General features: G+C 48.4%; 98 protein-coding genes, 1 tRNA gene and 2 pseudogenes (2 of these 101 only partly in view). 62 read left to right on the forward strand and 39 right to left on the reverse strand.

Features of this window, described 5'->3' with window-relative positions; translation table 11 throughout:
* Both HA49_RS12105 and metC read right to left on the reverse strand, forming a co-directional pair.
* Nucleotides 1-125 carry the start of a DedA family protein gene (locus HA49_RS12105; protein ID WP_038019259.1) on the reverse strand. 538 nt of this gene lie to the left of the window's left edge, so only the first 125 of its 663 coding nucleotides appear in the window; it begins with the start codon at nucleotides 123-125; its stop codon lies off the left edge, out of view.
* Nucleotides 126-232: 107 nt separating this feature from the next.
* Nucleotides 233-1,441 (reverse strand): cystathionine beta-lyase, encoded by a 1,209-nt coding sequence (gene metC, locus HA49_RS12110; protein WP_038017746.1) that lies wholly within the window; start codon nucleotides 1,439-1,441, stop codon nucleotides 233-235.
* Nucleotides 1,442-1,718: 277 nt separating this feature from the next.
* Between metC and exbB the strand changes: the two genes are divergently transcribed.
* The 5 genes and pseudogenes from exbB to HA49_RS12135 all read left to right on the forward strand — a co-directional run bounded on the left by exbB (nucleotide 1,719) and on the right by HA49_RS12135 (nucleotide 8,431).
* Nucleotides 1,719-2,456: a tol-pal system-associated acyl-CoA thioesterase gene (gene exbB, locus HA49_RS12115; RefSeq protein WP_038019262.1), complete on the forward strand. Its 738-nt coding sequence runs from the start codon at nucleotides 1,719-1,721 to the stop codon at nucleotides 2,454-2,456.
* A gap of 5 nt (nucleotides 2,457-2,461) precedes the next feature.
* Nucleotides 2,462-2,896, forward strand: coding sequence for a TonB system transport protein ExbD (gene exbD, locus HA49_RS12120; RefSeq protein ID WP_038019264.1), 435 nt, complete (start codon nucleotides 2,462-2,464; stop codon nucleotides 2,894-2,896).
* A 214-nt stretch (nucleotides 2,897-3,110) separates the two neighbouring features.
* Nucleotides 3,111-4,433, forward strand: a complete 1,323-nt coding sequence (tcuC, locus tag HA49_RS12125) for an MFS transporter (RefSeq protein ID WP_038017749.1) — start codon at nucleotides 3,111-3,113, stop codon at nucleotides 4,431-4,433.
* Nucleotides 4,434-4,853: 420 nt separating this feature from the next.
* A pseudogene (locus HA49_RS12130) lies at nucleotides 4,854-6,970 on the forward strand (putative bifunctional diguanylate cyclase/phosphodiesterase).
* Nucleotides 6,971-7,033: 63 nt separating this feature from the next.
* The gene (locus HA49_RS12135) at nucleotides 7,034-8,431 is read left to right on the forward strand and encodes an aminotransferase-like domain-containing protein (protein ID WP_038017754.1); all 1,398 of its coding nucleotides are present in this window, start codon (nucleotides 7,034-7,036) and stop codon (nucleotides 8,429-8,431) included.
* Nucleotides 8,432-8,461: 30 nt separating this feature from the next.
* On the opposite strand, the pseudogene HA49_RS20910 reads toward HA49_RS12135, so the two are convergent.
* Nucleotides 8,462-8,920 (reverse strand): annotated as a pseudogene (locus HA49_RS20910) (YlaC family protein); the annotation flags it as partial.
* A 412-nt stretch (nucleotides 8,921-9,332) separates the two neighbouring features.
* On the opposite strand from HA49_RS20910, the gene HA49_RS12140 reads away from it, so the two are divergent.
* The 5 genes from HA49_RS12140 (at nucleotide 9,333) to olsF (ending at nucleotide 15,081) form a co-directional block, all read left to right on the forward strand.
* Nucleotides 9,333-10,772, forward strand: a complete 1,440-nt coding sequence (locus tag HA49_RS12140) for a circularly permuted type 2 ATP-grasp protein (RefSeq protein ID WP_038017760.1) — start codon at nucleotides 9,333-9,335, stop codon at nucleotides 10,770-10,772.
* Nucleotides 10,766-11,695 carry an alpha-E domain-containing protein gene (locus tag HA49_RS12145; RefSeq protein ID WP_038017762.1) on the forward strand — a complete coding sequence of 310 codons (930 nt, stop codon included), beginning with the start codon at nucleotides 10,766-10,768 and terminating at the stop codon, nucleotides 11,693-11,695. Before HA49_RS12140 ends, HA49_RS12145 begins: the two co-directional genes overlap by 7 nt.
* Nucleotides 11,692-12,492: a transglutaminase family protein gene (locus tag HA49_RS12150; protein ID WP_038017765.1), complete on the forward strand. Its 801-nt coding sequence runs from the start codon at nucleotides 11,692-11,694 to the stop codon at nucleotides 12,490-12,492. Before HA49_RS12145 ends, HA49_RS12150 begins: the two co-directional genes overlap by 4 nt.
* Before the next feature lie 25 nt (nucleotides 12,493-12,517).
* Nucleotides 12,518-13,225, forward strand: coding sequence for a proteasome-type protease (locus HA49_RS12155; protein ID WP_038017767.1), 708 nt, complete (start codon nucleotides 12,518-12,520; stop codon nucleotides 13,223-13,225).
* Between the two features lie 101 nt (nucleotides 13,226-13,326).
* A complete protein-coding gene (olsF, locus tag HA49_RS12160; RefSeq protein WP_038017770.1) occupies nucleotides 13,327-15,081 on the forward strand; it encodes a bifunctional ornithine lipid synthase OlsF in 1,755 nt (584 codons plus the stop codon).
* Nucleotides 15,082-15,111: 30 nt separating this feature from the next.
* Here the strand turns inward: olsF and ftnA are convergent, their stop codons facing one another.
* Complete coding sequence (ftnA, locus tag HA49_RS12165; RefSeq protein WP_038017772.1) at nucleotides 15,112-15,615, reverse strand: non-heme ferritin; 504 nt, start codon at nucleotides 15,613-15,615, stop codon at nucleotides 15,112-15,114.
* Nucleotides 15,616-16,135: 520 nt separating this feature from the next.
* On the opposite strand from ftnA, the gene prfC reads away from it, so the two are divergent.
* From prfC to HA49_RS12220, 12 genes are all read left to right on the forward strand, one after another.
* The gene (gene prfC, locus HA49_RS12170; protein WP_038019265.1) at nucleotides 16,136-17,725 is read left to right on the forward strand and encodes a peptide chain release factor 3; all 1,590 of its coding nucleotides are present in this window, start codon (nucleotides 16,136-16,138) and stop codon (nucleotides 17,723-17,725) included.
* 928 nt (nucleotides 17,726-18,653) lie between these two features.
* A complete protein-coding gene (locus HA49_RS12175) occupies nucleotides 18,654-19,970 on the forward strand; it encodes an MFS transporter (protein WP_046791808.1) in 1,317 nt (438 codons plus the stop codon).
* 108 nt (nucleotides 19,971-20,078) lie between these two features.
* Complete coding sequence (locus HA49_RS12180; RefSeq protein WP_038017775.1) at nucleotides 20,079-21,293, forward strand: alpha-hydroxy acid oxidase; 1,215 nt, start codon at nucleotides 20,079-20,081, stop codon at nucleotides 21,291-21,293.
* A 448-nt stretch (nucleotides 21,294-21,741) separates the two neighbouring features.
* A complete protein-coding gene (locus HA49_RS12185; RefSeq protein WP_038017778.1) occupies nucleotides 21,742-22,344 on the forward strand; it encodes a BON domain-containing protein in 603 nt (200 codons plus the stop codon).
* Between the two features lie 122 nt (nucleotides 22,345-22,466).
* Entirely contained in the window at nucleotides 22,467-22,628 is a 162-nt protein-coding gene (locus HA49_RS20915; RefSeq protein ID WP_009634777.1) for a DUF1328 domain-containing protein, read from the forward strand.
* Between the two features lie 151 nt (nucleotides 22,629-22,779).
* Nucleotides 22,780-23,574, forward strand: a complete 795-nt coding sequence (locus HA49_RS12190) for a TatD family hydrolase (protein WP_038017781.1) — start codon at nucleotides 22,780-22,782, stop codon at nucleotides 23,572-23,574.
* 240 nt (nucleotides 23,575-23,814) lie between these two features.
* Nucleotides 23,815-24,594 carry a deoxyribose-phosphate aldolase gene (deoC, locus tag HA49_RS12195; protein ID WP_038017784.1) on the forward strand — a complete coding sequence of 260 codons (780 nt, stop codon included), beginning with the start codon at nucleotides 23,815-23,817 and terminating at the stop codon, nucleotides 24,592-24,594.
* 30 nt (nucleotides 24,595-24,624) lie between these two features.
* Nucleotides 24,625-25,947, forward strand: a complete 1,323-nt coding sequence (gene deoA / locus HA49_RS12200) for a thymidine phosphorylase (RefSeq protein ID WP_038017785.1) — start codon at nucleotides 24,625-24,627, stop codon at nucleotides 25,945-25,947.
* A 56-nt stretch (nucleotides 25,948-26,003) separates the two neighbouring features.
* Nucleotides 26,004-27,227: a phosphopentomutase gene (gene deoB, locus HA49_RS12205; protein ID WP_038017788.1), complete on the forward strand. Its 1,224-nt coding sequence runs from the start codon at nucleotides 26,004-26,006 to the stop codon at nucleotides 27,225-27,227.
* Between the two features lie 68 nt (nucleotides 27,228-27,295).
* The gene (deoD, locus tag HA49_RS12210; protein ID WP_038017789.1) at nucleotides 27,296-28,015 is read left to right on the forward strand and encodes a purine-nucleoside phosphorylase; all 720 of its coding nucleotides are present in this window, start codon (nucleotides 27,296-27,298) and stop codon (nucleotides 28,013-28,015) included.
* 183 nt (nucleotides 28,016-28,198) lie between these two features.
* On the forward strand, nucleotides 28,199-30,136 hold the full coding sequence (mrdA, locus tag HA49_RS12215; RefSeq protein WP_084706420.1) for a penicillin-binding protein 2: 1,938 nt from the start codon (nucleotides 28,199-28,201) through the stop codon (nucleotides 30,134-30,136).
* 160 nt (nucleotides 30,137-30,296) lie between these two features.
* Nucleotides 30,297-30,372, forward strand: a tRNA-Phe gene (locus HA49_RS12220).
* 295 nt (nucleotides 30,373-30,667) lie between these two features.
* Here HA49_RS12220 and HA49_RS12225 read toward each other — a convergent pair.
* The 4 genes from HA49_RS12225 to HA49_RS12240 form a co-directional block, all read right to left on the reverse strand.
* Nucleotides 30,668-32,017 (reverse strand): c-type cytochrome, encoded by a 1,350-nt coding sequence (locus HA49_RS12225; RefSeq protein WP_038017791.1) that lies wholly within the window; start codon nucleotides 32,015-32,017, stop codon nucleotides 30,668-30,670.
* 27 nt (nucleotides 32,018-32,044) lie between these two features.
* On the reverse strand, nucleotides 32,045-34,303 hold the full coding sequence (locus HA49_RS12230; protein ID WP_038017793.1) for a xanthine dehydrogenase family protein molybdopterin-binding subunit: 2,259 nt from the start codon (nucleotides 34,301-34,303) through the stop codon (nucleotides 32,045-32,047).
* Complete coding sequence (locus HA49_RS12235; RefSeq protein ID WP_038017795.1) at nucleotides 34,287-34,757, reverse strand: (2Fe-2S)-binding protein; 471 nt, start codon at nucleotides 34,755-34,757, stop codon at nucleotides 34,287-34,289. The genes HA49_RS12230 and HA49_RS12235 overlap by 17 nt, the downstream gene beginning before the upstream one ends.
* Before the next feature lie 77 nt (nucleotides 34,758-34,834).
* Nucleotides 34,835-36,028 (reverse strand): MFS transporter, encoded by a 1,194-nt coding sequence (locus HA49_RS12240; RefSeq protein WP_245610197.1) that lies wholly within the window; start codon nucleotides 36,026-36,028, stop codon nucleotides 34,835-34,837.
* Nucleotides 36,029-36,387: 359 nt separating this feature from the next.
* Between HA49_RS12240 and HA49_RS12245 the strand changes: the two genes are divergently transcribed.
* A complete protein-coding gene (locus HA49_RS12245; RefSeq protein WP_046791809.1) occupies nucleotides 36,388-37,389 on the forward strand; it encodes an XdhC family protein in 1,002 nt (333 codons plus the stop codon).
* 81 nt (nucleotides 37,390-37,470) lie between these two features.
* Here the strand turns inward: HA49_RS12245 and HA49_RS12250 are convergent, their stop codons facing one another.
* From HA49_RS12250 to HA49_RS21675, 7 genes are all read right to left on the reverse strand, one after another.
* Nucleotides 37,471-38,451: a LacI family DNA-binding transcriptional regulator gene (locus HA49_RS12250; protein WP_038017799.1), complete on the reverse strand. Its 981-nt coding sequence runs from the start codon at nucleotides 38,449-38,451 to the stop codon at nucleotides 37,471-37,473.
* 96 nt (nucleotides 38,452-38,547) lie between these two features.
* Nucleotides 38,548-39,693 carry a Gfo/Idh/MocA family protein gene (locus HA49_RS12255; RefSeq protein WP_038017802.1) on the reverse strand — a complete coding sequence of 382 codons (1,146 nt, stop codon included), beginning with the start codon at nucleotides 39,691-39,693 and terminating at the stop codon, nucleotides 38,548-38,550.
* Between the two features lie 10 nt (nucleotides 39,694-39,703).
* Complete coding sequence (locus HA49_RS12260; RefSeq protein ID WP_038017804.1) at nucleotides 39,704-40,759, reverse strand: sugar phosphate isomerase/epimerase family protein; 1,056 nt, start codon at nucleotides 40,757-40,759, stop codon at nucleotides 39,704-39,706.
* Between the two features lie 16 nt (nucleotides 40,760-40,775).
* Entirely contained in the window at nucleotides 40,776-42,014 is a 1,239-nt protein-coding gene (locus HA49_RS12265; RefSeq protein ID WP_046791810.1) for an MFS transporter, read from the reverse strand.
* A 490-nt stretch (nucleotides 42,015-42,504) separates the two neighbouring features.
* The gene (locus tag HA49_RS12270; protein WP_038017810.1) at nucleotides 42,505-43,998 is read right to left on the reverse strand and encodes an aldehyde dehydrogenase; all 1,494 of its coding nucleotides are present in this window, start codon (nucleotides 43,996-43,998) and stop codon (nucleotides 42,505-42,507) included.
* Nucleotides 43,991-45,634 (reverse strand): GMC family oxidoreductase, encoded by a 1,644-nt coding sequence (locus HA49_RS21670; RefSeq protein WP_038017813.1) that lies wholly within the window; start codon nucleotides 45,632-45,634, stop codon nucleotides 43,991-43,993. The genes HA49_RS12270 and HA49_RS21670 overlap by 8 nt, the downstream gene beginning before the upstream one ends.
* Before the next feature lie 15 nt (nucleotides 45,635-45,649).
* The gene (locus tag HA49_RS21675; protein WP_038017816.1) at nucleotides 45,650-47,050 is read right to left on the reverse strand and encodes a purine-cytosine permease family protein; all 1,401 of its coding nucleotides are present in this window, start codon (nucleotides 47,048-47,050) and stop codon (nucleotides 45,650-45,652) included.
* 496 nt (nucleotides 47,051-47,546) lie between these two features.
* Here HA49_RS21675 and HA49_RS12285 point away from each other — a divergent pair, with 496 nt between their 5' ends.
* Nucleotides 47,547-48,350, forward strand: a complete 804-nt coding sequence (locus HA49_RS12285) for a hydroxypyruvate isomerase family protein (protein ID WP_038017829.1) — start codon at nucleotides 47,547-47,549, stop codon at nucleotides 48,348-48,350.
* Between the two features lie 9 nt (nucleotides 48,351-48,359).
* Nucleotides 48,360-48,485, forward strand: coding sequence for a hypothetical protein (locus HA49_RS21985; protein ID WP_281177710.1), 126 nt, complete (start codon nucleotides 48,360-48,362; stop codon nucleotides 48,483-48,485).
* A gap of 64 nt (nucleotides 48,486-48,549) precedes the next feature.
* On the opposite strand, the gene efeB is transcribed toward HA49_RS21985, so the two are convergent.
* Genes efeB through efeU form a run of 3 tightly spaced genes read right to left on the reverse strand, consistent with a single transcriptional unit; the run spans nucleotide 48,550 to nucleotide 52,622 of the window.
* A complete protein-coding gene (efeB, locus tag HA49_RS12290; RefSeq protein ID WP_046791811.1) occupies nucleotides 48,550-49,815 on the reverse strand; it encodes an iron uptake transporter deferrochelatase/peroxidase subunit in 1,266 nt (421 codons plus the stop codon).
* A 3-nt stretch (nucleotides 49,816-49,818) separates the two neighbouring features.
* A complete protein-coding gene (gene efeO, locus HA49_RS12295) occupies nucleotides 49,819-51,042 on the reverse strand; it encodes an iron uptake system protein EfeO (protein ID WP_038017832.1) in 1,224 nt (407 codons plus the stop codon).
* Between the two features lie 11 nt (nucleotides 51,043-51,053).
* On the reverse strand, nucleotides 51,054-52,622 hold the full coding sequence (efeU, locus tag HA49_RS12300) for an iron uptake transporter permease EfeU (protein WP_038017837.1): 1,569 nt from the start codon (nucleotides 52,620-52,622) through the stop codon (nucleotides 51,054-51,056).
* A gap of 476 nt (nucleotides 52,623-53,098) precedes the next feature.
* Between efeU and amyA the strand changes: the two genes are divergently transcribed.
* The 3 genes from amyA (at nucleotide 53,099) to HA49_RS20605 (ending at nucleotide 56,719) form a co-directional block, all read left to right on the forward strand.
* Nucleotides 53,099-54,580, forward strand: coding sequence for an alpha-amylase (gene amyA, locus HA49_RS12305; RefSeq protein WP_038017840.1), 1,482 nt, complete (start codon nucleotides 53,099-53,101; stop codon nucleotides 54,578-54,580).
* Nucleotides 54,581-54,835: 255 nt separating this feature from the next.
* The gene (locus HA49_RS12310; protein ID WP_052752486.1) at nucleotides 54,836-55,120 is read left to right on the forward strand and encodes a GNAT family protein; all 285 of its coding nucleotides are present in this window, start codon (nucleotides 54,836-54,838) and stop codon (nucleotides 55,118-55,120) included.
* Between the two features lie 240 nt (nucleotides 55,121-55,360).
* Complete coding sequence (locus tag HA49_RS20605; protein WP_052752487.1) at nucleotides 55,361-56,719, forward strand: T6SS phospholipase effector Tle1-like catalytic domain-containing protein; 1,359 nt, start codon at nucleotides 55,361-55,363, stop codon at nucleotides 56,717-56,719.
* A gap of 437 nt (nucleotides 56,720-57,156) precedes the next feature.
* Here HA49_RS20605 and HA49_RS12320 read toward each other — a convergent pair whose 3' ends face one another.
* Entirely contained in the window at nucleotides 57,157-57,897 is a 741-nt protein-coding gene (locus tag HA49_RS12320; protein ID WP_038017843.1) for an aspartyl/asparaginyl beta-hydroxylase domain-containing protein, read from the reverse strand.
* A 566-nt stretch (nucleotides 57,898-58,463) separates the two neighbouring features.
* On the opposite strand from HA49_RS12320, the gene HA49_RS12325 reads away from it, so the two are divergent.
* From HA49_RS12325 to HA49_RS12345, 5 genes are all read left to right on the forward strand, one after another.
* Nucleotides 58,464-59,276, forward strand: coding sequence for an ABC transporter substrate-binding protein (locus tag HA49_RS12325; RefSeq protein ID WP_038017846.1), 813 nt, complete (start codon nucleotides 58,464-58,466; stop codon nucleotides 59,274-59,276).
* Nucleotides 59,277-59,355: 79 nt separating this feature from the next.
* Complete coding sequence (locus HA49_RS12330) at nucleotides 59,356-60,393, forward strand: trans-3-hydroxy-L-proline dehydratase (protein WP_038017849.1); 1,038 nt, start codon at nucleotides 59,356-59,358, stop codon at nucleotides 60,391-60,393.
* Between the two features lie 302 nt (nucleotides 60,394-60,695).
* The gene (locus HA49_RS12335) at nucleotides 60,696-61,361 is read left to right on the forward strand and encodes an amino acid ABC transporter permease (RefSeq protein ID WP_038017852.1); all 666 of its coding nucleotides are present in this window, start codon (nucleotides 60,696-60,698) and stop codon (nucleotides 61,359-61,361) included.
* 10 nt (nucleotides 61,362-61,371) lie between these two features.
* Nucleotides 61,372-62,022: an amino acid ABC transporter permease gene (locus HA49_RS12340; RefSeq protein ID WP_038017855.1), complete on the forward strand. Its 651-nt coding sequence runs from the start codon at nucleotides 61,372-61,374 to the stop codon at nucleotides 62,020-62,022.
* On the forward strand, nucleotides 62,015-62,740 hold the full coding sequence (locus HA49_RS12345; protein ID WP_038017858.1) for an amino acid ABC transporter ATP-binding protein: 726 nt from the start codon (nucleotides 62,015-62,017) through the stop codon (nucleotides 62,738-62,740). The genes HA49_RS12340 and HA49_RS12345 overlap by 8 nt, the downstream gene beginning before the upstream one ends.
* Before the next feature lie 402 nt (nucleotides 62,741-63,142).
* Here HA49_RS12345 and lhpI read toward each other — a convergent pair whose 3' ends face one another.
* Nucleotides 63,143-64,912 (reverse strand): cis-3-hydroxy-L-proline dehydratase, encoded by a 1,770-nt coding sequence (lhpI, locus tag HA49_RS12350; RefSeq protein ID WP_211259070.1) that lies wholly within the window; start codon nucleotides 64,910-64,912, stop codon nucleotides 63,143-63,145.
* A 233-nt stretch (nucleotides 64,913-65,145) separates the two neighbouring features.
* Complete coding sequence (locus HA49_RS12355; protein WP_038017860.1) at nucleotides 65,146-66,093, reverse strand: dihydrodipicolinate synthase family protein; 948 nt, start codon at nucleotides 66,091-66,093, stop codon at nucleotides 65,146-65,148.
* A 512-nt stretch (nucleotides 66,094-66,605) separates the two neighbouring features.
* Here HA49_RS12355 and HA49_RS12360 point away from each other — a divergent pair.
* The gene (locus HA49_RS12360) at nucleotides 66,606-67,022 is read left to right on the forward strand and encodes an ester cyclase (protein ID WP_038017863.1); all 417 of its coding nucleotides are present in this window, start codon (nucleotides 66,606-66,608) and stop codon (nucleotides 67,020-67,022) included.
* Between the two features lie 31 nt (nucleotides 67,023-67,053).
* Here the strand turns inward: HA49_RS12360 and HA49_RS12365 are convergent, their stop codons facing one another.
* Together HA49_RS12365 and HA49_RS12370 are read right to left on the reverse strand one after the other, a co-directional pair.
* Entirely contained in the window at nucleotides 67,054-67,506 is a 453-nt protein-coding gene (locus HA49_RS12365) for a MarR family winged helix-turn-helix transcriptional regulator (protein ID WP_245610198.1), read from the reverse strand.
* A 143-nt stretch (nucleotides 67,507-67,649) separates the two neighbouring features.
* A complete protein-coding gene (locus tag HA49_RS12370; RefSeq protein WP_038017865.1) occupies nucleotides 67,650-68,114 on the reverse strand; it encodes a MarR family winged helix-turn-helix transcriptional regulator in 465 nt (154 codons plus the stop codon).
* A 261-nt stretch (nucleotides 68,115-68,375) separates the two neighbouring features.
* Between HA49_RS12370 and HA49_RS12375 the strand changes: the two genes are divergently transcribed.
* Together HA49_RS12375 and HA49_RS12380 are read left to right on the forward strand one after the other, a co-directional pair.
* A complete protein-coding gene (locus tag HA49_RS12375) occupies nucleotides 68,376-69,665 on the forward strand; it encodes an amidohydrolase/deacetylase family metallohydrolase (RefSeq protein ID WP_038017868.1) in 1,290 nt (429 codons plus the stop codon).
* 10 nt (nucleotides 69,666-69,675) lie between these two features.
* Nucleotides 69,676-70,875, forward strand: coding sequence for an oxamate carbamoyltransferase subunit AllG family protein (locus HA49_RS12380; protein ID WP_046791812.1), 1,200 nt, complete (start codon nucleotides 69,676-69,678; stop codon nucleotides 70,873-70,875).
* A 384-nt stretch (nucleotides 70,876-71,259) separates the two neighbouring features.
* Here HA49_RS12380 and HA49_RS12385 read toward each other — a convergent pair whose 3' ends face one another.
* From HA49_RS12385 to uriT, 3 genes are read right to left on the reverse strand one after another with little or no spacing between them, the layout of a single operon-like run.
* Complete coding sequence (locus HA49_RS12385; protein WP_046791813.1) at nucleotides 71,260-72,246, reverse strand: nucleoside hydrolase; 987 nt, start codon at nucleotides 72,244-72,246, stop codon at nucleotides 71,260-71,262.
* A 1-nt stretch (nucleotide 72,247) separates the two neighbouring features.
* Nucleotides 72,248-73,891 (reverse strand): GMC family oxidoreductase, encoded by a 1,644-nt coding sequence (locus HA49_RS12390; RefSeq protein WP_038017871.1) that lies wholly within the window; start codon nucleotides 73,889-73,891, stop codon nucleotides 72,248-72,250.
* Between the two features lie 60 nt (nucleotides 73,892-73,951).
* Nucleotides 73,952-75,355 carry a uridine transporter UriT gene (uriT, locus tag HA49_RS12395; RefSeq protein WP_038017875.1) on the reverse strand — a complete coding sequence of 468 codons (1,404 nt, stop codon included), beginning with the start codon at nucleotides 75,353-75,355 and terminating at the stop codon, nucleotides 73,952-73,954.
* Nucleotides 75,356-76,028: 673 nt separating this feature from the next.
* On the opposite strand from uriT, the gene HA49_RS12400 reads away from it, so the two are divergent.
* The 5 genes from HA49_RS12400 to umuD all read left to right on the forward strand — a co-directional run bounded on the left by HA49_RS12400 (nucleotide 76,029) and on the right by umuD (nucleotide 81,878).
* Nucleotides 76,029-77,504 carry an aldehyde dehydrogenase family protein gene (locus HA49_RS12400; RefSeq protein WP_084706422.1) on the forward strand — a complete coding sequence of 492 codons (1,476 nt, stop codon included), beginning with the start codon at nucleotides 76,029-76,031 and terminating at the stop codon, nucleotides 77,502-77,504.
* A gap of 109 nt (nucleotides 77,505-77,613) precedes the next feature.
* Nucleotides 77,614-79,095: an NCS1 family nucleobase:cation symporter-1 gene (locus tag HA49_RS12405; protein ID WP_046791814.1), complete on the forward strand. Its 1,482-nt coding sequence runs from the start codon at nucleotides 77,614-77,616 to the stop codon at nucleotides 79,093-79,095.
* 275 nt (nucleotides 79,096-79,370) lie between these two features.
* The gene (locus tag HA49_RS12410; protein ID WP_038017877.1) at nucleotides 79,371-80,105 is read left to right on the forward strand and encodes a pirin family protein; all 735 of its coding nucleotides are present in this window, start codon (nucleotides 79,371-79,373) and stop codon (nucleotides 80,103-80,105) included.
* A gap of 219 nt (nucleotides 80,106-80,324) precedes the next feature.
* A complete protein-coding gene (locus HA49_RS12415) occupies nucleotides 80,325-81,305 on the forward strand; it encodes a LacI family DNA-binding transcriptional regulator (RefSeq protein ID WP_038017881.1) in 981 nt (326 codons plus the stop codon).
* Nucleotides 81,306-81,455: 150 nt separating this feature from the next.
* A complete protein-coding gene (umuD, locus tag HA49_RS12420; RefSeq protein WP_038017885.1) occupies nucleotides 81,456-81,878 on the forward strand; it encodes a translesion error-prone DNA polymerase V autoproteolytic subunit in 423 nt (140 codons plus the stop codon).
* 161 nt (nucleotides 81,879-82,039) lie between these two features.
* Here umuD and umuC read toward each other — a convergent pair whose 3' ends face one another.
* The 8 genes from umuC to HA49_RS12460 form a co-directional block, all read right to left on the reverse strand.
* Entirely contained in the window at nucleotides 82,040-83,302 is a 1,263-nt protein-coding gene (umuC, locus tag HA49_RS12425) for a translesion error-prone DNA polymerase V subunit UmuC (RefSeq protein WP_038017888.1), read from the reverse strand.
* Between the two features lie 337 nt (nucleotides 83,303-83,639).
* A complete protein-coding gene (locus HA49_RS12430; protein WP_038017892.1) occupies nucleotides 83,640-84,713 on the reverse strand; it encodes a porin in 1,074 nt (357 codons plus the stop codon).
* Nucleotides 84,714-84,774: 61 nt separating this feature from the next.
* Nucleotides 84,775-85,431 (reverse strand): flavin reductase family protein, encoded by a 657-nt coding sequence (locus HA49_RS12435; protein WP_038017896.1) that lies wholly within the window; start codon nucleotides 85,429-85,431, stop codon nucleotides 84,775-84,777.
* A 1-nt stretch (nucleotide 85,432) separates the two neighbouring features.
* On the reverse strand, nucleotides 85,433-86,857 hold the full coding sequence (locus tag HA49_RS12440; protein ID WP_038017899.1) for a Xaa-Pro peptidase family protein: 1,425 nt from the start codon (nucleotides 86,855-86,857) through the stop codon (nucleotides 85,433-85,435).
* A 28-nt stretch (nucleotides 86,858-86,885) separates the two neighbouring features.
* The gene (locus HA49_RS12445; RefSeq protein WP_038017904.1) at nucleotides 86,886-87,710 is read right to left on the reverse strand and encodes an ABC transporter permease; all 825 of its coding nucleotides are present in this window, start codon (nucleotides 87,708-87,710) and stop codon (nucleotides 86,886-86,888) included.
* Nucleotides 87,703-88,530, reverse strand: coding sequence for an ABC transporter permease (locus HA49_RS12450; RefSeq protein WP_038017907.1), 828 nt, complete (start codon nucleotides 88,528-88,530; stop codon nucleotides 87,703-87,705). The genes HA49_RS12445 and HA49_RS12450 overlap by 8 nt, the downstream gene beginning before the upstream one ends.
* 10 nt (nucleotides 88,531-88,540) lie before the next feature.
* Nucleotides 88,541-89,593, reverse strand: coding sequence for an ABC transporter substrate-binding protein (locus HA49_RS12455; RefSeq protein ID WP_038017910.1), 1,053 nt, complete (start codon nucleotides 89,591-89,593; stop codon nucleotides 88,541-88,543).
* A gap of 5 nt (nucleotides 89,594-89,598) precedes the next feature.
* The gene (locus HA49_RS12460; RefSeq protein WP_038017913.1) at nucleotides 89,599-90,723 is read right to left on the reverse strand and encodes an ABC transporter ATP-binding protein; all 1,125 of its coding nucleotides are present in this window, start codon (nucleotides 90,721-90,723) and stop codon (nucleotides 89,599-89,601) included.
* A gap of 509 nt (nucleotides 90,724-91,232) precedes the next feature.
* Here HA49_RS12460 and HA49_RS12465 point away from each other — a divergent pair.
* The 3 genes from HA49_RS12465 to HA49_RS21825 all read left to right on the forward strand — a co-directional run bounded on the left by HA49_RS12465 (nucleotide 91,233) and on the right by HA49_RS21825 (nucleotide 93,178).
* Nucleotides 91,233-92,336, forward strand: a complete 1,104-nt coding sequence (locus tag HA49_RS12465; protein WP_038017917.1) for a sugar phosphate isomerase/epimerase family protein — start codon at nucleotides 91,233-91,235, stop codon at nucleotides 92,334-92,336.
* 100 nt (nucleotides 92,337-92,436) lie between these two features.
* Entirely contained in the window at nucleotides 92,437-92,829 is a 393-nt protein-coding gene (locus HA49_RS21820) for a GntR family transcriptional regulator (RefSeq protein ID WP_245610199.1), read from the forward strand.
* 13 nt (nucleotides 92,830-92,842) lie between these two features.
* A complete protein-coding gene (locus tag HA49_RS21825; protein ID WP_245610212.1) occupies nucleotides 92,843-93,178 on the forward strand; it encodes an FCD domain-containing protein in 336 nt (111 codons plus the stop codon).
* Between the two features lie 187 nt (nucleotides 93,179-93,365).
* Here the strand turns inward: HA49_RS21825 and HA49_RS12475 are convergent, their stop codons facing one another.
* Entirely contained in the window at nucleotides 93,366-94,265 is a 900-nt protein-coding gene (locus HA49_RS12475; protein WP_038017923.1) for a LysR family transcriptional regulator, read from the reverse strand.
* 229 nt (nucleotides 94,266-94,494) lie between these two features.
* On the opposite strand from HA49_RS12475, the gene HA49_RS12480 reads away from it, so the two are divergent.
* From HA49_RS12480 to HA49_RS12490, 3 genes are all read left to right on the forward strand, one after another.
* Nucleotides 94,495-95,016, forward strand: coding sequence for an SRPBCC family protein (locus HA49_RS12480; RefSeq protein WP_038019293.1), 522 nt, complete (start codon nucleotides 94,495-94,497; stop codon nucleotides 95,014-95,016).
* A 173-nt stretch (nucleotides 95,017-95,189) separates the two neighbouring features.
* Entirely contained in the window at nucleotides 95,190-95,687 is a 498-nt protein-coding gene (locus HA49_RS12485) for a MarR family winged helix-turn-helix transcriptional regulator (RefSeq protein ID WP_038019295.1), read from the forward strand.
* Nucleotides 95,668-96,426, forward strand: coding sequence for a class I SAM-dependent methyltransferase (locus HA49_RS12490; protein WP_038017926.1), 759 nt, complete (start codon nucleotides 95,668-95,670; stop codon nucleotides 96,424-96,426). Before HA49_RS12485 ends, HA49_RS12490 begins: the two co-directional genes overlap by 20 nt.
* 109 nt (nucleotides 96,427-96,535) lie before the next feature.
* On the opposite strand, the gene HA49_RS12495 is transcribed toward HA49_RS12490, so the two are convergent.
* Nucleotides 96,536-97,729 carry an MFS transporter gene (locus HA49_RS12495; protein ID WP_046791815.1) on the reverse strand — a complete coding sequence of 398 codons (1,194 nt, stop codon included), beginning with the start codon at nucleotides 97,727-97,729 and terminating at the stop codon, nucleotides 96,536-96,538.
* A gap of 884 nt (nucleotides 97,730-98,613) precedes the next feature.
* On the opposite strand from HA49_RS12495, the gene HA49_RS12505 reads away from it, so the two are divergent.
* The 12 genes from HA49_RS12505 to HA49_RS12560 all read left to right on the forward strand — a co-directional run bounded on the left by HA49_RS12505 (nucleotide 98,614) and on the right by HA49_RS12560 (nucleotide 108,983).
* On the forward strand, nucleotides 98,614-98,943 hold the full coding sequence (locus HA49_RS12505) for a cupin domain-containing protein (RefSeq protein ID WP_046791816.1): 330 nt from the start codon (nucleotides 98,614-98,616) through the stop codon (nucleotides 98,941-98,943).
* A complete protein-coding gene (locus HA49_RS12510) occupies nucleotides 98,943-99,719 on the forward strand; it encodes a glycosyltransferase family 2 protein (RefSeq protein WP_038017934.1) in 777 nt (258 codons plus the stop codon). The genes HA49_RS12505 and HA49_RS12510 overlap by 1 nt, the downstream gene beginning before the upstream one ends.
* Nucleotide 99,720: 1 nt before the next feature.
* Nucleotides 99,721-101,469: a hypothetical protein gene (locus HA49_RS12515; protein WP_038017936.1), complete on the forward strand. Its 1,749-nt coding sequence runs from the start codon at nucleotides 99,721-99,723 to the stop codon at nucleotides 101,467-101,469.
* Nucleotides 101,469-101,966 carry a hypothetical protein gene (locus HA49_RS12520; RefSeq protein WP_046791817.1) on the forward strand — a complete coding sequence of 166 codons (498 nt, stop codon included), beginning with the start codon at nucleotides 101,469-101,471 and terminating at the stop codon, nucleotides 101,964-101,966. Before HA49_RS12515 ends, HA49_RS12520 begins: the two co-directional genes overlap by 1 nt.
* A 2-nt stretch (nucleotides 101,967-101,968) precedes the next feature.
* The gene (locus HA49_RS12525) at nucleotides 101,969-102,982 is read left to right on the forward strand and encodes a WavE lipopolysaccharide synthesis family protein (protein WP_038017939.1); all 1,014 of its coding nucleotides are present in this window, start codon (nucleotides 101,969-101,971) and stop codon (nucleotides 102,980-102,982) included.
* Nucleotides 102,983-103,021: 39 nt separating this feature from the next.
* Nucleotides 103,022-103,660: a PI-PLC domain-containing protein gene (locus HA49_RS12530; RefSeq protein ID WP_038017942.1), complete on the forward strand. Its 639-nt coding sequence runs from the start codon at nucleotides 103,022-103,024 to the stop codon at nucleotides 103,658-103,660.
* Nucleotides 103,650-104,288 carry an HAD family hydrolase gene (locus HA49_RS12535; RefSeq protein ID WP_038017945.1) on the forward strand — a complete coding sequence of 213 codons (639 nt, stop codon included), beginning with the start codon at nucleotides 103,650-103,652 and terminating at the stop codon, nucleotides 104,286-104,288. Before HA49_RS12530 ends, HA49_RS12535 begins: the two co-directional genes overlap by 11 nt.
* Complete coding sequence (locus HA49_RS12540) at nucleotides 104,285-105,349, forward strand: sugar phosphate nucleotidyltransferase (protein WP_052752489.1); 1,065 nt, start codon at nucleotides 104,285-104,287, stop codon at nucleotides 105,347-105,349. The genes HA49_RS12535 and HA49_RS12540 overlap by 4 nt, the downstream gene beginning before the upstream one ends.
* Nucleotides 105,350-105,433: 84 nt before the next feature.
* Nucleotides 105,434-107,452 (forward strand): autotransporter domain-containing protein, encoded by a 2,019-nt coding sequence (locus HA49_RS12545; protein WP_038017948.1) that lies wholly within the window; start codon nucleotides 105,434-105,436, stop codon nucleotides 107,450-107,452.
* Between the two features lie 118 nt (nucleotides 107,453-107,570).
* Nucleotides 107,571-108,008 (forward strand): acyltransferase family protein, encoded by a 438-nt coding sequence (locus HA49_RS12550; protein WP_038017951.1) that lies wholly within the window; start codon nucleotides 107,571-107,573, stop codon nucleotides 108,006-108,008.
* Nucleotides 108,009-108,086: 78 nt separating this feature from the next.
* The gene (locus HA49_RS12555) at nucleotides 108,087-108,665 is read left to right on the forward strand and encodes an acyltransferase family protein (protein WP_052752490.1); all 579 of its coding nucleotides are present in this window, start codon (nucleotides 108,087-108,089) and stop codon (nucleotides 108,663-108,665) included.
* Between the two features lie 39 nt (nucleotides 108,666-108,704).
* On the forward strand, nucleotides 108,705-108,983 hold the full coding sequence (locus HA49_RS12560) for a FaeA/PapI family transcriptional regulator (protein ID WP_038017954.1): 279 nt from the start codon (nucleotides 108,705-108,707) through the stop codon (nucleotides 108,981-108,983).
* A 37-nt stretch (nucleotides 108,984-109,020) separates the two neighbouring features.
* Here the strand turns inward: HA49_RS12560 and HA49_RS12565 are convergent, their stop codons facing one another.
* The 3 genes from HA49_RS12565 to HA49_RS12575 form a co-directional block, all read right to left on the reverse strand.
* Entirely contained in the window at nucleotides 109,021-110,331 is a 1,311-nt protein-coding gene (locus tag HA49_RS12565; protein WP_046791818.1) for an MFS transporter, read from the reverse strand.
* Nucleotides 110,332-110,539: 208 nt separating this feature from the next.
* Nucleotides 110,540-111,532: a LacI family DNA-binding transcriptional regulator gene (locus tag HA49_RS12570; RefSeq protein ID WP_038017957.1), complete on the reverse strand. Its 993-nt coding sequence runs from the start codon at nucleotides 111,530-111,532 to the stop codon at nucleotides 110,540-110,542.
* Nucleotides 111,533-111,724: 192 nt separating this feature from the next.
* The gene (locus tag HA49_RS12575) at nucleotides 111,725-112,333 is read right to left on the reverse strand and encodes a hypothetical protein (RefSeq protein ID WP_038017960.1); all 609 of its coding nucleotides are present in this window, start codon (nucleotides 112,331-112,333) and stop codon (nucleotides 111,725-111,727) included.
* A gap of 612 nt (nucleotides 112,334-112,945) precedes the next feature.
* Here HA49_RS12575 and idnO point away from each other — a divergent pair.
* The 3 genes from idnO to HA49_RS12590 all read left to right on the forward strand — a co-directional run.
* Nucleotides 112,946-113,710: a gluconate 5-dehydrogenase gene (gene idnO / locus HA49_RS12580; protein ID WP_038017963.1), complete on the forward strand. Its 765-nt coding sequence runs from the start codon at nucleotides 112,946-112,948 to the stop codon at nucleotides 113,708-113,710.
* Between the two features lie 81 nt (nucleotides 113,711-113,791).
* Nucleotides 113,792-115,096 (forward strand): MFS transporter, encoded by a 1,305-nt coding sequence (locus HA49_RS12585; protein ID WP_038017966.1) that lies wholly within the window; start codon nucleotides 113,792-113,794, stop codon nucleotides 115,094-115,096.
* Nucleotides 115,093-115,343, forward strand: the 5' portion of a protein-coding gene (locus HA49_RS12590) for a substrate-binding domain-containing protein (RefSeq protein WP_038017969.1). 754 nt of this gene lie beyond the right edge of the window; only the first 251 of its 1,005 coding nucleotides appear in the window; its start codon is at nucleotides 115,093-115,095; the stop codon falls past the right edge of the window. The genes HA49_RS12585 and HA49_RS12590 overlap by 4 nt, the downstream gene beginning before the upstream one ends.

The following is a 115,343-nucleotide window of genomic DNA, read 5'->3' on the forward strand; positions in this document are numbered from 1 at the left end:
AACCCGTTTTCAAGAAACAACATGCAAAACATCACCGCGTAGACAATCCAGATAACATGAGGATCTGCCAGTACGGCGAAATCCTGATGCCACAGAGCATGGATTATCTCCTGTATAGCACTCATTTTCTTTCCCGTAACCTGACCCGTGTCAGGGGTTAATACTGCCGGTATCCGCCAGCTGGCGACAGACACCGCTCATTAATTTCCTGCCATGCAGACCAGATAAATGGTCAGGCATGGCGAGCCAGCCGGTCGAAACCCGCGGCCAGGTCAGCAATTAAATCATCGACGTTTTCCAGACCAATATGCAGTCTGACCAGGGTTCCCGGTAAGCGTGGTTCCTGTTCCGGGCGGATGGCCGCAATTTCATGTGGCTGATTGGCCAGAATCAGGGATTCAAAGCCCCCCCAAGAATAAGCCATGCTGAAATGCTGAAAATTATCCAGGAAGTCAGCCAATGCTTCACGCGACAGCTCGCGGCGCAGAATAAATGAGAACAAACCACTACTGCCGGAAAAATCACGCTTCCAGAACAGGTGGCCTGGTGACTGAGGCAGTGCAGGGTGGTTGACCCGCCAGACCTCTTCACGACCTGCCAGCCACTCAGCGACACGGATACTGCTCTCTTCATGCTGACGCAATCTGACTCCCAGGGTTCGCAGGCCCCGGGAGGTCATATAGGCGGTATCAGCATCCACCATTTGTCCCATCAGGTAGGAATTTTCGCGTAAGGTGTCCCAGCAGCGCTGATTCGCGACTGCGGTGCCTACCATAGCATCGGAATGCCCTATCAGATATTTGGTGCCCGCCTGAATGGAAATATCAATGCCGAAATCGAGCGCGTTAAACAGTACCCCGGCAGCCCAGGTGTTATCCATCATAATAATGGCATCCGGAGCGGTCTGACGGATGGCGGCGACAATCGCCGGAATATCCTGGACTTCCATGGTGATGGAGGCCGGCGATTCCAGAAATACCACCCTGGTTTCAGGTTTCAGCCACTGAATAATCTCAGCGCCACTGGTATGAGGGAAGAAAGTGGTCGCTACGTTAAGTTTACGCAGTATCACATTACAGAAATCACGGGTCGGCTCATAGACCGAACCGCTCATCAGGACATGGTCACCGCTTTCAACAAACGCCAGAATGGCATTGGTCACCGCGGCAGCACCGCAGGGATACAGGGCACATCCGGCACCGTTTTCCAGTTCGGTCATGGCATCCTGCAATGAAAAATGCGTCAGAGTCCCCCGGCGACCGTAAAATAACTCACCACGGGTTCGTCCTGCAGCGGCACGTTTTTTATCAGCCACCGTGTCGAATACCAGCGAGGACGCACGCTGAATTACGCTGTTAACTGCGCCGGCAGTATAGCGTTTTTGCCGGCCGGCACTGACCAGTGTAGTTTCCAGTTTTTTTTCTAATTTCTTGTCTGTCATTGATTTCTGCTCTGCCTGTAAATGCCTTGACTACAACTTAACATGAATTATTGCTCAGGGCAGAGTCAGAAAGAAAAATCGCGGCTTGGATTATATGGAAAGTCATGGATAACAAGCTATCCGGCCGCTGTCGGTTAACCAGAAACTGTCACTGATGCCAGCCACGAATAACAGAAGAATTTGTAAATACTAATGATAACTACTATCAATTAAGCTGTGATTTGGTATCATCGCGGAATAGCAAGAAATTAAACGTTGAGATGGGGTAGTACACGTGGTGACCAATAATTTGATGCAAACGGATCTGTCCGTTCTGGGCATGTATCATCATGCTGATATTGTTGTAAAAGTGGTAATGATAGGTTTATTGCTCGCCTCTGTGGTTACCTGGGCAATTTTCTTCGGCAAGTTTACCGAATTAAGCTCAGCCAAACGGCGTCTCAAATCAGAACAGAAAACACTGAAAGACGTTCGCACCTTACAGCAGGCAGTGGATGTTGCCAGTAAATTCTCAGCCAGCAGCCATTGCCGCAGCCTGATTGCGGAAGCACAGGATGAACGCCAGCTTTCTGCCGGCGCAGAAGACACCGATGGTATCAAAGATCGTACGGCTTTCCGTCTGGAGCGTAAAGTTGCAGCCGTCGGGCGATATGCATCGCGGGGCAATGGTTTCCTGGCGACTATCGGCTCTGTGGCACCCTTTATTGGTCTGTTCGGGACCGTTTGGGGAATCATGAACAGCTTTATCGGAATTGCTCAAACTCAGACGACTAACCTGGCGGTCGTAGCGCCGGGGATTGCCGAGGCACTGCTGGCTACGGCGGTTGGCCTGGTGGCTGCGATTCCTGCCGTAGTGATTTACAACGTATTTGCCCGGATGATTGCCGGATATAAAGCTTCATTAAGCGATACTGCCGCTCAGGTGTTATTGCTGCAGAGCCGTGATCTGGATCTCGGTCAGAGCCATGAGCCGGTAGATCTGCGGGCTTCGGCACATAAACTGCGTGTGAGTTAATGGCTATGGCTATGCATCTGAAAGATGATTTAGAAAGCGATGGAGAAATGAGTGAGATTAACGTGACGCCGTTTATCGATGTCATGTTAGTGCTGTTGATTATTTTTATGGTTGCCGCGCCGCTGGCGACCGTGGATGTCAAGGTTAACCTGCCGGCTTCGACCAGCGTTCCACAGCCCCGTCCGGATAAGCCGGTCTATCTGAGTATTAAAGCAGACAAGCAACTGTATGTCGGCAATAACGAAGTCTCGAAAGAGCAGTTAGTCTCAGCTATTGATTCACAGACCACTGGCAATAAAGATACCACCATTTTCTTCCAGGCGGATAAAGATGTGGACTATGCCACTCTGATGGGCGTGATGGATGAGCTACGCGCCGCAGGCTATCTGAAAATTGGACTGATGGGGCTGGAAAGCGCTGGCAGCAGCGCAGCCAATTAATTCCGGCACTGAGCAACACCGAATAAGCCTCCCTCCGGGAGGTTTTTTTTACCTGTTATTCAGAAATAGTCTGATGCTCCTGCCGGGTGGTTGTTATTTTGTTACCAAATTGTATGTTTCTGTAAATCGTAAAGATGACTGTCGTCACATCTTTCCCGTATCAACCGGGGTAAATAGTCAGAGCAGACTAAAACTATAACGGCAGGGTTGAGCAATGAATGATTCGGTAACTTCTGCTCCGGCGGCTAAAACCAGCGGAGCTAAATCTATTTTCCGGGTGACCAGCGGAAACTTCCTTGAAATGTACGACTTTATGGTGTTTGGCTATTATGCTACCGCCATTTCTAAAACCTTTTTCCCTGGCAATGATCCTTACTCATCGTTGATGTTGACACTGATGACCTTTGGTGCCGGTTTTCTGATGCGACCTCTGGGGGCTATCATTCTCGGGGCTTATATTGACCATCATGGCCGTCGTAAAGGGTTGTTGTTGACCCTGGGCCTGATGGCTATTGGCACCCTGACGATTGCTCTGACCCCCGGGTATCAGACGATTGGCGCAGCGGCTCCGTTAATTATCCTGGCCGGCCGCCTGTTGCAGGGGTTCTCTGCCGGGGTGGAACTGGGAGGAGTATCCGTTTACCTGTCAGAAATCGCACCCAAAGGGCGTAAAGGCTTTTATGTCAGCTGGCAGTCGGGGAGTCAGCAAATATCAGTCATCTTTGCAGCGTTGCTGGGACTGATGCTGAACCAGTGGCTCGGCAAGGGGCAGGTGACGGACTGGGGTTGGCGCATTCCGTTTATTATTGGCTGTATGATTGTTCCTTTCCTGTTCTATATCCGGCGGATGCTGGAAGAAACAGAAAGTTTTCAGCAGCGTAAACATCGCCCGGGGATGACAGAAATTATGCGCTCGGTCGCCAGTAACTGGGCACTGGTGCTGGCCGGGATGTTGATGGTGGTGACCACGACCGTCATGTTCTATATGATTACCGCCTTTACCCCGACCTTTGGTAAGACAGTACTGATGATGACGGACCACCAGAGTTTTATGGTGACGTTGTTAGTGGGGGTGTCGAATTTATTCTGGTTGCCGGTCATGGGGACCTTGTCCGACCGGATCGGTCGCCGTCCACTGTTAATTACTTTCACCCTGTTAACCATGCTGACCGCGTGGCCAGTACTGAAGTGGATGGTGGCAGCACCATCGTTTGGGCATCTGCTGACCGCCGAGCTGTGGCTGTCTTTTCTCTACGCCAGCTATAACGGGGCAATGGTGGTCTATCTGGCTGAGATTATGCCGGCCGAAGTACGTGCTGCGGGTTTCTCTCTGGCCTATAGCCTGGCAACAGCCTTATTTGGTGGATTTACACCAGCGGTGTCCAGTTATCTGATTCATGCGACCGGTGACAAATCAATGCCGGGAGCATGGCTGACCTTTGCCGGTTGTTGTGGTCTGGTAGGGACACTATGTATTGGTTACCTGGTTCGCCGTTATCAGCAAAAAAAAGCAGCCGGGCCACTGCACAGTATGTAGTCCGTTGTCGCTCAGGCCACAGGCCTGAGCGACCTGGTATTTTGCAGTAAGGACTCTTCTGTGTACTATCCGCCTGAATAAAACCGAAATTTACCCGGGATTTCTTCGGGGAAATTATTTTTTTTAGCCATTAGATTAATTAAGGTTTGTTTCCGGCGGATTATCTGGCGTACTATGCCCTCTGTCAGAAAATTCTCTGACAGATTTTCATGCAGCAACATTCGTTGCGCTATGTTTGTTTCCGGCCCCCATGGGCAGACCTGTAAATTTTTACAGCTTAATGAAATAATGGAAAATAACGCATAAGTTATGGCGTTGGCTGTTGCCTGTTAGTTGTAAATGAATATGACAGCTTTCCTTTTTGTCTCTGTCATTTTTATTTGTATCTTTGCTTAATAACCCAAGACAAAGGGAGTCAGCATGCTGGATGTATCCTGGAATAAATGGCTGGTGTTAATTTCACTTATCATCGCCTTTATCGCCTCTTTTACTGCGCTTGATACAGCAGGACGGGTTGCCAGTTCCCAGGGATGGAAAGCAAAGCTATGGCTGGTGGGTGGCGGTACTGCGATGGGCATTGGTGTCTGGTCGATGCATTTTATTGGCATCCTGGCCATGATGTTTCCGATGCCGATGCATTACGGTACCGTTGATACCGCGGCGTCTTTAATCATCGTTATTATTGCTTCTGTTGCCGCCCTGCAACGGGTGATTGGTCAACAACAACTGAAGTTTAGCCGCTTGTTGGGGGGGCGCTGTTACTTGGTAGCGGCGTGGTAGGGATGCATTACGTCGGTATGTATGCTCTGCTTGTTCAGCCGCCTATCGAATGGAATTACTGGCTGGTCGCTTTATCAGTACTGATAGCCTATGTGGCATCAGGCGTAGCGCTCTGGCTGGCTTTCAATCTGCGCAAAGGGGATAACGGTATCGTGATGCGCCGTATACAGGCATCTCTGGTAATGGGGGTTGCGATTGCCGGAATGCACTATACTGGTATGGCGGCCGCCAGTTTTCATGAAACCAGTTATATTGACGGACATGGGGTGAATTCACCGACGCTGGCTATCTGGGTGTTCCTGTTTACTCTGGCGATACTGGGCTCCAGTCTGCTGATTTCGATGGTCGACTCTCAAATTAAAGCCACCAGGCTTGCGAAAAAATTACATCAGGCCAACCGCGAACTCCACAAACTGGCGATGCATGATCCCCTGACATTGCTGCCTAATCGTGTTTATCTGGAAGAACAACTGGAACATTATATCCGTAATGCCTCTGCAGGTATTGAGACCTTCTCTCTGATGTTCCTGGATCTCGACGGTTTCAAAATGATTAATGATGCTTACGGACATCACATTGGTGACCGTCTGCTGGTGACGGCTTCTGACCGTCTGAAAAGTATTCTTGAAAAAGATCAGGTGCTGGCGCGGGTAGGGGGAGATGAATTTATTTTGCTGACTCCGGGCACTTCTGTTGAGCAGGCTGAAGACATCGCCGCCCGGATGGTGAAGTCGATTGAGCAACCTTTCCATATCGCTGAATATGAACTGATGGTTTCTATCAGTATTGGTATTGCACAGTATCCGCAACATGGCGCTGAAGGTCGCGAAATGATGTTCAATGCTGATGTTGCGATGTATCACACCAAGAATAACGGTCGTAACGGTTACAGCATCTACCGTGCCAGCATGAATTCGATGGGTAAAAGCCAGGTACAACTTAAAAACGAATTGTGGCGGGCGCTGTACCACAACGAACTGCGTCTGTTCTATCAGCCGAAGAATGATGCACAGAGCGGCAGCATCATCGGCTACGAAGCCCTGGTACGCTGGCAGCATCCGACCCGCGGCCTGCTCTCTCCGGATAAGTTTTTACCGATTGCCGAAAAGAGCGGTATGATTATTCAGGTCGGTGAGTGGGTGCTAAATGAAGCCTGCCGTCAGCTCGCAATCTGGCATGCTCAGGGCAATACTGAGCTCTCCGTTTCGGTGAACCTTTCAGCACTTCAGTTTGAGCAGGAAATGTTGCAAAGCGTCGTGCTGAATGCCTTATCGGCCAATCAGGTTCCGGCCGACAAACTTATCCTGGAAATTACCGAAACCACCGCAATGCGTTCCCCGCAGGAAACGATTCGCATTCTGACGGCCCTGAAAGAATATGGTATTAAAGTCTCGATTGACGATTTTGGTACCGGTTATTCCAGTCTGCTGTATCTGCAAAGTATGCCTGCCAGTGAGCTGAAAATTGACCGTGCATTTGTCCGGGAGATCAATAAGCAGTCCACCGATACCCGGTTGTTGGCGATGATCATCGATCTGGCCAAAAATATGAATCTGAACATCGTGGCGGAAGGTGTAGAAACCGAGGAACAGCAACGTCAACTGGCAAGCCTGGGATGTAACATCCTGCAGGGGTTCTATTTCAGTCGGCCGGTACCTCCGGAGCAGCTAGTAATGCCGGAAATCGCCGGTAAGCTGCCCCGTCCGGTTAAACTGGATCTGGTGCCGGAAACCGGATCGCAAAAAATCAGGGCCTGATCGGCGGCACAGTGCTGTCAATAGTCCTGTGGTTGTCGACAGGAACCGTAATTCCGGAGTGATGTGAGTAAATTTCAGCAGATTGCACAACAGATGCAGCAGCAAATAGAGGCGGGCGTCTGGCAGCCAGGAGATAAGCTGCCTTCGTTACGTGCCCAGTCTGAACTGTTACAGGTCAGTCTGATGACCGTAATGAATGCCTATACTTTGCTGGAAAGCCAGGGATGGATTACCTCTCGTCCGCAATCCGGGTACTATGTCGCCCCCGGCCTTCCCCGGCAAGCTGCGGCGGTCAGACACAGTGAACAGACGGACACTAACCGTTTTGTTTTCGATGTCCTTCAGGCCTGCCGTGACCCACAGATAGTGCCCTTTGGCTCAGCGTTTCCCGACCCTGAACTCTTTCCGATGCGGGCATTGATGCGTTCATTAGGCGATGTTTCCCGACATTTGACCGTGAGTGATGCTATCGATAATCTGCCGCCCGGTAATGTGGAATTACGCAAGATTCTGGCCCGTCGCTATACCCGTCAGGGCATTCTGGTCTCACCTGACGATATTGTGATCACCAATGGCGCTATGGATGCTCTGAACCTGAGCCTGCAAGCGGTGACAGAACCGGGGGACTGGGTGATTATCGAAAGCCCCGCATTTTACGGTGCCCTGCAGGCGATTGAACGGCTAAAACTGAAAGCGCTGGCGATCCCTGCCTTGCCTGGCGAGGGGATTGATTTGCTCCGACTGGAACAGGCGCTGCAACGCTGGCCGGTAAAAGCCTGCTGGCTAATGACCAGTCACCAGAACCCACTGGGTTACACCTTATCCGCAGAACGTAAACAGCAACTGGTCAGTCTGCTGGCAGAGAATCAGGTGGCGCTGATTGAAGACGATGTTTATGCCAGTCTGTGGGAAGGGGAGCAGCCTCCGCTACCGGCTCTGGCATGGGATAAGGGCGGAACAGTGTTGCATTGTGGTTCTTTCTCGAAAGATCTGGTGGCCGGATTTCGTGTCGGCTGGGTAGTCACCCGGGGACATGCGTTGCGGGTTCAGCAGCTACAGCTGATGAGTACTCTCTCGGTAAGTACGCCGATACAACTGGCACTGGTCGGTTTCCTGGAAAGCCAGCACTATGACCAGCACCTGAAACGCCTGCGGCGCCAGCTTGTCTCGCGTAAAAAGCTGGCTATTGCGGCTTTGAAACGGGCCTTGCCCCGGGAAGCTGTGATCCATGCTGATCATGGCGGGTATTTTTTGTGGATTGAACTGCCTGCAGGTTTGGACAGTACACTGCTGTATCACCAGGCTCTGCAGAAGGGGATTAGTATAGCGCCGGGAGAGCTGTTCTCAGCGTCCCGGCAGCATCGTCACTGTTTTCGTTTTAATGCCGCCTGGCCGTGGGATCAACGTGCAGAGCAGGCGGTGACTATTCTCGGGGAGTTGATTAGCGACCAGCTTGACTGAACCCCTCAGATAGTCGCTGCACTGCGCCCCCCCCGAAGCCAGATGATAGATATCGTAAAAATCCACCTCCCCTTTTTTTTCCAGTAACCTGGCGATACCCTGTTTCACCTGTGATGGCACTTCCGGGTCGTTGTTAATGGCGTTGATGCATTGCTCAGAGACGGCACGAATATAGTACCATTCGCCGTTATAGCAGACCCGTAAATCCAGGGCATCGATATCTTCAAACCGGTATTTAGGCGAGATATCCATCAGCATTAACAGGCTCATCCCCAGCACAAAGGCGGTGGCGAACCAGAAGGCAGGCCAGCCCAACATTTCGGTAGAGAAGATCAGCGCCACGCACAATGCATAACAAAGATACATCACGAACCACAGTCCGGGATGTTTACGTAAAAACGTAAAACTGAAGCGTGGCAGGTTATCCCGTCGTTCTGCAGTATTAAGACGATCGATTTCCTGCTGAAGAATTTGTTTAACTTTATCCATATATCCTCCGCTGTTCTGCCCTCAGTTCATCATAAATATTTCATACAGGAAAGAGACAGATAAGCCAATCGTGGCTATAACAGTTAACGGAACGACGATTTTTGTTAACCGATTGCTGCATAACAGTGAAAACCCGTCATGGCAGGCACTGTTATGGGGTGGAACTGTGAAATACAGATTTAACCTGTTAAAAAACAGCCAGTTTGCAATTCCCTGAAACGGTGCACCTCCACACTGCGCGCACAGATAACAGGCGTGGTAAGGAAGTACGGGGCTCGTTTAGCAATATTGAGCAGGTTTCTTTTCGATAAACAACACTAACTGACGGGATTTCAGAAAATTTTATGCCCAACTCCTGGCATAAAAAATGCAGAGCTATCTCAGGTCATCACAGGAAAGCGGTGGGTGGAGCATGAATCATAGCTATCAGATAGCAGCAAATTTTTATGATGAGATGTTACTCAAAGATGGATTGTACCGGCCCCACTACAAAGACTACTGGGAGTGGTTAAAACAGGCTGATAAAGAGGCTATCGCCCGCAAAAAAGAGGAGGCAGAACTATTATTTCACCGCGTCGGCATTACTTTCAATGTGTATGGTGATGATGACGGTGCTGACCGGCTAATCCCGTTCGATAGTGTTCCGCGCATTATCCCGGCCAGTGAATGGGCGCAACTGGATAAAGGTATCCGCCAGCGGGTCCGGGCATTAAACCTGTTTCTGCACGATATTTATCACCAGCAGCATATCCTGAAGGCCGGCATTATTCCTGCCGAACAGGTACTGGTCAATGATCAATATCAACCCTGCATGCAGGGTGTTGATTTGCACCGGAACATTTACGCACATATCGTCGGTGTGGACATGGTGCGTAACAGTGACGGTGAATACTATGTGTTGGAGGACAATCTTCGGACACCGTCCGGGGTCTCTTATATGCTGGAAAACCGTAAAATGATGATGCGGTTGTATCCGGAATTGTTTGCCACTCAGTCGATTGCTCCGGTGGAGCGTTACCCCTCACATCTGTTGCAAACCCTTCGTGAAAGTTCGCCGGTCAACGATCCGGTTGTGGTGGTATTAACCCCAGGTCGCTTTAACAGTGCTTACTTTGAACACAGCTTCCTTGCTCAGCAAATGGGGGTTGAACTGGTGGAAAGTGCCGATCTGTTTGTCAAAGATGGTGCGGTGCTGATGCGCACTACCGAAGGCCCGTGCAAAGTGGATGTTATTTATCGCCGTGTTGATGATGCCTTTCTCGACCCTCTGGCATTCCGGGCTGATTCAATGCTGGGTGTTGCCGGTTTGCTGTCAGTTTACCGTGCAGGTAACGTGGTGCTGGCGAATGCTATCGGCACCGGGGTTGCTGATGATAAGTCGATATACCCCTATGTCCCGGATATGATCCGTTATTACCTGCAGGAAGAACCTATTCTCAATAATGTGCCCACCTGGCAATGTCGTCGTCCAAAAGATCTGAGCTATGTTTTGGCCAATTTAGACAAAATGGTCGTCAAAGAAGTCCATGGTGCCGGTGGTTACGGCATGCTGATTGGTCCGGTTGCCAGCCGTGCCGAAATTGAAGATTTCCGCGCCAGACTGCTGGCCCGTCCGGACAATTATATCGCTCAGGATACGTTGTCGTTATCCACCTGCCCGACATTTACGGGGGAAGGGCTGGCGCCACGGCATATCGATTTACGGCCATTTGCCCTGTGCGGAGCCGATATCCGACTGGTTCCTGGCGGGCTGACCCGGGTCGCATTAACGGAAGGGTCACTGGTGGTGAACTCCTCTCAGGGAGGAGGAACCAAAGATACCTGGGTTCTGGAGGATGATTCATCATGTTAAGTCGCACAGCCAGTGGATTGTATTGGATGGCACGTTATCTGGAACGTGCCGAGCAGCTTGCCCGGGTTCTGGATGTGACTAACCGGTTATCGATGCTTTCGGTTCATCAGAAACAAGGGGACGAACTGTTACTGCCGGTGAATCTGACCGGGACCAGACAGCTGTTTGAAATGCTTAACGGCCGTTACACCATGCCGCAGCTGTTTAACTTTTATGCACTCGACGATCGTAATCCCGGCAGTATTTACAGTTGCTGGCAATCGGCGTGGAACAACGCCCATGCGGTGCGGGGCAGCCTGTCATCGGAAGTTTGGGAAAGTATTAACAGTACCTGGATTGAACTACGTAATATGCGTCGTCGTGGGGTGACCAGTGCTAATGCCGACAGTTTTTTTGACTGGGTCAAGGAACGTTCCCACCTGTTTCGTGGCGCGTTACTCGGCACTCTGTTACGTGGCGATGCGCTATACTTTATTCAACTGGGTACACAACTGGAGCGTTGTGACGGAACCGCCCGCTTGCTAAAGATTAACCAGGAATTGCCCGTAGTACAGGAAGACTCGGTACGTGAATACTACTTCCTCGACACCTTATTGCGAGCCGTATCGGCAAAAGAGGGGTATCACACGATTTTCCATCAACAGGTAATGCAGGATAACGTGAATCAGTTGCTGATTCTGCGCAGCGAGAGTCCTCGCTCATTGCACTCCTGTATCGACGCTATCTCAAGGCAGCTGGAGCTGATTGGCAGACACGGGGAAGACAGGCCACGCTTACTGACCAGCCAGATGCTGGCAGAGTTACGATTTAACAGCTGGGAAAGTTTAATTACTGAGGGAGTCTCCGTCTGGCTGGAAAACTTCTCTTCGCGGATAAATCTGCTGGCGCAAAGTATTCAGGAAACGTATCTGGAGGCACAATGAAACTGACAATCGATCATAAGACCTGGTATAGCTATGACGATCAGGTGAAACTCAGCACCCAGTACCTGCGTCTGACACCACAGAACACACCCAATCAGCAGATTGTTCACTGGGAGCTGATGCTGCCTGGCGAAGCCACACAGACGGTGGATGCCTACGGCAATGTGATGCATGTGCTGACTCTGGACTCTCCCCATCAGGTGCTGGAAATTCAGGCCCGTGGGGAAGTGACCATTCTTGAGCATGATGATTTCAGCTATACCGATGAATGCCATTTGTCGCCACTGGTATTCCTTCGTTTCTCGCCATTAACCCAGCCGGATCGTGATATCCGTGCTTTTGCTCAGGAATACTGGCAGGAGGCTCAGCCACTGGTTTCTCTGGAAGCATTAATGACGGCCGTGTTGGAAAAAATGCCGTATCGTCCGGGCAGTACCACCGTGGCCGATACGGCCAGCGAAGTCTTTGCCCGGGGAACCGGCGTCTGTCAGGATCACAGCCACGTTTTTCTGGCTTGTTGTCGCAGCCTGGGGATTCCGGCACGTTATGTCAGTGGTTACCTGTATACTGACAATAACGAGCATGTCGCCACTCATGCCTGGGTAGAGGCCTTTGTGAATGATCGCTGGGAAAGTTTTGATATTACAAATAATACCCGTGATACCCGCCAGCATCTGAAACTGGCTGTCGGGGTCGATTATCTGGATGCCTGCCCGGTCCGCGGAGTACGGCTGGGTGGCGGGGGCGAAAGTATGCGGGCTGTAGCAGCCGTGCAGAAGGTTGCTCCGCAACAATAGCACTTATGGAATCAGGATCCTTACTATGACTTATTGCGTCGCAATGCGTTTATCTTCAGGCATGGTATTTGTGTCTGACTCGCGGACTAATGCCGGCGTTGACCATATCTCTACCTTCCGAAAGCTACACGTTTTTCAGGTAGACAATGAACGGACGCTGGTCCTGCAGAGTGCCGGCAATCTGGCCACGACTCAGAGTGTGCTCAGTTTGCTCAGGAGAGCTCATCAGGAAGAGGGTGAAATGTCAGGGATTTTGAAGTCAGCATCTCTGTATGATGTTGCACTGAAGGTCGGAGAAACTCTGCGCGAAGTGATTAAACGTGACGGGGAGGAGTTCAGTGGTACTCTGTTGCTTGGCGGGCAGATTCGGGGTGAAGAACCCCGGTTATTCCAGATTTATGCGCAGGGGAATTTTATTGAAGCCAGTGTCGATACTCCCTATTTTCAGGTGGGAGAGAGTAAATATGGCAAGCCGATCATTGACCGTGTTTTGCGCTATGAAACCCCACTGGAACAGGCGATGCAATGCGCACTGATTTCTATGGATTCCACACTGGCCAGTAATATATCCGTTGGTCTGCCGTTGGATGTGATGATTTACCGGACCGACAGTTACAGCGATGCAGAACAGTACCACCTGACAGAACAGCATCCTTATTTCTCACAAATCAGGCAGTTATGGAGTAAAGGCCTGCTGAGTGTCTTTACCCGTCTGCCGCCTCTCGAATTATAATCTTCTCTCTGTGATGGCAGCCTATGGCTGTCATCACTCTGTCATCCCTGAAACGTATTGTGCATCAGTGCCTTATTTAATCTGTTTCAGGGGGACTCCCGGTGTTTACCGTCGATCATCTGTTGCGGGACTATTGGCCTGAATTTAATGCCTCTGAATGGCAAAAACGGTTTTTACGCCGGATGATGCGTGAACAGGAATTTATCCGGTTTGCTGCTGAATATCCTCATCTTCATGGACTGGAGATGGTTGAACAGATGCTCGAGTACCTGGATGTTCGCTGTGAACTCACCGCACGGGAGCTGGAACAAATACCGGTCAGTGGCCCGCTGGTGCTGGTGGCTAACCATCCACTGGGTGCGTTAGATGGACTGGCCTTATTGCATGCCGTAGCTCAGGTCAGACGCGATGTGAAGATAGTGGCTAACCGTTTACTAATGAGCCTCACCTGCCTGCACCCGGTGTTACTGCCGGTAGATAATATGGGGCAGAAAACCGGGCGCGAGCAGTTGTCCGGTATCCGGCAGCAGTTGGCTAATCAGGGAGTGGTTATTATCTTCCCTGCCGGGGAAGTTTCGCGCTTAAGCAGCAAGGGAATTAAAGATGGTCGCTGGCACCACAGTTTTGTCCGGCTGGCTGCCAAAAGCCGTGCTCCGGTACTGCCTGTGTTTGTCGCCGGTAAAAACAGTCTGCCATTTTATCTGACAGCCAAACTCTGTCCGCCGGCAGCGTTACTCATGCTGGTCAGAGAAATGTTCCGTTGTCGTGGGACTACCGTAAAGATGAAGGTGGGTGCCCGCATTCCTTTCAGTAACTGGTATGACGGTCATACCCCGGCCAAAGAGCTGGCCTCCCGGCTACGTAAACATCTTTACCGGATCGCCCGTGGCCGCCCGGGGCTGTTTCAGACCGAAAATGCCATTGCCCGACCTGAAGACAGGGTAGCCGTGCGTAAACAACTGTTTAGCAGTGAACTGTTGGGGAGGCTACCCGACGGCAAATATATTTTTCTCTGGCAGCGCGGCAAAGAGAGCTATGTTCCGGTACTGAGGGAGATTGGTCGCTTAAGGGAAATCGCTTTTCGGGCTGTCGGGGAAGGCAGTGGTCGGCGCCGGGATCTGGATCGCTACGATGACGACTATTTCCATCTGGTATTGTGGGACGATGAAACGCTGGAGATTGTCGGTGCCTATCGTCTGTTGCCCACCGCATCGCAACTCACGGATGCAGAGACCCGGGGGATCTACAGCCAAAGCCTGTTTGAATATGATCCGGGTATGCTACCGGTATTATCACAGGGTATCGAACTGGGACGGAGTTTCGTTCAGCCGGCTTACTGGGGCAGCCGCGGGCTGGAGTACCTGTGGATGGGAATCGGTGCATTTCTGGCCAGATATCCGCATATCCGTTATCTTTTCGGTCCGGTATCCATATCCGGCGGACTTCCGTTAGCGGCACGTGATTTGTTGGTGGCTTTTTACCGGCTCTATTTCCCTCCGGCGGCGGAGCTTGCCACATCCCGCCGTCCTTACCCTGCGTCGTTACCCGAGGTGCTTGCTCAGTTTAGTGGTGACGATTATCAGCAGGACTTACGCTGTCTGAAGCGCCTGCTGGCGAATATGGGATGCGCGATACCGCCATTGTACAAGCAATATTCTGAGCTTTGTGAACCCGGCGGGGTGCAGTTTATTGATTTCGGCAGCGATCCGGATTTCAACAACTGTGTTGACGGGCTGGTGCTGGTGGATTTATCGCTGATTAAGCCGCTGAGATATCAGCGCTATGTTGGGGTATTTACCCGACAGGATGCTATGAATACACAGCAGAAGCAGACAGTATCGGGTACAGCAGAATAAAGCAGGGGACCGGCCCCTGCTTAGCTAAACTCAGGCGTGAGTATTGCTGTTCATGCGGCCCAAATCTTTGTCCAGCAGGAAAGCCCCGTTGGAGCTATTTTCCAGCATGCCCAGTTTATCCAGAACATTTTTAAAGGTCTTCTCTTCTTCATGCTGCTCGGCAACATACCATTGCAGGAAGTTGAAGGTAGAGTAGTCCTGAGTGGTCATCGCGGCATGCGCCAGTTCATTGATTTTACCAGTGATTAACTGCTCATGCTGATAAGTACGGGTAAATACGTCAGACAGCGATTCAAAAGTGACCGGCGGAGCATCAATACTGCCCAGTACCGGTAATGCGCCGGTATCACTCAGGTAATCAAACAGACGCTGCATATGATCCATTTCTTCACGGGAGTGGGTTTTCAGGAATGCAGCGGCCCCTTCGTAGCCTTTATCCGCACACCATGCACTCATTTGCAGATACAAATTGGCGGAATAGAATTCCAGGTTTAACTGATCGTTCAGGCGGGAAATCATATCAGGAGTAAGCATAACAGTGACCTTTTAACAGAGATTATATTTTGTAACTTTATGGTGATGAATTATGCATCAGTTGAACGGCCTTGTGAAGAGGGGGTCTTGATAATTTCTTTATTTTTCATGCGCTTAGTAATGCGAATTATTTGGAATACGTAATGAAAGTCTTTCTCATTGTTATCTGTTTTATAACAGGTGACGGATAATCCTCCAGTATCTGCTTCAGCACAAAACCGGGAGTCGCAGAGTTTTCCGGCAGGAAAAGACGCTTATTTCAGCGGTCAGCAATAATAAACCCTGCGGGCTGACATACCGTAAACGCCCGGTTTCATGTAACATATGCCCCGCGGAGAGCGGTGACGGGCAGAAATGCGGACCACAGGCTCTCCGGAATAAATCCCGGGTATTGACTGATGTCGGTGATGGCCGGTCAGTAATCTCTGTGATAAACGCCGGTGAAATATTTCCCGGCCTGCGTGATTTTCCGGAAATGCATTCCAGCAATGCGTTTCCGCCAACAGTGAAGAACCTGTTAATGGCTACAGCACCCTTTTTAGACGAAGTGGCTCGTCGCCGCACATTTGCGATTATTTCGCATCCGGATGCGGGTAAAACCACAATTACAGAAAAAGTTTTGTTATTCGGACAGGCTATTCAGACGGCCGGGACGGTAAAAGGTCGTGGTTCCAGCCAGCATGCTAAATCAGACTGGATGGAGATGGAGAAACAGCGTGGGATCTCGATTACCACTTCGGTGATGCAGTTTCCTTACCGCGATAAGCTGGTCAATCTGCTGGATACTCCGGGACACGAAGACTTCTCCGAAGATACCTACCGTACCCTGACGGCGGTCGACTGCTGTCTGATGGTGATTGATGCCGCAAAAGGGGTCGAAGACCGGACGCGTAAACTGATGGAAGTGACCCGGTTACGTGATACGCCGATCCTGACTTTCATGAATAAACTTGACCGTGATATCCGTGATCCGATGGAAGTCATGGATGAAGTTGAGAATGAACTGAAGATCGCCTGTGCCCCGATCACCTGGCCTGTCGGCTGCGGGAAGCTGTTTAAAGGGGTATATCATCTGTATAAAGATGAAACCTATCTTTATCAGAGCGGGCAGGGACATACCATCCAGGAAGTTCGTACGGTCAAAGGGCTGAACAATCCACAGCTGGATGAAGCGATTGGCGATGAACTGGCCTCTCAGTTGCGTGAAGAGCTTGAGCTGGTTCAGGGAGCATCTCATGAATTCGATCAGCAGGCGTTCCTGCAGGGCCAACTGACTCCGGTATTCTTTGGTACCGCGCTGGGTAACTTTGGTGTCGACCATATGCTGGATGGCCTGGTGAGCTGGGCTCCGGAGCCAATGCCACGCCAAACCGATACCCGTGAAGTTGTTGCTGCCGACGAAAAATTTTCCGGATTTGTATTTAAAATTCAGGCCAATATGGACCCGAAACACCGCGATCGTGTGGCTTTTCTGCGCGTGGTGTCAGGTAAGTATGAAAAAGGCATGAAGATGTACCAGGTGCGAACCGGTAAAGAGGTGGTGATCTCAGATGCTCTGACCTTTATGGCCGGAGATCGTGCGCATGTTGAAGAAGCCTATCCTGGCGATATTATCGGTCTGCACAATCACGGGACCATTCAGATCGGTGATTCATTTACTCAGGGTGAGAAAATGAAGTTTACCGGCATTCCTAACTTCGCACCGGAACTGTTCCGTCGTATTCGTCTGCGCGATCCGTTGAAGCAAAAACAGTTGCTGAAAGGTCTGGTTCAGTTATCGGAAGAGGGCGCGGTGCAGGTCTTCCGTCCGGTCTCTAACAATGATTTGATTGTGGGGGCGGTCGGGGTGCTGCAGTTTGATGTGGTCGTCGCTCGTCTGAAAAGTGAGTATAACGTTGAAGCTATTTACGAATCGGTAAATGTTTCTACCGCACGTTGGGTGGAATGCAGTGATGTGAAAAAATTCGACGAATTCCAGCGTAAGAACGAGGTAAACCTGGCACTGGATGGTGGCGATAACCTGACCTATATCGCTCCGACCATGGTTAACCTGAATATTACTCAGGAACGCTATCCGGATGTTGAATTCCGCAAGACGCGTGAACATTAATTTCTGAGCATAGCTCCGTGGCTTCGCCTGCAGCGGCGGGTCACGGGTTGCTGTTTTTCCCCACGGCCACTGTCTGTTAAGGCAGTGACCGTGGTTTTGTACCTTTCCTTCTCAACATCCCTCTCCGGGCCGTTCCGTCGGTCACCGGTATTTCTCTCTTACGGTAACCAGTGTTGCGTGACAGTGATAAGTTTCCGATGGCCTTCACAGTAGTTAACTATGTCGCGACTGCTCTGTCAGGCGTATTGCCTGCCAATTTATGGGTTGGCAAGGAGAGTTATCCCTCTGCAATAGTCATTCAAATAATCATATTGTGATCATATGTAATATCATTGCGGTGATAAGTTTGTCATTAAAAACAGTGATAAATGTCACGCTTAACGACTATTTCTGCGAATTAAAGCTATAAATTGACTAATCCGATCCCTGTCACAATTTTAAATACCAGTTATAGGCAAATGACGGATGTAACGGTAATGTTCATTTGTTCCACGTGTGTGTTAATGATACGTGAGATGTTATCGGTACTGCAGAGACGCTTCCGGGCTGATACAGATAACAGGAACAGACCGTATTCAAAGGACTTTTAACCTGCAATTAACTGATGTGGATAGATTTATCGCACGGAGATGAGAGATGACCACGATAGCTTAAATAGCGTGGCATATCGGCACAGATAAAATACGGTCAATATCAAGGTCCGAAGGGCCTGTTTATAGGGGTGAAATAGTTTCATGGTACCTGTGGAATATAACGCATTATATCCCTGCGTTTTGTAAAGGTATTCATTTCTGTACCGGCAAGCTGATGAAATCCGGAAACTCACCCCATTTTTCTGAATAGCAGAACAGATTGACAAATATACCGCAGTAAATCTGTGGGGTTTATACGCAGGCAGAATTCTGTCGATTTTCACAGGGTGAATAATATGGCTAAACGATCCAATGTCAGATGGATTATATTTTTCCTGATGCTGATGTTAGGCGCAATTAATTATATTGACCGAGCGTCACTTTCCATTGCACTCCCCTATATATCTGAAGAGTTCGGGCTACATGATGCTCAGGTGATTGGCTTTATTCAGAGTGGCTTCTTCTGGGCTTACGCTTTAATGCAAATCCCGGCCGGTATGTTAGCTGACCGCTTTAAGAAAAGAACCATTATCGCACTGGCCGCGATTTCATGGGGCATTGCTCAGGCAATGGTGGCGGTATGTACCGGAGTGTACTCTCTGTTTGTGGCGCGGGTTGCTTTGGGGGTGACTGAATCGCCTATTATGCCTGCGGGCGCCAAACTGATGGGCACCTGGCTTACCCCTAATGAGCGTGGTCGCGGCTCTATGCTGCTGGATGGTGGTGCTCCACTGGGTACAGCTGTCGGGGCCATTGTGATTACCGCACTGATTGCTTTCTTTAATGACTGGCGAATGGCATTTGTGATTGCCGGTGGGGTGACTGTGGCGATGGGCATCGTGGTCTGGTGGTATATTCGTAATACACCCGCAGAGCATCCCGGAGTTAACCCGCAGGAACTGAATTATCTTGCTGAGGCTAATGGCGCCGCAGAGCAAAAACATCTGCCTCCGACATTTAAAGAAATCAAACAGTGTCTGGCTCAGCGGAATGTCATTGCTCTGATCTGTGGCTGGTGTTCCTACAGTACCGTCTTCTATGGACTGATGACCTGGTTGCCGTTTTATCTGCAAAAAGATCGTGACCTGAACCTGAAAGATATGGGGATGGCCATGGCGTTTATCTTCTTCCTGTGTTTTATCGGCCAGATGCTGGGCGGATATCTGATGGATAAGCTGCGTAAGCGTGGTTACAAAGATAATACTGTGTTCCATTCCTTCCTGTCTGTCTCTGCCATTGCGGCGGGTGTCGGGGTCTATCTTGCCGCCCAGGCAACCTCTCCGATGGCCGTGATTATGTGGCTGGGAGTGGCCATCTTTGGTTTGCGCTGGTGTAGTGTTTACTGGTCAATCCCGTCTTTACTGGGGGCGCAAAAGATGGCGGGTTCTATTGTCGGGATCATGAATTTCTCCAGTAATATCTGGTCAGCGATTGTCCCGATTGTTATCGGTTACCTGGTTTACATCACCGGTAATTATTATTCGTCGATGATGTTGTTTGTCGCGGCTGCGGTGGTTTATCTGATTTCATCGTTAATGATTAACTTTGACCGGCCTATTACCGTGGGTGAACGTCATTCAGAGCCGGCAAAACAACCCCTGACCCAGAGATAAATAAAGCCGCCTGCCATATTCAGTGCCGGGGGCGTATCACTGAAATCATGGCATGGCCGTTTTTGATATAAATGTTATTGATTAACCAGCAGGTTTTTCGGGGATATTATGAAAAGGCGTATGTACAGAGGTGGGGACCTGCAACGGGTCCAGAATGTGGATGAGATGCGTGGTGTGGCTCGTTGCAGGGTACCAAATTTTTGTTTTGAATTCCTGGATGGTGCTTCAGAAGATGAAGTATCGCTGAAGCGTAACCGTAGTGTGTTTAATGATATTGCCTTTCGGCCTCAGGCGCTGGTCGATGTCTCCGGGCGGGATATTGGTAAGACTATCCTCGGGGAACGTTGCGAGGCCCCGTTCGTGATTGGCCCTACCGGGTTCAGTGGATTATTGTCAAACCAGGGGGATCTGTCGTTGGCGCGTGCAGCCGCAGCGTCTGGCATTCCTTACGTGTTAAGTAACGTTTCAACCGTTTCGCTGGAAGATATCTGTAATAAGACCGATGCGCGGGTCTGGATGCAAATCTATCTCTACCGGAACCGTAGTTTTGTCGAACAGTTGGTGAAGCGCTTACTCAATTCAAGAATTGATACCATAGTGCTGACGGTTGATAACCCGGTACATGGCAAGCGTGAATGGGACTCGCGTAACTATCGTGGGCATCTGAAACTCAGTTATCGTAATATGCTGGATGTGGTGATGCACCCACGCTGGATGGCAGATGTCCTGATCCCAAACGGTTTCCCGCGGTTTGCGAATCTTGGCGATTTGCTGGAGCCGGGTAAGGATGATGTGAAAGGTGCAGCGCATGCACTGGCATCACAGTTGTCTGCTGCGCTGTCCTGGGATGATGTTCGCTGGTTGCGCGACCTGTGGCCGCGTAAATTACTGATCAAAGGTCTGCTGAATAAATACGATGTTCTGAAAGCAGCCGAAGCCGGCGCAGACGGAGTGATTCTGTCGAATCATGGGGGACGCCAGCTGGACGGTGCATTATCTTCGATGGAAATCCTCCCGGAAGTGATGGATGCGGTGCGGGGTCGGATTCCTGTGCTGCTGGATGGTGGTTTCCGTCGCGGCAGTGATATTGTCAAAGCCCTGGCATTGGGTGCGGAAGGCGTGCTGTTGGGTCGGGCGACTTCCTATGGGCTGGCGGCCGGCGGCCAGCCAGGAGTTCAGCGGGTTATCGATATCCTGAAAGAGGAGTTAAGCCGGGTGATTGCCTTACTGGGTTGCCCGCAATTTAGCGAGCTGGATGCCCGTTACCTTGACTGGGAACTGCTGCGTCGTCACACGGCGGACTGGCAGGTATCACGGCAATAAGCGTTTTTTTTCACCCTGAAGACCGGTGCCGGGCAGAATTCAGCTTATGACGGTACCGGGAAGCAAGATCCCGCCGGAGACTAACTCAGTCTCCGTTTTTTTACCTGATTCCAGGCCGACAGACACTCTGAGCACCGGCAAGGCCACCGCAGTGATTTCCCGCCATCATGATGTTGTCCCCGTGTTCCGGCAAATATCCCGGAATCTGCCGCTTCTTAGAGAGCCTGTAAATTGGTTAATATTACTGGCTGTACCTGAGAGGTATCGCAGGTACGCAGGGAGTCGATGTGCAGGACTTCCGGGGTTAAGCCGATTCCTAAAAATCAGCATAACTATAAAATTCGACTACTATTAATGTCATGTGGTTGCGGTTCGCAGGCTATACAGGGTGTTTTCCCAAATAAGGTTAACCTTCAGGCCGGACGAGGCAGTCACACAGGAAAAATGAATGAAAAGAATGAACTATTTCCGCCGGTTGTTGCTGGTTTCGCTACTGATTAGTCTGAATATCAGTGCCGCCGAACTTCCGGCCAGGGGGCAGGGAGCAGAAAAACACAATAATCCGTCTCTCGACCTGTCGTTGAAAAGTGTTGATAAGTTTATGGATGACAGCACCATCACTGCCAAAGTGAAAACAGTGCTGGTGGATGATAAACAGATTAACAGTACCGATCTTTCGGTGTCGACGACCCGGGGGATTGTGTCGGTGAAAGGATTTGTCGCTTCACACCGGCAAATCAGCAGAGTTAAACAGTTGGTTGCGTCGGTGAAAGGGGTGCGGCAGGTTAAAACTGAACTGCACATCAAACCGCAGCAGCAGACTAACCTGAAAAGTTATGCCAGTGATACGGCAACCACCAGTGAAATTGTGGCCAGATTAATGACAGAAAAAAGTATCTCTTCTCGTCATATCTCGGTGACAACCACCCAGGGAGTGGTGTTACTGACCGGCAAAGTCAGCAGCCGTGAACAGAAGCTTCATGCGGGTGACATTGCCGCTAAAGTATCGGGTGTCAGTGCAGTGAAAAATCAGTTATCCGTAGGCAAATAACCCGATTTCGGTAACTGAAAGGGAGTGTTGTTAACAAAAGAGTATTCAGGATAAATACCGGTTCTGAGCGTTTCAGAACAACATTTAGAGATAAATTTGTTAATGAAAGTAAGGAGATAACTATGTTTCGTTGGGGAATTATCTTTCTGGTGATTGCGTTAATTGCTGCTGCGCTGGGTTTTGGCGGGCTGGCAGGAACCGCAGCCTGGGCAGCTAAAGTTGTATTTGTTGTTGGTATTATTTTGTTTCTTGTCAGTCTGTTTACCGGCCGGAAAAGACTCTGAGCCACGACTGAGACTGTCCCGGTCTTATGACAGTGGTTGCCGGTATGGATACCGGCAACGCTGCTCTCCTGATACACTTCTTTCAACTTTCTGCCGTATTGCCGGAGCTCAGTGCCGGTGTGGTACGGTATTGTGGTGAAAGGAGACAGCCTTGCGATTTATTGATACTCACTGCCATTATGATTTTCCGCCGTTTGAACATCATGAAACGACGGAGCTTGCCCGTGCCCGGAGTGCTGGCGTGGAAAAAATCATCGTTCCGGCGGTCAGTCAGGCTCGTTTTGCTGCCGTGATGCAACTTGCCGACACCTGTTCCCCGCTTTACGCTGCGCTCGGCCTGCACCCGGTATGGTCAGAGGATCATTGTGATGATGATATAGACAAGTTGCAGCAATGGTTACATCAACAGCCAGAAAAGCTGGTGGCCATCGGGGAAACCGGTCTGGACTATTTCACTCCGGCTCTTGCCGCTCAGTCCGCGAAACAGATCACCTTTCTCAAAGCGCAGTTTGCATTGGCTAAACGCTATGATTTACCGCTGATCCTTCACTCACGCCGGACGCATGATCCACTGGCCTCGTTACTACGCCAGGCGCAATTACCGGCAACCGGCGTCATTCATGGCTTTGCCGGTAGCCTGTCACAGGCGATGGCGTTTGTTAAACTCGGTTACCGGATTGGGGTGGGGGGAACCATTACTTATCCACGGGCGGCGAAAACACGTCACACCATAGCCAGTCTGCCCCTCTCCTCTCTGGTACTGGAAACGGATGCACCGGATATGCCTTTGCAGGGGTTCCAGGGCCAGCCAAACCGACCTGAGCAGGTGGCGGTGGTGTGCCGGATACTGGCTGAATTACGTTTAGAGCCAGAGGAGCAGATTGCAGAAGTGATGCTGGCAAACACCCTGCAGTTATTTCCCCGCTTACAGGCAGTCGGGGACTAAACTCCGGCACGGCGGACTGAATTGTTATTATTGAAACATTTGATGTGACCTTTGCAGTCAACTGTGCTCATCTTCTCCTTCTTGCCATAAACCTTATTTTCGGCGGTATCTGCGGCATGACTCGATTTATTTGATCTGTCCCGCGATTATCCTGCGCTGTTGTTTGTTATAATATGAACATTAATTAATGTTTTTTGTTGCAAAGTTATCAAAGGGCGATGGCCCGCGGAGGAATTTTTCATGACTGATATGACCGCTACTGCCCGCAAGGCGATAGGGCTGATGGATCTCACTACGCTTAATGATGATGATACTGAGGAAAAAGTGGCAGCGCTTTGCCGACAGGCGAACTCGCCTGCCGGACTGACGGCGGCCGTCTGTATCTATCCACGATTTATTCCACTGGCCCGTAAAGTGCTGCGTGAACAGGGAACACCTCAGGTACGTATTGCCACAGTCACTAATTTCCCTGCAGGTGGCGCGGATGTAGACATTGCCCTCGCTGAGACCCGGGCGGCTATTGCTTACGGTGCGGATGAAGTCGATGTGGTGTTTCCCTGGCGGGCACTGAAAGCCGGTGATGCACAGTGCGGAGCCGAACTGGTGAGCGCCTGCAGCAAGGTGTGCCATGACGCTAACGTGCTGCTGAAAGTCATTATTGAAAGTGGTGAATTACAGGACCCGGTACTGATTCGTCAGGCTTCTGAAATTGCGATTGACTCAGGTGCGGATTTTATCAAAACCTCAACCGGCAAGGTGACCGTCAATGCCACTCTGGAGAGCGCCAGAATTATGCTGGAAGTGATCCGTGACAAAGGAGTGGCCGCCACTGTTGGATTTAAACCCGCCGGCGGCGTCCGCACTACCGAAGATGCCGCCGCCTATCTGGCTCTGGCCGCCCAAATCCTTGGTGATGAATGGGCCGATGCCCGACATTTCCGTTTCGGGGCCTCAGGTTTGCTGAACAGTTTGCTGCAAACCTGTGGTACAGAGGTCAACGGGACAACTTCCGGTTACTGAACCGCGGCTTTTGGTAAGCAGGAGGTGGGTATGTTACTCCCCCAGGAAATTATTCGTAAAAAGCGTGACGGGCACGTGCTCAGTGCTGATGAAATTAGCCACTTTATCCGCGGGATTACCGATAATTCGGTATCGGAAGGACAAATTGCCGCCCTGGCTATGGCTATCTGGTTCCGGGATATGACCTTGCCGGAGCGGGTCGCTTTGACGCTGGCGATGCGTGACTCGGGAACGGTGCTTAACTGGCAGGATTTGCAGCTCGATGGCCCGGTGGTGGATAAACACTCTACCGGGGGCGTGGGTGATGTGACATCACTGATGCTGGGGCCGATGATTGCCGCCTGTGGTGGCTATGTGCCGATGATCTCCGGGCGTGGCCTGGGTCATACCGGAGGCACGCTGGATAAGCTGGAAGCGATCCCGGGCTTCGATATCTTTCCTGATGATCAACGTTTTCGTCAGATCATCCGTGATACGGGGGTGGCGATTATCGGACAGACCCGGTCACTGGCCCCCGCGGACCAGCGCTTTTATGCAACCCGTGATGTCAGTGCAACCGTGGATTCCATACCTCTGATCACCGCGTCTATTCTGGCGAAGAAACTGGCTGAAGGGCTGGATGCTCTGGTGATGGACGTTAAAGTGGGCAGCGGCGCATTTATGCCGGATTACGCACAATCAGAGTTGCTGGCCAGTGCTATTGTCGGAGTAGCCAACGGAGCAGGCTGCAAAACCACGGCGTTACTGACCGATATGAGCCAGGTACTGGCCGGTTCCGCCGGCAATGCGACGGAAGTCCGTGAGGCCGTGCGTTTTCTGAGGGGCGATGAACGAAATCCCCGACTGCTGGAAGTGACACTGGCATTATGCAGTGAAATGCTGGTCAGCAGTGGTTTAGCCGCGGATGATTCATCGGCCAGAACACGGTTATTGCAGGTGCTGGATAATGGCCGTGCAGCCGAGGTGTTCGGTCGGATGGTGGCGGAACAGCGCGGGCCCGCGGATTTTGTTGAGTATTACGATCGTTATCTGCCCGCCGCACCGATAGTAAAACCGGTGTTTGCTGCGACGTCAGGTTATCTGAATGCCATGGATACCCGGGCTATTGGTATGGCAGTGGTCCGGTTAGGGGGCGGACGTCAGCGAGCCAGTGACGGTATTGATTATCGTGTGGGCCTGACGGAGGTGGCAGAGTTGGGACAGGCAGTGGATGCTCATCGTCCGTTGGCGATGATTCACGCGGCCGATGAGGATAGCTGGCAACTGGCCGCGGAACATATTACCGCGGCAATCAGTCTCAGTGACCAGCCAGCGAAAGAAATCCCGCTCATCTATCGCAGAATTAGTGAATAAGTCGCATACTGTTCTGATCTGTTTTTTTCACCCTGTTAGACGCATAGGAGGCGAAAATGAAACGTGCTTTTATCATGGTACTGGATTCTTTCGGGATCGGTGCCAGTAAGGATGCGGAAAGATTCGGCGATGCCGGTTCAGATACTCTGGGCCACATTGCACAAGCCTGTAGTGAAGGCCGGGCCGATCAGGGCAGAAAAGGCCCGTTATCGTTGCCTAATCTGACATCTCTGGGGCTGGCAAAGGCGGCGGAGCTGTCTACAGGCAAAATTCCTGCCGGTATGGATGCACAGGCTGAGGTTATCGGGGCATATGCCAGTGCCAGTGAACTTTCATCCGGTAAAGATACCCCCTCCGGACACTGGGAAATCGCCGGTGTGCCGGTATTATTCGACTGGGGCTATTTTTCTGATGAAACCAACAGTTTTCCACAGCAATTACTGGATACTTTGGTCGAAAAAGCCGGGCTGCCTGGTTATCTCGGAAACTGCCACTCTTCAGGAACGGTGATCCTCGATCAGTTAGGGGAAGAGCATATGCGCACCGGGAAACCCATATTTTATACTTCTGCCGATTCGGTATTTCAGATTGCCTGTCATGAGGAAACCTTCGGGCTGGACCGGTTGTATGATTTATGCGAAATCGCCCGTAAAGAGCTGACCGACGGTGGTTATAACATCGGCAGGGTGATTGCCCGCCCGTTTATCGGACAGAAAGCGGGTGAGTTCGTACGTACCGGTAACCGCCATGACCTGGCCGTTGAACCCCCTTCTGCCACAATGTTACAGAAGCTGGTGGAAGAGAAGGGAGGGGAGGTGATTTCGGTGGGTAAAATCGCCGATATTTATGCTCAGCAGGGGATCACTAAAAAAGTGAAGGCCACCGGACTGGATGCATTATTTGATGCTACAGTCACAGAGATGCAGCAGGCTCCGGATAACTCGATTGTCTTTACTAACTTTGTCGATTTTGACTCAAGCTGGGGACACCGCCGTGATGTGGCGGGCTATGCCGCGGGGCTGGAACTGTTCGATCGTCGTCTTCCTGAACTGATGGCGTTAGTGAAACCCGGAGATATCCTGATCCTCACTGCTGACCATGGCTGTGATCCTACCTGGCACGGCACCGACCACACCCGTGAGCATATTCCGGTGTTGATCTATGGCCCGGAAGTGAAACCTGGCTCCCTGGGACAACGAGATACGTTTGCCGATATCGGCCAGACGATAGCGACATATTTCGGTCTGTCTGCTATGGATTACGGGCGTAACATGCTGTAAAAAGCATCCCTGATTTCTCACTGCCTGGCGGACTGCCAGGCAATGACCTGTTTGAGAGGAAATAAAACATGGCTACACCTCATATTAATGCTGAACCAGGTGATTTCGCTGACGTGGTTCTGATGCCGGGCGATCCGTTACGTGCTAAATATATTGCAGAAAATTTCCTGCAGGATGCCCGTGAGGTTAATAATGTACGCGGTATGCTCGGGTATACCGGCACTTACAAAGGCCGCAAAATTTCGGTCATGGGCCACGGAATGGGGATTCCGTCCTGTTCCATTTATGCCAAAGAACTGATCACTGACTTTGGGGTAAAAACCATTATTCGCGTGGGCTCCTGTGGGGCGGTTCGTCCGGATGTTAAACTGCGTGATGTGGTTATCGGTATGGGAGCCTGTACGGACTCCAAAGTGAACCGTATGCGTTTTAAGGACCATGATTTTGCCGCTATTGCTGATTTTGAACTGGTGCGTCATGCCGTAGATGCAGCGAAAAAGCTGGGAATTGATGCCCGTGTGGGGAATATTTTCTCGGCTGATTTGTTTTACAGCCCGGACCCACAGATGTTCGATGTGATGGAAAAGTACGGCATTCTTGGCGTAGAGATGGAAGCGGCGGGCATTTATGGTGTAGCAGCAGAGTTCGGAGCGAAAGCGCTGGCTATCTGTACTGTCTCTGACCACATCCGCTCCGGTGAACAGACGACCGCAGAAGAGCGTCAGACCACGTTTAATGACATGATTAACATTGCGTTGGAATCTGTGTTAGCGGGCTCTCCGGCCTAATCCCCGTCCTGCTGATAACGCGGAATAATGACCCTGCATTTTTTCGCGTTATTAATCTTATGTTACATATTTAAACAAATGACACACTTTAATTCCCCCGGGATCCACCTGGTGCTGGCACTGGCTGGCTAACCCTCTATGATAGGCGTCTGATGATCATGCCCCTGCAAACTATGTTATGTAATGAAGCTGCGTAATTTCGAAATTGAAGAAAAACTGTTTATACGTCGCGCTATAGCGGCTTTTGGTTTAGTGGCGGTTTGCTTTGGCATCCTGGCGTATAACCTCTATCGCCTGCAGATTAACGAACACAGTTACTACCAGACCCGGTCTAACAATAATGACATCAAAATGATCCCGATTGCACCAACGCGCGGGATTATCTATGACCGGAACGGTACTCCACTGGTAAAAAATATTACCCAGTATGACCTGACCATTATTCCTTACCAGATTACTAACCTGAAAGAGACCATTCAGGCGCTGACTCCGCTGATTGGTCTGACTCCGGACGATGTGGCTGACTTCTGGCATCGCCTGAAGCAGAACAGCCGTTACAAGCCCATCATCGTCAAAGACGAGTTGTCAGAAGAGCAGATTGCCCGGTTCTCTATTGATGAATATCGCTTTCCCGGCGTGAGTATCGAATCCTACCAGGACCGGCAATACCCGTACGGAGCCGATTTGGCGCATGTGGTCGGTTATGTTTCCAAAATCAATGACAATGACTTTAAGAAACTGAATGCTGCAGGTATTTCAGAGAACTATGCCGCTGACCATAACATTGGTAAACAGGGCATTGAAGGTTACTACGAGTCTGTGCTGCACGGACAAACCGGTTATCAGGAAGTCGAAGTCGATAACCATGGACGTATCGTTCGGGTATTGAGCGAACAGCCGCCGGTGGCGGGTAAGAATGTCTGGCTGACCCTCGATCTGCCGTTGCAGCAATATGTTGAAAGCCTGCTGGCAGGACAGCGTGCGGCTGTACTGGTGGAAGATCCCCATGATGGGTCGGTGCTGGCCATGGTTTCCGCGCCCAGCTATGATCCCAATCCGTTTGTCAAAGGGATCAGCTATAAGGCTTATGAGGAACTGCTGAACAATAAAGATCTGCCGCTGATCAACCGCGTGACACAGGGGCTGTATCCACCGGCATCCACCGTTAAACCTTATATGGCAATGTCCGCCTTGCTAAACGGGGTTATTACTCCACAGACTACGTTCTTCGGGGCCCCCACCTGGACACTACCCGGCACTGACCGCCATTATCGGGACTGGAAAAAAACCGGTCATGGCATGCTGAACGTGACCAAAGCGATAGAGGAGTCTGCCGATACCTTTTTCTATCAGGTCGCGTATATGATGGGGATCGACAGAATTCACCATATGTTGAGCCAGTTTGGTTATGGCCGGCTGACCGGTATCGATCTTCATGAAGAATATAAAGGCCTGCTGCCAAGCCGGGACTGGAAACAGACGGTGCATAAAAAAGCCTGGTATCAGGGGGATACCATTTCTGTGGGGATAGGACAGGGTTACTGGATTGCAACACCGATTCAGATGGTGAAGGCACTGGTAACATTACTGAATAACGGTAAGGTGCTGACACCTCATCTGCTACTCAAACAACAGCAGGGTAATACGGTCGAACCCTATCAGCCGGCGTCTGCTCCACAGCAAATCGGTGATCCTAATTCTCCTTACTGGTCGCTGGTGCGACATGCCATGTTCGGTATGGCCAATGCACCTAACGGTACCGGGTATAAATATTTTCATACCGCACCTTACGGTATTGCCGCGAAGAGTGGGACTTCGCAGGTATTCAGCCTGAGACAGAATCAGGTGTATAACGCGAAAATGATCCCCGTGCGCCTGCGTGACCATATCTTCTATACTGCATTTGCACCGTTTAAAGACCCGAAAGTGGCAGTGGCCGTCATTCTGGAAAATGGCGGCGTCAATGGGGTAGTGGCGGCACCACTGATGCGGCAGATACTTGACCATATTATGTTGCCACAGGGGAGTACCGCTCCGCCGGCCGGGGACAAAGGATCCATTCCACAAAATATTCCGGATAGCGGCGCAGTTGCCCCCGGGTCGGTGACTACAGATCAGTAATCTGAAGCCGCATTGTTCGGTGGGAGAGTGCGGCTGTCATCATCAGATTGATTATGGATAAAGCAAAAGGCCGGGAGTTGCTGGAAAAGCAAGCGGTCAGCACGCTTGTGATGAAAATTGATTGACGCAGCACAGTGATTAAGGTTTAATGCGCCCCGTTGCCCGAATAGCTCAGTCGGTAGAGCAGGGGATTGAAAATCCCCGTGTCCTTGGTTCGATTCCGAGTTCGGGCACCACTATTTAGAAGAACCCGCCTCTGGCGGGTTTTTTGCTTTTGAAAAGCCGAACCCTTCATCGAACAAGGTTCGATATACTCGCCTCATCCCTGAGGCTCGCCCCTGCGGGGTTGCGCTGGCGCGCAATACAACTGTGTTCCCGACACAGTTGTCCGGGTTCGGGCACCACTATTTAGAAGAACCCGCCTCTGGCGGGTTTTTTGCTTTTGAAAAGCCGAACCCTTCATCGAACAAGGTTCGATATACTCGCCTCATCCCTGAGGCTCGCCTGTTTTCCTGGCCTGTTGTTACTGGCTTATCGCATTTGCAGAATAATCACATTACTGCTTGCAGGATCGGTGCGTTCACGAAGTTGTTTCACTGACTCCTGTTTCACGGTCGTACCGGTATTGCCCCAGGAGGTTCTGATAAAGCTTAATACATCCGCGATTTCTTTATCAGAGAGTTGCTTGCGGAATGGTGGCATTCGGTAAGCGTCCGGCATACCATCAGCAACAACCCTGGCTGAACCATTTAGGGTCACATTTATGGATGACGAATCATCAACCAGCATGGAGGTCGCCCCTGCCAGAGGGGGTATCCACGGAGCCTGGCCCTTACCATCAGCAGCATGACAACTGCTGCAACGCGTCATAAAGGTCTGAGCACCTGGTGTTTTCAACCTTTCGGATACGGTCAGTTTGCTCATGGTAGAATCATCATAATGCCACTCCTGCTGCTGATTATTGCTACCTGCCGGGAGGGATTTAAGATAATGAGCGATAGCTTTCAGGTCATCATCACTCATGTACTGTGTTGAATTATTGAAAACATCAGCCATTGAGCCGAAAACAACACCGTGCTGATTACGTCCGGTTTTCAGGAAAGTAAATATATCTCCGTCACTCCAGCGTGCTAAACCGGTGTTGGCATCACCTCGCAGGCTGGGGGCGTACCAGCCATCCAGTGATGCACCCGCCAGAAAATGTTCACTGGAGTCATCCAGGCCTTTTTCATTGAAAGCCAGGCTACGGGGGGTATGGCAACTGCCACAATGTCCCGGACCTTCAACCAGATAGGCACCCCGGTTCCATTGCGGATCCTTCCCGGCTTTTGGTTGCCACGAATTGGTTGGGGTAAATACGGTATTCCAGAATGCCAGTGGCCAGCGCATATTTAATGGCCATGGTATATCGCTGGGTTTATTTTGCTGGTTAACGGGTTTTACATCCTGTCTGAACCAGGCATAAAGTGCGCGGATATCCTCATCACTCAGTTTTACATAGGAAGGATAGGGCATAGCGGGATATAGCCGGTGCCCATCCTTAGCCACCCCTTTTCTCACGGCACGATCAAAATCTGCAAGGCTGTAGGAACCAATACCTGTCGCAGTGTCCGGGGTAATGTTGGTGGTATAGATATTACCAACGGGGGTGGCCATCTTAAGGCCACCTGCGAAAGGCGCTCCACCAGGGATACTGTGACAGGCAACACAATCACTCAGGCGGGCAACATATTCTCCTTGTTTGAGCAGTTCTGCCGTTGATGCATCCATCTTATCACTGGAAGCAAAAGGCGAAGAGGGTTCCCGCAACGCCAGGGCGGCACAGGTAATGATAACGATCAGTAAAATAAACAGTGCAATACCAATCCTGCGTTTTGTCATTTTTTTATTCTCCGTATCGGGTCAGGATCAGGTAAAGTCAACGCGGGATAATGGCATGCTACGTACTCGTTTGCCGGTTAGCCTGAACACCGCGTTGGCTACTGCAGGTGGAATAGCGGGAAGCGGTGGCTCACCAATACCTCCCATCTTCTCTCCACTTTCGACAATCTTCACATGGACTTTAGCCATCGCAGACGGAGGTAAAATAGGGTACATATCATAATTACGCGCTACAGGTTGCCCCTGTTCAAAAACACTTTCTTCCAGAAGCACCTGTGACAAACCCAATGCAACGGCACTGTTCACCTGCGCCTCAATGATGGCCGGGTTGACGATGCTGCCAGGGTCAATGGCCTCCCAGACGTCATGGACTTTCACTTTGCCATTGAGGATTGAGACCTCAGCGATAGCAGCAGCTTCAGTACCAAAGGGAGAAGCCATTGCGATGCCACGCGCGCGCTGAGAGCCATCCGCAGCAGTGAAAGGCCCCGGTTTCCATCCCCCTGACAAGTCAACGACAGCATTCAGAAGAGTGGTCAGCCTTTTATTCCCCTGCAATAAATGCAGCCGCAGTTCGAACGGGTCTTTACCGCCAGCATGAGCGATTTCATCAAGGAAGCTTTCATAGAGAAAATCATTCATTGAATTACCCACGGATCGCCAGTAACCCACCAACACGGGACCCTTTTTATAGATTTGTGCGATGCGTCGGTTTGGTATGGCATATGGCTTATGAGTGAGCCCCTCAACCGCCGTTTCATCCAGTTTTTCTCCCCGCTTACCTGCGATTCCTTCAGTAGGGCCTTCAGTAATCGTCACAACGTCCAGTGCGACCGGGTAACCTGCTTCATCAAGCCCGGCATTAAAGCGCACCGCAGCCATTGGGCGACGGGTATCGCGTAAAAACTCCTCCTCGCGACTCCAGATAACTTTTACAGGGCGTCCAACCGCCTTCGCTAACTGTATCGCCTGGGGGTAGACCATGGCTGTGTCATAAACAAAATGTCTGCCAAAGAAACCACCAAGCAGTGGAGAATGAATAAAGATCTTTTCGGCAGGTAAGCCGGTTCGCTTTGCTACATCAGCCTGAAACATTTCCGGAGCCTGGTTTGGCATCCACAATTCCAGAGAACCGTCGGCGTTAAAACGGGCCAATGCAGAAGGGGGCTCTAACTGGGCATGATTGAGATATTGCGAGTGATAAGTTGCCTCAATCTTACTGTGTGCTTTACCCATTGCTTCATTAACGTCTCCCTTCGCTTCAGCCTCGTCTCCATTACCGGGTTCTTTAGCCAGAAGTTCGGCAAATTTGTCCGAGGAAAAATCTGCTGGCATATAACGATCACGCTCATTTTCTGCAGGCTCATTCCAGGTGACCTGTAATGCCTCGGCGGCTCGTTTCGCCTGCCACCAGCGCTCAGCAACTACGGCGACTGCACCAGGTAAACGATGAACAGAGTGAATGCCCTTCATGGCCGTCACCTGGGTTTCGTTACGAATTTCGCCAGCAGTCAGACCGATTCGTGGTGCATGCTGAACTGCGGCTTGCAGCATGCCCTCAACTTTACAGTCGATGCTATAGATAGCTTGTCCTGTCGATTTGATATGCATATCAAGGCGGGGAATGGGTTTACCAATCCAACGAAACTGACCGGGGTCTTTAAGTTTAACCTTATCAGGGTCAGGGACTTCAATATCCATAGCCTTGCCTGCAAGCTGGCCATAGGTTAATGAACGGCCAGAAGCAGAATCGATCACTTTACCGGGCTCAGTAGTCAGCGATGCTATGGGGGCATTCAATTCTGTAGCAGCAGCCTGAAGTAACATTTGACGAGCCAGCGCCCCCAGGCGACGCATCGTGTGGTAACTCATACGTACCGACATGCTGCCACCGGTAATGCGAATACCAATATCCATCACCTGATATTCAGCACCTGCGGGTGCATTCTCGACAATGAAGGTCGCCGGATCAGCATCCAGTTCTTCACCGACTATCTGTGCCATAGCGGTAAAAATACCTTGTCCACCTTCAACAAACGGGCAGAGAAAATGAATACAGTTATCAGGGCGGATTTCAAGAAATGCGGGGACTCGTGTCCCTGGCGGCAGGGGATCCTTAGTCCCCTGAGCTCTTGCCTGACCAACAGGCAGACCAAAGCCCAGAACAAACGCACCAACAGCCGTTCCGGCAGACGCGAGCAGAAAGCGACGGCGGGAGAGGTTGGTCGCCTGGCCATCTTCCATCTGGCTTAATTTGCGGGAAAGAAACTCAGGAAGTCTTTTCATTCCTCACCTCCTCACTGGCGACTTCATGAATCGCGGCACTAATTGCGTTATAGGTACCGCAACGACAGAGGTTGACCATAGCAGCGGCAATTTCTTCCTCTGTTGGGTGTGCGACCTGCTTTAACAGCGCGGTTGCTGCGATAACCTGCCCGGACTGACAGTAACCACACTGAGGAACCTGATGCTTTACCCACGCAGCAACGACACGTTTACCTAGATCATCTGTATCAATCGCCTCAATAGTCGTAATATGTTTGCCCTCCAGCTTGTCGATGGGAGTTACACATGAGCGAATTAGCTGCCCATCTACCATCACTGAGCAGGCTCCGCATTGTGAAAGACCACAACCATATTTGGTACCCGTCATACCAAGATCATCTCTTATGACCCATAGTAGTGGGGTATCGCCCTCAACATCGATCTGAACGGTTCGGTTATTGATAAGAAGTTCCATAGCTCTCCGGTAAATAATGAGTTTGTTTTTATTAAAGTGGATTCACCAGCGCGAATCAGCGGGGGCAAGGTCAGTCATTACAATGTAGAAGCGTGGGAAACCCGATTTCCACGACCAATGACCAGTGAGGAAATCACCAACAAAATAATGCCGCCGGTAAAAGAAGCGATGACGGATATACGGTCAAGAAGTACACCGCCAAAAGCGCCCCCCAGCATGATCGACAACTGAATACAGGCGACCATTAATCCGCCGCCGCTTTCAGGTTCATCACTCATCGCCTTAGCCAGCCAGGTTGACCAGCAAACAGGCACCGCAGCATTAACTGCGCCCCACAGAACCATCATGCAGGCGACTCCGGTAACGGACTTATCCATCAACAACATACCGAGTGTTGCAACAGCCATAACCACAGGCAGCCATCGCAACATGCCATACAAGTGTTCTTTTTCGAGTAAGCGTCCGGCAGCCCAGGTACCCATAAATCCTGCTGCACCTAATCCCAGCAACAGTAATGAAAGTTGGTCAGCCCCGGCCCCGGTTTTAGTTTCAAGAAACGGGCGAAGATAGGTAAAAGTTGTAAATGCCCCGGCGAAACTAAACATCACGGCCAGCATGCCAAAACCCACATTACGACGTTTCAGCAAACCGAATACCTGGGAGACCGGAATCGCTTTTTTCGGAGGCATTGCCGGAAGACTCACTAATTGCCAGATAATATTGATAATCACCAAAGGCACTAAACCCCAGAACACAGCTCTCCAGCCAAGCACACCACCAAGCCATGCACCAACAGGGGCTGCGAATGCGGTGGCCAGAGAATTTCCCATATAGATCATTCCCAGGGCTTTGGGGACCAGGTTTTCTGGCACTAACTGTAATACTGTGGCCGTAGAAAGTGACCAGAATCCACCAATAGCCATTCCTAAAAAAGCGCGAGCGACCATCAGCAGGGTAAAATTAGGTGCCAGCGCAATCATGATTAATGAACTCAGCATCAATAGGGTCATGGCGAGTAAAATATGGCGACGATCAACGCGGCCAGAAAAAGACGCGATTAAGAGACTGGTAAATACAGCAAAAAATCCTGACACCGAGATGGCTTGTCCCGCCATGCCCTGAGTCGCATGAAGGTCATCAGCAATTGGGGTCAGTAAACTCACAGGCATAAACTCTGAGGCTATAAGCATGGCAACGCAGAGTGTCATTGACCCAACTGCGCTCCACATTTGCTTTTGGGAATGGTGGGGTGTAGACGTTGCGATCGTCATAAAGTCCTCTTGAAAAAGGTTTTCAATTAAGTTGTTTGTATGCAATGGAAAAGATAAATATCAGGAGAATTATCAAAAAAGTAGGAATTACGGTGTTGATACCGGTTTATCATTTTGATAAGTAACAATGACTATAACATTTAAAATTGTTTGTTATAAATGAAAGTGGCTAATAGCGGTTGTTAGTATTATTCATTAATCTGTTGGCGAAAAAGTGTCATGATAAATAATGTTCAGGAGTGGAATTTGTTTAAACTCTGAAAATCGTCATCTGTTTGTTTGGGTGGTTTTTTTTCATCAGTGAAAGTCTTTTAAGACGCTGTCAGCAGGCGGATTAATTTTTTGCAGGACACTATTAAGTGCAAAATCTCGATATTCAGGTTTTAAATGAAGGATTGAACTGGCTAACAGAACAGGATATTTGGCTTTGTACGGTATTGAGTACATTTGGTTCTTCCCCTCGTCCTCCCGGAACGATGATGGTTATCTGTCAGGACGGAAAGTTATGTGGATCACTATCGGGGGGATGTGTTGAAGAGGACTTCCTGATTCGGATTCTTTCCTCAGAGTTTAGTCTTGCATCACAGGTCGTTCGTTATGGTGGCGGAGGTTTAACGCCTGACCGAAGCCTTCCATGTGGTGGGGTGCTGGATATTCTGGTTGAAAGGCTCCCCCGGGGAGAAAACAGTCTTGCCTATCTTCAACAAATGAAAAACGCAATCAGTGGTGCTTTAACACTGAAAAAGAGTATTGAGTTGCCCTTACCCTGCACACACCTTCAGCCATGCAGCTATTCGAGTAGCACCATCGCACATTATGATGCTCACCAGGTCAACCTGACACTGGCTGCCGCACCCAGACTGATTATCGCTGGCTTATCCGTCGTTGCCGGTTTTTGTGCAGGTTATGCTGTTTCATTGGGATTTGAGACGATTGTGTGTGAAAACCGTCCGGAGGCTTTAGCCAATTTTTCCGGTAGCCTGGGAAATGATGTAAAGGTCATTGAACAGTTTCCTGCCAGCTATCTGGAAAAATATAGCTGCCATGCGAATACTGCTATTGTTTCATTAACACACGATCCACGTATGGATGACCTCACAATAATGGAAGCTATCCATACTCCAGCGTTTTATATTGGAGCAATGGGTTCGATAAAAAATAGCATGCGTCGCTTTGAGCGTTTACGCGATATAGCTGAACTCACAGATGATGATTTGCAGCGAATTCATGCACCGATTGGTTTACCTATAGCCAGTAAAACCCCTGCTGAAATCGCTTTATCGGTGATGGCAGATATTGTGCGACATAAAAATGGTAAGGCAGGATCAAACAGAGGAGGAATGGTTCATTACCGGGCATGACCAATGGATGCCTGGAGTATCATTACCACGTCGCTGCGCAACCTGAATACGGCTCTGAAGACAAAATCACACTGAGAGGCACTAGGCACTGGCACGCTTAATCAGGTGTCCCTGCATGATCACGCGCTCCGGCGTGCCGGCGGGGTGATCGATCTTTTTACATAACAGCCTGAAGGCATTACGCCCGATTTCTTTTGAAGGCTGCGACAGCGTGGTCAGTGGCGGAGAGACCATCTCCGCCAGTTCAGTTCCGTCGAAACCGGCCACCGCCACATCATCGGGAACGCTGAGCCCGGTGGCCTGTATCGCTGCCATTGCGCCGGCAGCCAACGTATCAGATACCGCAAAAACAGCGTCCGGGACTTCATCAGCTTCAAGCAACGCCGTCATTGCCTGGCTGCCAGCCTTAAAACTTAGCTCGCTGGCATAGCTGATTGCCTGCCAGGTCAGGTCATACGCAGCCAATTGTCGCAGATATCCCTGCTGGCGCAACTGCGCATATTTATAGCTGAGATCGTGATTAATCAGTGCAATACGTCTGTAGCCTTTATCCGCGAGATAGCGGATGACCGCCTGTGAAGCTTCTCTGTCGTCGATGCCCACGCAGGATATTCCTCCGGCGTCGGCATATTCTGCGCACTGAACCCAGGGCGTCCCGGCGATCAACTGGCTCAGTTCAGGCAGCTTGCTGAAGGCATCCATGGTAATAATGCCGTCTACCATCTTTCCGGACAGTAGCTGCAGGCTGGAGCGGGAGCGTTTTATGTCAGAGCCGGAATTGCACAGCAGGATGCGGTAGCCATTTTTTTCGGCTTCCTCTTCGATACCTTTTACCACCTCGGCGCAGAACGGGTTCGAAATATCGGAAACCATGACCAGAATCATGAAACTGCGCGCCGTGCGTAGCTGGCGCGCCATCAGGTTAGGCTGATAGTTGCTCGTTTCAATAGCCTGCAGTACTTTTTCGCGATTGGCGTCTTTGACGGTGTCAATATTGTTTAGCACACGCGACACGGTTGCTACGGAGACACCCGCCAGGCGGGCTATTTTCTGAATAGACATGAAAAAATCCGGATAGAACTTACGCATTGTAGACTAGCATACTTTTAGACGGGCCATAAGTCAGCCCGGCCTGAATCACACAGGACGGGTCGGCGGTTAAGGGGTGACGCGCACCCAGCGTTGCTCACGGTGGCTCTGCACGATGGCGTCTACAATCGCCATCACCTGAGCGCCGTCGTGGAAGGTTGCGAAACTGAGATCAGCGGAAGACTGTCCCTGCTCCACGGCCAGATAGAATTGCTGCATCATGGCGCGGAACGCATCCGGCCAGCCTTCGATATGCCCACCCGGGAAACGCGCGCGGCGGGACACGTCGGGGTTCATCAGGGAAGGATCGTCCGTCAGCAACTGATTAGCCTTATGCCGGTGTCCCAGCCACAGTTGCTGCGGTGTTTCCTGATCCCACGCAAGAGATCCCTGGCTGCCATTGACCTCCAGGCTAAGGTGATTCTTGCGGCCCGCTGAAACCTGGGAGACGCTGAAACTGCCTTTGCTTCCATCGTCAAAGCGGAAAAGTACGAAGCCCATGTCTTCCGTGGTCACTTTGCGGGATTGGTACTGCTTTTCTTCATTCTGAGAACTAAATGTGGCGGCCTTATCCAGGCTGGCCTTACGCGTGGGCCAGACGATGGATAAATCAGCCATCACTTCCACTATCTTACGCCCGGTGATGAACTGAATAGTGTCGCACCAGTGCGAGCCGATATCCGCCACGGCGCGTGACGTACCACCCTTTTCCGCGTCCACGCGCCAGTTATAATCAGTTTCTTCCAGCATCCAGTCCTGCAGATAGCTGCCCTGAGCAGAAAACAGGCGTCCGAGCTGCCGGTGACGTACCATGCTGGCCGCCTGCTGAACCATGGCGAACTGGCGGTAGACAAAGCTGACGCCATGCACCACGCCCTTATTCTCAGCAAGTTCAACCAGCTCCCGGGCCTCATTCATCGTCATACACAGCGGTTTTTCCGAAAATACGTGCTTGCCGGCACGGATGATCTGGCGGTTTATCTCAGCGTGCAGGTGATTAGGCGTGCAGTTATGTACCGCATCTAACCCCTTATGCTGCAGAAACGCTGCCACATCGCTGTAGGCGTGCGGCACATCTAGCTCAGCCGCGCGTACCTCTGCTCCGTTCTGAGAGGAATGACAGATGGCGACCACATTAATGTTGCCGAGGCGGCGCAGTGCCTCTATGTGCGCCGGTCCGATAAATCCGCTGCCAATAATGCCTACGTTAATCATCGTAGTCTCCTTAGTTAAGGCCCAGTTGGGCGCGCACTCCGGCGCTGTCCTGCTTACGGGCAGCGAAGTCGTCGAACGAACGGTCAGCGACCGGGATAATGTGGCGCTGAATAAACTCAGCACCTTCAACGGCACCGGTATTGCTGTCTTTCAGACAACACTCCCATTCCAGCACTGCCCAGCCGTCATAGTCGTACTGCGCCAGCTTACTGAAAATGCCTTTGAAATCGACCCGACCGTCGCCCGGCGACCGGAAACGCCCGGCACGGTCGATCCAGCGCTGATAGCCGCCATAGACCCCGCTCCGGCCATTACTCTGATATTCGGCGTCCTTGACGTGAAAAGCCTTGATGCGCTGATGGTAAATATCAATAAACTGCAGGTAGTCAATGTGCTGCAGCAGCAGATGGCTCGGATCAAACAGAATGTTACAGCGTGGATGATGTCCTACTGCCGCCAGGAAGCGTTCAAACGTCACTCCGTCATGCAGATCCTCGCCCGGGTGGAGTTCGTAACAGACGTCCACGTTGTGACGATCAAATTCATCCAGCACCGGCAGCCAGCGACGGGCCAGCTCGGTAAAAGCCTCTTCCAACAGAGCCGGGTTGTGCGGCGGCCAGGGATAGAGATAGGGCCATGCCAGAGAGCCAGAAAAGGTTGCGTGCGCGCGTAGCCCCAGATTTGCCGAAGCCTTAGCCGCCTTTTTCACTGTGTCAATGGCCCAGGCCGTGCGTCGGGTATTGTCACCGCGCACATGCTCTGGCGCGAAGCCGTCAAATGCTGCGTCGTGCGCCGGATGAACCGCAATAAGCTGCCCTTCCAGATGCGTGGAAAGCTCGCTGATTTCCAGTCCGTAGTTCGCCAGCAGAGCAGTGACGTCATCACAGTAGGCCTGGCTGGCTGCCGCCCGCGCCAGGTCAAAAATAGAGGGATGATTACAGGGGATCTGTACACCCCGATATCCATAATCTGATGCCCATTTCGCCAGCCCTTCCAGCGAATTGAAGGGGGGCTGATCCCCGATAAACTGTGAAAGGAAAATGCCTGGCCCTTTTAACGTTTTCACGTACACCTCCGGTTAATTAAACCGCTTCATCCCGATATTTGAAGGAGAAGAGGAAAAGAATGGCGATCGCCGCTGCCGCAACGGCAGGTATCCACCAGAATGTTGCCCAGTTTTCTGCTGACCCCTGACCGGCAACAAGGTGGTTATAAAGCGTGCCCGAAATCTGCGACCCCAGCAGCATACCGACGCCGTAGGTGAACATCACCACCATGCTCTGCGCCTGACCCTTAACCTTTTCGCCGGCGATACGGTCGGTATAGATAAATCCCACCACGAAGAAGAAGTCATAGCAGACGCCGTGCAACAGAATGCCGAGGTATATCAGCGCGCGACCTTCCTCACCCATCCCCAGGGCAAACAGCGCATAGCGCACGAACCAGGCTAGCATGCCCACCAGTAGCATGTACTTCACGCCCAGACGACGGAAGAGCAGGGGAATTACCAGCATGAAGAAAATTTCAGACATCTGGCCGAAGGACATGACAGAACTGACATTGGTGACACCGGCGTCAGCCAGCCATGATGCGGTGTAGGCGTAATAGGTACCCAGGGGAATAGAGATCAGCGTAGCGCAGAGCGCGAATACGAAAAAGTGGCGGATTTTTAGTAAAGCAAACGCATCCGCACAGAATAGATCCCGCAATTTCAGGGGGATCCCTCTGGCCGGTGCAGGAGTGTGCGGTAGCGTCAGGCTATAAATAGCCAGCGCCACGGAGCAGATAGCCGCGACGGTAAAGACGGAAGTGCTTGCGGAGATGCCCGCGAAACCGATAAACAGCCCAGCCACAATCCAGCCGATCGTTCCGAACACGCGCACCAGCGGGAAACTTTTGTCGCTGCTGGCCAGGCTGTGAAAGGCAATGTTATTGGCCAGCGCCAGCGTAGGCATGAAGCACAGTGTGTAGCCAAACAGCAGAGCAATCAGCAGCGCACCATTTTCCGCCATTAGCGCTTCTGGGACAAACCAAAGGATCACTGCGCCAGCGAGGTTCATGACTGCCATCACCTTCTGGGAAGGAAAGAATCTATCCACCAGCATTCCCAGTACAAAAGGGGAAAGGATGGAGGCGATGGGGCCGGCGGAAAATGCGTCACCAATAAGTAATGACATGTTGTGCTGTGCCATCACCAGTCCGAGTGTGACCGACCAGCTTCCCCAGATAAAAAACTGCATGAACATCATTAAAGAAAGACGGGGAATGAGTAATTTCTGTTGTTTCATTGTCCCCTCCGTACCCGTGAACGATGTAGCCATATAATCCTCACACTCTAAAGTAATCGATTACATTTTTGAATGCCTATAAAGTAATCGATTACTTTAAAGGTTTCCGTCAGGGGGATCACAGATTGCGTTTAATCATCTGGCTACCGGAGTACATGTTCAACTTCGTGATGAATGCAGGAACAGATATCTATCATATTTCTGAGGTTAATTTTATCCATGGCAGATGTTCTGCAATGGGATGCCCCATCATCATGTTTTTTAATTAAAAATTTGCGGCCCGGGTGAATACACTGCATTGAACCAATAAGTTACTATCAATACCACCAGGGATATCAAGGGGGGTAATGAATACTTCATATTCATCATAAAGTATCAGATAAGCGGGTAATGGCTTGGTTAACTATTTTTACCTTGTTACTCATTTTCATTGGTTAAACTCGTAGTAAGACTATCATCTACAGCAAACCCATAATAATGCTATATCACCCGGCAGCGGAGCCGGGTGACATATGCATAGGTGTTATTCGCGGAATTCAAACCAGGTGGTTTTTAATTTGGTGAATTTATCAAAAGCATGCAATGACAGATCACGGCCGAATCCTGACTGACGATTACCGCCGAAAGGCACGGTAACATCCAGTGCATCAACGGTATTCACCGAAACCGTCCCGGCGTTCAGTTTCCGGGCGACCCGGTGGGCCTGATGAAGATCATCCGACCATATCGATGCAGCAAGAGCGTAGATATGGTTATTAGCCAGTTCAATAGCTTCTTCCTCACTGTCAAAGACTTTAACTGCTAGTACCGGCCCGAAAACTTCATCACGCCATAAAGCCATATCCTCGCTGGTCACCTCAATCACGGTGGGAGCAATGTAATTTGCTACCGTTTCAATTTCTACCTGCTCACCACCGGCTCGAAGAATACCCCCCTGTTCAATGGCGGTATGAATAAAGTTCAGTACCTTATCTTTGTGTGTAGCTGAGACCATTGCACCCATCTTCGAATTGGGGTTTAGCGGATGAGAGGGCTGCCAGAGTGCGAGTTGTCCGAGAAGTTTTTCCATAAATTCAGGATAGATGCTGCGTTCGACTAATAATCTGGAGTTAGCAGAACAGACTTCTCCCTGATTAAAGCAGATTCCGAATGCCGCTTTCTCGGCAGCCAGTTCGAGGTCCCGACAACCGGACATAATAATATTGGCGCTTTTCCCGCCGCATTCCAGCCATACCTGTTTCAGATTGGACTTGCCTGAATATTCCATAAAAGCTTTTCCAACCGCGGTCGAACCGGTAAAGGTAATGACATCAATATCCTGGTGTAATCCCAGTGCGGCACCGGTTTCCACCCCAAGCCCGGTAACGACATTCAAAACACCAGCCGGAAGTCCTGCTTCTAAAGCCAGTTCCGCTAATTTTAATGCAGTGAAAGGTGAGTGTTCAGAAGGCTTCAGTATCACACTGTTACCAGCCGCTAATGCCGGACCGATTTTCCATGCAGCAATATCCAGTGGGAAATTCCAGGGGACAATCGCAGCAACCACGCCAACAGGTTCGCGGGTGATCGTAGCCAGAGTCCCGGGGCGTGTCGGGGCAACTTCGTCATAAATTTTATCAATGCTTTCGGCGTACCAGGAGATGACGTGGGCAGCACCCGGAATATCAATGTTAAAGGCATCCTCTACCGGTTTTCCCATACTGACACTCTCCAGGAGAGCCAGTTCTTCCCGGTGTTCCAGCATCAGTTCTGCCAGCCTTTGCAGCACTGCTTTTCGATGCGACCGGGGGGATTCCGACCAGAAACCTGAATGAAATGCCTGGCGGGCCGAGCTCACTGCCAGGTCTACATCATCAGACTGACAAGCGGTGACTTCAGCCAGTAACTTATTACTGGCCGGATTAATGACTTCGTAGGTTTTCCCGGTTTTAGCCAACCAGGGGCGACCATCAATGATCGAGTGGCTGATAAATTTTTGTTTGTTTAGCAGGGTTTGCCAGTAATCACGATTATGCATAGGTATTTTCCTGTTGGCTGGTAGTCACCGAAGATATCTGGTTGATAATCATGCTGGCAGCGCGTTCCCCAATCATAATTGAAGGGGCATTGGTATTACCGCTGATAAGCGTGGGCATAATGGATGCGTCTGCTATTCGTAAATTATCTACTCCGTATACCTTAAGAGTCTCCGGGTTAACGACGCTCATTTCGTCGCGACCCATTTTGCAGGTACCTACCGGATGGAAAACGGTGGCGCAATACTCTTTGACATACTGATGTAATTGCTCGTCAGTCTGAATATGTTTACCTGGCAACATCTCTTCGCCACGAAACGCATTAAATTCCGGTTGAGAAAGAATATTTCTTGCTGTTTTTATGCCTTCAACCAATACGTTGGCATCATAGGGGTCTGCAAGGAAATTAAAATCAATGGCAATTTTCCCGTCACGTTGTAAATGTAATGCACCAATCGATTTTGGTCGCAATACACAGGTATGAATAGCGAAGCCGTGTCCCCATTCAAACAGGCGTCCACGATGGCTGCGATAACCAGGTACAAAATGAAACTGAATATCAGGTTCACCATCACTCAGTTTTGTGCTGGCAAATCCACCGGCTTCTACGTAGTTGGTCGTCAGCCAGCCTTTGCGGCGCATAAGGTAACTGAAAGGGGAAGTCAGAATCGGTTTCCATGCTGCAAACGAAAAACCCAGTGTCATTGGATTTTTGCTACGCACAGTGACCAGACCATCAAGATGGTCCTGCAGATTTCTCCCGACTCCTGGCAGAGGGTGTACCACGGGGATACCGGCAGCTTCCAGTTCTGCAACCGGTCCAATCCCCGATTTCATTAAGATATGCGGTGAACTAATGGAACCTGCTGAGAGAATGACTTCATGACGGCAAAGAAATGTTGTGGGCTGGGCACTGCCCTCTTCGATAACAGAAACCCCTCTGACTGTTTTGCCTTCAATAATCAACTTCTGCACAGTGCAACCGGTCTTCACTGTCAGATTACTGCGTTCCAGCTGAGGATGTAAAAAAGCGCGATAGCTTGATAAACGCTTACCCTCCTTTTGAGTGACATTATAGATGCCAACGCCCGCCAGAGATTTACCATTGAAATCATTGTTTTCAGCTAATCCTGAGCGTTTGCCAGCGGCAACGAACAGTTTAGACAGTGGATTCGGATCACGGGGCTTATCAACCAATAATTCGCCATCAAAACCATGAAAATCAGGATCCTGCGATAATAAATTCTTTTCTGAAAGTTTGAACCATGGAAGGACACTGTCCCAGCCCCAGTCATCACAACCTTGTTTTTTCCAGTTATCATAGTCTGAAGGCAGGCCACGAATATAGATCATACTGTTCATGGATGAAGATCCACCCAGGGCTTTACCACGAGGGACGTGAATGGTTCGTCCCCCTAAACGCGCTTGTGGCATAGAGTAAAAATTCCAACTGAACTTTTTGCTCTTATATAAAGTGATTGTTCCGGCAGGTGTCTGAATACGCGGTGTATCATCACGACTTCCTGCTTCAATAAGACAGATTTTCAGATCAGACTGCTGAGCCAGACGGGAAGCCAGTACCGAACCTGCGGAACCGCCGCCAATAATAATGTAGTCATAGGTCTCATTGTTGTTCATTAGTATCCCCTGTGATTACTTAACAACTGAAGTTTGTGCGGAAGCCTGAGTACGGCAGAGTAAATAATAAACAGGTGAAACCACCGCCAAACCAATAATCCAGGAGATATCTGCGCCTCCCAGCATATTAGCTGCCGGACCGGTATAAATAGCCGTTGACATAAAGGGGATCTCAACAACAATTCCAAGCAGATAACAAAAAATAGCTTTTGAGTTGAAATAGCCATATATCCCACCGTCCCGACGGAAAAATGAAGGAACGTCATATTTCCCGTGAGCAACCAGATAGTAATCAACCAGATTAATTGCCGTCCAGGGGACCAGTACGTATAACAGCATAAGAATAAAATTGGTGTAATTTACCAGGAAGTTTTCCTGGCCATAAACGGCGATTAAAACTTCGATAAGTATGGTGATAATGGCGACTACAATACGGGAGCCGGAATGTGGTGACCATTTTGGCAGGAATGTCTGACCAAGGGTGAGTGTACATAACACACCGCAATATAAATTCATTGCATTTGTAGCAGCAATACCCAGCGCAAAAACAATGATAACTACTGAAGATAAGCCCCCGGTCATAGTCACAATGTTAGCAATTAAGTCACCGTTGACTATGCAAACAGAGACCAGAATCCCCAGAATCATTGGGAAGAATGAACCGAGCACGCAACCCAGATAACTACACCAAAACACGCTTTTTTCGCTAATGTCTTTTGGCATATAACGTGAGTAGTCCGATACATATGGGGCATAGGCGAGCTGCCATAACGCGGCAATAGAAATAGCACCGAGGAAACCACTCAGGTTAAAACCATTTCGTGCAAAAAAATCGGTTGGCAGACCGTGAACGAAGATAATCCACCCAAAAGCGGCAACCAGAATAACCCCTGATACCCATGACATCACCTTGGTATAGGCATGAATAAGGTTATAACCGAAGGCACAGGCCACCAGACTCAGCAGCGCAGAAATCAGAATGCCGGTATCTGTCGACACCGGGGTATAAATGGCATGGAGTGACTGCCCGCCCAGCACAAGGTTGGAAGCCAGAAACCCGATATACATAATAACGACCAGCGCAACTACCAGCACTGAGCCATAGGAACCAAATTGCCCGCGGGTTTGTACCATCTGTGGTACCCCCAGTTGCGGCCCCTGTGCGGAATGTAATGCCATAAACAAACCACCGGCGAGATTACCGATCAATACGGCAATAGTTGCCCAAATGAAAGACAGATGGAAAATGCTTACCGCCAGAGCACCGGTAATAATCGTGAGCAACATGATGTTTGAACCAAACCAAATGGTAAAAAGATCCCGTGGTTTACCGTGGCGTTCATTGTCCGGAATAGGCTGGATCGTGCTTAGTTCTATACTGGTAGCGACAGCATTATCTTTTGGGGGATTCGACATTAAAGTTATCTCAACATAGTCATTTGCAGGCTTGCCACATGGCTGTGGTTATCACACCCGTAATTTGCCAAGGGTGAAAATAACGTTCTTTGGATAGTGCAACAGATGGCTATTGAGAGAAATTAAGAAAAACATAAGCAACGGATATAAAAATAAGATACAGACCTGTCTGATAAGTTTTATTTTCATCGATAAGCAGCAATCGCACCAGGATAATGCAATGCACTATTCAATACCTAATATGATGATTTTCCTCAGAATAAAAATATTATTGAAGTTGTCATGCATTATTTGGGGGCAATCAGACGGAGTTCTGACTCATATCAACAGGGAGTGATATTTTTATTTAAAAGGCTTTTGCCGGTTAAAATGTCGGTCATTAACCAGAATGCCGAAATTTTCATTAATATTTTCCTTATCAGGAGATAATACTGATAGTGTAATACAGCGATCATGGTTTAACTGTCGGTGATATATTCATAAGCTAAGGTGTTTTATGGCTCATTCATTAAAGTTTAGCGCTAACCTGAAATGGCTGTTTACCGAACTTCCTGTTGAGCAGCGTTATGATGCCGCGGCAGCGGCCGGTTTTAAGGCCGCAGAATTTGCCTGGCCTTATGACTACCCTGTTTCATTTTTCCGTGAACTGTTGGCAAATAGCGGGTTACAGCAGGTACTGATTAATACCCCCGTCGGTGCGGCGGGTTCAGTGAAAGCTTCCGGTCAGGCTTGTCACCCCGACAGCGTGGCTGCGTTTATCGCAGATATGGAGAAGGCTATCGAATATGCTTCCGGCCTCAGTTGCAGGACCATTCATCTTCAGTCTGGTATCCGCCAGCCGGGGATCAGTGATGAGGCTTGCTACGCTACTCTGGTGGAAAATGTCAGTACTGCCGCTGAACTGGCCGCGAGGGAGAATATCGAACTGGTTCTGGAGGCGATGAACCCCCATGATAACCCACAATTTATTCTCCATACTCAGCAACAGGCGCTGTCTGTAATTCAGGATTCCGGAGCGGGCAACGTCAAATTGCTGTTCGATTTTTACCATACTCAGAGAAGTGAAGGAGATGTCACGGCCAAATTACGCCGCTTCATTCCGCATATCCGGCATGTGCAGATTGCCGACTCACCAGGCCGTAATGAGCCTGGCAGTGGTGAGCTCAACTGGAATTTTATTTTCGATGCGCTGGTGGATGTCGGGTATCAGGGGTGGGTAGGATGCGAATACCGGCCATTAACTAATACCCGTGACGGACTTGCATGGAGAAAGCTTTTCCCGCTGGCTGATAGTTTTTAGGCAGGACAAATGCCTGAATCACTCCGCTCTGTCACTACGTCATTGTACTTCCTGCATGTTGACAGTAAAGCCGGTAAGACTTTGTCTGCCACAGCACCATATTACCGGGTGACGATTCCGGTAAATCCGGGGTAAACGGTGCAGGGGAGAATCTGCACCGTTCGGCGGGGTAGAGGGTGATTCGCAGCCAGAGTGACAGTCAGGCAAACAGCTGAGCTCCAATATATTCGCCTTCTGCCGGCGCCGGAGGAATAAAGAAAATTCCGGACCCGATATGCGAGATATATTCATTCAGCGCATCGGCGGCACCGAGTCGGGTTTGCAGCGCTTCAAAATGGGCCGGATCTTTCTGATAGCTGATAAACAGTAAACCGGCATCAAGCATTCCCAGGTTATTTATGCCATCGGTATAGTTATACGAACGGCGCAGAATCCGGATTCCCTGGTTGTTCTCATGGGCGGCCAGGCTGATATGTGCCGTCATTGGGATGACCGGAGTCCCGTCGCTCTCTTTTTTGTGAAAATCCGGGGTATCGAACTCTTTTTCGCCACTTAACGGAGCCCCGGAGACTTTATGCCGGCCAAAAACGGCATTCTGATCGCTGACGCGGTCGGTATCCCAGTTTTCGATGTGCATTTTAATTTTGCGCACCACCTGGTAGGTCCCCTGTTGTTGCCAGGCAGGGCCGCCGTCGTTAATCCAGACAAATTTATTGAAGTCACTTTGCTCTGTCAGGTTGCGGGTACCATCCTTAAAACCAAACAGGTTGCGTGGTGTTGACTGGTTTTTCCCGGCCGAAGCCCGGCCAAACCCCAGCACTGACCAGCGGGTAGCTGCCGCTCCGGTATCCTTGGCGATTCGCGCCAGATTACGGATAGCATGATAGGCGACCTGCGGGTCATCGGCACAGGCTTGCAGGGAAAGATCGCCACCACTCAGTGCCGGTTGCAGGTTATCACTGGGCAGTTCGGCCAGCTCCCGCATTAACGGTGGCTTATGTTGTTGCAGACCATAAGTATCGCTGAAGATACGCGGCCCTAACCCGACGGTGACGGTCAGTGACGCCGGAGCAAGATCGAGAGCCTCGCCGGTATCCATACCAATTCCGCTGTTTCTTTGGGGTTCGACCTGGCCAATAATCTCACCGGCCATCATTTGGGCGATAGCCGCCGACCAGCGCGCCAGCAAAATCTGCAGATCACGCGGGTTCTGGCTGGTCATATCAAAGGTCATAAACATGACATGACGCTGAGGCGGGGTCGTCACTCCGGCCTGACCGCCATGGCCATAAAAAGCATGTTGCTGTGAAAGGTCGACCCGATCTTCCGGGTCGGCTTTCGCGGCGGCTGCATTCTGAGCAGCCGCAACGCCGGGCAGGGCCAGTGCACTGGCCACCGCTCCTTTCAACAGATGACGGCGTGAAACACTCGTGGTATCACGCTTCGCAAACTGTTTGTCCTTCATGACTCAGGCACCTCCGACGGTCGCCACTTTCTCTGCAATCTTAGATAACGGTTCCTGCAGCGCCTGCACGGCTTTACTCAGTTTTGCTGCATCAGCGGCTTTCAGGTCTGCAGTGTAGTATTTGTAACCACCGGCAATTTTACCATCACGATAGGTATCAAGCATTTTATTGACGTTAGCAAACTGAGTTTCAACACGTTGGGTCAAATCAGGATCGATTTTGCTCAGGCCAGGTTTCAGGAATTCAAACGCCTGCTGTGCACCTTCCACGTTACCGGCAAAGTCTACCAGGTCAATGTGACTGAAGGCTTCTTCTTCGCCACTGATTTTATTGCTCTGAACTTCTTCCAGCAGGTCTGCCGCACCGTTAGCCAGGTCTTCTGGCTTATAAGTCAGAGCTTTGGTCAGACTGTCCAGTTTAGTGACATTCTGCTGCAGTTCCGCGGCCAGTTTTTTGGTGTCATCGGTGATTTTGCCGTGACCGAACAGATCGCGTTCAATCGCGTGGAAACCGTGCCAGCCTACTTTAGGGTCGAGGTTAGAGGCGCGCATATCAATCAGATAATCCAGGTTGCCGGCGTTATCCGTCGCTTTGAAACCAGGCAGTACGAAACCGCTGACATCCGATTCGATACGTTCGTAGAACGGACGAGCTTTGGCATACTGCGCTTTAGCTTTTTCCAGATCACCGGCATCGATATCGGCTTTCAGTTGGTTAACTGCCACGACCATCGCGTCTACCACACCATTAACATAGGTGGCATAACCGACCGTGCCTTGTTTCAGCAGTTCAGCAGTACTGCCGGTGGCTTTAGCTGCACTTTTACCGGTGACGGTAAAGTTAATCAGTTCCTGTTTAGCGCCCGGGCAGTAAATCTGATATTTGCCGCCATCCAGTGTCAGGGTGAACTTAGCTGCCGGGAGTCCCGGTGCCAGGTTTTCCTTTTCACCCAGAATACGGTTGTCACTCAGTAATTCGATTTCAGTGATGGCGGTAGCAGTTTTGTTGACTACGGTGAAGGTGACCGGACCTGCTTTGGCACTATTATGGTCAACGATACAGGTTCCGCCTTCTGCGCCGGTCAGGGTGACATTCACCTGAGATACCCCATTGCTCACCGGCGCTGAGCCGCCGGCAGCCATGGCATCTACCGAGACCAGTAACAACGCCGAAACGATCGCTGAACTCAGAACGGAGGGTTTGTTAATAAAAGCGGATTTGAACATAAATAGATCCTTTATTTGCTTTCAGGAGAAACAGGACGATAACCGGCATCAGATGCCTGACGGGAATCGTCCCGGCGGCGCAATGCCAGAATGAGTAAAATAATGGCCAGCAACCCTAACAGTAGCGGCAACTGAATAGCCCAGAAGGTATGACGCAACTGTGCCTGAACTACGTTTTGCATGGCTTCATCTACCTGAGATTGCCAGCGGTCATCCAGTTGCCAGTCACAACCGACCTGCGGCACTGAACTGCGGGCGGTATAGGTGCGTGGAGACAATAAACCGCCACCGGAAAGGGTCATCAGGGTGGTGGTGTGGGCGGCTGCACTGTAGATGGTCTGGCCTGCCGTTTCGGCATCGACTGAGCAGTTGACCTGCCAGCTGACATTATACGGACCAGGATGCTGCGCCGGACTCAACCCAACCGGAATACGATGACCATACAGTGCCATGACCTGATCCACAGTCAGCGTCTCAGGGAGTCCACTCACTTCCGGCTGGCGGGTAATATTCCATTCCTGCAATATCACGCCTTTCAGCTCCGAACTTTTTTGTTGTCCGTCGGCCAGTTCATAGTGAAGCTGTTGCTGAGGGGTCGTAATCTGTAACTGATAACCTCCGGTTGAGGGTTTCAGCAGTGTGGCGCTACCTCCCCCCTGTAATGGGGCAGTGGCCGGAAGTTGCAGGGTGGCCCGGGGATAAGCGCTGAACAGTGCCAGTGCGGTCAGTGCCAGCACGGCGGCTGAGCTAAACAGTAACTGGCGGCTGCGGGTTACTGACGGTCGCAAATGGCGTGGCCAGTAGACCAGAATACCCACCAACACGATGTAAATTCCCCAGCCGAACAGCTCAAGTAATCTTGGATCGGTAGGGATACCCAGCACCCCGGTTATCAGGGCTGAACGTACCGAACCGGGAGGAATGGCCCAACTGAGATTGGCGACCCGCTGCTGACCAATGTTAAGCCATCCCGCTTCATGGCCGCTACGCAGGGCACTGATAATCAGCCCGGCAGCGACCAGAATCAGGAACATACCGGTGTAGCGGAAGAAACGACCCAGATTAAGCCTGACTCCCCCGATATAGATCCCCCAGCCAATGACAATGGCAATGACCAACCCCAGAACGGCACCCGCCACCGCCCAGGCGGCAGACTGCGCAACAGAGAAGGTCGCCAGTAAAAAAACGCTGGTTTCAAAACCTTCTTTAAGGACGGCCAGAAAAGCCATGCTGGCCAGCGCCATGGCACTGGATTGCCGGATAGCGACAGCCGCTTCGCTTTCCAGCTGGCGCTTAATTTCATGAGCATGGTTGTTCATCCACATCACCATGCCGGTGACAAAAAATACCGCGACCAGACCAATCACAGTTTCCATCGCTTCCTGGCTGGCCTGGGGCAGGGCTCGCTCGGACAGACTGAGGCCGACACCGACCAGTAACGAAAGGATCACGGCCAGCACGACGCCCGCCCACATGGCTACCAGGCTTTTCCCGTTTTTGCGCAAAAACGCGGCAATAATGCCGACGATCAGGGCCGCTTCCAGCCCTTCGCGCAGTGCGATAACAAAAGTGGCTAACACCAGAATTCCCCGTCACTCAATTCTAAATGATAATTACAATTAATATCATTTCTATGGGTATATGAAATATCCCGAATAGCAGCGAAAGTAAACCTGTAAGGGTTGAAACATTATGTAATAAATTGTTATCCGGCACGAAGTGTGAGGCATGAGTTATTTAATACTTAATAAATCCTGAATAAATTACCTTTTCCATCGCTGAAAATGGAAAACATCCGGCAATGTGGATCACTGACAGACCGGTCAGCACACGTGGCATCTCTTATACCGTTGGCATCTTATGCGGTCATAGTCATCCTGTTCTGAGTGATGAAATGCTTATCAGTGAGCAGAGCGCTGCCATGCTGCCATTATCGAAACACTGGACATCCTTTCCTGTATCGGGTGTTTTTTACACAATTTTCTGACCTCTGATGCGTTTTTTTTTCCATCCTGCACCATACTTCATCCACCGGTCTTGTTTGGGGAAAACGACTATGCAGAATCCTACGCTGTTTCAGTTTTTTCACTGGTACTATCCGGACGGAGGTAAACTCTGGCCGGAAGCTGCCGAAAAAGCCGCATGGCTGTCAGAAATTGGTATCACCGGAGTCTGGCTGCCTCCGGCCTGTAAAGGTAATTCCGGCGGAAGCTCAGTGGGTTACGATATCTACGATCTGTTTGATCTTGGCGAATTTGATCAAAAGGGCACCCGGGCGACTAAGTACGGCGACAAAGAAGAATTGCTGGCAGCGATAAATGCCCTGCAGCAGCATAAGATCAGCGTGATCATGGATGTGGTACTCAACCATAAGATGGGTGCCGATGAAAAAGAGCAGGTGCAGGTTAACCGTGTGAATATGGACGATCGCGATGATATCAGTGATGAAGTCATTGATGCTGAAGCCTGGACCCGTTTTACTTTCCCGGGCCGTAACGGAGAGTATTCAAAGTTTATCTGGGATTTCCGCTGTTTCAGCGGCGTTGATCATATTGAAAATCCGGACGAAAACGGCATCTTCAAGATTGTGAACGACTACACCGCCGGTGGCTGGAATGACCAGGTAGACTCAGAATTTGGTAATTATGATTACCTGATGGGAGCAAACGTAGACTTCCGTAACAATGCCGTGAATGAAGAGCTGAAATACTGGGGCCGCTGGATTATCGATCAGACAAAATGTAACGGCTTCAGGCTGGATGCTGTTAAACATATCCCAGCCTGGTTCTATAAAGAGTGGATTGACCATATTCAGGAACATTCGGAACAACCGATGTATATGGTGGCAGAATACTGGTCATTTGAAGTGGATGTGTTGCAGAATTATCTGCAACAGGTCGACTATAAAACCATGCTTTTCGATGCACCACTCCAGTTGAATTTCCATCATGCCTCAAAAGGGGGGGCGGATTTCGATCTCAGTAAAATCTTTGATAATACGCTGGTGGCGGCGGATGCCGCGCATGCGGTGACGCTGGTCGCCAACCACGATACTCAGCCGCTGCAGGCGCTGGAATCCCCGGTGGAACCCTGGTTTAAGCCTTTAGCCTATGCGCTGACCTTATTGCGCGAACAGGGAGTACCCATCATCTTCTATCCGGATCTGACGGGGGCCAGTTATCAAGACAACGGTGATGACGGGAACCCTTGTACGGTGGAACTCCCGGTGATTGAGCATCTGGAAACGCTGATCCGTGCACGTCAGACTTATGCCTGGGGTGCTCAGACTGACTATTTTGACCATCCTAACTGCATCGCTTTCAGCCGCAGTGGTACGGCAGAGCAGCAGGGATGTGTGGTCGTGATGTCTAACGGTGAGGCCGGAGAGAAGAGTATCGATACCGGAGAAGCGTTGGCACAGCGAAAATGGCGTGATTTACTGGGCAATCGTGAAGAGATTGTCGAAACTGACGAACAGGGGCAGGGGCAGTTCTTGTGTAATGCAGGCAGTGTCAGCGTCTGGATATTGGCGGAGTAACCCCTGCCAGTATAAGTGTGTTTTATCGACAGGTTGGTGAGTACCAGCCCTCTGCGGAGCATATTTTCTCAGGGGGCTGTGCCCTCAGAGAAATGTAATCTGCATTAACTCTGTCCTGCTGGCTGTTATCCACGCTGCCACGCTAAAAGCGTTGAGCTTAAACAGGGTATTACCGTATCCGCCCGGTATACCGGGCATTAAGTTCGCTGAGTTTTTACGTTCAGTACTTCACCAATATGCCACCAAAAGGACTTTATGCAGTTACGACGATTCAGAGCAGGGGATGAGGCTGCACTATTCCGGGTCTTTTGTTCCTCAATTCGTGATATCGCTGCCAGGGACTATACGCCACAGCAAATTGCCGCATGGGCCTCAGAGGATATTGATGCTCATCACAGGGTCGCGTTGATGAGAAAACTTCAGCCATTTGTGGTGATGGAACGAGGATCCCCGGTGCTCCGGGGTGTGACACTGGAAAATGCGCGGATGCGTAAATTACTCCGTTTCCGGGGGGATAGCTGTGGCGGCTTGCCAACATAATAGCCTGTGCCCTTCCCCCCCCCCTCCTGTTCACCTTAATTGCCAACGACATCATAGTTTAACCAGTTTATTCGTTAAAACAGCGCGCTATTCCATATGCGAGCATATCTCCTGGCATGATTTTCATGGGGCTGTCATCCACTCAGTACTCAGTAATGATGAGATGTCAGTACGACTGAGTTTGCTGTGGAGAATGAAATGCTTTGCGGTGATTTTGTTAAAATATAAACGGAGTTAGCTATGGAATATATTACAAGCGCAGTTAAGGTAAAACAGCTGGTTAAACTGACAATCGGTGTCTTTTTTGATGGTACAGGGCAAAACGCGAATAATCTGCTGACAGCTCAGGAAAAAGATGAATGCAGGTTCTCAAATATTTACCGGCTTTATAAAAACTACGGGAATAATCATGCTGATAATTTCGCTGTTTATATCGAAGGTGCAGGAACCAAAAATGGAGCAGGTGATAATACTCTCGTACAAGCCATGGGTGTTGATGTTCCCCTGGTGACTACAGGGTATGGCGTGTTTGCTAAATATAGTAATAGTGTCACGCAAATTGCTGAGCAAATTAAAAATTTTCTTCCGCAAGCAGGTTTGGAAAAAAATACCTTAACCCTGACCTTTGATGTGTTTGGTTTTAGTCGCGGTGCGGCCACTGCCAGACACTTCGTTAATATGGTTAATTCTTTGGACCCCTCCGTAACGAATATTCTGACGGAAGTTGCTCAGGATAAAGGTTATGAAATCAGTAAAATCCCGGAAGTCAGATTTCTTGGACTTTATGATACTGTTGCGTCCATTTGGCGCCTTGGAACATTATGGGGGGATCCTCATGATACCGGTGATACCAATGGCCTGAAAGTTGCGCTGGGTAAGGATGCAGCGAAAACTGTTTTTCAGTTAACGGCCGGGCATGAGTGCCGATACAATTTCCCTTTGAACAGGGTGGGCGGCAGTTATTTTGAGTTAGAACTGCCTGGTGCTCATTCAGATATCGGCGGTTCTTATGCAAGCCAGGAGAATGAAGTTTCAGAAATTACCCAGGCTAAATATGATATTCCAATTGTTAATGATTCGATAAAGAAAGTGACCGATGAACTCGCTCAGTTAAGAAAAGACAGTAAGTGGAATATTCTGTTGGAAAACACCGATGTTGTAAGCGGTCTCCTCCCGGCCCCTTATCATCAGGGTGTTTGCCGGAGAAATGTATCAGGAGATTTGCAGTACGTTGCACTGATGCTAATGTTGAAAGCCGCGATTAACCAGGGGTGTCCTTTCTCTGATGAAGCGATGCTTTATGAAAATAACATTCCAGAGGATTTGAAAGAATATTATCAACATGCATTATTAGTTTCAGAGGATGTTTTTATTGGCAAGGAGGCCCGGATAGACCCCAAAATTATCGACGAAATTCCCCCCCGTTACATCCATATCTCAGGTTCCTGGCAAAATGTATTATGGCCGTGGGGCTATGCACCGGAAGGACTCTCTCAGGAAGTTATGCCCGAGGGTATCAGAGACCCCCGTGCTGTTATTGATAATTACCAACCGAACAGGCCCGATACGGGATGGCAGAGAAAAGTTTTCAATAATTGAGAGTCGTTAGTTGAAGAAGAGCCCTCAATAAGGGTATCGGGGGCTAAATTACCAAAATCTGTAGACAGGAGGGTCGCGGCGATAACTGCCTACTTTTCCTTTCACCTTAGTGATGGATAAATCTCGCTTTTAATTCATTCCCGACAAGGGCGTGTTTACTATCAGAGGGCACCCTAAAACCTTTTCAACACTGTTATTGATACCCAGGTCGCAAAGTTCTACTCTTGCCACGATTTTTTTGATAATTGTTAAGGGGTTAGCCGGATACGCCAGGGGCAGCACGATACACCAGAATCCGGAGCTTCAACCGGAGGTTAAGACGTGCCGGTTGCGAGAAGGTTCCAGTCGGGTATGCATCCGGCAGTGACTGTAGGTTTAACCATGAGCAACTGCCGGTATCTGAAATTTCAGGAGATTTGCCGGGATCGGCTCATCGGTCAGTGGTTATTCTGATTCCATTTAGCGATATTTTTCAGTGGCTGTTTGATATAGGGGCTGGCTTTAATCAGCGAAAACAGCAGGTTATTCACCAGGGTGCCGGTTTTGTCCATCGGACGGTCGATGTCAAGGAATAGTACGGCTCGCAGTTCATCGGTATCATTACGAACTTCATGCTCGTAGGAATCATCAAACAGAACGACTTTGCCTTCTTCCCAGTGCAGCTTCTGGTCATCAACACGAATCCACAGTTTTTCCTTTTCTTTTGGCACAATCAGACCCAGATGCGCACGAACAACGGCACGGGTTGGTCCTTTGTGCGGAACAATATGGTAGTGCGGTTGCAGTATCGAGAACATGGCGGTACGCATATGCGGGATGGCGCCAATGAGTTCAGCGGTTTTCGGGCAAATAGCACAGTTTTCGTCCACCCGGTTCCCGTAAACATAAAATCCAAAGGTCTTCCAGTTATCACCTTTTGAGATCCGTTTCTGATCCGGGGAAATCTGATGGAATGACGGGATCTTCTCCGGATTCTTCAGTAGATCGTCCAGTTCGGCACGAATCTCCTGCCAGTTGTTTTCCAGCAAAGGAACCCAGTCAAAAGCTGAATTATCGATCTTCGGGGTGGTGGCGATGAGTGAATGTCGTGTCTGAAAATCATTATTCCAGCGCAGAAACTTTTTGCCGGTTTTCATCAATAAACGACGTAAAAATGGTGCACGTGCTGTCTGTTGCATAAATATATCCCTGCAATAAATGCATTAAATATGCGGGGGGCCGGGGTACCTGTCAGTTTGGGTATCAGCCTGCGTTCTGAATTATTGTCCGGGTATTCCCACGATAGTCGTACGGAAAATTACCTGATTTACTGAATTTAATATTATTTTTTACGAAACCTGCGTCTGCATTCGCAAAAAAACCTCTATAAAATGCCATTACTGCCGGTATTCTGCTTATCAAAAAAGGCGAATTTCAAAAAAGTCATCATTAATACAGAAGGTTATCTTATCTTCATGAACTCGCGTTATCGATGAGATCACAAAATAACCTAATGACCGTTTCTGGTTTCGCTACAGGGCACCAGCCTCCAAATCCGTACAAAATTTCGCCCCGTCACGGTGCTTACCGGGCAGGGAAATGCACTGTCAGGTGACAAATCCGCCACCCTGTAACTTCCTGCATTACAGTTTTTTTTAATAAGATATTGAAAATTAATAACAATATAAAACAGGCACGATTTGTGCAACAGATATGGTATACGAAATTCTATATCCGTTATCCAACATCTGTCACCGGAGGCTTTATGAAAAAAACGTTTATCTCTTTAGCGCTAGTTACCCTGGCCAGTGTTTCTTCTATTCATGCAGCAAATGCCGATCAATTAGATACGATTATTGATTCCGGGAAACTTCGTTGTGCCGTCACTCTCGATTTCCCTCCGATGGGAATGCGGGATGATAAAAATAATCCGGAAGGTTTCGATGTGGATTACTGTAAGGATCTGGCCAAAGTGTTGGGTGTGACCCCGGTGATTGTCGAAACGCCTTTCCCTGATCGTATTCCTGCGCTGATGTCCGGTCGTGCTGATGTGATTGTGGCGAGTACTTCCGATACCCTGGAACGTGCCAAAACAGTTTCAATGACCATCCCGTACTTCGCTTTCCAGATGGTGGTATTGACCCGCGACGATAAAAACATCAATAGCTTCGACGATCTGAAAGGTCGTCCGGTAGGGGACACCAGCGGTACTTTTGAAGCCATTGCCCTGGCGAAAAGCGTAAAAGACTGGGGAACCGGCTCATTCCGGGCTTATCAGTCGCAAAATGATACTATCCTGGCCGTTGCTCAGGGGCATATCGATGCCGCAGTAGTGACCAATACCGTGGCTTCATCGGCAATTAAATCCGGCAAATATAAAGGTCTGAAAATTGCCGGTAACGCACCTTATACCATCGACTACGTTTCCCTGGCGGTGAAACGTGATCAATATGGGCTGACCCACTTCCTCAATCTGTTTGTTAACCAGCAGGTTCGCACCGGCCGTTATGCTGAACTGTATAAAAAATGGGTCGGCGGCACTCCGGTGAATCTGACCGTTCCTGGCGTCTATTACTGATACCTGACTTGCCCTGCTTTTGCCCGCCAGCAGTGGCGGGTATTTTTTGCACCAGAAATGATGTGGAGAGAGTTTGCTGATGCGATCGTCAAAAATTGTTCATGTAGTCAGTTGTCATGCGGAAGGAGAAGTCGGGGATGTGATAGTCGGCGGGGTCGCTCCTCCGCCGGGAGAGACTCTGTGGGAGCAGTCCCGCTGGATTGAGCGGGATAATGTATTACGTAATTTTGTACTGAATGAGCCCCGCGGTGGGGTATTCCGCCACGTTAATCTGTTGGTACCACCCAAAGATCCACGGGCCATGATGGGCTGGATCATTATGGAACCGGCAGACGTGCCACCGATGTCCGGCTCAAATTCTATTTGTGTCTCTACCGTGCTGCTGGATACCGGCATTTTACCGATGACTGAACCTGAGACCCGGTTGATACTCGAAGCACCCGGCGGATTGATTGAGGCGGTGGCTGAATGTAAGGACGGAAAGGTACAACGGGTAGAGATCCATAATGTCCCTTCATTCGCTGATCATCTGGATGCATGGATAGAAGTTCCCGGACTCGGCAGTATTCAGGTAGATACCGCCTATGGTGGTGACAGCTTTGCTATTGCCGATGCGCGTAAATTAGGCTTTTCCATCACCGCTGATGAAGCGAAAGATCTGGTAGAAACCGGATTAAAAATTACCAAAGCGGCGAATGAGCAACTGGGATTTCGTCATCCTCTGAATCCTGACTGGAACCACATTTCTTTTTGTCAGTTGGCGGCTCCGGTCAGCACCGAAAATGGTATTGTCACCGGCGCGAACGCCGTGGTCATTCGTCCCGGGAAAATTGACCGTTCCCCCTGCGGCACCGGATGCTCTGCCCGTATGGCAGTATTGCATGCCAAAGGGATCCTGAGCCCCGGGCAGCGCTTTATCGGTCGCTCAATTATTGGTTCAGAATTTCATTGCCGTATTCTGGAGACAACGGATATCCAGGGGCGACAGGGGATTATTCCGGCCATTTCAGGGCGTGCCTGGGTCACCGGAACGCATCAACATATGCTGGACCCGCAAGATCCCTGGCCTGAAGGCTACGCTCTGACCGATACCTGGCCTGCAGGCATTGGGATATAACCCAAAGCTATGACAGGGTGAGCATTGCCACATTTTGGCGCACCCGAAGTGATGGTGTGCCTGAATACAGCACAAGCTGCTCTTATTATGTGGCAGTGGCTGGCTAAACGAGTCCGCTGCTTTCCCGCGGCTCGCCCCCGGGGCGGAAGGTCTGCTGTGACTTACTGAAAATTATGACTATTTTTTTTGAGATCTGTTGAGAAAACGAGTTGTGTTAGCCAGTGACAACCTGGCATAAAGTTTGCGTGTAAAGTAGTTCGTATACGAAATACTAAGATGGTAAACCTACATAGGTGATCTTCATGTTTGATTATACTTTCCATTGGCGAAGTGCCTTTAATGTGCTGCCACAGATGCTACAGGGGTCGTTAGTCACCCTTGAAACCGCCGTGATTACCATGGTTCTGGGTATCCTGATCGCCTTTGCGCTGACGGCCATGCGTAGTTCCCGCAGTAAACTATTGCGTGGAGTGGCGATGGCATGGATTTCGGTCGCCAGGAACACCCCTTCTTTATTCCAGATCTATATCCTTTATTTCGGTTTGGGTAATTTCAATATCAACATCAGCTCATGGACGGCGCTGATCGGTGGGATCGCATTTAATAATGCCGGCTATCTGGCAGAGATATTCCGTGGTGGTATGAAAGCCATTCCTTCTACCCAGGTTCGGGCTGCCCGTTCGCTGGGCATGCCGGCATTTATGGCCTACCGGACAATTGTGGTGCCGCAATTGCTGCGGGTGGTCTTTCATCCGCTGACTAACCAAATGGTCTGGTCGGTACTGATGACCTCGTTGGGGGTAGTGGTCGGTCTGGATAATGATCTGACCGGGGTCACCCAAAACTTCAACGTACTGACTTTCCGTACCTTTGAACTCTTCTCTATTGCTGCTGTGCTTTATTACCTGATTGCCAAGGTCATTGTACTGGGTGCCCGCGGTCTGGGCTGGCGACTGTTTCGTTATTAAGGAATAACCCATGTTTACTACCAGTTTTACTCTGCAGGACTTTGTTTTCCTGCTGCAGGGGGCGGCAACTACCCTGGAACTTACCGCGGCTTCAATCGTCATGGGAACGTTTATCGGTCTGATACTGGGCTGGGCACGCATTACGATGCCCAAAGCGACGCTACCGATAGCTTTGCTGATGGACATCTTTAAAAGTGTGCCGCTGCTGATTCAGTTCGTGCTGTTTAACGCTCTGAAAAGCATTCTTAATCTCGACTGGAGCATTTTTACGATTGGTTATCTGGTGCTGGGGATGTATGCCGCGGCATTTTGTACCGAGATTGTGCGTGGTGGTTTGTTATCTGTGCCACTTAATCTGCGACGGGCCAGTCGCTCTTTAGGGATGAGTTACTGGCAGGATATGCGGTTTATTGTGTTACCACTGGCGGCACGGGTCATTTTTCCCGGCTGGCTGAATCTGCTGTTGGGGTTAATGAAAGATACCTCACTGGTAATGTGGATCGGCATTATCGAGTTGCTCAGAGCCTCACAAATTATTGTAACCCGTATTCAGGAGCCCCTGTTGGTACTGTGTATCGTCGGGGTTATTTATTACGTAATGAGCATGGTGTTAGCCTGGCTGGGTTCTATGCTGGAAAAAAGGTGGCAGGAAAATGATTGAAATTAATGATGTACATAAATCGTTTGGTGATCTGGAAGTCATTAAAGGCGTCAGCATGACGGTTAAAAAAGGCGAAGTCGTGTCGATTATTGGTGGATCGGGATCCGGCAAATCGACATTACTGATGTGCCTTAACGGTCTTGAACCTATCCAGCGCGGTAATATCTGGGTTGATGGCATTGAAGTTCATGATAAAACCACTGACCTGAACCGGTTACGTCAGAAAATTGGTATTGTGTTCCAGCAGTGGAATGCCTTCCCGCATCTGACCGTGCTTGAAAATGTGATGCTGGCTCCACGTAAGGTGCTGGGATTAAGCAAATCAGACGCCGAAGAAATGGCTGTCCGGCAATTAAAGCATGTAGGTTTAGGTGAAAAACTCAAGGTCTTCCCGGGGCGCTTATCTGGCGGGCAGCAGCAGCGTATGGCCATTGCCCGCGCATTAGCGATGTCACCGGACTATATGCTATTTGATGAAGCTACCTCGGCGCTCGATCCCCAACTGGTGGGTGAAGTGCTGGATACCATGCGTATGCTGGCGGAAGATGGTATGACGATGGTACTGGTGACTCACGAAATTCGTTTCGCCCGTGATGTCTCAGACAGGGTGGCTTTTTTCCGTAATGGAATAGTGCATGAAATTGGCACTCCTGATCAGGTGATTGGTCATCCTCAGACCCCGGAAACAGCGGAGTTTCTCAAATCGGTCGTTGCCTGACCCCTCAGGCCGGCAGTTCCTGCCGGCCACAGTTTATTAGCTTTGTTCTGAACATCGTTAATTTTTTCCGGTTGCTGACTCGTTGTCCTGTACCTTATTTCCTGAGCAATATCTGCCGGTGAATAACTGATCTCATTTTCATCCTTTCTACACAAGCGGTCACGGGTAAGCTGGTGACAGTGAGGCGGGGATTTGTCTGGTAACGGAGATAAGAGCTGTCTCAGAGACTCGCAAACGACAGGATCGGAGAATAACCTCTGAGTTCTTTTTTTGTCTGTGGTGACAGGGAAAAAATGTCGGACATGAGGGGGGGCAGTATGTCGTGAGAGACCCGGGAAGAAGCGGGAGGCTGATTTCCGGCAGCAAAAAAACGCCGGGCGATGCCCGGCGAAAGGAGAACTATTAACGTGGACGTTGTGCGTCCAGAATCCATTCGGGTACACCACGTAACCAGTGGCCTGAGCATGAGGCTTCTACACAGTTTGCCAGGCTACCAAAGTGGACCTTACGCCCGACCAGCCCTGGTGCATAGTGTGCATACTTACCGGAGTTGGTCATCAGCGTCGATGTCGCCACCGGGATTACCGGTTCACCCAACATACACCAGCAGGTATCCGTCACAATCAGGGCTCCAAAGCGTTCAAGCTCCGCAATATATCCGGCAGCTGTTGCCTGAATATTGACCTCACGACCCATTGTCACCACCATCGCGGTTTGTGGATGTTTGGTTCTGCCTTTGCACAATGCGGCCAGACGCTCACATTCGGTGAATGAAAAATGTGGATTCCCCAAAGAAATTAACTGGACAGCGGGTTCTTCAGAACTGTCCAGCTCCAGCCAGGAACGTGCCAGGTCATCGGCAGACACGGTCAGATGGCGGTGCGGAACCTGTCCGCCCAGGGCCGTCGCGGTATCCGGGGCTTCCGGCGTGACACCGGCAATGTGAAACATCGGGGCTGCTGATGTTGTGGCAAAGGCTGCACCGAAGGCCTTCAGATCGTCTGAGTCGGGTGCGGCATCTTCCAGACCATGAATAACAGGGATCTCCGTCGCCGCCAGCAACCCGATATGATATCCCAGCAGAGGATAGAACGAGTCATCAGCACCTGCCGGTTTCTGCACATCAACCTGTACTGTCGCCCGTCGCCCGTCATCACAATGGCTGCCGGTTAATGGCGCCCGTCCGGTGAGTGCGATACAAATATCCAGATAGTCCGGATACTTCAAGGTTCTGGCGCCCAATACACTATTGGCATACACCACCGCATTAGATTCAGCCCATACTATCTGGTCACCCTCTGCCGGTTTGCTGTCGAGCAGATAAGGCGCGCAGGTAAAACTGACTCTGGCACCCATGTTCAGGTAAGCATCGCCGAGTGCGCTGGCGGGTTCCCCCAGATCGCTACTGACCCCCAGCTCACGCCATTTGCGTTTATCCACCGAAATGGAGTTCAGGGTCGTAGGAACCCGGACTTTTCCGCCCCAGGCAACCAGCTGCTCAGCAAAGCGCAGACTGGCAGGGCCGGTATAAATGCATCCGTCGATATGGGCCTGGGTGATACTGATAAGTTCAGTCGCGCCCTGTAGTGCCGCAATACGTGAAATAAGCAGCATGGCGACCTGAGCGGCTTTACCGTGTAATCCCTCCAGCATCTCCCTGTCACGGGGTTGCAGATTCAGTGTGGTATGGCTGACGGGTTCTGGCTGAGAGAGCGGCGTGACAGGATTTTGATCGCCGAAACTGGCGTGGTTGCCATCGATACGGGTCAGGGTACCGCTGGCGGGTAATTCAGCAAACGCCCCGGCTCCGATGCAGAGTACAGGAAAGGATTTGCCAAAAATAACCTCGGCGACTAATACGCCAAGTGTCAGTATTTCATCCGGTTCGGCCAGGATCAGCCCGGCAGGGGCATGACCATTCAGGATAAGCTCCAGCATGACACTGCTTCCGGTGCAGGAGCCGCGTCCACTGGGAATCGCCAGAATCTTACCAGTGATTATTTCACCGCTCAGTGGGTGATGGCGGTCAATGACTTCACCGCTGAAAGGGTCGATCCCGCCCCAAAAACTCAGGCCAATACTGGCAGAAATTAGCGCCCCTTCGGCACTTCCTTCCACCAGGCTGCGCCCCTGTACAGCGGAATTTGTCGGGACATTGCTCATTACAGTCATCGCGATACCTGTTATCCGGCTTATCATTATCGGTACGGGTTCCGGTTGCGGGTGTCAGGACAGGAGAATACCAGGCTTAACGACCTGCGGAACCGTGAAATGCCCCTCTGTTATTGCTGCGTTGAGCAGTAACTGTGAGCTGATATTCAAAAATACACAGAGGGCTGGTGTCGGGCGACATCGCAGATCCTCTGTGCAGACGGGAGCAGCTGTTGCTATGGTCGGCAAGCGGTCTATGCCTGATTCAGCTGCGCACTCCAGTTGCTGTACCAGGTACGGAACAGAGTGTACTGGGTTTCTGCATAACGGCGTTGCGCATCGCTCAGTACATCGGTTTCGTTAAAATGCAGTGAGTATTCTTTATCACCGTTCAGAACCATCAGATATTTGTAGTAAAGTACCAGATCGGTTCCTTCATCAAAAGATGACAGCACAGCCAGCGCTGATTCCAGCTCTTTTGCCTGACGACGGGCGGTAGCGTCACCCTGAGCCGCTTTCTTGCTTAAATCGATCAGTTGCAGAACTTCGCGTGGCAGGGCATTACCAATTCCCGTGATGGCGCCGGTTGCACCACAGTTCACGAAGCCATGGAACACCTGAGTATCAACACCGGCCATCAGAATAACGTCATCATCCTGAGAGGTGATGTTTTCTGCGGCATAGCGCATGTCGGCTGCACCACCAAACTCTTTAAAGCCGATCAGATTAGGGTACTGGCTGCGCAGTTCAAAGAACAGATCGGCACGGGTGGCAAAGCCATAGTATGGGCTGTTATAGATAACGGCCGGCAGTTTTGGTGCCGCAGCCAGAATGGCAGAGAAGTGGGCTTTTTGCGCCGCCGGAGAGGAACCCCGTGACAGTACCCGCGGAATAACCATCAGGCCGTGAGCACCGACTTTGGCCGCATGTGCGGCATGGGATACGGCTTCTTTGGTATTGACGGCTCCGGTACCCACAATAGTAGGTACGCCGGCGGCCACCAGACGGGCAACACCTTCCTGGCGCTGAGCTTCGCTCAGCAGTGGCCAGTCCCCCATTGAGCCACAGTACACTACTGCACTCATACCGATATCAATCAATTCACGACCTTTTGCCACCAGAGCGTCAAAGTCAGGTTGGCGGTCCGCATTACACGGTGTCATAAGGGCAGGGATAGTGCCGGTAAAGATATTTGCGCTCATCTTATTTCCTCCAATGTCTGTTCGGACATCGCTAATCGATTCGCAGACGCGGGCGGCTGCATAAAGGGTGAAATCCCCTGTCGGCATCATTGGGTATATCACCCTGCCCGGGAAGTTCGTTTATTGTCTATCAACTATGGTATACGATATACATACCATTTTGGCTTGTAAAGCCGATCTGATCTAAGAAATTCTTATCTCTGTGGGAGTCGTTGTATTTAAAGCAATAATTAAAGACAGGGTGGGGCGAAGAGGGTGATAACAGTGAACTTTGACAATCTTTTAGTCTTCTGTCGGCCACCGCTTGCTGTCTGACTACAGCAACACCGTCAGACAGGCCGAAAAGTTCATAATCTGCTGCCGGACAGGGCTAAGTTTCGGGAAGCGATGGAGGTAAACTTCGTCCGGGATTAATGATTTGCAATCAGGGCGTTTGGCCAGCCTGATAATCTTCTTGTGTTCTTTTTCATCAATATATACAGTTAAACTGTATATATTGAGAGGGTAAGAGAATGTCAGAACAGAACAAGCAGATAGTCAGGCGCTTTAACCAGCAGGTGATTGCCGAAGGGAACAGGCAGGTATTCGATGAACTGGTGGATGATAAGTTTATTAATCATACCGCCCCACCGAGGATGGCCAGTGATAAGCAGAGTCTGTGGAATACCTTTGACCGGGTGTTGCGGCCGGCGATTTCTCAGTTAGAGGTCAGCCTGGAACTGCTGGTGGCCGAAAACGATATCGTCTCAGCACGCAAAATCATCCGCGGTTGTCACAGCGGTACACTGGGCGGGATAGAGGCGACGGGGTTGCCGGTGGTTATTTCGGTATTTGATATGGTGCAGATTCGCGACGGGCGTTATATCGCCCACTGGGGACTCAACAATTTACCGGAAGTCATTCGTCAGCTACAGGCAGCCGCAGATTAGCGGCTAAAAATCACTATTGATCTTCTGGCGGCTACAACCCGGTATCGAGCAGTTTACGCAGAGCAGCCAGTCCATGACGTAAATCTTCCTGTGATGATTTATCCAGTTTGCGGTGCAATTCACGGCTAATCCATTCAGAGCGCAGAGCTCTGGCAGCCGCTAATTGACGGTGTGCATCGTCGGTTAACCTGATCAACTGTGCGCGGCTGTCCGCCGGATTTTTCTGGCGGACCACCAGCTGTTGTTGCTCCAGTTCGGCAGTCACCAGCCGCATACTCTGATGCTTTACTCCACGCAGACGTGCCAGTTCAGCTACCGACAACGGACCGGAAGTTTCCAGCAGTTCCAGAGTCTCATGCTGAGAGTTGCGTCGGGTTCCGGTCGCCTTTCTGACTTCACGGACAAATGCACTAATCACCTGTCGGAGTTCTTCACCCAATTGCTGTGTTTCTTCTGCCGGGCTATTGTGGTGAACAGGTGACACGATAATCTCCTTCGGATTTATACGTTATTTTGTCTTTAAGTTCGTTCCAGGACAATGTTAAATCTGTGTCCAGGCTGGATAATTTTCTGATTATTGTCGGTAATTTCAGTAGTCTGTAAATTTTAGGAGTTCCCCGAGGTTTTTTAACTTTTAAACGGAGCTTTACCAAACTCATTGTTTTCCTTTACAAGTTTAGTCATTAAATCAAGAAATACAGCCTTATCTGATTCATCTAATGCTTCTATCGTTCTTTCATGTGCTTTTGCTGCCAAATCTGACATTTTTTTAAGTAAATTCTTCCCTTTTCGACTTATTTTAACCATCTTCATCCTTTTATCACTTTCATTTACTCTTCGCTCGAGCAGGCTTCTTTCTTCCAGGCGAGGGATAACTTCGGCTACGCTTGTTCGCTCAAGTCCCAGACGCAGTGCAAGAGTTAGCTGGTCCATTTCTCCGTATTCTTCTAATACGCTGAGAAGGCTGTATTGAACAGGGGTCACATTAAATTCTTTAGTTTCCTCAAGAAACAAAGCGCAATGAATCTGGTGCAGGCGCCGGATCAAAAATCCAGGGCGTGAGTAGAGTTTTGAATGTGATTTACTGGTCATTATGGAAATACCTTAAGCAAAACATCGGTTTTAAAATTTACCTTACCAGAGCGGGAGTTCAAAGTTTAGCAGGATCATATTAATGAACGAATAAAAGTGGTATGCCTCTTAATGGTGCGAGTGTGTCTTTTTAGTGCGTTACAAAAGGTGGTATACCACTTTAATTAATGATGATATAACTTTAATTATATTAATATCAGTATGTTAACTTGTTGGCATGACTATTGCTAATTCTGATTTGATAAACAATCGGAGATAAAAATGAAAAGCTATATACTTAAAGGTGGAAGAGTTATCGATCCAGCCAATGATATAGATAGTATTAATGATGTCCTTGTGGTGGACGAAAAAATTGTTGCTGTAGGACTGCATCTGGATGATGATCCTACCTGCAAATATATGGTTCAAAATGCTGAAGTCATTGATTGTCGTGACAGGTTGGTGCTACCAGGACTCATAGATACTCACGGGCATATTTTTCAGAATGTCACGGGGCGTTTCGGACTTAACCCTGACCTCGTTGGAGTCCATTCTGGTGTAACTACGGTGATTGATCAGGGCGGGGCAAGCTGTATTACATTGCCAGCATTTAGAAAATTTATCCAGGAACCTTCTAAAACCCGTATTCTATCATTTATTTCGGCTTATCTTGTCGGTGGCCTTGAAGGACACTTCTATCCTGAACTCTATCGTCCTGCCTGTGTTGACGTTGATGCTACGGTAAAATCCATTTGTGAAAACCGAGACCTTGCTCGTGGAATTAAAGCTCATGCTGAAATTGGCGGGTTCTCCCGATGGGGTATAGAGGTGATGAAAAAGGCCTCTATGATTGGTAAACAAAGTGAGTTACCAGTCTATATACATTTTGGTCAGCTCTGGCCTTTACCTGAAAGTGGAGGGATGGAAATAGCTCCGGATGAAGTATTACGTCAGGTAGTGCCTTTGATGAAAGAAGGAGACATTCTTGCTCATCCCTTTACACGCCATCCTGGTGGGTTTGTGGGCAGTAATGGTGAAATTCATCCTTTAGTCCGGGAAGGCTTAGCTCGTGGGCTTAAAATTGATGTTGGTCATGGCTCCCATTTTAGCTTCAGGATAGCTCAGCAAGTTATTGATGGAGGGATTATCCCTGACACTCTTGGTGCTGACATGCACGGTTATAATACTGCGGTTCCCGCCCCGCCTGGAACCCCAGAAGAACATCCGGATCCGGATGAAGGGCATATTTTTGCCGGCAACGCTCGATTTAGCCTTGCTTCTGCTATGACCAGCATGATGGCCCTTGGATTGAATCTTGAACAGGTTATTCCAATGGTGACAACCCATGCAGCGAAAATGGCAGGAATGGAGGATGAAATTGGTACACTTGGTGTCGGGCGTAAAGCAGATATCACGGTATTGTCTGATCAGGCAGGCCTTTGGCGCTTGCGTGATAATGAAGGGAATATGGTATTTGCGCGACGTTTAGTTGAGCCGCTATTTTGCCTGAAAAACGGGGAGTTTATCCCTGCAACGGCCAGTATTCTGCCTGTTGCTGAAACTGCGGATTAGGATTCTGATCATGAAATCATTTTTTATCAGGTCTTATGGTTCTGCAGAAAATGATCTGGCACTAAACCGGTTGTATTCAGTAGTTCCTGTATGGCGTGGTGTCGTTAAGGCAAGTGAGGCTCTTAGTTTACCTGCTTATACTTTGCTGCATGCTGGTCCGGCGTTTAAGGATCCCACTGTTCCTAGCGCCCCAATTCTTTCGTCTGCGGCATTATCATCTGTTTATGAAGGTTGGGCTGACTCACCCGAAACTGCGATAAGTCTGATACGGTCAGGTAAGATAGCATTACGATCCGCACAAGAGTTTGGCGCTGTCGTGCCACTTGCTGCAGTTATATCTCCCTCAACAACACTGGTTGAAATTGTTGATATTAACAATCCAGTACCGGGAATTTGTTGGTCTGAATTAAGCACCGGGCCTGGCCCGATGCTTCGATTTGGTTCAGGAGATATGGCCATTATTGAACGAATGAGATTCCGTGAAAAAGTTTTAGCACCAGCGTTATCTGCTATGATTGGCAATAAACCGATACCGCTTTTTCCTCATGCACTAAATGGCCTTAAGAATGGTGATGATCTTCACGCTTCAACGTTAAGCGCAACATCCTCCTTAGCTGAAGAATTTGCGAAGCGAAATAGTAGTGACAAGCTTCGAAACGAAGCGATATCTCTGCTCCATGACACGCCACTTTTCTTTTTGACCTTATGGATGGCAGCTTGCCAGTTGATGCTTAATGCTATGGCAAAGAATGGGAGTTCTTCAAGCCTGGTAGTAGCCCTGGCGGGCAATGGTCAACAGTGTGGTATCCGTGTGTCGGGACAGCCAGATAGATGGATAACGGCTATTGCAGGTAAGCCGACTGGAAATACAGATTGTGAGCCCTCTGAGGTTTGTGGCGTTGTCGGAGATAGTGGATGCATTGATGCCGTCGGTTTTGGTGCTCAACTTCGATACCACAGAACATCTCGTAACATGGATAGGTTATCAACTGAGACATTCGTAGATGAAGCCCTTTGGGGGGGTGGAAAGCATCCTTACTTTTCTCAATATATATCACTATCTGCTATCGATATAAGTAAGATTTCTCAATCAAGAGTTTTACCCGAAATTGCCATTGCGATGCTTGATGCAAGGGGAAAAATAGGGCTATTGGGCAAAGGGATTTATAAAACAGAAACTGTAATGTATTTATCTGGTGTGGGGGGTTAATTTTCTAAAATATCTGAGAAGGCCTGTGTTGATCTTGTTAAATACTAATAACCTCAACAATACCATGCAATTAATTTTTAAAGCTAATGTTTGATTATTACAAGGGCATATTTTCTTTTGCCATGGATATCTCTTTTCTTGTTGATTTTCCCGTAAGATTTTTTACTAAGGAATGTCTATGTATATGAAAGAGAAGTTTTAAATGGATTTAATGTCATAATTTAAATAATTCATGCTTTCGTGTTTTTATACGGTGTTCTTTCTATTTAAAATTTCAAAGCCAGAATGAGTTTCATTCTGGCTTTTATTTTTAGTTGGTTTTATATTTTGTTAATTATAAGGTGAAAATAAATTAATCCATGTGCATTCTGTCAGGAGAACAGCTTACTCAGGTGTATTGTCTGAGTTGCTGACATTCTCTTGCATAAGCGAGTAGCGTTGTATTCGTTCTGTCAGCAAGGTGTAAAATCCTTCATCATCGACATGGCGCATGAACATGACATTAGGTTGCCTGTCAGTCACACCCCACCAGTCAACAACTGTCATACCCCTTGTCAGAGGCGATTTAACCTCTATGCATACGTTACAGTAGCGGCCTGAGAACAATTGCGGAGACAATAAATAAGCAATAACTGTTGGATCATGAAGGGGTCCTCCTTCTGCTCCATATTTTTCTTTGTCGGACCGTTCTGCAAACTCGAGCATTTCGGCCACTGCAAGACCTACTGGATTCATTGTGTGACGAATATTGGCAATTCTACGCTTTAACGTTAGTAACTGATGTGTCACATCCAGTGGCATCATAACAATTGGGATACCAGAGTTAATGACTATTTCTGCTGCTTCAGGATCTGCATAAATATTAAATTCAGATGAGGGTGTAATATTTCCTCCTTCAAAAAAACCGCCTCCCATCATTATAATTTCTTTTATTTTTTCTTTGATGTCAGGATCTTTTTCGATAGCAATAGCAATGTTAGTCAATGGTCCAAGGGTGCATAGAGTAATGCTGTTTTTATCATTCTTCCTGATTTGATCAATAATAAAATCGACCGCACTCATTTCTTGCTTTTCCATAGTCGGTTCAGGCAATAGTGGACCATCCATGCCTGTTTTTCCATGTATGTGTTCAGCAGTAACTACTTTTCCCTTAAGGGGGCCGCTGGCACCAGAATATACTTTGGTATTTTGTTTCCCGGCCAGTTCACAAATCTTCAAGGCATTTTTTGTGGTTAGTTCCACCGGTACATTGCCAGCTAAGGTTGTTATACCAAGTAATTCAATCTGCTCCGGACTGGAAAATGCCATGAGTATAGCAATGGCATCATCCTGGCCAGGATCTGTATCAATAATTATTTTTCTTGTTAGCATGTCAGACCTCTACTGTCGTATTGTTACGGTTCTCACTTTTCTCACTCATCATTAATGTTACTGCGTGATCTGCAATAACCATTACCGTTGCATTGGTGTTTGCACTTATTATTGAGGGCATTACTGATGCATCAAATACTCTCAGGTTTTGTACCCCTCTTACCCTTAAGTGCGAATCAAGCACGGCCATAGGATCGTCATCAGCCCCCATTTTACATGTTCCTACCGGGTGCCAGTTGCTGCCGATGGTGGTTCGAATATATTGTTCAAGAAACTCATCATCTTGCAGGTTACCCGAAGGTGAATGTATTTTAGTGATCATCTCTGAAAATGGTTTATTCTGAAGTATATTGAGTAAAAATTTAGCTCCTGCTTTAAGATTCTTCAAATCCTGTGGGTCAGTTAACCATCCCGGATTTATTTGTGGCATATCTTTTGGGTTTGCTGAAGAAAGTGTTATGTCTCCACGGGATTTTGGCGCAACAAGATTTGCGGTGATAGTTGCACCTATTGTGCAAGGTTTTCCTTTTTCTGGAAGAATGGTTCCCATACAATATAATTGAATTACAGGAGGTCCTTTGGGATCTTCAGGATTAATAAAAGCTGTTACTTCTGAACCGGTTGATGAAATTGGGCCTGATTTGAACAATAAATATTGTAGTCCATTTTTAATCATTCTTAATCCGCGATCTTCTTTTGAAAATCCAAAATTCTTTGTAGTTTCGACCGATATTGATACAGCATAATGATCTTGTAAATTACGCCCGACCCCGGGAAGATGTGATGTAACAGGAATACCCAAAGAAGAGAGTGAATTTTTATCGCCAATACCAGACAACATTAATATTTTAGGAGTGATAAATGCACCTGCAGTAAGGATTACCTCACCATTGGTCCTGACACTGTAAGTCTTGCCAGTTTTTTCATTACAATATTCAACCCCTACGGCCTTACCACCTTCGATAATGATTCGATGAACCCTTGAACGGTATTTTATAGTGAGTCTGGAATCGTTTTTCAGTGGGGAAATAAATCCCCTTGCACTACTCCAGCGCTCTCCATGATAGGTTGTGGACTGAATAAAACTACATCCTTTTTCGTCACCACTATTCAGGTCAGCTGAGTATGGAACCCCCATGTTTTGAAGTGTAAGTAAATAACTTCTTGAAATATCGGTTACCGGGAAATGTGCATCGGATATTTTCATAGGCCCTGAAACACCGTGGTATGGCCCAGCCAGCCGTTGATTCGACTCATGAAGCATATAATAGGGAAGCAGAGTATCCCAGTCCCAGCCAGGAACCTGATTAGCCCAACGATCGAAATCTTGTTTCGTTCCGCGAGTGTAAGTCATCGCATTTACTGAGCTGCCGCCTCCCAATACATTTGCCTGTTCTATAGTTATTTTTCGGCCATCTAATTGTGGTTGTGGTATTGATGTATGTTTGAGTACAAATTTGTTAGGTTTTATAAGAATGCGCACGAATCCGGCAGGCATCTTTATAAACGGATGATTGTCCGGCCAGCCCCCTTCCAGCAGTAGTACTCTGGCATTATGTTTGGCAACCAAACGTCCGGCAGTAACACATCCGGCACTCCCACCCCCCACTATAATATAGTCATACTGAGACTGGTTGATACTCATAATTTAACGTCCTTTAAGAAAGTTATTTTGTTAGTATTCTATTCTAATTGCCATTAATAATTACTTTCTAACTTCTGCATTAGCAGGTCTTGGAATTAAAAATGAACTGAGTAATGCTAAAGCTGTAATAAATAATCCTGTATTAATTCCAGCGCTGTAACCAGCGACTGTTGCTGAACCTCCTTTTTCTGCTATGAGTTGTATTGCTGGCAAAATAGCAAAGCTCAATCCTGCTCCCAGATTGAATGCCCCTGCATTCAACCCAGGCAATATACCGGCATTTTCATCTGATGAAAGTACAATCCCAAGGGCATTCAGCATGATGTTTGCCATCCCGGCATAGACAGCACCTGCAGCAATAACTGCTCCAATTAATATCGGAAGAGAATGCAGACCAATGTAGTTTATAATTGCAATAGAAATCACGCTGCCCATAAGACCAATCCGAAGGACATTTGCATAGCCTAATACTGGTGCAAACCTTCCGGATAATGGACCTATTAACCATCCTGTAAGTGCATATGGGGTCAATAGTATAAATCCCGCCCAGTCAGGACTTAATCCAAATCCGACTTCTTTATTTTGTACGTAAGACATGATCAGACCATTAATTACTGCAAATACTCCACACATTGTTAGCACGGTAGTTAATAATAATGACCAGGTACTTTTTAGTTTAAGGTATTGAATTGGTACTAAAGGGTGATTGCTATTTTTTCCTGCTTTCCAGAAACCTATGAAAGAAAATATTGCAATGCCTATCATGGAAAACACGGAATACCAGGATGTATTTTTTATATTGCTCAATTCATTTAGTGCAATTAATATAGAACCCGTTGAGACTACGAGTAATACCGTCCCTACCCAGTCCATTTTTATATTTGGTGAAGGTCTGGTTTCCTTTGAGAATTTAATGACAAGCCATGATGAAATTATACTTATTATTCCAATAAACCAGAATATGGAGCGGAATCCAAGGTGTTGTGCCATTACTCCCCCAAGTATCGCATCTATACCAGCAATCCCTCCATTTACGGCAGTGATAATCCCCATTAATAAACCACATTTTTTAAGGTCTGTAATCTGGCTTCGAATCATCATCAGACATACAGCAACGATAGGTCCACACACCCCTTGTACAATTCGACCTACATATAGCATTTCTACATTAACAGATACCGCTGAAATTATGGTTCCAATCACCATGATGAGAAGCATCCAGATCATTATCTTTTTTCGACCAATTATATCGCTCAGACGTGGTATAAATAATGAAAACAAAGCAGCTGATGTAAAAAATGCCGTCTGAGACAGCCCAACATCCACATCGTTCGATTTTAGTTCTGAAGCAATAGTTACTAATGCAGGACTTAACATACTACAATTTAACTGGAAAGCGACACATGCAGACAATAATGCCAGCATTAATTTACTGATACTCACATTGTCATCATTTTGGCTCATATACCCTCTCAGTATGCACTTGACATTATATTTTTTTGCTAGGTAATGTGTTGTTTATGTGGAAGTTTTTAAGTTTCATCAGTTCTCAAAAGCTATTTCCCCTGGCTATCATGTTCCGGCTTACTCCGGGTGTTGACAGTGTTTTCCTTCTTTATCCTGTTTCTGATTTTTTCTCATTCTCTGAATTTTGATTAATAGCATCTAAATTACGTGGTATACCACCTTTGTGTTCGGTATTCTGAACATAGATCACTAAAAGCATGAATCATGCCACAGTTGATTTTTGTTGTAGGTTTTATTTTTATTTTTAAGTGGTGATCATAACTATATGATTTTTATTATTTTATTTATTGTTGCCTGAAGGGTTGCATGTGTGTGTGTTTTTAGGGGCACGAAGAGCATAGAGAATGTTATGAAGCCTGATAAGTGGTATACCTCATAGTGCACCATTGTTGTTCATTTCCTGCTGTGACAGTGCAGGATTTGCACAAAAACAGGGATTAGTGCGGTATGCCACTTATTTATTTGAGTGGCATACCTCTCTCTTTTGTTGATCTTGTGGTTAAATATATGTATCTCAGTGAAGTTGGCATAGCTTTTGCTGATACTTTCAACATGATTACTTTCAGTTGAGTAATTTTGCTCTTTTTAACGTTATTGTTGGAGATAAAAATTGAATACTCTTTCGTATGATGACACAGGTAAGCAGAATATTTATAAGCTCTTTATTGACGGGCAATGGGTAAAATCCAGCGACGGAATAACTGCTGATAGTATTAATCCGGCAACCGGGGAGATTTTTGCTAAGACCTATATCGCTTCCAAAGATGATGTATTGCGGGCAATTGATTCTGCTCATAGTGCAGCAAAAACATGGGGGGTATCTCTCGCATCAGAAAGAGAGATCTTATTATTAAGAGTTTATCAGGAAATTGAAGAGCGCAGTGATGAGATATGCGATATCTTGATTGATGAGAGTGGCTCAGTGGTAAATAAATCCCGCCAGGAGATATTTTATGTTCTTGATTTGTTAAGAAGTGCTATTGGTGATGTTCGCCATGCTGTTGGGGAAACATACCCGGTCACAAAACAAGGGCAGATATCTATGAGTATCCGTCGCCCTTTAGGGGTAGTTGCCGGTATTTCTCCATTTAACTCTCCTTTTGTGCTGTCAATGAAAAAGCTTGTTCTGGCTATTGCAGCGGGTAATACATTTATTCTTAAACCATCAGAAGAAACACCTGTCCTGGGAGCATTAATAGCTGAACTGTTTGATCGTGCAGGATGTCCTCCCGGCGTACTAAATGTTATCCCAACGACGCCGCAAAGGATTGGTGACATACTTACGAGCGATCCGAGGATAAAGCTAATTACATTTACCGGTTCAACCGCAACAGGTAAAAAAATTGCATCACAGGCCGCTATACACCTTAAAAAGTTCAATCTTGAAATGGGTGGTAAAAGTCCCCTTATTATTTTAGACGATGCAGACATTAATTATGCAGTTAATGCAGCGGTGGCTGGTGTATTTTACCACCAGGGGCAGCAATGTATGGCTGGGTCAAAAATAATCATAGAAGATGGCGTTTTTGATGAGTTTTGTGAGAGATTTGTGTCTAAAACAAAATCACTCATTATTGGCGACCCAAGAAATCCCGAAACTTACATTGGCCCATTAATCAGGTCATCTCAGTGTGAATATATACATAGGCAGATAAAAGATGCCATATCTCTTGGGGCAAAGTTACTTACGGGAGGGGAATCAAATGGTAACTTTTTTGAACCGACAGTACTTACTGATGTTACTTCAAAAATGAAAATATACTATGAAGAGTCTTTTGGTCCGGTAGTCTCTTTAATTCGGGTTGCGGATATATGTGAAGCCCTTTCTGTTGCAAATGATAATGAATATGGGTTATCAGCTGGCGTTATTACTAATGATCTTAAAAAGGCATGGGAACTTGCAGTCAATGTAGAGTGCGGAATGTTCCATATTAATAGTAATACTTTCTCTGATGAACCACATGTTCCTTTCGGAGGAATAAAAAATAGTGGGTTTGGCAGGGAAGGTGGTCGATATTCCTGGGAAGAGTTGACTGAGTTGAAATGGATTACATTGCAGAAAGAAGATAAGAATTTTAGTTTTTGATATATGCATCTCAAGATGCATATAAGTAAATAAGAAACCTGTGAGTTTCATTTTTTATTTGGTGTGATGTTAACTTCACACCATTAACCATTTTATCTACGGTATTATTATGGTGGAAAAAACTATTATTCCTGATGCAACAAAAGTTGTCGCTGATTCCAGCAGACTTTCCAATTTAGATCTTATTCCGGTAAATAGGCAACAGAGAACATGGAAATGGTTTAACTTCGTCTCCCTGTGGATTGGTATGGTCATAAATATTTCGGCCTGGATGTTGTCATCTAGTCTGATGAATACAGGATTTTCCCCTCTGCAAGCTATTTTGCTTGTACTAACCGGAAATATTATTATTCTGATTCCAATGATATTGATTGGTCACGCCGGAGCTAAATTTGGTATACCATTTGCTGTTCTTGCCAGAACTTCATTTGGTGTCAGTGGAGCCAAACTACCTGCAGTTCTGCGAGCTCTGGTAGCCTGTGGATGGTTTGGTATACAGACCTGGATCGGTGGGAACATTATTTATACTTTATTTAGTCACTGGATTTCTACCGGGTTTTTGGCAGGGAATATTCCATTTCTTGGAATTTCAATTGGACATCTTGTTTGTTTTCTTACATTTTGGGTTATACAGATTTATTTTATTTTTCATGGTGTTGATTCAATCAAGAAACTTGAGACATGGACAGCCCCTTTCAAAATATTAATGTGTTTTCTTCTGCTATGGTGGATGACTGAAATGGCCGGAGGAATCTCGCATCTCTTCGGACAGTCATCTCAGTTTGAAAAAGGTGGATCTAAAGAAGGGTTGTTTTGGTATTACTTTTGGCCATCGTTAACCGCGATGGTTGGTTATTGGGCCACGCTGGCATTAAATATTCCTGACTTTACGCGTTTCGCTAAAAGCCAGAAAGACCAGATTATTGGCCAGGCACTAGGCTTGCCAGGGCCAATGGCCTTGTTATCTATGATGTCGGTAATGGTAACATCTGCAACTGTTGTTATTTATGGGCATGAAATATGGGATCCCATTGATCTTGCGAGTAATATGACCGGAATTGGCGTGAATATTACATTGCTGGTACTTATCATTGATACTTTGTGTTGCAATCTTGCCGCCAACATGGTTGGCCCTGCTTATGATATTTCATCCTTATGGCCTGAAAAGATATCTTATAAAGTTGGTGGAATTATTACAGCAGTCGCTGGTGTGATTATAATGCCATGGAAAATACTGGAGTCATCAAATGGGTTTATTTTCACATGGCTTGTCGGATACTCGGCACTTCTGGGACCAATCGCTGGGATACTCATGGTTGATTATTTTATTATAAGGAAAAGAGCTATTAATGTCGAAAGTCTGTATTTAAGTTTCGGGGAGTATAGATACTTTAAGGGATGGAATGTTTATGCCGTAGCATCATTTTTTATTTCTTCATCAATAAATATTCCGGGCTTTTTACATGCATCATTTCCTGATGATTTTAATCATGTGCCCTCATTTTTTGTGTCTATTTATTCATATGCATGGTTTATAGGCCTGATTTCTGCTTCTTTACTTTATTATTTTTTTATGAAGAAGAGACGTTAGTGGTTTTTCATCCGATTATTTTTTGGTGCAACTCTAAAATTCTTTTTTTTGATAAGTTACTGATCTCCGCTCTGGCATATTCAATGATTGCTGTGTCTCTTCTGCCGGGCTATTGTGGTGAACAGGTGGCACGATAATCTCCTTCGGGAACAGAGGTGGCCGTCCCTGCTCTGCAGAGTATGGCGGGTATTAGTGTGGATACCGGATATTTCTCAGCAGCATATCATTTAATTAAGGTTGTCAGTGGTAATTCCTGACCGGCTATGGAGATCGTTATGTTTCATTTATTACGTGCTGAACCTGACACGGCGTTTGAATATGGAGCATTCAGAATTCGTCGTATGCGCCCTGGTAATATCCTTCCCGGGCGCGAGGATCCCTCTCTGGGGCCGTTGAGTATTATCGATCACAGTAACCTGCAAACAGGTACCCTGGTCAGTATGCATCAGCATCAGAATGATGAAATTCTCAGCTATCTCTGGCAGGGCTCAATGGTGCACGAAGATCAGCAGGGTAATCGTGTGCCGCTGTCGGCCAAAAAGCTGATGATGATGAATGCCGGTGAAGGGAGCTGGCACGAAGAATCAACACCAATTGTTCCTGCGGAATTGCTGCAGATTTTTATCCGTCCCTGCGCGGCAAATCTGCCGCCCCGGGTGCAGTTTATGGATCGCCCTCAGGGAGTGATTACCGGCGAATGGACATTGCTGGCTGGTCCTGAAGGTGAAAATGCTCCTCTGGATATCCGCCAGCAGGTGTTTATTTATGATATCAGGCTGGAGCACAAAGATAAGGTTGCCATTCCGTCACGGCCGGGGTTTGCGCAATATCTGTATGTGATGGACGGTGAAATCGATGTAACCGGTCCGCCACTGTATAAAGGTGATGCAGTCTGTAGTGAAGAGGGGGAATTACCGGCAGTGGAATCTACCGGAACTTCGACTCTGGTCTGTTTCCTGGTCCGGCTGGATGCTGTCGCGGTAACCGACGGGATCATCAGCGGTTCGTAAAATACTGACCGGCGGTTACCCGGGACTCCTGAGTGGAGGATTGTGTCATCGCCGGTAAAGGTTTTTTTCCGTTCACATCCGACGCCATTCCGTGTAGGGCAAGGCCCGGCACTGAATGGCTCGTGTCCGATGGCAGGAATCTGCTGCCGTTCGTACCTGCAGTTCTTAAACTGTGCTAGCCTCTGATTAATCAATTGATCGCAGGATGGCGGGTCTTTTATGTCGATACAAAAAATAGCCAGGCTGGCAGGTGTATCTGTTGCCACGGTTTCCCGTGTGCTGAATAACAGCGACAGTGTAAAAACCAAAAACCGTGAACGGGTGCTGGCAGCTATCCGTGAATGTAATTATCAGCCTAATTTGCTGGCCCGCCAGTTGCGAACCTCGCGCAGCTCCATGATTCTGGTGATGGTTTCTGATATCGGCAACCCTTTCTGTGCCGATGTGGTAAAAGGTATTGAAGAGCAGGCTGAAAAAAATGGTTACCGGATACTGTTGTGTAATTCCGGAGCCGATCCGCAGCGCTCCCGTTCGGGTCTGGCCTTACTTTCCGGGAAAATGGTGGATGGCATTATTACCATGGATGCGACTTCACGGTTGCCGGAGCTGAGCACCCTGATTGGCCGGATGCCCTGGGTTCAGTGTGCTGAGCATGCAGAATCGGGGGATATCTCTTGTGTCGGCATTAACGATCATCAGGCGTCCGGTTACGTGGTCAACTTCCTGCTGTCACAGGGGTACCGGCGGGTCGCATTGATCAATCATGATCTGAACTATAAGTATGCCCGTTTTCGTGAAGCAGGTTATCTTGATGCACTTCGACAGGCAGACAATGACTATAGCGCTATTGAATATGCCAGCGATTTGAGTTTTGCTGCCGGTAAAGCCGCTATGGATAATTTGCTAAAAACCGCTCCCCGGCCTGATGCTGTATTTGCCATTTCCGATACCCTGGCCGCCGGCGCAATGCGCGCCATTCAGGACGCCGGGCTCTCTATCCCCGGCGACATCGCCATGGTAGGGTTTGACGGGATTCCGTTGGCTGAAATGGTTTCCCCACAACTGACTACCATTGCACAACCCTCGGCAGACATCGGACGCCAGGCCGTCAGATTATTGCTAAATAAAATTGAGCACCCGGACAGTGATGCTGAGCGGCTGGTACTGGACTGGCGGCTGGTGGTTCGCTCCAGTAGCTGATATTGCGGGCCTGCCCGGCAGATCGCCAGAATTGCCAGAAAATTCCCTTCGTAGTCATTGAATTGACAAAAATCCCATCCTGCAATCTTGATCTGTTTTGTAGATCAAAGATACTGTATGTATATACAGTAATTTTCCGGGAGTCCGGTCATGAAGTTTTATCAGCCCGCGGAGATCCGCGCAATTCTGGAACTGCCTTTTTTTATCAGCCGTGTTCCTTGTGGTTTCCCGTCCCCGGCGCAGGATTATGTTGAGCAAAGGATCGATCTGAATCAGCTACTGGTGAATCATCCCGGGGCGACTTATTTTATCCGTGTCAGTGGAGATTCTATGACGGAAGGCGGGATTGATGACGGAGATATGCTGATTGTTGACAGTTCACTCACTGCCGGGCATGGGGATATTGTGGTGGCCGCGGTCAGCGGTGAATTTACCGTAAAACAGCTGATGTTACGTCCTTCCCTGCATCTGCGGCCAATGAATGTCAGGTATTCGGAGATTGCCATTACCGATCCCGATCAGTTCGAGATTTTCGGGGTCGTCAGGCACGTGGTAAAAACCTTCGGCCAGTAAAGCGGGGGAGTGGCAGCGCTATGGAAGGATGCTGCCAGTCCGTAAAAAGCTGTTTTGTCTGCATGCTTTACGGTTATCTCAACGGCCATCCCGTCGCTGAATATCCTTTATGTCTGCTCTCGCTGATATCCCTTTGCCATGCAGGGCAGGATAACGACCGGTTACTTCGCCACCGGCAGATCGCTATAGCGTGTGGTATAGGCTGGGGACAGCATATCGCGCTTCATCGCCCAGCTTTTACGAATCCCCTGTCCGGCGAACCATAATTTGCCTTTACCACTCTGGTTCAGCCCGTCAACCACACGCATCAGCGCTTCACTGTTGGTACGGGGGGCATGTTCATCAAACAGGTTGAGTTGTGATACTCCCTGGCTGAAAAAGTCCCCCAGTACCACCCCGGCTTTCATATAGCGATGCCCGTCGCGCCAGATACCTTCGAGCATATCCATCGCGACATGAATAATATCGCGGGTATCGTTAGAAGGGGTGAGTAGTATTCCTGTTGCCTGGTTGCCGTAAAATGTTTCGCCGGCAGCGTGGGGGCTGGTGCGGATAAATACGGTAATCTGCCGGCAGTACTGGCGTTCACCGCGCAACTTTTCTGCGGCACGTTCGGCATAAGCACAGACCGCCTGACGCATAGCCATAAATTCGGTGATACGGGTACCGAAAGAGCGCGAACAGATGATTTGCTGTTTTACCGGCGCAAACTCCTCCAGCTGCAGACAGGGTTCGCCGCGTAATTCACGAACAGTACGTTCGAGTACCACATTAAAGTGTTTGCGGATAATCCAGGTGCTTTGCTCAGACAGATCTTTAGCGGTGATAATTCCCATGGTATTCAGTTTGCGGCTAATTCTGCGGCCAACGCCCCAGACTTCTTCTACCGGCACCAGCGACATCAGTTTACGCTGACGTTCGGCATTGGATAAATCGAGTACTCCGCCGGTCCTGGTCCATTTTTTTGCCGCATAATTAGCAAGTTTTGCCAGTGTTTTGGTGGGGGCAATACCAACTCCCACCGTCAGGTGTGCTTCCTGCTTCACCCTTTGGCGAATCTCATGGCCAAACTCATCCAGGTCCCGACAATTGCGTATGCCACTCAGATCCATAAAGGCTTCATCGATCGAATAGATTTCGACCGAAGGGGCCATGCTTTCCAGGATCGACATCACGCGATTACTCATATCGGCATACAGGGCATAGTTAGAGCTAAAAACATGAATATTATGTTTTTTTATCTCATCTTTTAGCTGAAAGTACGGGGCACCCATCGGAATATTGAGTTTTTTCACTTCGGCACTGCGGGCAATGACACAGCCGTCATTATTACTCAGCACGATCACGGCTTTTCCCCGTAGATCCGGCCTGAATACGCTCTCACAGCTGGCATAAAATGAATTGACATCAACCAGCGCGAACATAAGCCCTCCGTGATATTGGTGACAGAAAGAAGTACTTTGCCCTCAGCCGAATAAACTGACGGCTAACATGCCGGGTCAGATAATCGTAGGTGAGAATAGCGAATAATCCGTCTTTCAGTCTGTGAGTGATAGTGATAACCAGGGTCATTTTTCATCTGATAAACACTGTTTATATATACAGTATCTGTCGGTAGAAAAAATCGGTCAAGCCCCCGGAGGAACAAGCCTGCAAAGCTATTGGCGGGTAAGGGAATTTAGTGGGCGGGGGGAGTTGGGGTCGGTTTAACTCGAGGACAGTCAGTGACATATCACTACCCCCGGTTGCCCGGGGATATACTCAGAACTGATAGATAATCCCGGCAGCCATTACATTATCTGATGAAGCACCTATTGGGTTATCATCTTTAATAAAGTTTATTTTATATTCATAAAAGACAGACATGTTCTTATTGAAATAATAATAAGTTCCCAGCGACAAATATTTTACGATATCAGCACTGCCAATATTTTCGATATCCTTACCCCGGGAAGATATATAAGCTATTGATGGTCGTAACCCGTTAATAAACTGATACTGGGCAACAGCTTCAAAGTTAGTTGCTTTATTGGCAAAACCACCATTAATCGGTGTCGCATTCGCGGTTTCATCATAATCTGCCGCCAGATAAATCTGGTTAGCATCATACTTAATACCTGCAGCCCAGTGCTGAGCTTTATCTCCCCGACCATACTGGAGAGTATTTTGTGCACTGGTACGGTTAAGGTTGGCGTAGCTTCCGACCAGACTAATACCAGAACTAAAATCATAGGATGCCGACAAAGCATAGCCGTTACCATTAGCACGGGTTATTTCATTTGAACTGCCAGTACGCTGATTTTTCCCTTCATACTGTGCAGCAATTTTTAATCCTTCTGCCAGACCAAAAAAGTTATTATTGCGCCATGTCAGTAATCCGGTAGAACGACCCGCGAGGAATACATCATTATAATCCGAATCACTGCCAAAGTACGGCAGCATATCGGTGTAACCCATGACATCATAGACCAGTCCAAAATTTCGGCCATAATCGACAGAGCCCAGATTCTTATACTTTAAACCAGCATAACCGAGGCGCGTAACATTACCATTTTGAGCATCGCTGCCTTCAGTGTTATGTAAACTGTATTGATATGACCAACTACCATAACCACGCAAATCCGGTGTGATGGTAGTCATTCCGGTAAAGCCTGCTTGTAAATTCGAAGATTTATCTCCGGAATCGGAGGATGTTTGAGAAATTTGTTGTGATGCCTTAAGAACTCCGTTCAGATCTAATATATTTCCATCGCGATTATAAACCTCTACTCCATAAGCAGGCAGCAGAAATGAGAGTAGCGGCAATGCCGCTACTGTATAGTAGCTAATCTTCATTTAATTATTACCTTATTTTTCTATAGGTTTTATGATGATGTTTTGCGTGAAATTAATTAAATCATTCTGTTTTTTTATGTTCCTCCCACTGTTCCGGTGTCAGTGTTTTAATATCAAACTGCTCACGGGTTTTGCAGTAAGTATTCCCGCCCATTCTTCCAACAGCATCCATTATTTTCTGATCAATATGCAGGTTTGCACTGTTGACAGCGTCGCTACGGATATACACACCAACAACTTCGCCCAGAATAATTTCCCGGGCAGCACCGACCTGCAATATTGTATGTCTGCGACATTCCAGTGCTGCGGGGGCTGATAAAATTCTCGGGCATTTAACTTGCTGCCCGGGAACCGTTTTCAAGCCTGCTTCCTGTAATTCATCAATATCAGGTGCAAATTTTATCGCACATATTTCCATCTGGTTGACCAGGGCACTATCTGCAATATGAACAGTGAACTCTCCCGTTTCACGAATATTCCGGGCGGTATCTTTAAATTGCATATCGGCATAATTTTCCACGCCGATGGCGACTATCGCCGGATCGTGAGTCAGCACGTTGAAGAAACTAAAAGGACCGGCATTTGGGATACCTTCTCTGCTCAGCGTAGTCACCAGTGCCACCGGCCGGGGAATGACCGTTCCGATCAGCAATTTATAACGTTCACGTTCGGTCAACGCCTGAAAATCAAAATAGAGATGTGCTGCTTGTTCATTCATATTATGCACCTGCCGGGATTCGATGGGTTTCCAGCGGAGTATGGCGACTGAGATTTTCAAAACCATCATCGGTTACCACATAACAATCACCAATATTACAGCCGGCAGCTAAAGGCTCCAGCCATTGTGTATGCAGAACAAAAACCATACCTTTTTCAAGGCGGTCATAATTGTGAGATGAGATGTTAAAGCTGTTCTGCGCACCAGCCATCCCTACAGAGTGGCCCAAATTGGGGTTATGTGGTCCGTGAGTTGCCGGATAAACATGCATCAGCTTGCGTCCCTGGGCTTCCCAGTCAACATCCCGGACGTACTGATGTGGAATCAACCGGGCACCACCATCCGGCATGGGAGACCAGTTATAAGGCATTGTTCTGGCTTCAGCAGACTCAAGCATGCCTTGTTCGATCATCGGTTCGAAAGCAGCGTTATTGATATCCCGCATCAGGGCTCCGGGCTTAATCAGACGCTCAGCACGCTTAACTCCTTCAGTACAGGCCGCCAGTACTTTTTCCTGGTGGTCGGTAATACTGCCAACGGCGATCATGCGTGCAGTTTGCGCGGTATAACCACGAAAAGTCACATTAGAGATATACAGATTAATTAAATCGCCGGCACGGACGACATGGCCGTAGGGCTTGCCACAATGAGTCCCAAACTCATTAATTCCAATCTGATAGCCATCACCGGTTTCACCACCAAAAGCCATTTGTGCAGCAGTAAATGCAGCAAAGATCTCATGATCGGTAACACCGGGCCTGGTGACGTGATAAGCCGCCTGAGTACCGATACTGATCAATCTGGCAGCAGCACGAAATAACTCGATTTCCCGGGGGGAGCGTACTTTTTGCATCCTATCGAGAATAGCGTTATCGGCAATAAACTTGCATCCGGGCAGCAATGTGCTCAGAGCAGCCTGGAAGGTCAGAGAGGTCCTGTCACCAACTTGAGCGATCTGCGCTTTTTTTAGCCCAAGACTGTTCAGGATATCGGCACATTTCTCAGCGGTTTTGATCACCGAATCTCCTGGCCTGTCGGCATATTCGCGACCAATCGGACCAATCTGCCAGATATCATCAACCAACATCGGTTCTCCGCCCGGAGGAAGTAGTACTGACTGAGTGAAAAATGAAAGCAGAGTTAATGGCTTATCTGAATCTGTTGGGATAATAAGCACCCCTTCACGCATCCAGTCGCAAATGTAGCGCAGGTAAGCATTAGAAGCGTGAAACCAGCCAACACTTCCGGCATGGACGATAATGGCATCATGGCCGGCTTCTACGGCCTGGCGACGGATCCGGCGCAGGCGATCTTCAAACTCCTCAGCCGGTAAAGGTAACGGGGCTGTAAAATCAAAATCAGGTTGGAAATCGGACAGCAGAGAGCCTATGCGATAACCCGGGGATGAGACTGCCAGAGTATTCATTATTTTTTCCTTTTAAATCAATCAGTATTTATGAGTTCTGTGGTCGGGGGGCCAGTACTCGTCTGGCAACCAGTAAACCCAGCAGAGTGACAGCAATAAGTATTCCTGACATGGCTGCTACACGGACATCCAGAGATTCCTCGATTAAGGCAAACATCCTCAATGGCAGTACGGTAGTTTTGGCGTCCGCGAGAAACAGCGGGATAGTGACATTGTCAAGCGACTGGATAAACACCAGAAATGCACCCGCAAGAATGCCCGGAATTAACAGAGGTATCGTGATCCGACGTAATGTCATCAGCCAGTGAGCCCCCATCAGCGTAGATGCTTCGGCCAGTGAAGGGTTAATTCCCTGGGCGACTACCGCGGTTGCTCTGTACATCAGTGGACCAAACACCACAATATGGCCTGCGACTGTCAGCCAGAGCGAAGGTTGTAGCCCGACAAAATTAGCGACAATCAGGGCAGCCAGGCCATAAACCAGGCTGGGGAGCACCAACGGTGCCAGCAACAATGGTTCTATAATATTCACATTTTTTGACTTCATTCTGGTCATACCTAATGTTGCCGGAACGGCAAACAGTAACGATCCTCCAACGGCCATTAACGCTATCTTTAAAGAATTCCATGCTGCTATCTGTTCTGTTGCTGACCGGACAGGGTCAAGTAATGCTTCATACCAGCGGAAAGAGAATCCGACGGGCGGATATCTGAGTGTCTGACCGGAAGTGAAAGACATCATTAAGGCAATCACAATGGGGGCTACCAGATAAAGAAGGCAGAACCCGCCAAATACATAGACAAACAATTTATATAGCCAGCCAGGAACGGGGTTTTCGCGATGTTTAAACATGACCACTGAGCCTCCTGTGACGGGAAATCATGGTAAGTGCTACTAACAGGCAACCGGTAGACAACAGCAGGACGACAGCAATTGCCGAAGCAAGTGGCCAGTCAAACAGCGTCCCGACTTCACGATAGATCAGTTGTGGTACATAAACATTTCTTGCACCGCCAATGACGGCCTGAGTGACAAAAGAACTACTGGTGCTGGCAAAAACCAGTATCCAGCCAGCCAGTAAACCAGGCACCATCAGCGGCAGCATGACCGTAGCAAAAATTCTCCACGGGCCAGCTCCTGAAACCTGTGCCGCTTCGGTGAGTGAATAGGGCGTTCGGGTGAGAATGGCAATCAGCGGTAACAGTATTAACGGCAGATCAATCTGGCACATCGCCATCACCAGACCGGTTTCGGTGAACATCAGACTGACTGGCATGCCGGTAATACCCAGGGACATCAGAAAATCACTGATCGGACCTTGCCGTCCGAGAATGACTATCCATGCGAACGTCCGGACGACATTACTTGTCAGCATTGGAACCAGTGTCAGGAAAATGATGATTTGTCGCAATGTCCGACGGCTATGCCAGTAGAGCATGGCGACAGGAATACCCAACAGTGTTGTCCCAATGACGGTTTCAAGCCCCAGTCTCGCAGTATTTACCATGACCCGAAAATTGAAGGGGTCCTCAAAGAAGTGGGCGTAGTGTTGCAGCGTTACGCCACCAGGTTTAATAAAACTGAACCCGGTCATTACGGCCAGAGGAACCGCAAAAAATACCACCGAGAGTATCAGCATGGGAACGACATAGGGAAAGCCACTGTGTTTCATTACATCACCTTTAACCAGCTACGATGGTGTCGAATTCACGGATCCAGGCATCGCGGTTTTTGTTAATTGCAGCCCAGTCCGGGTAAACCAGATCTTTCAACTGGTCGCGCGTGACATAAGCGGATATTGCCGGAGTTAATGCAACGCTGTTATTGGTTGGGAACATTTCCGCAGGTGGCAGTTTGAACTGGTCCTGGGCTGCTTTAGAAATGGCTGCATCCATATAGGCGTAAACGGCATCCGCATTTTGGCTGCCTTTCGCCAGATGAATATTAACGGGTGCAGCCGGTGAACCGGTTTCGGGATGCACAAATTCGGCATTGATACCGAGGCTTTTCAGACGGGCTACATTACTGGTGCTACACATAAATACTGCAATTTCACCTTGCTGAAATAGCGTCATTTGGTGATTGGTACTGTCAACAATATTTTGCAATTGCTCAGGGTGTTTTTTAAACAGGTTAAACACAGCCTGCATATCATTGGGGCCTTTACCGTAAATTTTAGCAATCTCGGTATAAGCCATTACTGCCGTATTTGACTCAAATCCGGTCCAGGAGACTAATCCCTTATATGCAGGGTTTTCGAACAGATCCTTATAACCTTTTGGCCGGGGTACCATATCCGGGTTGTAGGCTATTCCGTTAACTTCCACGGTCACTGTTGGGCCATACTCTCCCTGGAAGCCGGCATCCAGTAAGTGCCAGTTTTTGATCTTTGTCGGGTCGACTTTTTGGATCAGATCATGTTGCAGAGCGATAGTTGTCTGCCCGGGAGACATTAACAATGCGTCATAGGGGGGGTGTCCTGGTGTTGCCAGTAATTTTGCCAGCTGATCTTCTGCCAGCGCTGGGGCTATGGTCAGACCATAACCTTCTTTTTGTAACAGAGGGGTCAGTATATTACGATAAGCATCTTCCCAGTTGCCGGGGAAAGTGGCGGCAACTAAAGCTCCCTGGTTTGCGGCTGCCATAGTTTTTAAAGAAATGGGTAAGAATGAGGCAGCTGCAGCCCCTGCCAGTAGCTGACCAAATCGCCGACGACTTAATTTAATTTCGTTCATTATGCTTACCTCTGTGAATGATTAATCGAAGGGTTTTCTGCCGGAAAAACATGACAGCGCGCTGTATCTATTTCTGCAAAAAGTGATGTTCCGGGATGTAATATCCGGGTTGAAGGATTTCGCATTTCAGATGCGCGAATATTGGTTCCACAGAGCATTTCCAGTTCGTGGACCAATACCGGGCCCAATGGAACAGAGACTGATAAATTGACCCGGTAACAGTTATCTGTCGGCTGAGTATGAAGACGGACTTCTTCAGGTCGGAAAGTCACAGTTACTCTGGATCCGGTGGTGAAATTAATCCTGCGTGGCAGACGGATATGCTGAGATTCTGTTAGTTCAATCAGTGTTGATTGCTGATCAAATTCAGCTACTGTGCCATGTAGCTGATTTGCCTGACCTATAAATGAATTCACAAACAGAGAGCTGGGATTGTCGTAAACCGCCATTGGTGTGTCTGTCTGCTCAATATTTCCTTTATTCATCAGCACCAACCGATTGGCCAGGCTCTGGGCTTCTTCCTGGTCATGGGTGACGATTAATGTGGTAATGCCCAGTGATTTTTGTAGTTGCAGCAATTCAACCTGTAAATCAAATCGCAAGGCTCTGTCGAGTGCACCAAAGGGTTCATCCAGTAATAAGAGTGAAGGGCGGCCGGCAATCGCTCTGGCAACGGCAACCCGTTGCTGCTGGCCACCTGACAATTCGCGCGGCAGACGATTGCCAAAATCCCCCAGTCTGACCAGCTCCAACATTTCTTCGACGCGTTGTTTACGTTCTCCCCGGGAAACAGCCTGACAGGCCAATGGATAGGCAATATTTTCTGCCACAGTCAGATGAGGAAATAATGCATAGTTCTGAAAGACCATACCGATACTACGTGCCCGGGCTGATATCGCAGCAAGATCCTGATTACCCAATATTATTTTTCCCGATTTTGGCTGGATAAGCCCGGCAATTGCGCGCAGAACGGTTGATTTACCACAACCACTCGGGCCCAACAAAGCAACGACTTCTCCCGGCTCAATGGTAAAGGAGATATCGCTGATCGCATTATTACCGCCGTAACTATGGGTAAGTCCCTGAACGCTGAGTTGTTTGCGTTCAGATATGTTTTGGATATCTGACATAGAAATTCCCTGATGGATACGCAACAAAAAATGTAGGCAGAATTTTTTTTAGCAATGACTGTGCCAGGAAAAATGGCTACCACAGAATATTGATTTAAGATTTTGAATTTATTAAAGTTAAATAATTATAATGTACTTTCGAACAAACTTTCGTAACTTTATTCTTATATATTATCTTTATTTATTTGGTTTGTTTGTTTTATATTGGTGCGAATTGGTCCTCATTTTGGTGCATAATCCTCAGGTATTTACTGACACAATGATATCTGATGACAAAGGGTTATTTATTTTTTCATTATTTAACATTGAGTTAGTTGGTATTTGGCGTAAGTGGGGATAACACCCATATGATTATTCAATGGGGTGGGGTTAACTTTCGAAACTATTGTATTAAATATTTAATTATTATTTTTTTCTATTTTTATCATGGTGTTGAGTTGTTTGTTGCTGACAATGGCATAAGGTTTGCAGATAAGAAAAAACTGTGATGAATAGAGAAGGAGTCAGTCATGCGACTGGGTATTGATGGGTTGAAATTGCCTGAAGCAAAGAAACGTGGTCCTCTGGCCAGTTTGGATCATGTTAAAGAATTAGGGTTAGGGGGGATCTTTTTTAGTTCATTACTGGACATGAGTCCGACTCTGGATAGTGGGGAATTGAGGGAAATACGCAGTAAGGCGGATGAGTTGGGACTGTATCTGGAGTCAGGCTTGGGGAAAATCAACCCGTTTTGCAGTGCTGAAGCACCAGAACTACGCGCCGCCGGTAATGGCGATATTATTGCCGGGTTACGCCGGATGATAGAAGCCGGGGCGTCGATTGGTTGCCGTGAACTTTGGGTATCGACTGGAAATTTTAAATCTGAATACCCGGGGCGTCTGGCTGTGGACCGTTTTCGTACGGATGTAAGCTGGGATGAACAATTACAAGCTACATCGAAAGTGCTTGACCTACTGGCTCCGGTAGCCCGGGCGCATGGTGTTCATATGAATATCGAAACCCATGATGAAATTACATCGTTTGAAATATTGCGACTTATTGAAGCCACTGGAGAAGATTGTGTCGGGGTTGTACTGGATACTGCAAATATGTTGCAGCGGGGGGAACATCCGGTACTGGCAGCAAGGCGTCTTGCTCCATGGGTACGTCAGACCCATATCAAAGATGCCTACACAGGCAGAGCCCCTGGAGGTCTCGACTTTCAGCCGAGGCCATGTGGTACAGGTATCGTGGACTTTTCTGCCATTCTGTCAATACTGTCCGAAACTTGTCCGAAAATTAACCTCTCTCTGGAAATTTCTCACTCCTCAGATGACAAACGTAGACAACCGGCACCACGCCAATCTATTCAGATCGATGATCCTCTATGGAGAGCCGGTCATCCTGATTTAACACAGGAAGAATTGAATGCATTTTTTACGATGCTGGATGCCTATGAACAGCGGGTGGCTACAGGAGAGATTGAAGACTGGGAACAGTATGAACGCCGTAATTACGGTTATCCGGAATATCAGATCCAGTCTTATGGTTTTAATGAAGCAATAGGTTTCATCCGGCAATCTGCTGCTCATATCCGGGGCATCTGTAAACAACTGAACATCCGGCTCAGGTAATGGTTACGAATATCGAGCTTAAAATGCTTAGTACAATACCGGGAAGATCAGTTATAACAGGCCTGAGTGCCTATTCAGCAAGATAAATAAGGAATGAAGTATGAAGAAGACGCGTGAACGGTCCGGCAGCGCGTTACCGGTTTCCACCAAAAATACCGATAGTAATACTGAAGATGTGTCTGAGCGGATCCGAATTACGCTTGCCAAAGCGATTGGTGAAGGAGCATTGAAGCCGGGGAGTAAAATACTTGAGGAAGCGATTGCCGAACATTTCGGTGTTAGCCGAACGGTGGTCCGTGGAGCACTGGGCGTGCTGGAAAGTGATCATCTGCTGGAAAGAAAACGCAACCGTGGCACTTTTGTCGCAGAACCTGGCATCGAAGAGGCGAGAAATTTGTTTGAAGCCCGCAGGAAAATTGAGGCTGTTTTACTGGGACTGGCAGCCACACGGCTAAAAAAATGCGGATCTGGCAGTACTGGAAAAACTGGCTGATGAGGAGGAACACATTCATCAGCATGGCGATGAGAAATCTAAAACGGTCCTTTCCGGACGGTTTCATATTGTTCTGGCCGGCTTGGCGAACAACCCGGTACTGACCGAGATGCTGGAAAAAATCGTTGCCAGACTTTCTTTGGTAATGTCGTTATATGAAGATCATCATCAGAATGATTGCGGTGCCGATCACCACCGACAGATCGTTAATGCGTTAAAGAATAAGGATGTTTCCGAGGCACAACGTCTGATGGATCATCATCTTGCAGATATCGAAGCCAGGGTGAGACTGACAGAAAATCAGGGAGATCGTCACTCATTTATGTCAGTACTCGAAAATTTCTCCTGATCCCCGTCTTATCCACAAAGATCTCCGCAAAAAGGGTCTGTACAGGGCCCTTTTGCCGGATCTGGTACAGATAGACAGTGAGTGTTTCTTAAATAGTACGATACGCGTCAGCCACAGAAGAATCCGCAGTAAAATAATCCCACCGGCAATAGCCCGTTGTGCAGCATAGCGTTAGTATCTGACGGTTTCAGGTGGCGATTGCAAACAAAAATTCCCGCAACCAACGATGAGCGGCATTGCGATCTGTGCGGTCATGCCAGACCACCAGTTTGGTAAAGCCTTTAACTGTCAGTGGTGGTGGTAATACTTTCAGGCCTGGCAGATTCAGCGTTAGCCGGCGTGGAACCACACTGATCAGGTTACTGACGCGTAAAATTTCCGGCAGCACCAGAAAATTACATACCGACAGGGTAACCCGCCGGGAACGACCCAGAGCGTCCAGGGCCTCGTCAGTCACACCACGGAAATTTCCCCCGTTATACGACACCAGAGCATGATCTTCAGCGCAAAATGCATCCAGCGTCAGGGCGTTCGGTTGTGCCAGCGGGTGTTGTTCACGCATTAAACAGACATAGTCTTCGTGGTACAGAGAGCGGGCATGCAGATCCGGGGGAGCACTATCAGGGGTGACCAGCGCAATATCAATATCCCCGCGCTCGAACTGAGCATGTAGCTGTTCATTATTCACCGGCAGCACCGCAACACGGATCCCTGGTGCCTGTAACTGCAGTGCCGCCATAAACGGAACAATCACCGCCCGCAGGGCGTAATCAGTGGCCGCTATTTTTAACGTCATTTCTGCAGTGGCAGGGGCAAAGGCTTTCGGTTGTAACAGTTCGCTGACTTCCGCCAGAATCGCTTTTACCGGCTGAGCCAGCTCAAGGGCGCGCAAGGTTGGAATAATTCCACGCTGGCTGCGGGTAAATAACGGGTCATCAAAACACTCACGTAACCGTGTCAGCATGCCACTGACCGCCGGTTGTGTCAGAGACAATCGTTCAGCGGCACGGGTCACACTGCGCTCATCCAGCAGCGCATCCAGTGTTTTCAGTAAATTAAGATCAAGGGTACGAATATCAGCTTTCATAGCTCTCTGGAATGACAGGAAACTGAGAATACAGCGGTTATCAAAGCACGTGGCGGAGGATTTAGCCAGTCGCCGGCCATTAAATCGCAATCTGCACCGGGCTCAGATATCACTCAGGATGATATCTGAAATAAAGAATGGTGATTGGTCTTATTTCTTCGGTCGCCGGATAATTCCACTGTTCGCTACCAGTATGCGTAGCTTTTTATGATGGAGACCGACGATGAAAATGAATGCAATTCACTGGCCGGAAGGTTTCATGCCTGGTTTTTCTGATAATTACTGTTCGAATGAAGTGATTGTGGCGGGTCTGACGACGGAAGATATCTGGCCATTACTCACTACCCCGGCGCGCTGGCCTGAGTACTACAAAAACTCGGCGAATACCCGCTTCTATGACAACAAAGGCCCGGAACTGGAGCAGGACGTCCGTTTTTACTTCGAAACGTTCGGTTTCCCGGTGGAATCTAAAGTGACCGAATATGTGGCGCCAGCGCCAGGTGAAGCTGCCCGTGTTTCATGGCATGGCTGGGCGGGTGAAGAAGGTACTGATGAACGTCTGGACGTACTGCATGCCTGGCTGGTGGAAGATCTGCCGGATAACCGGGTACGTATCCTTACCCAGGAAACACAAAATGGTAAGCCGGCCGTTGAACTGGCGAATACTAAACCTGACCCGATGATTAATGGTCATCAGGACTGGCTGAAGGGCCTGGTGGCTGCCGCTAAAGCGGCAAAAACCATGAAGTAATCAGATCCACTGACTGAGCCACTCCAGGGCCTGTTGTGCCCTGGAACAAAGTCCCGCAGGATTCACGGTCTCCCTGAGAAACGAAATTGTGTGGTATGAAAAAACGTCATGGACTATTGCTATAAAAATACATTAGCACTAATGTATTTTGCATCATCAGCGAGGAGCAGTGTATGAAAATCAAACCCGGCCTGGGAGAGTTACTCCGATATCTGGCTGAATTAGTGGATAAAGGTTCTGAAGAAACTTACCGGAATATGAATATCCGCTATCGGCCACGGTTCACGCCTGTCCTGCGGGCTATGCATGAAGGAGCCGTGACTATTCAGGACGTCACAGCAGCTACCCGTCTGACTCAGGGAGCTGTCAGTCAGTCGGTAGCTCTGATGGAGCAGGAGGGGATTGTGAGCCGCCAGCAACTCAGTGATGGCCGAAGTTCAGCACTCACCCTGACGCCAGAGGGGGAAGCGCTGACCAGAAGATTACTCAGTCACTGGGAAGCTATTTTCGGTGCGATAGCCACGCTGGAACAGGATGCAGGGTGGCCGGTGATGCGTTCTCTGGAAACACTGATCCATTGCCTGGAAACCCGGGGTTTTCAGGAAAGAATCGCACTTGCCAGTGCGTCATCGTCAGTCATAGGAGAACAACATGCCATCAACCGTAAGTGATCGTAACTGGTTCAGTGCCGGTGGCAGTGATTATGCACAATACCGTCCCCGTTATCCTGCAGAACTGGCGGCTTTTCTGGCGTCTCTGGCACCGGACAGGCAGTCTGCACTGGATGTCGGCTGTGGTAATGGACAACTCACCTGTCTGCTGGCCGACTATTTTGAGTCGGTCACCGGCACTGATCCCAGTGAGACGCAGATTCACAGTGCTGTCCCGCATAAGCGGGTGACTTACCACTGTGCGGCAGCTGAAACTCTGCCACAGGACGCTAAACAGTACAGCCTGATTACGGCCGCCCAGGCCGCCCACTGGTTTAAGCTGGAACAGTTTTACCGGGAAGTGAAACGAGTCGCGGTCCCGGAGGCCGTGATTGCGCTGATAAGCTACGGTGTATTACAGCTGGAACCCTCGTTAAATGAACGGTTTCTGCGTTTCTATCAGGATGAAATCGGTCCTTACTGGCCGCCGGAAAGACAGTTGGTGGATAACGGCTACCGCGACATCTACTTCCCGTTTAGTGAGCTCCCCACCCCGACGTTGCGCATCAGCTATCAGTGGACCCTGCAACAACTGCTGGGATATATCTCCACCTGGTCTGCGGTGACCCGGGCATGCGAAGCGGGGAAAACTACGGTTTTACAGCAATTTAGCCGGGATATTGAGGTGTTATGGGGCGACCCGCAAACACTGCGGCCAGTCAGTTGGCCAGTGATTATCCGGGCCGGAAAAGTGGCTTGATCTCAGGCTTAGCCGGGCGGTTCTGCCGCCTGCGAATAGCTAACAATGTCATGCAACAAAGGGACTATCCGCAGAGGCTTTTGGCGGCCAAGGCAATAAGGTCAAAACCTTAGGGGGAGGGTTTCGGTAGATGGCTGGCTGCAGAGGTACAGAAAAAAGCCAGCGTTACCATCAGCAGAACCGGTAGCATCGCCATTTTCAGGCCGGCATGCTGACCTATCATTCCCAGCAACGGCGGTCCGGCCAGGAAAGCGACATAACCCACAGTCGCGGCAATGGTGACACGAATATTACTGTTGTTGCCTTCCCCGGCGGCTGACAGGGTTAGCGGAAATCCAAGTGATGCACCGATTCCCCATAACAGTACGGCGACCGCAGCCAGCCACTGGCTGGCAGAGAAAACGATTAACAGCAGGCCGGCAATGGCTGACAGAGCACTGAATCTCAGCATTAATACGCGGCCGAAACGTCGAACAAAGCTGCCACCAATAAAGCGGCCCAGAGTCATGCCAGCAGTAAAGCCGACATAGACCAACACTCCACTGGAGTGACTGAAATGATATGCATCGGTCATCAGAAGGGGCACCCAGTCATTGGCGGCACCTTCAGCCAGCGCCATGGCCAGGATGACCACGCTCAGCAAAAGCAGGCGCTTGTCACGCAGTGCACTGACAACCTGCGTCAGATAGCTGTCATGATGTGTATTACTGATGATTTCCTGTTCACTGTGCCAGCCGAGCCGCTTTATCAGCGGTAATACACATAAGCCTGCCAGTACGAAAATCAGGGTGAAATGCCATTCAGGAGCAAGTTGCAGGTGAGTCAACAACATTCCGGCTAACGCTCCGGCGAGAGTACCGCAACTGAAAAAACCGTGAAGAATCGTCATTATTGGTTTTTTTTGCTGTCGCTCAAATGCTGATGCTTCGATATTGATACAGATATCAGCGATTCCTGTACCAAAGCCAAACAACGCCAGTGCAGAGAACGCCAGTATCACACTCTGCAGATTCAGACTTAACGCTAATACCAGCAATCCGCTCAGCAGCAGAAAATATCCGCCAGTCATCACCGGGCGGATACCAAAATGGTTAATCAGCTTACCCGCAAGCAAAATTCCTGCCATCGAACCGCAGGAAAAGCCGAACAGGATCATGCCCATCGCTTCAACTGAAGCCTGTAAAATATCCCGCATCGCGGGTGTCCGGCTGACCCAGCTTGACCAGCTGATCCCCGGTAAAAACATTAATGCAAATAATGAAGTCTGTTGAGTCAGTGCGGTTTGTCTTTGATTGTTGCTCATGCTGTTCCTGAAAATAAACGATCCCTGGCTCTCAGATTAAAAAAACCGGACAGGGAGTTCCGGGAGATCACCGATCACGAGTCACAATTTTGCGTAAAACATGATGAAGTACAAGTGAATATTCTGATGACAGCCGTTCAGCGCTGTGTTGTGGTCGGAGCACAGGGGGAAGCCGCTATCGGCTGGTGAGGATATAACATTTTATTATCTGATGACCGTAGATTCATGGTAGCGGCCCCCACTCCCCGGACAAGGAAAAAACTCAGATATCAACTCCGGAATAATTAAAGATCTTTATGCCAGCAAGCCGGAACCTTATATTGCATCTGACCGACAGAATAAATGACCGGAGCCGGTCAGAGGTCTCTCACTTCCCCTGTGTCTGATTTTGGTCTGCAGATTAAAAACTGCCAGTTATTAGCAATGAAATTAACCGGTAATTTAATTTTCTATAAGTGTAACTAGGAATATTTCATTATTAGTGATTAGAGGAAGTTAATATTTTATGGTATTTAAAAATTGTCGAATTTATGGAGATAGGGAGGTTTTGTAATGAATAGCTGGTTTAATTAAATCCTGTCATTAAATTATCGATTATTTAAATAAACGATCTTTTATTTTAAGTTAAAAAAATAGTAGTGATTAACTCTTGCATTATTGGAGTATTTGAAGCTTGATATCGTAATATGTCTTTTTGTTAGTGTTTTATGCTGTTATGTGGGTTTTACTTAGCATTAAAAAGGAAATAGACTGAATCTAAACCTGAGCTATATCTGAAATATTCTTATTTTCAAGTGATGGGTTTTATTTTTAGCGGCTAATAAAGTTATTTTTAGCTGCCTCCCGGGCATGCTGATAAGGAATATCCTGATACCGGTAAAACTATGAAAAAAGAAAGTATAGAGAAGATGATCCGTGGCTGGTTTATTGGCCCATTTTATCCCGCAGTGTTTCAGACTGACCAGGTGGAAGTTGCGGTGAAGCATTATTCTGCAGGTGATTACGAGGCTGCTCATTATCATAAAGTTGCCACCGAAATCACAATGGTAATTTCAGGTCGGGTGAGAATGACCGCCGGGAATTTTATATCCGGAGATATCATTACTATTGAGCCGGGAGAAGTGACAGATTTTTTTGCTGAAGAAGATACGACAACAGTCGTGGTTAAATTACCGGCTGCAAATGCAGATAAATATCCAGCGGGAGAGAAATAATGATTAATATTGTTATTCCTATGGCTGGGCGAGGTAGCCGTTTCTCTGCAGCCGGTTACAGCGACCCTAAACCCTTAATAATGTTGAATGACAAAAGAATGATTGAGGTAGTGGTTAATAATCTTCGTCCGGTGACAGCACACCGGTTTATTTTTATCTGTCAGTCATCTCATGTCAGAGAATATAAGCTGGAGCAGATACTTCAGCATATTGCTCCGGGAGCGATTATTGTCCCTGTAGAAGGTATTACAGAAGGTGCTGCCTGTACGGTATTGGCGGCAAAAGCATTGATAGATAACGCTCAGCCGCTGATGATCGCGAATTCAGATCAGTGGGTGGATACCAATATCAATCATTATTTGCAACAGATGGAAGACCGTTCGCTGAATGGGTTGATAATGACGATGACCGCCAGTGACCCTAAATGGTCATATGCCTGCTGCGATATTGACGGAAATGTAGTTTCGGTGACAGAAAAACAGGTGGTTTCTGATCAGGCAACGGTTGGTATTTATAACTACCGGTATGGTAGTGATTTTTGTCGGTTTGCAGAACAGATGATCAGAAATGACGACCGTAGTCAGGGGGAATTCTACGTGGCTCCGGTCTACAACTATATGTTGGCTGCAGGCCGTGGTCCTCTGGGGGTGGTCAATATTGGCAGCGAGATGAAGGGCATGTACGGGCTGGGTACCCCGGCAGACCTGCAGGCATTTTGTCGTCTGCCGGTTTATCACCAGGCCATTAACTTCGGAACGGCAGGTGGATCACACTAGCATGAGAATTATTCGCTACAAGCATGACAAGAGACTCAATATTCGAACGATGGAGCGAAGCTACAGTGCAAAACTGGCTCTGACGGAGAATGCCGAAGCACTGACAATCATCAGTTTTTCGGCCTGTCACGATTGTCCTACGGATAAAGAGGCTGTGGTCAATGGCAGTTCCCGCTTTATGTTACCGGATGTAGAGCATGTTGCGCTGATTAATGTACAGAATGATTCGGCTCTGTATGCTCACCTGCTCTGGGATATCACCCATCAGATGCCGGTGGGATGCCGACTTTACATCAAAGAGCAGATTCCCTGTGAAACTCTGCTGGAGCGCGATTATTATGCTAAGGCATTCAGTGAAATGGCCCCTGCGGAAGGGTTCAGAGTTTACGGTAAACATCAACCCCTGGCAGCAGAGCAGGACAGGGGACTTGAGCAGTGGAGTTTCTGTATCCCGGTCGGGCCGGAAGATCCGGTATTTCTCAACGCCTGTGTTGAACGTATTCTGCAACTAAATTTGCCTGAGTACGAAATCATACTCTGTGGTAACCCACATCCGGAATTTTTGTATTTTGACCGGGTGCGGATTGTAGGCCAGGAGATAACTGCGCCTCCGGTACATATTACCCGAAAGAAAAATGTACTGGCAAAGGCAGCCCGGTTCGCCAATCTGTGTATTATTCATGACAGGGTAATGTTGCCGTTAAATTTCTATGATGCGGTGTGCCGTTTCGGCGACTATTATCCGTTTTGTGGCTTTCAGTCATTCTATTTTGCAGATAAATACAATGTGTTGCCGAGGAAATACTCTGATTTCAATACGATAGAACAGGACCTGTCCCGTGAACTGGATATTCATGCTGTAACCAGACAGGACACCGCACTGATCAGTAAGCTTTTCTACTGTTATCAGCATCCGGCGAGGAGTCAGTATGGCCATGACTATCTGACCGGCAGTCTTAGCCTGTGCAAAAAGTCAGTCTGGCGGCATTGTCCTCAGAATGAACAATTGTTCTGGAATGACTATGAGGATATTGAACAGGGAATCCGGGCCAGTCATTATGGAATCCCTACGGTGATTAATCCGTTGGCCATTACACAAAGTATGAATGCCCGGTCAGTGATCCATTATTACGGCTATGTCGCGGTAAAAGATTATCAGGGCAGGGACAGAATGAGCCGTTGCCTGTTGGAGATGGTGCCATTTTTACCGAAGAAACCGCTGTTCAGAATCACCGCAGAACAGGCCCGTGAACGTATTTATCAGTTTGCCGGAAAATATGGGGCCAGTGGTCAGTTGCTGCAGACTATCTCCTCGGCGGGGATGAGCGGTTTGTCCCGTTTTATGCTGATTAAAAAAGTCATCAAAGAAATTACCGTGAAACTCTCGCAAACCCGTGAGTTTATCAATGATTTCAGTCGGCTGATTCTTTGCGAGGAAATTGCACCCAATGAGCTGATTCAGTTGCTACGGGTAATGAACTCCTCCGCCAGTCCGGCGACTAAAAAAAGTGCCCTGATCGGCAGTTTTATTCTTAATAACCAGTTATCACACTCCTGGTTCTGTTCGCCATTTTACAAAAGTAATAATGACTGGTTTATCAGAGAAAATGTATTCAGCAAACTTAGTTTATGGTTCTCTGCCTGTTATCTGAAATATCTGTATAAAGGGGCCTATTTTCCGATGCCGGTAAGAGAGGTAGTGACCTTGTTGCATAACAGTACGCCTTACAGAAAATTACCGGAGAAATAATGGAGTTAAAGGTTGAAGGTGTCAGTGAAGAAGAGTATGGGTTATGGATGAATGGCAGTAAGCAAACCCGGATTCCGGCCATTAATAAACAACAGTCTCAGGTGTTGTTATTAGGCTTTGACATGGAGAAGGTCAAAAACTTCGCTATCAATCTACAATGCACCACCTATGCTATTTTTGTCAAAGTGAATAATGATAAGGAATATGATACTTACCGTGAACATCTGATTACTCTTATCAAGATGCTGGTGCTTGATGATTCGACACCGGACCGTCATGTCATGGTTTTTATTGTCTCAGCGAAACATGAGGATTATAAAAACGAGTTATGGTCATTTTTTAATATGAGCACCCGCTATCTTCGGGTTCAGCATTTTGGTGAGTATAGGGCGTTACTCAATAATCTGGTGATGATATTTCCGGGAGTGACTATAACAGAACGCTATAAAAGGGCAGTGAAATTGCTCAGAAAAAAAATAAACTCACTCAGGGCATAGTCATGGAAAATATCAGTATCATTTTTCAGGGGCGGGTGTTGGAAGAGGGCAAAATTTGCAGTCGCGTAATGACTAATATTGCCACCACCAGGCGCCAGTTTCCAGACGATGAAATCATATTATCCACCTGGAATCTGAACCCAAAAATACGTGAGGAACTATTGGGTCAACTGCAACCCTTAAAGGTACGTCTGGTGGAAAGTCAGGATCCCGGGCCGCTTGTCTACCAGCAAAAAAACGCCCGCTGGATAACGAATGTTAACCGGATGATTGTTTCTTCCCGGCAAGGTATCCGCCAGGCCAGATACGAGCTGGTGATAAAACTGCGTACAGACTCACTGCTATACCAGTCTGATATCAGGGATATTTTATTACGCCGGCAGGAAGATGAACGAAATTTCCCAAGAGATCCGGAGTATGCATTATTTCGACAACGGGTAATTAACGGTAATGTTTTTGCGCGAAATGCCAGAGGACATATGCCCTATTTATTTCATCCGGGGGATATTTTTCTGGCCGGAAACCGCGAGGACCTGCTGGACTTGTTCGAAATTCCACTCGCTGACAGCAGTGTATTTGAAGTTTGTTTCTGTTTTTCAATATTTTCGTTAATGCGTTATGTGCCGGAACAATACCTCTGGGTCAGATATATAGAAAAAATAAAGGGCAGGATAGAATTTCCGGGTAATGCAGTATTTACAGAAACACTCAGGGAACGGTCAGAAAAGTATTACGTAAGTAACTTTATACCCTATTCCAGTGAACAACTTGGATTCCGATGGAGTAAGCATCAGCGGGTGTATAAAAATAAAGGGCTTTCCAGTGTTTACCGGCTGGAAGACTGGCGCAATCTCCAACGGAGCCACCTGCCTTCGCGTAAAAACCGGGACATATTTTATAAGGTTCGCACGGTTAAGGTTTTTATCCTGCGGCTACTGTTATGGGTAAAGTTTTTGCCGTTACATTTCGCGTTCGTCCGTGCTATCGCAATCCGGGTCTATGGACGACGCTGTTAGCTGCCGGCAGATCAACAAGGAACGTTTTTCGGAGGGTATATGCAGATTTTATCGCACCGGGGGCTGTGGCGAACCCCGTCAGAAAAAAACAGTATTGTTGCGTTCAGCCGTTCATTCAGTCAGGGATTTGGCTGTGAAACTGACATTCGTGATTTTAACGGACAACTGGTGATTTCTCATGATATTCCGCAACAGAGTTGTCTTTTGCTTTGCGATTTTCTGCAACTGCATGCCCGTATTAACAGTCAGTTACCCTTAGCGTTAAATATTAAATCTGATGGTCTGGCGGGGGAGATCAGGCAACTACTCAGGTTTTTCAAAACAGAAAATTACTTTTGTTTTGATATGTCAGTTCCGGATATGCAGGACTATCTGGCCACAGGGCTACAGGTTTATGCACGTATCAGTGAATTTGAAACAGAAAGCGCGTTGCATAGCAAAGTGCAGGGGATCTGGCTGGATAGTTTCTTATCTGAGCAGTGTGACCTGCTGCAGCTTCAAAAATTTCTGCAGCTCGGATTACCGGTCTGTTGTGTTTCACCTGAACTGCATCGCAGGCAGAACGATATTTACTGGCAGCAGCTCTTGCGTTTTACGGCGGGATTTCCTTCGACAGAGCAGTTGATGCTATGCACGGATCAACCCGAAGAGGCCAGGGAGGCCTGGAATGAGCAATAAAATTCAGGCAATTATCTTTGACATGGATGGGGTGCTGATTGATGCCAGAGACTGGCATTATGACGCGTTAAATCAGGCGCTGGCGTTGTTCGGCATAGAGATTGCCAGACACGAGCATTTGTCAAAATTCGATGGCTTGCCGACGCGTGACAAACTTTCCATTCTGAGTGAGGAAAAAGGACTTCCCCCTGCACTGCATGGGTTTATTAATCAACTTAAGCAGAAATATACGCTGGATATTGTCTGCCGTCACTGCCGGCCAGTATTTCACCATGAATTTGCCTTGTCCCGGTTACGTTATGAAGGCTACCGACTGGCAGTTGCGTCTAATTCTATTCGTGACAGCATCGGGATGATGTTAAGCAGGGCCTGTCTGCTGGATAACTTCGAGTTTTTTCTGTCGAACCAGGATGTCACCCGGGGTAAACCTGCGCCCGAAATCTATCAGAAAGCTATCGCCCGTCTCGGGTTGTTACCGCATCAGTGCCTGGTCGTCGAGGATAACGAAAATGGTATCAGGGCAGCGACGGCGAGTGGTGCTTATGTGATGAAAGTGGCGGGCGTCAGTGAGGTGAACTACGGCAATATCAAAAATTATATTCGTACTATTGAGGGCCATTCCCAATGATGACCATTATTACGTCGCTGGGCGGTAATACATTATATGAAATGACTCCGGAGTTTTCGTATCCGAAAATACTCAATGAGATCGATAAAAAAACATTGTTCGAATATTCGCAGGAGATCGTTGCCAGCCTGTCTGACACTACAAAACGAATTTTTCTACTGCCAGAACGAAGGGATAAGCAGTTTCAGCTGTCACCGATGATTTCGGTGGTGAGTCAGGGGGAAGGTAAAATCCTTTATTTACAGGGCGATACCGGTGGTGCTGCCTGCAGTTGTTTGCTGGCTGTCGACGATATTGATGCTGAAGATGAGTTGATTATCATCTCAGCCGATCAATATATTGACGCTAACATTCAGACAATTATTGAGTATTTTCGTCAACAGCAGGCTGATGCGGGGGTGCTGACCTTCAGGTCTTTACATCCAAAGTGGGCATTTATCAGAAAACAGGAAGATGGCCAGATTATTGAGGTCGCCGAGAAGAAAGCAATCAGTCGGGATGCCATTGCCGGGTTTTATTATTTCAGGAAAGGGAAGTTTTTTACCCGTGCAGCTCAGGACAGTATCCTTAAAGGTTCCCTGGTTAACGGTCAGTATTATCTGTCAGGTTGCCTGAATGAGATGATTTTACAGAATATGAAGATCATCGGCTGGCCATTAGCGGAAGGGAGTTATCATAATTTTTATGATATTCATGCCATTCAGGAATTTTCTTCATTCTGTAGCTCCCGCACTTCACGCCCGGTGGCCAGAAAAGCTTATGTTGTGATGCTCGCCACTCAAACGCTTAAAAATCCGGAGCAGTTGTTCGGGAGCGAAGTCAGATTACAGGAGCATGGTGGACAGTTGTCAGGAATTACAGCAGTGAGCCAGGCATTACACCATTTCCTCTGTTCAGCACAGCACCTTTCAGTGGACGAACAACTGAGCAGTGATGACAACAATAAACATCTTATTTTTTATACCTTGTATTTCCAGGACAGAATACAGCGACTATTGGATGTAATCATTACCGGGAAAGAGGGGGAAATAGTAGAAATTCAGCGATCAGAAGTTATCTGAACTACCTGTATTGATTTTTTATAAAGACATGTCATTAAAAAAAACCAAATCAGAATAAATTTTCAATTTAAATAAGGATATTTAGTGAAAAATTTACTCCATGCGACATTTATTTCGGTGTCACTGGTTATATCATCCCCGGTGATAGCATTCGATAAAGTCTATACATTTGGAGACAGCATCAGTGATGGTGGCTTTGCGGGGCCGATAACCCGATATCTGGCCGGTTATGATAGTAAGTTATATAACGAACTGATCTCTGAGGCTTATACCGGGCAGGAACATTTGCCATATACACAAGGCGGCACTAATTATGCAGAGTCGGGTGCTACGGCCAGTCAGACACCGTTTCTTATCTATAAAACCAGCGAGCAGATCAATCGTTACCTGGCACAGAATGGTCAGCAAGCCGGTAAAGAGGGATTATATATCCTGTGGATTGGCGGTAATGATCTCTCTGTGGATGTGGAGCAGAGCCTGTTGTCATTTAAATTCTCCAAAATTTTTGACAAGGGAGATACCTATCTGCTGTCAAATGCCCCCCGGGATGTCGTTGATCAGACCAGGCAATTACTGGATGCGGGGGCCGGTATGGTGGTGGTCCCTAATCTGCCGAATGCCGGGATGAGTCCCTGGACCGGGACGGCGCTGTTTGGTTTTGCGCAGATGTTTCTGGGCGGCAATCTCTTAGATCTGCCAGGGCTCTATGCTATCCAGGATGAGTATTTACGCTCACTGGGCAGTATCGAAGGTGAAGAGGCACGCCAGACGGCTGTAATTAACTCAGTGGCGAATGTGCTGGAGAGAAAAGGGCTTAAGCTGCCAGTTGACCTCACCACGGCAATACTGCGTGGATTTCTGGACATGGAAAACACGCTGACCCAACAGTTTAATAATGATGTAGAGAAAGGATTAAGTGCATTACAGGGAAATATTGTTCGTGCCGATGTAAATCGTCTTTTTACCGAAATTATTGACTCTCCGAAAACCTATGGTTTCGATAATATTCTGGTACCCATGTGCCAGATTGGTACACCGGCACCCTTCTGCAAAGAAGATAGTCAGGGATTCTATAATGATCAGGTCTATTTATTTTCTGACTGGTTTCACCCAAGCCCAACGGCGCACGCAATGATCGCTGAATATATGATGTCGATCATCGATGCCCCGTTACAGGTCGTCGGATTAAGCGAGGGGATGAATAATATTCAGTCTGACCGTCGTTTATTTCTCGATACACAGTTGCAAAAACAGCGCATGGAATCTTCGGTTCAAAAAGTCACCCTGTTTGGCGGCTACAGTGGCAAATACAGTCGGGTAAAGGAAAATGGCTTACTGAACGGCAGCAACGGTCTGGCGAGTAACGGACATATTGGATTTGCGCTGCAACCGGTCAGGGGAGTGACTGTCGGAGGAATGTTCAGCACGGGTGGCAGTCATTTTAAATCGTCAGATCTGTTTAAATATCAATATACCAGTACTTCGGTGAGTCTGTTCAGCCAAATGGTTTTGAACAATGGGTTGTGGGGAAATATTGATCTCAGCAGCGGTAGCGCCCGGTTTGATCATATTCGACGTGGGATAAAACTCGGGACCGCTATTCGTCAGGAGCAGGGACAGACCGGCGGCCGTTTTAGCGGTATAAGTGTCAATGCCGGTTTTGATATTAAACTGCACCCCAATATCACCACCGGGCCTGTACTGGGTCTCAGCTATGACCGAATGCAGGTTAATGGCTACCATGAAAAAGACAATAACAGTACTTCAATGAAATTCGGTAATCAGAAACAGATCCGGAAAAATATGACGGTGGGATGGAGGTTTGATACCCGTAATTTACCGGTTAACCCGTATCTGCATCTGACTTACCGGCAGGAATCCGGCACAGCTCCCGGCAAAGTCACTGCCTCATTAAGAAGTACAGGTACTCAGTTCTGGCGCGATACCGACCTGACGAAGTCCCGGCAATGGCGTGAGGCAAAACTGGGTATGTACTCTGAGTTAAACGAAAACCTGAGCACTTATGCTGCGGTTTATCTGAGCAACAGTAATGACCACAATACCATGCTCAATTACGCCACCGGCCTTAGCTACTCATTCTGATTCATACCCTCACCACAGGGAACCATGATTTTCTTTAAAACACTTCTCCCCTGGCAGTAAGGGGAGAATCCTGGTGGTTGCTGATTTCGGATAGTGAGTCGTTTACAGAGGTTAATTCATGATCACAGAGCGTCAGAATATCCATATTATCCAGGTTTACCGTGGTCTTGCGGCGTTGGCCGTGATTTTTTATCACTATAGTTGGTTTATTTCACCACTGGAACAAACGCTGCTGAGACGGGGATATCTGGGAGTAGATATCTTCTTTATGGTCAGTGGTTTTTTAGTCTGGATAACAACCCGGCAGTTGCAGGCCGGATGGCAAAGTAGCCTGCGTTATATCGTGAAACGCAGTATACGAATTATCCCTGCCTATGCACTGGTGACCATCGGATATGCGTTGTACTTTGCATTCACTCGCCCGGCAGCAGACCTTATCTGGCAGACGTTGAAATCGCTGGTATTTATTCCCCTTAATGGAGGTAACTCACCCGCTTATGGCTTTCCATTGTTGGAAAATGGCTGGACGCTGAATTATGAGTTTTTTTTTATCTGATGGTCGCGGTCCTGCTATTGGCCGGACGCTACCGCTATGGGTTACTGGTGGGGATAGTTTTTTTTACTGATGTGGTTGATGCCGCGTGAACAACTGCTGATGAGTCAGTCTGTCGATGCACATTTTTACCGGCAATATTTCCTGATGATGAGTGATAGCGTGAATATCGATTTCCTGGCGGGCCTACTGGCTGCCGTGCTGTGGCAGAGAATGTCTGAGCGTGCCGGGATAATCTGGTGGTTAATCATGGTGGGAGCGGTAGTCTATTTTCTGCTGGCAGTGACTTTTTTGTATGCGCCGTTCGGTGATATGGGTAATCCACACACCAGCGTAATGACTCTACCCTGTTTTTTACTGTTTATCAGCGGGCTAAAATTCAGCAAAATAAAACCACGTCAGTATCCCCGATGGTTATTGTTTACCGGCAAAATATCTTACTCGCTTTATTTATTACATATGGCTGTCATCTTTGCGCTGGTCTCACTGGCACAGCATGTTTTTGGAATGCAATATTTCGATGAGTTTTCGCATCGGTTTAATTTACTACTGGTCAGTCTGGGAGTGACCTTTGTTTTATCCTGGTACTGTTATTCTATGATTGAAATAAAATTATCAGTATTTCTGCGGGGTAAATTATTGGCGGTTATGAATTTATAACCAGCACCATTAATCAGAATCTAACGGAAGAGAGTAGTTATGTACAGTGAACGGAAATTACGAACCCTGAAAAAACGTGAAATTCTTCAGGCGTTGACAGAATTATGTAAAGACCTTAATTCTGAAACGCCTTCCGGTAGTACGTTACCGGAACTTGAGTTCTGGCCGAAAACCCGCCAGATTGCAGATCGCTGCGATGCCAGTATTTACGTCACCCGGGCTATATTATTGCAACTCGAGGAGGAGGGGAAAGTTATTAAATCTCCACAGCTTTATTTTAATTCTTTGCGCTGGTTTATAAAGAAAGCACATTCTTAATAACTGTGCCCGACGACGCTGTCGTCGGGCAACAGAACTATTTGGCATTATTGATGCGCGGAGTATAACTTTGCTGCCGTTTTTCTGCCGGACGCAGGTCACACTGTGCTGGCAGGAATGCCGCAATAATCCCGGCAATGGTTAGTGAACCAGCCAGGGCAATCACAGCGGTATTCTGTCCATACAGATAGATAGTTAACCCCACCAGATAAGGGCCACAGAACCCCCCAAGATTACCCAGACCGTTAATCACTCCGCGGGCACTCCCCGCCGCTTCCGGAGGAGCTATACGCCCGGGGATGCTCCAGAACGGGCTGGTGGCTGCTTTCAGGAAGAATCCACAGGCCACCAGTGCCAGATAAGCGGCCACCACATATTCACGTAACAGCACCGAGGCCAGCAGGCAGGCTGCAAAACAGAACAGAGAAATCATTACCCATTGCCGCCGCTTACCGGTTTTATCACTGAAGTAAGAGATGACATAAATTCCCGATAAGGTGGCTATAAAAGGTAAAACTGTCAGCAAGCCGACGTTGCCAATACTGGCCCCGGTCAGATTTCTGATGATAGTTGGCAGCCACAGGGTGTAACCGTAATCACCCGTCTGATAGAAAAAATTCAGGATGACTAACTTCATCAGGCCAGGGTTACGGAACACTTCTTTCAGCGGCGCATGGGTGAGCGGAGGGAGTTTACTGCGTTCCGCCCGGTCTCGTGCCATTTCACGCTGCAAATATTCCCGTTCGGCAGCCGGTAACCAACGGGCATCTTCAGGGCGATCACTGACCATCAGCCACCAGACAGCCAGCACCACCACAGACAGCAGACCCTCGATAATAAATAACCAGCGCCAGTCGAGCAGTGCAATAATCCAACCGGAGATCGGGGCGGTTACCATCCCACCCAGCGGGGCAAACATCATCACAAACGCATTAGCACGTCCCAGTTCTTTTTCAGGGAACCAGTTACTGACCATGGTCAGTACTACCGGTAACATGCCGCCTTCAGACACCCCGAGTGCGAAGCGTAATATCAGCAGCTGATACTGTTGGGTGACAAACCCGGTGGCAACTGAAATGACGGCCCATGCCACCAGTGACCAGGCAATAAAGCGTTTACCACTGCCGCGAACGGCAATATGTCCACCAGGAACCTGTAAAAACAGGTAACCAATGAAAAAAATACCGCTGACCACCCCGGCCATCTGGCTGGACATCAGCAAATCCTGTTCCATACCACCAGGTAGCGCAAAACTGATATTTACCCTGTCCATAAATGACATGATGCAGGCAATCAGGATTGGCACAATAATCCGAAACCAGCGGGTTCCGGGCGGTGTTTTTTGCATGATGAATCCCCTTTATGTCTCGTCGGTTGTCGTAATACAGAGCCCTGAAAGGGCTGTGGCATGACCCGATAATGTGCTTTTCAGGAACTATCAAACGTGTTTTTGGATTGATGATGTGGGATCCGGGTCACGTAAGGAAATGTTAAGAAAGTGTGTTACAAGGTTCGTGAGCCAGGCAGGGATCGGACAACAGCTGAAGCAAGGTAACTCAGAGTGTTTCGCCGACTGAGAGACGGTAATGAAGGTCAATATGAATCTCCGGAGATTGTCCGGCAATCTTCTGTAGCATGATTTCTGCCACTGTTTTGCCTATTTCAAAGCGTGGGGTGATCACGCTCGCCAGTTTTAACGGGGTCACCTGACCAATTTCCAGCCCATGAAAACCAGCAATACTGAGTTGCTGAGGAATTTTCACTCCTGACTGTAAACACTCCTGTAGCACTCCTACCGCCAAATCGTCGTTAGTACACAGGATACCGTCAACTTTTGGATACTGTTGGCGGGCCAGGGTCATCATGCCGTTACCTATGGAGACTGAAGAAATCTTATTCGGGGTAATTTGTCCGGACGGACGACCAGCCTGCTGCATAGCCGCACAATAGCCGGCAAAGCGTTGTTGATCCCGGAGGTCGGACATGGAACCGAAATAGATAATGTTTTGCTTACCCCGACTAAGCAGTAGCCGGGTCATATCAAAGCCAGCTTGCTGGTTATCGAATCCGACACAGATCCGCCCGGGCTGGTACTGATTGCCCATCACTTCTGCGACAGGAATAGCCGCAGCTTTAAGATATTTTTCGGCACGTAGCGTATGTGTTGATTCAGAAAGAATGATGCCTTTTACCTGCATTGCCAGCAGTGCGGCGATTTGTTCCTCTTCCCGCTCAGCATCATAATCGTAACTGACAACAACGGTTTTGAAACTGGTATTGCTGATAACCGATTCAATACCGGCCAGTAGTCCCGGGAATATCTGATTATGAAACGACGGAATTAAAACACCAATACGGGCCGTGGTCTGGCTGGCAATCTGTGCATTATCCTGATCCGGCTGATAACCCAGTTCTTTGATAATCTCCGCAATTCGCTGTGATGTTTCAGCCGTGACTTTTTCTGGTGTCCGCAGATAACGGCTGACCGTCATGGGGGTCACTCCGGCCAGGGAGGCAATATCATGCAGGGTAATACGCTGGTTTTTCATACCGGAGATCCAGATAACCTAAACGGAATAGCTGCAGCAGAATGCCGCCAGCGTGGCAACAGGTTACTGTAAAAATAGCCGGAATGTCACTGAATGAAATCTTAAATTTGCAACGGTCGCTCATCGCCATCGGGAATACAGGGCTACGGCCCGGGACCAACAAAGTCACACTCCCGGGCCATGCCGGCCGGTTCAGGGATTTATCAAACGACCAATTGAACGAAAGAATTGTTTCTGCTCAGTGCCTTTTTTTATGGCTCCTTCCCGGTAGAAGTAGACTTTGCGCAGATTACAGTTAAGGAGTTCTGCAATATTTTTAGTGTTCAGGTTGTACAGATAAGCACGTAACAGAGAAACCTGCTCTTTGTTGAGATTTAGCCGGTTATTAAAGATAACACTATAATTTCTTTTACATTTTTCACTGTTGTTACGGCAAAGTATACGGATGAAAAAACTGAAGTCATCCAGGGATAATCGTTTATCCAGCTCGAAATCGGCGTTTTTGATACTCATAAACTGATGCAGGACTGAAAGCAGGCAAACTTTACATTCGGGTAAACTTTGTTTGATTCTGAAAATATCATTTTCCGGATCTATGACTATCGAACGGGTGGTCAGGGTGTCATAGAAAATGAATTCAAAACTGTCATCAGAGGGATGATTAAGTAGCTCTTCGACAGAAGAGAATTCATGAACGGATATATTGTCAGAAATGTATCTGCATAATGTTTTAATAGCTATACAGGTATAATTACAGGTATCAATAATAGCAATTGACCGAATGACTTCCTTGTTATTCATAGAGCACCACATTTTATTTACAATGTTGATTTGTATGTGAAATCCATTTACCGGTGATATTGGTATTGGTGCACGCGTGAGACACTGGCGGATGATGCCTGTGATGACATCCGACTCACGTGATTATTTGGTAAGCAGAATTTCTCCCCTGGTAATAATAATATCGTTTGATTATGGCAGTTATTTACCCCTCGTTCCAGCAGGCAGGGTTGAATTATCTAAAAATAAGAATATTACAGTTTTGGCAGGTTGTTATGTGGAGCCTTTTGGACGCTAATTTAAAAACTTGAGCCTCAGAATACCTGGCATAAATAACCATTGTCCCTGGATTTATTTGTCACTTTTATATACAGGAATTGACACAAATTATCACAGGAACTCTTGTCAGGAAAATTTGACCGGTTTGCTGAGGTGATGAACATCATCGCGCAGACAGTCTGGCGAGCCAGACCTAAGCAGGGCTTAACCCTGTGCAGGAAAATATACCGGTGATAAATCAGACAAAGATCACACATTATAAATAAAGGACCAAAAACCGCAGCCAGCCTCTTTCATGCTAAGGTGAATGACAGTTAAAGTTACGCGTAACAGCTAATGAAATGAGAGCATCTGATGAGTAAATTATTCGATTTAACCGGCAGGCGGGCGTTGATCACCGGTTCAACGCAGGGACTGGGTTTACTGATGGCTCGTGGGTTGGGAGAGCATGGTGCGGAAGTCATTATTAATGGCCGTGACCCGCAACGATGTGAAAATGCGGTCGCAGAGCTACAGGCGCTGGGTATCCGTGCCAGTGCCCGTGCTTTTGATGTTACCGACCCCGTGGCGGTGACGGCAGCCATCGACAGTATTGAAACCGAAACGGGTCCGCTGGATATTTTGATCAACAATGCCGGAATACAGCATCGTGCTCCTTTCACTGAGTTTCCGGTAGAACAGTGGGATCGGATTATTGACGTCAATCAGAAATCAGTTTTTCTGGTTTCACAGCAGGTTGCCCGCAAAATGATGGTCCGTAAACGAGGAAAAATTATCAATATTTGCTCAATGCAGAGTGAATTAGGGCGCGATAATATTACTCCTTATGCCGCGTCAAAAGGCGCTGTAAAAATGCTGACCCGGGGGATGTGCGTCGAGCTGGCGCGCTATAACATTCAGGTCAATGCGATTGCTCCTGGCTATTTTGACTCAGAGATGACGGCGGCTCTGGTCAACGATAAGCAATTTTCTGACTGGCTGTGTCAAAGAACCCCGGCCGCGCGTTGGGGAAAACCAGAAGAACTGATGGGCGCTGCTGTATTCCTCTCTGCGACAGCGTCGGATTTCGTTAACGGTCATGTCTTATTCGTCGATGGCGGAATGCTGGCCTCGGTATAAATCATGAGGGCGGACGTTAACGACGTTTGCCCTGCGCATTATTCTCCGGCTATCACCAGGGCCGACACAGGATTTTCCTCCATGGATAACAGCAGAAAACTGCCGGTAAAACGGTGGTGGTATTTAATGCCGGTGATTTTTATTACCTACAGCCTGGCTTATCTGGATCGGGCAAACTATGGTTTTGCCGCCGCGTCAGGTATCGAAAGTGACCTGGGCATCAGCCGGGGTACCTCTTCACTGATTGGCGCACTGTTCTTCCTCGGTTACTTCTTTTTTCAGGTGCCCGGAGCTATCTATGCGGTAAAACGTAGTGTACGTAAACTGGTGTTCACCAGTCTGCTGTTATGGGGATTTTGTGCCGCCGCGACCGGTCTTATCAGTAATATTCCGGCGCTGATGGTGATCCGTTTTATCCTGGGGGTGGTGGAAGCGGCTGTGATGCCGGCAATGTTAATCTATATCAGCAACTGGTTTACCCGCCAGGAACGATCACGCGCCAACACCTTTCTGGTACTGGGCAATCCGGTGACGGTGTTATGGATGTCTATCGTATCCGGATATCTGATTAATGCGTTTGGCTGGCGGGAAATGTTTATTTTCGAGGGGGTTCCTGCCTTAATCTGGGCCATCTTCTGGTGGTGTATTGTCCGTGATAAACCGGAACAGGTGAGCTGGCTGACAGAAGCAGAAAAACAGCAACTGGCCAGTGCCATGGCCGAAGAGCAGCAGGCTATACCGCCGATGCGCAATGTGCCGCAGGCTTTACGCTCCCGCAATGTAGTAGTGCTTTGTGTATTACACGCGCTGTGGAGCATCGGAGTCTATGGTTTTATGATGTGGATGCCATCAATTCTGCGTACTGCCGGATCGGTAAACATTGTCCAGGCAGGCTGGCTGGCCGCCGCGCCTTATCTGGCCGCGATTATTACCATGCTGGTGATTTCGTGGTTGTCAGATAAAACTGGTTTGCGTCGGCGCTTTATCTGGCCTCTGTTACTGATAGCTTCAGTGACCTTTTTTGGGTCGTGGCTGCTGGGGAGCTACTCATTCTGGTGCTCTTATGCCTTACTGGTACTGGCCGCTGCCTGTATGTATGCCCCTTATGGACCGTTTTTCGCACTGATCCCGGAATTACTGCCAAAAAATGTGGCAGGTATTTCCATCGGGTTAATTAACTGTTGCGGTGCATTGGGTGCATTTGTCGGAGCCTGGCTGGTGGGTTATCTCAATGGTCTGACCGGCGGCCCGGGAGCCTCTTATACTTTTATGGCCATTGCATTACTGGTATCGGTAGGGTTGGTATTTTTCCTGAAAGTTCCCGCAGGGAACAGACAGACTGCCCCGTTACTCAACGTTGATGCTGAAAAACAGGGGCCCCGATGAAGCGGAACAGGATGTCTTTGCAGGATATCGCGACTCTTGCCGGTCTGACCAAAATGACCGTCAGCCGTTACATGCGGGGGCCGGAAAATGTTTCTGAACGCAGCCGTCAGGCTATCGATGCAGTCATGCGCCAGCATGACTACATACCTAACCGTTTACCGGACATTTTAGCCGGGGCCCGCAGCCGGACACTGGGAGTGATTATTCCCTCATTCCGTAATCAGATTTTTGCTGATGTGCTCGAAGG

It is taken from the genome of Tatumella morbirosei (assembly GCF_000757425.2).
Lineage (GTDB): Bacteria > Pseudomonadota > Gammaproteobacteria > Enterobacterales > Enterobacteriaceae > Tatumella > Tatumella morbirosei.

Bases quoted from the DNA above. Each gene is read 5' to 3' on its own strand.
- amyA (WP_038017840.1), top strand. From the start codon at position 53,099: ATGCAGAATCCTACGCTGTTTCAGTTTTTTCACTGGTACTATCCGGAC.
- HA49_RS12360 (WP_038017863.1), top strand. From the start codon at position 66,606: ATGTCAGAACAGAACAAGCAGATAGTCAGGCGCTTTAACCAGCAGGTG.
- HA49_RS12255 (WP_038017802.1), bottom strand. From the start codon at position 39,693: ATGATTAACGTAGGCATTATTGGCAGCGGATTTATCGGACCGGCGCAC.
- efeB (WP_046791811.1), bottom strand. From the start codon at position 49,815: ATGAAGGACAAACAGTTTGCGAAGCGTGATACCACGAGTGTTTCACGC.
- prfC (WP_038019265.1), top strand. From the start codon at position 16,136: ATGGCTACAGCACCCTTTTTAGACGAAGTGGCTCGTCGCCGCACATTT.
- deoC (WP_038017784.1), top strand. From the start codon at position 23,815: ATGACTGATATGACCGCTACTGCCCGCAAGGCGATAGGGCTGATGGAT.
- HA49_RS12525 (WP_038017939.1), top strand. From the start codon at position 101,969: ATGGAAAATATCAGTATCATTTTTCAGGGGCGGGTGTTGGAAGAGGGC.
- HA49_RS12505 (WP_046791816.1), top strand. From the start codon at position 98,614: ATGAAAAAAGAAAGTATAGAGAAGATGATCCGTGGCTGGTTTATTGGC.
- HA49_RS12265 (WP_046791810.1), bottom strand. From the start codon at position 42,014: ATGGCTACATCGTTCACGGGTACGGAGGGGACAATGAAACAACAGAAA.
- umuC (WP_038017888.1), bottom strand. From the start codon at position 83,302: ATGTTCGCGCTGGTTGATGTCAATTCATTTTATGCCAGCTGTGAGAGC.
- mrdA (WP_084706420.1), top strand. From the start codon at position 28,199: ATGAAGCTGCGTAATTTCGAAATTGAAGAAAAACTGTTTATACGTCGC.
- HA49_RS21675 (WP_038017816.1), bottom strand. From the start codon at position 47,050: ATGTCGAATCCCCCAAAAGATAATGCTGTCGCTACCAGTATAGAACTA.
- tcuC (WP_038017749.1), top strand. From the start codon at position 3,111: ATGAATGATTCGGTAACTTCTGCTCCGGCGGCTAAAACCAGCGGAGCT.
- HA49_RS12430 (WP_038017892.1), bottom strand. From the start codon at position 84,713: ATGAAGATTAGCTACTATACAGTAGCGGCATTGCCGCTACTCTCATTT.
- HA49_RS12450 (WP_038017907.1), bottom strand. From the start codon at position 88,530: ATGAAACACAGTGGCTTTCCCTATGTCGTTCCCATGCTGATACTCTCG.
- HA49_RS12530 (WP_038017942.1), top strand. From the start codon at position 103,022: ATGCAGATTTTATCGCACCGGGGGCTGTGGCGAACCCCGTCAGAAAAA.
- HA49_RS12175 (WP_046791808.1), top strand. From the start codon at position 18,654: ATGGCTAAACGATCCAATGTCAGATGGATTATATTTTTCCTGATGCTG.
- HA49_RS21985 (WP_281177710.1), top strand. From the start codon at position 48,360: ATGCCTGAATCACTCCGCTCTGTCACTACGTCATTGTACTTCCTGCAT.
- HA49_RS12235 (WP_038017795.1), bottom strand. From the start codon at position 34,757: ATGGAACTTCTTATCAATAACCGAACCGTTCAGATCGATGTTGAGGGC.
- HA49_RS12445 (WP_038017904.1), bottom strand. From the start codon at position 87,710: ATGTTTAAACATCGCGAAAACCCCGTTCCTGGCTGGCTATATAAATTG.
- HA49_RS12435 (WP_038017896.1), bottom strand. From the start codon at position 85,431: ATGAATGAACAAGCAGCACATCTCTATTTTGATTTTCAGGCGTTGACC.
- HA49_RS12480 (WP_038019293.1), top strand. From the start codon at position 94,495: ATGAATGCAATTCACTGGCCGGAAGGTTTCATGCCTGGTTTTTCTGAT.
- HA49_RS12565 (WP_046791818.1), bottom strand. From the start codon at position 110,331: ATGCAAAAAACACCGCCCGGAACCCGCTGGTTTCGGATTATTGTGCCA.
- HA49_RS12465 (WP_038017917.1), top strand. From the start codon at position 91,233: ATGCGACTGGGTATTGATGGGTTGAAATTGCCTGAAGCAAAGAAACGT.
- HA49_RS12340 (WP_038017855.1), top strand. From the start codon at position 61,372: ATGTTTACTACCAGTTTTACTCTGCAGGACTTTGTTTTCCTGCTGCAG.
- HA49_RS12140 (WP_038017760.1), top strand. From the start codon at position 9,333: ATGAATCATAGCTATCAGATAGCAGCAAATTTTTATGATGAGATGTTA.
- HA49_RS12510 (WP_038017934.1), top strand. From the start codon at position 98,943: ATGATTAATATTGTTATTCCTATGGCTGGGCGAGGTAGCCGTTTCTCT.
- HA49_RS12355 (WP_038017860.1), bottom strand. From the start codon at position 66,093: ATGAGCGCAAATATCTTTACCGGCACTATCCCTGCCCTTATGACACCG.
- ftnA (WP_038017772.1), bottom strand. From the start codon at position 15,615: ATGCTTACTCCTGATATGATTTCCCGCCTGAACGATCAGTTAAACCTG.
- HA49_RS12155 (WP_038017767.1), top strand. From the start codon at position 12,518: ATGACTTATTGCGTCGCAATGCGTTTATCTTCAGGCATGGTATTTGTG.
- HA49_RS12550 (WP_038017951.1), top strand. From the start codon at position 107,571: ATGATCACAGAGCGTCAGAATATCCATATTATCCAGGTTTACCGTGGT.
- HA49_RS21670 (WP_038017813.1), bottom strand. From the start codon at position 45,634: ATGAACAACAATGAGACCTATGACTACATTATTATTGGCGGCGGTTCC.
- HA49_RS12460 (WP_038017913.1), bottom strand. From the start codon at position 90,723: ATGTCAGATATCCAAAACATATCTGAACGCAAACAACTCAGCGTTCAG.
- metC (WP_038017746.1), bottom strand. From the start codon at position 1,441: ATGACAGACAAGAAATTAGAAAAAAAACTGGAAACTACACTGGTCAGT.
- exbD (WP_038019264.1), top strand. From the start codon at position 2,462: ATGGCTATGCATCTGAAAGATGATTTAGAAAGCGATGGAGAAATGAGT.
- HA49_RS12270 (WP_038017810.1), bottom strand. From the start codon at position 43,998: ATGCATAATCGTGATTACTGGCAAACCCTGCTAAACAAACAAAAATTT.
- HA49_RS12475 (WP_038017923.1), bottom strand. From the start codon at position 94,265: ATGAAAGCTGATATTCGTACCCTTGATCTTAATTTACTGAAAACACTG.
- HA49_RS12150 (WP_038017765.1), top strand. From the start codon at position 11,692: ATGAAACTGACAATCGATCATAAGACCTGGTATAGCTATGACGATCAG.
- HA49_RS12390 (WP_038017871.1), bottom strand. From the start codon at position 73,891: ATGAGTATCAACCAGTCTCAGTATGACTATATTATAGTGGGGGGTGGG.
- HA49_RS12225 (WP_038017791.1), bottom strand. From the start codon at position 32,017: ATGACAAAACGCAGGATTGGTATTGCACTGTTTATTTTACTGATCGTT.
- HA49_RS12230 (WP_038017793.1), bottom strand. From the start codon at position 34,303: ATGAAAAGACTTCCTGAGTTTCTTTCCCGCAAATTAAGCCAGATGGAA.
- HA49_RS12540 (WP_052752489.1), top strand. From the start codon at position 104,285: ATGATGACCATTATTACGTCGCTGGGCGGTAATACATTATATGAAATG.
- HA49_RS12145 (WP_038017762.1), top strand. From the start codon at position 10,766: ATGTTAAGTCGCACAGCCAGTGGATTGTATTGGATGGCACGTTATCTG.
- uriT (WP_038017875.1), bottom strand. From the start codon at position 75,355: ATGAGCCAAAATGATGACAATGTGAGTATCAGTAAATTAATGCTGGCA.
- HA49_RS12485 (WP_038019295.1), top strand. From the start codon at position 95,190: ATGAAAATCAAACCCGGCCTGGGAGAGTTACTCCGATATCTGGCTGAA.
- deoD (WP_038017789.1), top strand. From the start codon at position 27,296: ATGGCTACACCTCATATTAATGCTGAACCAGGTGATTTCGCTGACGTG.
- HA49_RS12520 (WP_046791817.1), top strand. From the start codon at position 101,469: ATGGAGTTAAAGGTTGAAGGTGTCAGTGAAGAAGAGTATGGGTTATGG.
- HA49_RS12320 (WP_038017843.1), bottom strand. From the start codon at position 57,897: ATGCAACAGACAGCACGTGCACCATTTTTACGTCGTTTATTGATGAAA.
- HA49_RS12330 (WP_038017849.1), top strand. From the start codon at position 59,356: ATGCGATCGTCAAAAATTGTTCATGTAGTCAGTTGTCATGCGGAAGGA.
- idnO (WP_038017963.1), top strand. From the start codon at position 112,946: ATGAGTAAATTATTCGATTTAACCGGCAGGCGGGCGTTGATCACCGGT.
- HA49_RS12515 (WP_038017936.1), top strand. From the start codon at position 99,721: ATGAGAATTATTCGCTACAAGCATGACAAGAGACTCAATATTCGAACG.
- deoB (WP_038017788.1), top strand. From the start codon at position 26,004: ATGAAACGTGCTTTTATCATGGTACTGGATTCTTTCGGGATCGGTGCC.
- HA49_RS12310 (WP_052752486.1), top strand. From the start codon at position 54,836: ATGCAGTTACGACGATTCAGAGCAGGGGATGAGGCTGCACTATTCCGG.
- HA49_RS21820 (WP_245610199.1), top strand. From the start codon at position 92,437: ATGAAGAAGACGCGTGAACGGTCCGGCAGCGCGTTACCGGTTTCCACC.
- HA49_RS12555 (WP_052752490.1), top strand. From the start codon at position 108,087: ATGCCGCGTGAACAACTGCTGATGAGTCAGTCTGTCGATGCACATTTT.
- umuD (WP_038017885.1), top strand. From the start codon at position 81,456: ATGAAGTTTTATCAGCCCGCGGAGATCCGCGCAATTCTGGAACTGCCT.
- deoA (WP_038017785.1), top strand. From the start codon at position 24,625: ATGTTACTCCCCCAGGAAATTATTCGTAAAAAGCGTGACGGGCACGTG.
- HA49_RS12490 (WP_038017926.1), top strand. From the start codon at position 95,668: ATGCCATCAACCGTAAGTGATCGTAACTGGTTCAGTGCCGGTGGCAGT.
- HA49_RS12570 (WP_038017957.1), bottom strand. From the start codon at position 111,532: ATGAAAAACCAGCGTATTACCCTGCATGATATTGCCTCCCTGGCCGGA.
- HA49_RS20605 (WP_052752487.1), top strand. From the start codon at position 55,361: ATGGAATATATTACAAGCGCAGTTAAGGTAAAACAGCTGGTTAAACTG.
- HA49_RS12585 (WP_038017966.1), top strand. From the start codon at position 113,792: ATGGATAACAGCAGAAAACTGCCGGTAAAACGGTGGTGGTATTTAATG.
- HA49_RS12180 (WP_038017775.1), top strand. From the start codon at position 20,079: ATGAAAAGGCGTATGTACAGAGGTGGGGACCTGCAACGGGTCCAGAAT.
- HA49_RS12405 (WP_046791814.1), top strand. From the start codon at position 77,614: ATGGTGGAAAAAACTATTATTCCTGATGCAACAAAAGTTGTCGCTGAT.
- efeO (WP_038017832.1), bottom strand. From the start codon at position 51,042: ATGTTCAAATCCGCTTTTATTAACAAACCCTCCGTTCTGAGTTCAGCG.
- HA49_RS20915 (WP_009634777.1), top strand. From the start codon at position 22,467: ATGTTTCGTTGGGGAATTATCTTTCTGGTGATTGCGTTAATTGCTGCT.
- HA49_RS12325 (WP_038017846.1), top strand. From the start codon at position 58,464: ATGAAAAAAACGTTTATCTCTTTAGCGCTAGTTACCCTGGCCAGTGTT.
- HA49_RS12560 (WP_038017954.1), top strand. From the start codon at position 108,705: ATGTACAGTGAACGGAAATTACGAACCCTGAAAAAACGTGAAATTCTT.
- HA49_RS12385 (WP_046791813.1), bottom strand. From the start codon at position 72,246: ATGCTAACAAGAAAAATAATTATTGATACAGATCCTGGCCAGGATGAT.
- HA49_RS12335 (WP_038017852.1), top strand. From the start codon at position 60,696: ATGTTTGATTATACTTTCCATTGGCGAAGTGCCTTTAATGTGCTGCCA.
- HA49_RS12240 (WP_245610197.1), bottom strand. From the start codon at position 36,028: ATGACGATCGCAACGTCTACACCCCACCATTCCCAAAAGCAAATGTGG.
- HA49_RS12535 (WP_038017945.1), top strand. From the start codon at position 103,650: ATGAGCAATAAAATTCAGGCAATTATCTTTGACATGGATGGGGTGCTG.
- HA49_RS12375 (WP_038017868.1), top strand. From the start codon at position 68,376: ATGAAAAGCTATATACTTAAAGGTGGAAGAGTTATCGATCCAGCCAAT.
- HA49_RS12250 (WP_038017799.1), bottom strand. From the start codon at position 38,451: ATGTCTATTCAGAAAATAGCCCGCCTGGCGGGTGTCTCCGTAGCAACC.
- HA49_RS12440 (WP_038017899.1), bottom strand. From the start codon at position 86,857: ATGAATACTCTGGCAGTCTCATCCCCGGGTTATCGCATAGGCTCTCTG.
- HA49_RS12410 (WP_038017877.1), top strand. From the start codon at position 79,371: ATGTTTCATTTATTACGTGCTGAACCTGACACGGCGTTTGAATATGGA.
- HA49_RS12380 (WP_046791812.1), top strand. From the start codon at position 69,676: ATGAAATCATTTTTTATCAGGTCTTATGGTTCTGCAGAAAATGATCTG.
- HA49_RS12185 (WP_038017778.1), top strand. From the start codon at position 21,742: ATGAAAAGAATGAACTATTTCCGCCGGTTGTTGCTGGTTTCGCTACTG.
- HA49_RS12345 (WP_038017858.1), top strand. From the start codon at position 62,015: ATGATTGAAATTAATGATGTACATAAATCGTTTGGTGATCTGGAAGTC.
- lhpI (WP_211259070.1), bottom strand. From the start codon at position 64,912: ATGACTGTAATGAGCAATGTCCCGACAAATTCCGCTGTACAGGGGCGC.
- HA49_RS12415 (WP_038017881.1), top strand. From the start codon at position 80,325: ATGTCGATACAAAAAATAGCCAGGCTGGCAGGTGTATCTGTTGCCACG.
- HA49_RS12285 (WP_038017829.1), top strand. From the start codon at position 47,547: ATGGCTCATTCATTAAAGTTTAGCGCTAACCTGAAATGGCTGTTTACC.
- HA49_RS12575 (WP_038017960.1), bottom strand. From the start codon at position 112,333: ATGAATAACAAGGAAGTCATTCGGTCAATTGCTATTATTGATACCTGT.
- HA49_RS12495 (WP_046791815.1), bottom strand. From the start codon at position 97,729: ATGAGCAACAATCAAAGACAAACCGCACTGACTCAACAGACTTCATTA.
- HA49_RS12455 (WP_038017910.1), bottom strand. From the start codon at position 89,593: ATGAACGAAATTAAATTAAGTCGTCGGCGATTTGGTCAGCTACTGGCA.
- HA49_RS12370 (WP_038017865.1), bottom strand. From the start codon at position 68,114: ATGACCAGTAAATCACATTCAAAACTCTACTCACGCCCTGGATTTTTG.